The organism is Kitasatospora sp. NPDC051914 (genome assembly GCF_040680995.1).
GTDB lineage: Bacteria > Actinomycetota > Actinomycetes > Streptomycetales > Streptomycetaceae > Kitasatospora.
Genome location: NZ_JBFAXX010000037.1, coordinates 1 through 86,146 on the forward strand (window position 1 = coordinate 1; position 86,146 = coordinate 86,146).

Here is an 86,146-nt window from a genome sequence, read left to right on the forward strand (position 1 = left end):
GGTCAACAAGGACCCCGAGGCCCCGATCTTCGAACTCGTCGACTACGGCGTCGTCGGCGACCTGTTCACCGTCCTCCCCCAGCTCACCGCCGAGGCGAAGGGCCGCTGACCCCACGGCGTCCCGGTCCTCCGGGCCGCGAGGGGCGCACGCAGAAACGCCCGACCGGGCTTCCCGGTCGGGCGTCTTTGCGTTCACGGGTGTCCGGTCCGGAACAGGTCCTACGGCTCCGGGGCCGGGCCCGCTCGTTCGATCCACTGGACGGGTCGCCCGGGTGGACGCCGCGGTGGCGCAGCACGAGCCGAGGGCCGGCTTCGCGGAGAGGCGGCGGCCCCGGGCGGTGGGCGGTGGCGGTCAGTCGTTGTTGAGGCTGGCTTCGACGTCCCTGACGACCCGCCACATCGGGGTGCGCCGCTTGGTGATGACGACGATCACGTCCTCTTCCTCCTCGTCGGCGCCGGGCCGGGCCTGCGGCTTCGACGACCAGGTGTTGCGGACGTACTCGAGGGCGCGGTCGACCTCGGCCTCGGCGTCGCCCTGGCCGTTGGCGCGCAGCCAGGAGCGCAGCCCGTGGTTGTGCGCGGCGACCACGGAGGCGGCAATGGCGTCGGCGCGCAGCGTGCCGTCCTTGCGGGCGGCGAAGCGACCGCGGAGGAACTCGGCGAGGGTGCGCTCGTACCGCCAGACGACCGAGAGTTCGTAGGTGCGCAGGCCGGGGACCTGGCGGGTGAGGCGGTAGCGCTGCACGGAGAAGGTGGGGTTCTCGGCGTACATCCGCAGCACCAGGCGGGCGGCGTCGCAGACCCGCAGGACGGGGTCGTCGGTGTCCGCGCTGTCCTGCAGGAAGGCGGTCATGTCCGCCAGGCACTGCTCGTGGTCGGGGAAGACCACGTCCTCCTTGGAGGGGAAGTAGCGGAAGAACGAGCGGCGGCCGACGCCGGCCAGGCCGACGATGTCGTCGATGGTGGTCTGCTCGTAGCCCCGGTCCAGGAACAGTTGGAAGGCGGCCGCGATCAGGGCGTCGCGCATTGCGGGCTTCCCGGTGGCGGCCGTGGCCTCCGCTTCGGCCTTCTGCGCGTTGGTCATGCGCTGAAACCTAGCACCATCCGCGGATTACGGCACTCAGTGCACCGCGTCCACGGTACTCGGTGTTGCACGTCACCCCACCGTGTCGAGTGCGCGGACCTCGCTCAGGACGTCCAGCACCGGTCCGGGGTCGGAGCCCTCCGGGCCGTGCACCGCGAGCCGGTCGACGAGGCCGGCGTAGCGGCGGTGGATCTCCCGGGCGGCCTCGGCCGGCTCGCCGGCCACCGCGAAGGCGTCGAAGACCTCGTCGTCGACGAGATCGCCCATCTCCTTCCACCGTCCGCGGACGGACAGCGGGTGCAGCTCGTCGTGCAGCCCGCCCCAGCCGTGCGTCTCCAGGACGGGCCGGTAGGCGGGGGTGGAGGCGTAGAAGGCGATCCGCTCGCGGACCCCGCGGCGGTTCCGCTCGAGTTCCTCCTCGGTGCGGCCGGTCGCGGTGAGCACCGAGCCGACCACCTCGAACGGCCGCGCCGTCCAGGGCGAACCCGCACCCTCGGCCTCGGCCCGGGCGGCCCGCACACCGGGCAGGACGTGTTCGGCCAGATGGCGGGTGGAGGTGAAGGGGTGGGCGATCAGACCGTCGGCGACGGCACCCGCAGCCCTGGTCATCAGCGGTCCGACACCGGCGAGCAGGATCGGCGGGGTACCGGACTCGACCGGGCCGGGGGCGAACACCGGGGTCATCAGGGTGTGGGTGTAGAACTCGCCGCGGAAGGCCAGCCGCTCGCCGGTCTGCCAGCTGTGCCAGATGGCGCGGACGGCGGCGACGTACTCGGTCATCCGGGCCGCCGGGCGGTCCCAGGGCATGCCGAAGCGGCGGACGACGTGCGGCTTGATCTGCGAGCCGAGGCCGACGACGGCCCGTCCGCCGGACGCCTCGTGCAGGCCCCAGGCCTCGTAGGCGAGGGTCATCGGAGTGCGGGCGAAGGCGATCGCCACGCCGGTGGCCAGTTCGATCGACTCCGTGCGGTCGGCGGCGCGGGCCAGCTGGAGGAAGGGGTTGTGCGCGGTCTCGGACATGCTGAACCGGCCGATCCCGCGGCGCTCGGCCTCCGCCGCCGCAGCGGGAATCCCGGCGGGGCCGACCGTGGCGATCGCCTCCAGGCGGAGCGGGGCGGGGGACTCGGGCATGGCTTCTCCTCCGTGGGACACCGGCCGGCCGGGCGTGATCGCGGACGGCCGGTGTCCATGATGGGGTGCAGCGTCCTCCGTAGGTGCAGTGGGCGGGTGACGGGGTGTCGGGCTTTCGGGGCGCGAGGGTGCGGGAGGGGGAGGGCGGCTCGGGTGAGCGGCCTTCCGGATTCGCGCAGTTCTCCACGCCCCCTATGGGTCACCCGTCAGCCCCGGATGGCGTTGCTCAGGGGGCCGGGGCGTAGCCGGTGGGGCGGGTGGTGAAGGTGCCGCGGCCCTGGGTGCGGCTGCGCAGGCGGGTTGCGTAGCCGAACAGTTCCGCCAGCGGGACGGTCGCGGTGACGACCGCCGTGCCCGCCCTGGCGGCCTGGCCGGTGACCCGGCCGCGGCGGGCGGCGAGGTCGCCGATCACCGCGCCGACGGCGTCGTCGGGCACGGTGGCGGTGACCTCGACCACCGGTTCGAGCAGGGTCATCCGGCAGGCGCGCAGCGCGTCCCGCAGGGCGAACCGGCCGGCGGTGCGGAACGCCGTCTCGGAGGAGTCCTTGACGTGGGTCGCACCGTCGGTGAGGGTCACCCGCACGCCGGTCACCCGGTGGCCGCCGAGCGGGCCCTCGGCGAGGGCGTCGCGGCAGCCCGCCTCGACCGCCTGGACGTACTCGCGCGGGACGCGCCCGCCGGTGACGGTCGAGCGGAACTCGAAGCGGCCCGCACCGTCGCCGCCGTCCGCCGCCTCCGGGTCGGGGTGCAGCGGTTCGACGTCGATGACGACGTGGGCGAACTGGCCCGCGCCACCGTCCTGCTTGACGTGCCGGTACACCAGGCCGGTGACGCCGCCGGCCACGGTCTCCCGGTAGGAGACCTGGGGGCGGCCGACCGCGACCTCGACGCCGTCGGCGCGGCGGATCTTCTCCACGGCGACCTCCAGGTGCAGTTCTCCCATGCCGGACAGCAGGACCTGTCCGGTCTCGGGGTCGGTACGGACGGCGAGCGACGGGTCCTCCTCGACCAGTCGGGCCAGGGCGGTGGCGAGCCGCTCGGTGTCGGTGTTGCGGCACGCCTCGACGGCGACCGAGACGACCGGTTCGGCCGTGGTCGGCGGTTCGAGGACGAGCGGGGCGGCGGGTGCGCACAGGGTGGCGCCCGCGCGGGCCGCCTTGAGTCCGATCGCCGCGACGATGTCTCCGGCGGTGGCCGTGTCGGTCTCGGCGTGCCGGTCGGCCTGGACGCGTACGAGGCGGGCGATCCGCTCGGTGCGGCCGGTGGCGGTGTCGAGCACGGTGTCCCCCTTTCGGACGGTTCCGGAGTAGATACGGAGGTAGGTCAGCCGGCCGGTGGCGGTCGAGTTGACCTTGAAGGCGAGGGCGGCGAACGGTGCCGCCGGGTCGGCGGGCCGCTCCTGCACCTCGCCGCCGAGGGTGCCGCGGACGGCCTGCACGTCCAGCGGGGACGGCAGGTAGTCCACGACGGCCTGCAGCAGCGGTTCGATGCCGCGGTTGCGGTAGGCCGATCCGCAGAGCACCACGACGGCCTCGCCGGTGCGGGTGAGGTCGCGCAGGGCCGCGGACAGCGTCGTGGCGCCGAGGGTGCCGCGGGTGCAGAACTCCTCCAGTGCGGCGGGGTGGAGTTCGGCGACCGCCTCCTCGAGCGCGCGGCGGCGCCGCTCGGCGTCCTCGCGCAGGGCCTCGGGCACCGGCCCCTCCTGGGCGCCGTCGGTGCCGTCGGCCCAGGTGAGGGCGCGCATGCGGAGCAGGTCCACGACGCCGGTGAAGCCGTCCTCGCGTCCGATCGGCAGCTGGACGGCCAGCGGGGCCGGGTGCAGCCGTTCGCGGATCGAGGCGACCGCCGAGTCGAGGTCGGCGCCGGCCCGGTCGAGCTTGTTGACGAAGGCGATCCGCGGCACGCCGTGCCGGTCTGCCTGGCGCCACACCGCCTCGCTCTGCGGTTCGACGCCCGCCACCGCGTCGAAGACGGCGACGGCGCCGTCGAGGACGCGCAGGGAGCGTTCCACCTCGTCGAAGAAGTCGACGTGGCCCGGGGTGTCGATCAGGTTGATCCGGTGCCCGTCCCAGCTGCAGCTGACGGCCGCGGCGAAGATGGTGATGCCGCGGTCACGCTCCTGGGAGTCGAAGTCGGTGACGGTGGTGCCGTCGTGGACCTCGCCGCGGCGGTGGATGGCGCCGGTCAGGTAGAGGACCCGCTCGGTGACGGTGGTCTTGCCCGCGTCCACGTGGGCCAGGATGCCCAGGTTGCGGACGGCCGCCGGCAGGTCGGCGGGGCGGGTGACGGTGGAACGGTTCAGGTCGGTGCGCACGGCCCGGTGCCTTTCGAACGTTGGGGAAAGGGCGGCGCGATGGACGGACGACGCTGGTGCGGGGCGCTCCCCCGCGGACGGACCTCGGGCACACCGCCGGCCGCGCTGCCGGACGGTCACGGGCCGTACGGCGGGGCGGGCGGAGCGGGTGCGCAGGTCAGGCGTTCGTCACGGACCTCCGGTGCAGGGCGCGCAGCCGGCACCGGGTCGACGAAGACACCAGGATCACCTCGAAACGCGACGGGGGGACGACGGCAGCGGTGCAGGTGTGCACGGCCCGACTCCCCTCGATTCGTCACGGCGCACGCCCGATCCGGTGGCGTGCGGCTCGCGGCGAGTCTAGGGAACACCCCGGCGGCGGGGCACCGGATTTATTGCACCGGCCTGACGGGACGTCGGCAGGGCGGTGCCACCGAGGGCACCGGGGCGACGGACGGCGTGCACCTGGCGGGCGCACCTGAGCGCCGTCGACGCAATGATCTTGCAACGCGGGTAGACACCCTGCTTGCTGGGAGGACTCGGGCAGGGTGTTCTAATGGCCGGGTGATTTACTGCGACAGCTCGGCACCGGTGGAGTACGAGGTTGCGGTCGGCCGCTACCTCGCCGCCGCGCCGCTCGGCGAGGGCTCGCGGCGCGTCTACCGGATCGCACTGGCGAACTGGTCCTGGCTGCTGGCCGACCGGCCCGTACCGGTCGGTGCCGCCCGCCGCGGCGCCCGGCCCCCGGCGCTGCCGCTCGCCGTACTGGACGGACCGGCGGCGCCGGCGCTGCTGCAGTCCGCGCTGGCCCGGCGGGCCGCCGACGCGGACCCGCGCACCCTCAACCGCGAGCTGTCCATCCTGCGCGGCGCCCTGGCCTGGTGGCAGGAGCAGGGCTGGCTCGCCGCCGACCCGGCCGCGGGCCTGCGCCCGCTCCCCCGCCCGGAGGCCGCCGCGCCGCTCGGCCCGGACGAACTGCGGGCGGTACTCGCCCTGCGGGCACCGCTGCGGGAGCGGGTGACGTGGCGGCTGCTGCACGAGAGCGGCGCCCCGGTGGAGTCCGTGCTCGCACTGGACGTCGACCACCTGGACCTGCTCCACCGCTGCACCCTGCCCGGCCCCGGCCGGCCCGCCCTGCGCTGGCGGGCCGCCAGCGCCCGGCTCCTGCCGCTGCTCGTCGCCGGCCGCGCCAACGGGCCGCTGCTGCTCACCGAACGCCGTGCCCCGGCCGGCACACCCGCCGCCGACCGCTGCCCCGGCACCGGCCGCGGCCGCCTCTCCTACCGCCGGGCCGCCGAGCTCTTCACCACCGCCACCCGCCGCATGGACCCCGCCGGACGCGGCTACACCCTCCACCAGCTGCGTCCGGGCCCTGCGGGCGGGGAGGTCTGACGCACCGACAGGGCGTCCCCGGCCTCGTCCTCGTCCTCGGACGCGCACCGGGTGGTCGATCATGGGGCACCGGGGGCACCCCGATCGACCACCCGAGTGCCGGCCGGGCCGTCAGGCGCGGAGGATCGCCTCGACGAGGTAGCCGATCGGGCAGAGGCCGGTGTCGGTGGCGGAGGCCTTGACCCGGGCGACGGAGACCTTGGAGTCGCCGTCCTGGACGGGGACGCCGACCCGCCCGCCGGCGGCGGTGACCGTCAGGCCGGAGACCCGCCACGACCGGGAGTTCTCGTTCCAGACGGCGATGCGCAGCTGGGCGTCGCCGAAGTCGCAGCCGAACGAGAGGTAGACGGGGCCCCATCCGACGGCACCGCCGTTCTGGGGCGGCAGCGGGATGAGGGTGCCGTTCTCGGGGTGGCCGTCCAGGAAGCCGGGCTTGATGTCTCCGATGACGAGTGCCACGGGTGTCACCTCACTTCTTCGTCGAGTCGGCGCCGGTCGGCGGCGCCGGCCGGGGGAAAGCGGAACAGGTCGGGCATCGGCCCGGGGTCGGTGTGGTCGTTCTCCGGGACCTGCGAGTGGCCGTAGTGGCCGCTGCGGGTGTTCCAGGTGGTGGCGGAGCGGTTCGCGGACCAGGTGGGTGCACCCATCGGCCAGACGTCGGGGACGCCCCAGGAGCGCAGCCAGGCGACGATCCGGTCGAGTCCGGTGCAGGGGGCGTCGGCGAGGGTGGCGTAGACCTTGCCGCCGACCCGGCAGTACGGGAAGAACAGGCTCTCGATCTGGATGCAGATGTCGCCCTTGCGGTTGGTCTCGACGCCGCCGGGGGCGTTGACCACCGACTTGCTGCGGGAGGTGGCGGCGAAGAACTGGGCGGTCCGGCCGGTGAACGGGTCCCAGAGGACGTGCGGTGCCGCGCCGGAGCCCGACCCGGTGAAGTAGTTGGCGAGGTTGTCGAAGGGCAGCAGGTCGGCGGGGGCGTCGGCGGTGGCGTTGCGGTCCCAGGTGATGTGCCAGATGGTGCGGGCGCCGCCGTCTCCGGCCATGGGCGCGTCGTCGAGCCGGCGCTGTTCGGCGCCGGGGAGGTTGAGGTCGGCCATCGGTACCCCTTCGTGGTGCGGCGGGCCGGGCGCACGCGGCGGCGGGCCGCCGGTGGGCGGCCGCAACGGCCCTGGGGTGGGGGTGGCGTGGGGGCGCCGCGGGCAGGTCCGCGCGCCCCCGGTCGTCGATCGGCAGGGGTTGTGCTCGACGCCGGGCGTGCCGCGGGCCGTACGACGGCGGGGCGGCTGCTCCTGACGTCCTGTCATCTGGTATGTGCCCGCACGGATGCGCCTGGAACATGCCGATGATCCGAACAGCTCGCTCGACCGGGGTACCCCCGCGCGCCCGGCCGCCCCCCTCAGTGGCGGCGGAACAGGCGGCGGAGGAGACCGGGCTTCGGGGCGGCGGGGGCGGTGGCCGGGGTGTCGTCGGCGGGCCCTTCGGCGAGGGTGCGGGCCAGGCCGAGGGCTCGGGCGTCGGCCCAGGGGCAGGCGAGCATCAGGGTGCAGAGCGACGGAAGGATCGTCACCTCGCGCCGGCGGGCGGCCTCGGCGGTGTGGCGGAGCCGGGCGTGCAGGTGCTCGGCGATGTCGGTGCGTGTCTCGGGCTGCGTCCAGCCGACGGCGGCCAGGGCGAAGCCCGCGGCCTCGACCGTCCAGTCGTCGGCGCCGTACAGGAGGTCCAGCAGCACCTCGCGGCGCTTCGAGCCGGCCCAGGGCTGGTCGGTGCGGTGGTGGGCGATGCCGAGGCAGGCGAAGACCTGGACGGCGCGCACCCACAGTTCGGGCTGGTGGGCGAGCAGCGCGCGGCCGAGCTCGTCCTCGCGCGGGGCCGGCGGGTGGGCGAGGGCGCCGAGCAGGTCCTCGAGCGGCAGACCGGCGAGCCGTACGGCGTGGTCGTAGGCGGCCGGCGGGGCGGGCCAGGCGATCTCGGCGGTGTCCCGCAGCAGTTCGGCGGCCTCCGCCGAGGGGGCCGGGACGGCGGGGGCCGGTTCGGTGCCGTTCCAGGTCCATACCCGGGTGCCGACCGGGCGGACGGGGTGGCGCGGGTCGGGCTCGGGAATGCTGCCGTACACGACGTCGGCGGCCGGGAAGGCGAGCCGCACGGCCAGCCGGGAGCTGGGCGGTTCCAGCTGCGAGGCGGTGATCTCGAGTTCGCTGTCGCGGGTCGCCGTCGGCGACTCCAGGCACTGGTGGAGGACGTTCACGGTCGCCTCGCGGGCGCCGGGGACGATGCCCAGCCAGGACTGCTGCCGGACGAGGTGGGCGAGCAGGTCCGGGGCGTAGTCGTGGTCCGGGTGGGCCCGGTGGTGGTCGGCGAGGGCGACCAGATGCGCCGTGCCGCCGTCGATGCGGTGCCGCAGGCCGTGCCGGGCGGGGCCCGCCTTGGGATGGTCGGGCTCGGCGGCGAGGACGCGGTCCAGCCAGGCCAGGCCCTTCGCGGGGCGGCCGGTCGCCCCGTACAACTCGGCGACGTCGACGGCGAGGTGGGTGTCCGACGGGTCGCGGGCGAGTTCGGCCTCCCAGACGGCCAGGGCTCGCTCGGTGTCGCCGTGGGCGCGCAGGGCGTTGCCGAACATCACCGCCGACAGGTGTCCGGGGGCGGCCCGGTGGGCGCGCTCGGCGAGCCGCACGCCCTCCTCGGTGTCGCCGAAGCGGCGGACCAGGCCGGAGGCGAGGGCGAGCAGCGCGGCATGGTCGGGATGGCGCCGCACCACGACCCGCACCAGGTCGGCGAACGGCCGCACGGCGGCCGCCAGGTCCTCGGGCATCGGATCGGGCAGGCCGCGCATGGCGCGGGGCAGCGCCTGGACCACGGCGTCGGGGGTGACCAGCTCGGCGAGGTCCTCGCGGGCGAACCAGGCGGCGTGCGCCCAGGGCGTGGCGGGCTCGAAGCCGATCGCGGCGGCGATCAGGCCGACCGCCTGGTCCCAGTCGCCCGCCGCCGCCTCGACGTGCGCGCGGCAGACGAGCGTGCCCAGGTAGATCCGGCCCTCGAGCGGGAAGTGGGTGCGGGTCGCGGCCGCACCGCCGGCCCGGGCGCACAGCTCGGCGAGCGCCTCGTACAGGTCGGGCTGCTGCGGGTCGTGGAGCATGGCGTCGGCCAGGTGGTCGGCCGCGTGCGGGAGGTCTCCGGAGTCGAGCGCCAGTCTGGCCACGGCGATCTCGCCCTCGGCCGCGAGCTTCCCGTCGCCGCACTCCTCGTGCCCCATCGCCTGCTCCCCTGCCCTGTCGACCGGCTGCCGGCTCCCGGTCACCGGCTGCCGAGGATATCCGCAGGCCGGACGGCATCCGGCAGCGCCCCGGGGGCGGTTCCGCGGTGCCACCCGGGGTGCCCGGTGCGGCCCGCGGGCGTAGCGTCGCTGGTATGGGCGATGTCCGGATGACGCTGTGGCCTGCGCCGCTTCCCCGGCCGCCGGGCGTTCCGGGCATGCGGGGAGCCCCCCGTGCCGGCCGTCGGTGACCGCGGCCGGGCGGGCTGGGACGGGCGGATCGACGGCGCGCTGACCGGTCTCGTGGAGCTGTGCGGAGCCTCCTCCGCGTGCCTGTTCCTGCTGCCGGAGGACGAGGACGTGCTGCATCTCGCGGTGGTCCGCGGCCTCCCGGCCGAGTTCGTCGCCCCGTGGACCAGGGTCGCGGTGACGGCGCCGTTCCCGGTCGGCGACGCGGTGCGGCGGCGGGCCCTGGTGTGGTCGGGCAGCCAGCAGGAGTTCGCCCGCCAGTACCCCCGGTCCGCGGTGACCATGCCGTACCACTTCGCACTGGCCGCGGCACCGGTCTGCGCGGGCGAACACTGCCTGGGAGCGCTCCTGCTGCTGTGGCCGAGCTCGCACCCCCAGGAGCTGGGCGAGGCCGAGCGGGCCGTGGTCGCGGCCGCGTGCGACCGGTTGGGCGAACTGCTGGCGGGCACGAGGCCCGCCGTCCCGGCGAGGCCGCGGGTGCTGCCGCTGCGGCTGGCCGCGGCGAAGCTGCCGGAGATGGCGGCCCGGGCGTTCGCCGAGCGGCTGCCCGGCGGCAGCTGCGCGATGGATCTGAACGGCCGGATCGTCTTCCTCACCGACGGGGCCTGCGCCCTGCTCGGCGCCGGCCCGGAGAAGCTGCTCGGCGCGCTGCCCTGGCAGGCACTGCCGTGGCTGGACGACCCGGCGTACGAGGACCGCTACCGCTCGGCGATCATCAGCCGCGAGCCGTCCGCGTTCACCGCCATGCGCCCGCCGGACCGGTGGCTGGCGTTCCGGCTGTACCCGGCCGAGGACGGGATCAGCATCCGGATCACCCCGGCCGACGACGGGCCCGAACCGGTGCCGCCGGCCCGGCCGGTGCCGGTCTCCCGGGCGGGCCAGATCTACCAGATCATGCACCTCGCGGCGGCCCTCACCGAGGCGGTGTCGGTGGACGACGTGGTGTCGCTGGTCGCCGAACAGGTGCTGCCCTCCTTCGGGGCGCACGGCCTGGCGCTGCTGACCTCCGAGCACGGCCGGCTCCGGGTGTCGGGCTACCGCGGCTACACGGCGGAGGCCATGGCGCGCTTCGAGGAGATCCCGCTCGCCCTGCGGGACACGCCCACGGTACGGGCGCTGAACACCGGCATCCCCGGCTTCTTCGGCAGCTCCGAGGAGCTGGCGGCCGCCTATCCGGACGTCCCGCAGGTCACCGGCAAGCAGGCCTGGGCGGTCCTGCCGCTGATCACCTCCGGCCGCCCGGTGGGCTGCCTGCTGCTGTCGTACGACCGGCCGCACCCCTTCGCCGCCGACGAGCGGACCGTGCTGACCTCGCTGGCCGGCCTGATCGCGCAGGCCCTCGACCGGGCGCACCTGTACGACACCAAGAACCAGCTCGCCCACGACCTGCAGCAGGCCCTGCTGCCGCACACACTGCCCGCGATCGACGGCCTGCAGGTCGCCGCGCACTACCTGCCGACGACCCGGGGCATGGACGTCGGCGGCGACTTCTACGACCTGATCCGGCTCGGCCCCTCGGCGGCCGCCGCGGTGATCGGCGACGTGCAGGGCCACAGCTTCCCGGCCGCCGCACTGATGGGCCAGGTCCGCACGGCCGTGCACGCCGCCGCCGGCGCCTCCCCGGAGGAGGTGATCGGGCGCACCAACCGGCTGCTGTGCGACCTCGACCCCGGCCTGTTCACCACCTGCCTGTACGCCCACCTCGACCTCGCGGCGGAGCGGGCCCAGCTGGTCAGCGCCGGGCATCCGCCGCCGGTGCTGCGGCCGCCGGGCGGGCCGGCCCGGGTGCTGGACATCCCGCCGGGCCCGCCGATGGGGATCGACCCGCACGCCGTCTACCCGGTCTCCGAAGTGCCGTTCGCCACCGGCTCCCTGCTGCTGCTCTACACCGACGGCCTGGTGGAGGCACCCGGCACGGACCTCGGCCGGGCGATCGCCTCGCTCGCCGGGCAGGTCGACCACTCCCTGGCGGCGGACCTCGGGGTGACGGTCCGTGAACTGGTCGCGCGGGCACGGCGGGCGGGCCGCCGCTGGGACGACATCGCCACCCTGCTCCTGCAGTCCGGGCCGCGCCGGGAGAACGGCCCCCCTCCCCCGCCGGCGGTATGAGGGCCGGTTCGCCTCCCGCTGCACGGGTGCCCCTGAGAACAGCTCCCGGGGCGACCGTCAGGCGGGGATGCGGCGCAGCATGAGGGTGTTGTCCGTCCGGGTGGCGGGGAGGCCGTCGGGGCCGGTCATCGGCTGGACGTGTTCGGCGCTGCGGAGCAGTTCCCAGGCCCCGGCGGGCAGCCGGAGCGCCTCGTGGACCTCGGCGGGTGTGGGCAGCGAGTCGTGCGCGTGGCCTTCGTCGGTGCCGTCGAGCCAGGATGGCGGGCCGCTGTGGCCGACCACCAGCAGGACGCCGCCGGGGGCGACGGCCTCGGCGGCCCTGCGCAGGATGGCCTCCCGCGGGAGCTCGACCGCGGAGTGCAGGAACTGCGCGGACACCAGGTCGTAGGCGCCCTCGGGGAACCCGGTCGCGAGGTCGGTCCGCCGGAAGTCGATCAGGTCGGCGACGCCGGCCTCCTCGGCGTGTTCGGCCGCCCGGTCGAGGGCGACCCGGGAGATGTCGACGGCGGTCACCTGCCAGCCCTGCCGGGCGAGCCAGACCGCGTCGGCGCCCTCGCCGCAGCCGAGGTCGAGGGCGCGGCCGGGCGGCAGGTCGGCGGCCTCGCGGACCAGCGCGGCGTTGGGGTTGCCGCTCCAGATCCGCTCCTTCTCGCCGTACCGGTCGTCCCACCACTCCTCGGTCGACGGCGATCCCGCGCCGTCCGCTCCGCTGTGCCGGTGGCCGTGTCCCTCGTGGCCCTGGTCGCCCTGGTGGCCCTGGTGGCCGTGCCGGTGCCCGCCGGGGGTGGGCCGGCATGCGGCGCGCTCGCCGCCACCGTCTGCCGGGTCCGGGATCTGCCGGGTGTCTGTCGTCATGGTGCGTCCCTCCGTTCACCTGCTCCGATCGTGGACCCGGACCGCCGGATCCGACAAAGCCTGTTGCCGAACCGGCAAACCGCACCCGGTACCGCGGCCACCGGGTCGCCGGGCGCGCGGCGGTACGGACGCGCCCCAAGGACCCGCGTGTGTGCCCGAACGGAGGAGTGACCACCGGCGCGGAAGATCGTTGACCGGCATGGTGCGGCGGTGGGCCGCGGACTGCCGTGGAGGGGATGTCATGACGAGCGCTGGGAACGCACCGGCGGGCCGGGCGGTACTCGCCGCACGCTGCCGGGCCCTGACGGAGGCGCCGCTCTTCGGGCTCACCGTGTTCGCCGCCATCCTCGCCAATGCGGCGCTGCTCGGCGTGGAGACGTACAGCGGCCTGGCCGCCGAGTACCAGCAGGCCCTGCAGGCCGCCGAACGCGCCTGCCTCACCGTCTTCACCGTGGAGATGCTGCTGCGGCTCGGCGCGCACGCCGACCGGCCCGCACGGTTCTTCCGCGACCCGTGGAACCTCTTCGACCTGGCCGTCCTCGCCTCGGCCTTCCTGCCGCTGGTGCGGGAGAACACCACGGTGCTGCGGCTGCTGCGGCTCGCCCGGGTGCTGCGGACGGCCCGCTTCCTGCCGCAGCTGCGCGTCCTGCTCGTCGCCGTCGGCCGCAGCCTGCCCGGCACGGTGAGCTTCCTGTTCGTCGGCGCGCTGGTGCTCTACGTGTACGCGATGGTCGGCTGGGTCTGCTTCGCCGACAGCGACCCCGGGCACTACGGCTCCATCGGCAGGGCCCTGCTCACCCTCTTCCTGCTGATGACCCTGGACGGGCTCGGCGAGGCCGTGCACGCCGGGCTGGAGATCTCGCGGCTGAGCATCCTCTTCTACGCCTCGTACGTCCTGCTGGCCTCGTTCGTGCTGGTCAACGTCCTGATCGGGGTGGTGCTGAACTCGCTGGACGAGGCCCGCGCGATGGAGGCCGGCGAGGACGGCGCCGCGTCCCTCCCCCTGGCAGCGGCACCGGGCGCGCCGGAGCCGGTGGAACACGCGGAGGAGCTGCGCGAGCGGATCGCCGCCGTACGCCTCGCCCTGGCCGAACTCGAGGCGGGTCTCGGCCGTCCGGCCGGTGCCCCGGCCCTCGCCGCTCCGCCGCAGGTGACGGCGTCCGACATGGACACCGTGGCCTGACCGGAACGCCCCTGATCCGCCGTCATCCCCCGACAGCCGTCACCCGAACGGCTCTCCCGGTACGCAGAGCCCTGGATAGCATACGCAGCGTCAGCAGGAGCCGCCCCGGGCGGCGCACCGGGCAGGAGCAGACCGTGGTCACGCAGATCCCTCCGGCAGGTCCCGCCGAGCAGCCGGGCGGCGGGGCTCCGCCGGCCGTGCCCGAACTGCCGGAGGAGGAGGTCGCGCGGTGGCGCTCCGCGGGCCTGGGAATGGCCGACCTGCTGGCCTCCGCCGCGGCCCTCGGCCCGGTCGCGGCCTTCCGGCTCGGCCCTGCGCCGACGGTGGTGGTCACCGGGCCGGAGGCCGTCCAGCACGTCCTCGCCCGGCACCCGGACCGCTACGTCAAGCGGTCGCACCGCGGCCGCATCCTGCTGGGGGACGGCGTGCTCTCCGCGGCCGGCGAGCCGTGGCGCTCGCAGCGGCGGCTGCTGCAGAGCCAGTTCACCGGCCCCGGGATGCGCCGCTACGAGCAGCGGATCGCGGACGCCGCACAGGACTGCGCCGAGCGGTGGGCGGGCCATGCGGACGCGGGGCGCAGCGTCGACCTGCGCGAGGAGATGCGCCGGTTCGCGCTGGACACCATCTGGCGCTCCCTCACCGGCCACCCGCTGGAGGACGGGACGGCCACCGAACTGGCCGCCCTGGACGCCGTGGTCGCCGCGCTGCCGGTGCTGCCGACCGATGCGGAGGACGCGCGGGCCGCCGTCGCCGGTGAGCTCGCCCGCATCGACGGGGTCGTGCTGCGGGCCGTGGAAGCGGCCCGCTCCGAGCCGCCGGGCCCGCACGGCCCCGGGCTGCTGCACGTCCTGCTGGAGGCTGCGGCCGACCGCCCCGAGTACACCGACCGGCTGATCCGGGACGAGTTCGTCACCCTCATGGTGGCCGGCCACGAGACCACCGCCACCACGCTGACCTGGCTGTACCTGCTGCTGGACGCCCACCCCGGGGCCCGGGTGCGGGCGCTGGAGGCGGGCCCGGCGGGTTCGCCGGAGCGCCGGGCGGCCCTGCAGGCGCTGGTCAGCGAGACCCTGCGGCTCTACCCGTCGGCGTGGATGCTGCCCCGGCACGCCACCGAGGACGACGTGCTGGCCGGACGGCGGGTCGCGGCCGGTACGGACGTGCTGGTCTGCCCCTACCTGGTGCACCGCGATCCGGTGCTGTGGCCCGACCCGGAGCGCTTCGGCCCGGAGCGGTTCACCGCCGTCGGCCGGCGGCCCGCCCATCCGGGCGCGTACCTGCCCTTCGGGATCGGCGCCCGGGCCTGCCTGGGCCTGCAGTTCGCGCTCCGCGAGGCGGTCGCGCTGCTGGAGCTGCTGCTGCCCGCCTTCGTCCCGCGCCTGGCGGGGCCCGCCCCGGCGCCGGTCTTCGACCTGGTGGTGCGGCCCGGCGCACCGGTCACGGCGACGATCGCGCGGGCCGGCTGAGCCCGGCGCGGGCTCAGGGGGTGTCGCCGCGCCAGTCCCAGTGGCGGGTGTCGCCCTCCCTGGGCGCGTAGGTCGCGCGGCCGCCGGGGCCGCGGGAGCCGATCTCGGTGGGCAGGGCGGCGCCCTCGGCCAGCTCGGCCTCGCTCCAGCCCGTCACGTCCAGCAGCAGCCCGTCCAGCGGGCCCGCCACCAGTTCGCGGTAGGCCCGCCCCGGCCTGGGCCCGGGGTCGGGATCGTCGTAGTCGGCCCCGTAGACGCGGCCGCGCATCAGGTGCTCGTCCATACCGGCAGCATCGCAGCCTGCACCGACACTGCCGGGCATCCGCCCCGCGAGACGGCCCGGTGGCGTTCGGCCGGGCCGTCGAGCACGGTGCCGGCCGCGGCCCGGCCCTCGGCGGAAAACCGGTGGGGAGTGCGGCCGGGTGCGGGTTAGGGTGCCCGGCATGACCTGGCTACCCGAAGGCTTCGACCACCCGCTGCACGTCCCGCTGACGGTCGGCCACCACCTCCGCCCGATCGCCGAGTCCGACACCGCGCTCGACCACCCGGCCGTGATGGGTTCGCGCGAACGGCTGTGGTCGTTCTACGGCGAAACCTGGGGCTGGCCGCCCGCAACGATGACCTTCGAGCAGGACCGGGTCGACCTGGCACGGCACGCCGACGAGATGGTGCGCCACGAGTCCTTCAACTACGCGCTCTTCGACACCGCGGAGACTGCCCTGCTGGGCTGCGTGTACATCGACCCGGTGGAGGACGAGGCCTGCGTGGCCGAGGTCTCCTGGTGGGTGGTGGACGAGCAGGTCGGCTCCGCGGTCGAGAAGGCCCTGGACGTCTTCGTGCCCTCCTGGCTCGCCGACCGCTGGCCCTTCGAGCGGGTCGTCTACTCCGGCCCGCAGACCGGTCTGACCGGCTGACCGGCTGACCGGCTGACCGGCCGAACACACCGCCCGGTACGACGGCTGCCGCCGTCTCCGCCAGGCGCCGCCGCAGCCGGCCGAACACCACCCGGATGTCCCGGGCCGCCCGTACGGCGGACTCGGGAACGGCTCCGGGGGTCTCCTCCATGTTTCCCACGGTAGAACCAGTCAGGACTGTCCAGTTTTGCTGTACAGCCTGCCTGTGGAAGTGCTGCGCAGGCAGGTCTCCCGGGGTGCGGGACGGGCCGGGCGGTGCCCGAATCGGAAGTGCGGGCCCCGAACGGCCCGCGCCCGGAGGGAGAGCGCGTGGAAGGCTTCGACGCCGTCGCAGACGGGCTGTACGTGCTGCCCCCGGCCGACTTCACCCGGGCCCGCAACCAGGCCGCCGCCGACGCCCGGAAGGCCGGCGACCGGGAACTCGCGGCCCGACTCACCGCCCTGCGCCGGCCCACCCAGAGCGCCTGGGCGGTGAACCTGCTGGTGCACCGCCACCCCGACCGGGCCGACGCCCTGCTGGAACTGGGCCGCCGGCTGCGCCGAGCCCAGGCCGAACTCGCCGGGCCGGCACTGCGGGAGCTGTCGGCGGAGCGCCACCGGACGGTCGCCGAGCTCGCCACCGCGGCCCGGGAGGCCGCCGCCGAGGCCGGTGCCCGCCTCGCCGACGCACAGCTGCGCGAGGTCGAGCAGTCGCTGTGGGCGGCACTCGCGAGCGAGGAGGCCGCCGAGGCCTTCGCGGCAGGGCGGCTGACCGCGGCGCTGGAGGAGGGCAGCGGCCTGCCGTCGGAGGAGCCGCAGGCCGCTGCACCGAAGTCGGCCCGCGGACGGAAGCCGGCGGGGCGGGCCGCCACCGGGAAGGCCCAGCAGGCTTCTGCCGACCGTGCCGCCGCACAGGCCGCCGAGGAGGCACTCTCGGCCGCCGAGCGGACGGAGCGGGACGCCGAGAAGGAGGCGCAGCGCCTGGATCGGGCCGCCGAGCGTCTGGCCGCCGCCGAGCAAAGGGCCGCCGAGCGCGTCGAGCGCGCCCGCGCAGCGCTGCAGGCCACCGAGGAGGACCTGGCCGAGGCCCGCGAGACCGCCGCCGACGCCCGCCGGGACGCATCCGATGCAGCAGACCGCCTGGCGGAGGCCCGCACCGCGGCCGAACGTGCCCGAACGCAGCTCTCCGACCTCTCGGACTCCCCCTCGTCCCGCTGACGACCGATTCGGGGCACGCCTTCAGGGCGGGCCGAACAGGTCTCCCCGCGACCGCAGTTCGGGACATCCATGTGTGGCCAGAGGGTTTACGGCACAAGGTTTTTGACTGTATATCATCAACAATCTCCAGCCACCCCCAAGAGTTGAGGGCACCCCCATGGCTACGCGCGTATACCCCTGGCGCCGCAGAACCGGACCGGCCCGGCGCCGGACCCGGCCCCTCCTGCACCTCGCGGCCCTGCTGGCGCTGCTCGCCGCACTGGGCTCCTTCGCCGGCGCAGGCGAGGCCCAGGCCGCCCCGAACTGCGCGGTCCTCGCCTCCGGCGCGGCACCGCAGGCGGACGCGGCCGTACGCGCGGCCTGCGGCCTGATCGGCACCCCGTACTCCTGGGGCGGCGGCCACAGCGCCAACCCCGGCCCGTCGTACGGGTTGTGCGACCCGGCGAACGGCGCGCCGAACGACTGCCACGTCCGCGGCCTGGACTGCTCCGGCATGGTCCGGTACGCCTACTTCCTGGCCGTCGGCACCGACGTGATCAACGGCAACACCCGCACCCAGTGGGCGTCGTCCCGCGCGGTGGCGCGATTCCTGCACAGCCAGGGCACGGCACCGCTGCTCCCCGGCGACCTGGTGTTCTACGGCGGCGCACCGAGCACCATCCACCACGTGGCGATGTACCTGGGGCAGGGCTACATCGCCGAGGCGCCGTACTCGGGCGGCCGGGTGCAGGTCGCCGCGCTCGCCTCGCACGGCGACTACTACGGATCGCTGCGCCTCTACGGCCCCGGCGGCGGACAGCCCCCCACACCGAACCCGGCGCCCGGCAAGTACTGGGTGGACACCTTCGCCGCCGCGCCCGTTTACGGCTCGCCCACCGGCACCGCCCGCACCGGCACCCTCAACCAGGGCACCAACTACGTCTACTGCAAGGCCCACGGCCGCACCATCACCAACGGCACCGCCCACAACAGCTGGTGGCTGCGCACCGACCCCGACACCGGACCCGCCGGCCAATGGGTCTCCGCCTACTACCTCTCCCGCTGGGGCAACGACGAGGCCAGGGACAACAACGGCACCACCATCCCCGACTGCTGAACCGGCGGCCGGATGGCCGCCGGGCCCGACCGGTGCCCGGCGGCGGCGCGGGGTCGCTGCTGCGGGCCCGGTCAGGCCGCGGGGCGGGGCGTGTTCGGCCAGGGGGCGCCCGGTGCGGGTGCGGGCTGGAGAACGGCGGGGTCGTAGACCACCCACCCCCGGTCGGACGGTCCGCTCCCCCAGCGGACGAGGGCGACCCAGGCGGTACTGTCGCGGTGGCGGCGCCAGGCGGTGAGCTCCGCCGACCGCCAGCCGCCGCCGAGCCGGATCTGCACCCACCGCCAGCGCGGAGCCACGTCCCGGCCCGGACCGGGGCCGTTCATCAGGCCCTTCGGCGCGAAGACCACGTCCCCCGGCACCGTCGGGGGCCGCGCCGCACGCGAGAAGGGGACATCGGCGGTCACACTCCCATTCTCGAACACCCGTTCCCATCGGGCAACACCTTCCTGCCCCCCGGAGACCGTACGAGCCGGGGATCCCCGTAGGATTCCCGGCCTGCGCACGTTTCCCCGAGAGCCGGGTACACGCGCTGCGACCTGAGTAGGCACGGCAGAGGGAGGTGCACGCGATGACAGACGACCGGCCGACCGCACCACCGCGGGACCCGACGGCGCTGGAGATCGTGTGCGAGGCCGTGGGCGAGGACGGGGCCCTGTGCCGCATCACCGGCACGCTGACCGCCGACAGCCTGCACCAGGCCGGGGACGGGCTCGACATCACGCTGCGCACCGGCGCCCGGCTGCTCGTCCTCGATCTGGCCAGGATCCTGGTGTGCGACGCCTCCTGCTTCGACCACCTGCTGCGCCTCCGGGAGGACGCCGTCGCCGCCGGGGTCGAGATCCGGCTGTCCGCCGCCAGCCCCGCGGTGGAACGGGTCCTCGACGAGACGGGCCGCCGCTCCGACTTCGCGGTGTTCGAGTCGGTCGCGGACGCCCTGAACGGCTCACCGCCGGCGCCCGGATGCCCCGTCGTGCCCGGACGGCCCGGCTGACGATCCGCCGGGGCCGGCCGGGTGGCACGGGTCGCCGCAGGGCGGCTCAGCTGAGCAGGCGGACGGGTGCGCCGTCGAGGTGGGCCCGGATGTCCTCCACGGCCTGGCGGTAGTACGTCTCGTAGTTGGCGCGGGTCACGTAGCCCAGGTGCGGGGTGGCGAGCAGGCGCGGGGCCGAGCGCACGGGGTGGTCGGCGGGGAGCGGCTCGACGTCGAAGACGTCCAGGCCGGCTCCGGCGATCCGGCCCTCGTGGAGGGCGGCGAGCAGGGCGTCCTGGTCGACGATGGCGGCGCGCGAGGTGTTCACCAGGTAGGCGGTGGGCTTCATCAGGGCGAGTTCGGGAGCGCCGACCAGTCCGCGGGTGCGGTCGCCGAGGGCGAGGTGGACGGAGACGAAGTCGCTGCCCGCGAGCAGGTCCTCCTTGCTCGGGGCGAGGGCGACGCCGACCTCGGCGGCCCGCTCGGCGGTCAGGTTCCGGCTCCAGGCGGCGACCTCCATGCCGAAGGCCAGGCCGACCCGGGCGACCCGGCTGCCGATCTTGCCGAGCCCGAGCAGTCCGAGGCGGCGGCCGTGCAGGTCCGCGCCGAGGGTGCTCTGCCAGGGGCCCCCGGCGCGCAGGGCGGCGTCCTCGGCGGCGAGGCCGCGGGCAAGTCCGAGGATCAGCGCCCAGGTGAGCTCGACCGGCGGGGTGGAGAGGCTCTGGGTGCCGCAGACCGTGACGCCGCACTCGGCGGCCGCCGCGTAGTCGATGACGGAGTTGCGCATGCCGGAGGCGACGAGCAGTTGCAGCCGGGGCAGCCGCTTCAGCAGCGACGCCGGGAACGGGACGCGCTCGCGCAGCGTCACGACGATGTCGAAGTCGGCGAGCGCGGCGGCCAGCCCGTCCTCGTCGGCGATGTGCTCGCGGAAGCGGACGACCTCCACCCGGCCCTCCAGCGGGGACCAGTCCGCGACGCTCGTCGCCACGCCCTGGTAGTCGTCGAGTACGGCGCAGCGCAGGCGCATCGGGTCCCCTTCGGGTGGCGGTCGGCGGTCGGCGGTGATCATGCGCAGGGTACCCCCGGCGGCAGCGGGTGACGTCAGGAGGCGGTGCGGGCCCGGTGGGAGTCGACGACGGCGGAGAGGATCTCCTCCCAGGGGGTGGGCTTCAGGCCGAAGGCCTCCTGGGCGGCGGTGGAGTCCATGACGAAGGGCTGCCGGAGCTGGTAGACGGTCTCGCGGGTGGCGCGGAGGAGCGGGTTGACCAGGCCGAGCAGGGCGACGGCCGCGCCCGGGATCGGGGCGACCCGGACGGGCGGGATCCCGGCGGTGCGGGCGAGGTCCTCGACGACCTGGCGCTGGGTGCGCGGGGCGTTGCCGGGGACGTGCCAGGGGCGGCCCCAGGCGCGTTCGTCGCCGCCGACGGCGACCAGCAGGCGTGCTGCGTCGACGGTGTACGTCCAGCTGTGGGGGGTGTCCGGGCTGCCGAGCACCTGGATGCTGCGGCCGGCGAGCAGCCGGGGCAGGATCCGGTCGCCGAGGATGCTCCGGGCGCCGGGGCCGAGGTAGTCGGAGCCGCGGATCTCGGTGGCGCGGATGCGGCCCTCCCGGTGGAGGGCGTGCGCGTCCTGCCACATGCGGGCACGGACGCGGCCCTTGACCGAGTTGGGGGCGAGCGGGGTGGCTTCGATCATCGGGCCGTCGACCGCGCCGTAGCCGTAGAGGTTGCCGACGGTGGCGAGGACGGCGCCGGTGCGCTCGGCGGCCTGCAGCAGGGCGGCGGCGAGCGGCGGCCAGTCGGTGGCCCAGCGGTGGTAGGCGGGGTTGGCGCAGTTGTAGAGCACGGCGGCGCCGGTGGCGGCCTCGGTGAGGGCGGCGGCGTCGGTGGCGTCGAGCCGGAGGTGGCGGATGCCGGGCAGGGGCGCGGCTGCGGCACCGGACCGGGTCGCCACGGTGACGTCCTCGCCTCGCTCGGCGAGCAGTCGGGCGGTGGCCGTGCCGACGGGGCCGGCGCCGACGATCAGGTGCTTGCTCACGGTGGTCTCTCCGAACACGTGGAAGACGGGTGACGACAGGCGGTGCGGGACGCGCGGGCGGGCCGGGCCCCACTTCGGGAGAACACCGTTCTCGCCCGATGACGAGCCTGGCGGATGCCGGCAGCGCTGTCAAGAACACCGTTCTCGCTCGGATACACAGTTCTCCATCGGCATGCCCGTGCTCGGTTGTTGCCACTGTTCTCGGCTCCTGCCACCATGGGCGCCATGCCCGCCGCCCCGAAGCCGCTCACCGCCCGCGAGCGCGCCCGCATCGAGTTCACCCGGGACATCAAGGAGGCCGCCCGCCGGCAGCTCGCCGAGCACGGCCCCGACGGCCTCTCCCTGCGCGGGGTCGCCCGGGACATCGGCCTGGTCTCCGCGTCCGCGCTCTACCGGTACTTCCCCGGGCGGGACGCCCTGCTGACCGCGCTCATCACGGACAGCTACCGGTCCCTCGGCGACGCGGCCGACGCCGCCGTCGAGGCTCTGCGCGACCGGTCCACCGCCGACCGCTGGATCGGCCTCTGCCACGCCGTCCGGGACTGGGCCGTGGCGCATCCGCACGAGTACGCCCTGATCTACGGCTCCCCCGTGCCCGGCTACGCCGCCCCGGAGGACACCACCGGGCCCGGCACCCGGCTGCCCCTGCTGATCGGCGCACTGTTCACCGGGGCCGCCACGGCCGGGGCCTACCGTCCGGGCGACGCCCCCGCAGCCCCCGAGGACGCCCGGGCGGCGCTCGAACCGCTGCTGTCCCGCCTGCCGGGCGAGACCCCGGTCGACCTGGTGGTCGCCGGCCTCTCCGCCTGGACCTACCTGTGCGGGGCGGTCTCCTTCGAGGTGTTCGGCCACCGGTCGGCGATCGTCACCGACCCCCGGGCGTACTTCGACCACGAGATCCGCCGCATCGGCACCCTGCTCGGCATCCTCCCGCCGCCCGGCCGATGAGGGCGCCCAACGCCTATGCGCCGGAGCGCACGATCTCGTGCCAGGTGGCGGGCGGGCACATGCCCTGCGGCCTGGTGGTCCGGAACTGCCCGTACGGGACCTCGCGGCGCACCAGTTCCAGCCAGTGGGCCTTGCCGGACGTCCGGTCCCAGCCGTCGTTGGGGATCCGCATGTGGTCGCGCCGGTGGTCCTTCGGCTGACTGGTGATCTGCAGCACGGACGCATGGCTGTCGTGGTTCTGCAGGATCACGCAGTAGTGGCGCAGCGCCCGGCTGCGGTCCTCCCGCAGCGGGACGTGGGCGAGCCAGACCTCGCCCGGGGCCGGGCGGCGGCGGCCCGCGGCAGGCGTCGCGCGGGGCCGGACGGGAGCGGTGAAGTAACCGGTGCGCCGGCCCCACCTGCGGAGCGCGTGGAAGGCGACGGCGGCGGCGATCCCCGCGGCGACCGTGCCGAGGACGCCGATGAGCATCGCCCTGGCCGCGTCCCTGGTGGCCGCGTCGCCGAGCAACGGGTCGGCGGCGAGGCGCTCGGCGGCCATGGACGCGCCGACGACCGCGGCCGCGGCGGCCGCCCCGATCACCGCGGTGTGCGCCAGCAGCACGAGCGGCTTCGGCCTGCCCCGGCCGCCGGCCATCCAGGCGAGCAGCAGTGCGGTGAGCGCGGAGATCGCCCACAGTACGGCGAGCTGGGAGGCGTGCAGCCCCTGGTGCGGCCTCTCCGGGGAGGCGTCCATGACGGCCGGCAGCACGGTCGGCAGTGCCAGGAAGTACCCCGCGACGAACCAGCCGGGAAGGAGCAGCAGCGTCGCGCACCCGCCCCCGCCGCCCGACGGACCGTACCGCTGTGTCATGTGCCGCCCCCGGCGTCGCCGTCCTGTTCGGGGAGACGATAGCGGCGTCACCGGTGTTGCGGGGCGGCGTTGCCGGGAGAGGCCCGACGGGGCGTCAGGCGACGAGCTCGTAGATGCTCCGGCCGGCCAGCCAGAGGCCCGCCAGCAGGCAGATGGTGATGATCAGCTGCTCCTGGTGGGAGTCGAGCCAGGCCCGCAGGGCGTTCAGCCGGGCGTCGGCGGCGGCGGGGGCCCACACCGCGTACATCTCCATCACGATCAGGCCGAGGGTGGCCAGCAGGCAGTACCCGGTGAGGGCGAGCCAGGAGCCGAGGGTGGAGAGGTCGGCGTCGACCGCGATGGCCGCGCCGGCACCGACCAGCCCCCACGGCTGGAGGAGCCAGGCGAGTCCGGCGGCCGCCCAGACGGAGGCCCGGTCCACCATTGCCATCCAGCGCGGCGGGGCGTGCGGCCGCGGCGGCCTGCGGCGGCGCCGCTCGCCGTACAGCACCAGTGCCAGGCCGATGGCGAGCTTGGCGGCGATCACCCCGGTGGACGGCGCGGTGTCGCGGTCGGGGGGCGTGCCGCCGGTCAGCAGGAGGACGCAGGCGATCACCACCACCAGGTTGGCCAGCCAGGACAGCAGGAACGCCAGGCCTTTGCGGACGCCGCTTTCGGCGGAGAGCAGCAGGATGAAGGCGCTGTTGTGGATCGGTCCCAGGGTGATGGCGGTGCCGATCACGAGCAGGTCGACGACCATTGGTGCAGCCGCTCCTCGCCGGGTCGGGGCCGCCGCCGTCTCGGGGGCGGGCCGGTGGGCGGCCTCGGGCGGTGGGACGGGCGCGCCGCATGCCGACTCTGCGCGGCGCGGGGCGGGCGGTCAAGCGGGGCGCGCACGGTTGGTCCGAATGCCCCGGCGAAGCCCGGGACGTGGCGCACCGGGCCCCCGCGGAAGGTGCGCCCGCGGGGACCCGGTGGACGGCGTCTGGTCGGGGCGGGGTCAGCGGAGCCGCTCGGTGCGGCTGGCGACGAGTTCGCCGTCCACGTAGCCCTCGACGCGGGCCGAGTCGGCGGCGGCCGCGTCCGGCACCGTCACGTCGGCCTGCCCGTCGAGCAGGTCGACGGAGGCCTTCGGCCGCTGGTCGATGTAGACGTCCAGGCGGTCGATGTTGGTGGTCTTGACCTTGAGCCGCAGCGCGCCGCCGGCCGTGGCGGCGTCGGTGATGGCCACCGCGTGCGGGATCATCGCCTTGAGGAGCTCTCCGGCGCGTTCCATCAGGTCGGCGTTGCCCTCCAGGAGGTCGCGCCGGGTGATCCGGTGGAGTTCGTCGGGGGTGACGCCGAGGTCCTCCACCGGGGTGCCGGACTGCGCGCCGACGCGCAGGGTGCGGCGGATGGCCACGCGCATGCCCGCCTCCTTGGGCAGCGGCAGGTACGGCGTCTCCGGGTCGCCGGCGAGCAGGTCGGAGAGCAGGTCGTGCGTCCACACGTTGGCGCCGCCGGCGCCGGTGTTGCGGTCGACGCCGAGCACGGTGCCGATCCGGTGGTCCTGGAAGCCCGCGGTGAAGATGTCGGTCGCCGAGTAGCAGCGGGCGTTGGTGACCAGGACGACCGGCCCGAAGTAGCGCTGCCCGATGGCGTTGGCGCCGTCCTCGGGGGTGATCGGGAAGGCGCCGGAGAAGGTGGCGCCGACCTCGACCGCCTGTTCCATGGACGGCACCCAGGCGCCGAGGTCGATGTCCGGGTCGTTCCGGTGGTTGCGGCAGATCCGCAGGTTGAGCGGGGTGTTGACGAACTGGGTGGGCTCCGGGGTGATCCGGCGCGGGGTGAGCGTCTGCAGCGCGAACTCGGCGGCGAAGATGTGGCCGCCGCCGTTGTCCCGGACGTCCAGGATCAGGCCGCGGTCCGGCAGCAGGCCGAGGAGGCGGACGAACTCCTCGACGAAGGCGATCGGGTTCGGCACGCTGAAGGTGAAGATCCGCAGGTGGCCGAAGGTGCCGGAGGCGGTGGTGACCTCGCGCGCCCTGAAGACCTTGGGCATGGTGGTGGGGATCTCGCCGGCCTGCAGATCGGGTGCGGGTTCGCCGGCCTCGGCCGCCTTCTCCTGGGCGACCACCCTGGGGGCGAAGAGCAGTACCTTGGCCCGGCCCACCTCGTCCGTCTCCAGGTCGACGCCCTGGGCGGCCCCGGCGGTGCCCAGCGCGTCGGTGCCGACGAGCGGGGGCAGGTTGTCGACGATCTGCCAGTTCTCGCGCAGTTCGCGCGGGGTGCCGTCGGCGTCGAGGTAGGTGACGGTCACCCACTCCTCGAACGGGGGCAGGTGGATGCGCAGCGGGCGAAGGGTCAGCGACTGGACGCCGCGGGTGCGGCGGGCCTCGGCGTTGCTGCCGGCGAACCGGGCGGCGTGCAGGTCGACGGCGGTGGAGATCGGGATGCCGCTCCAGTGGGTGATCTCGGTGCCGGGCCCGAATCCGGGCGGGGCGAAGCCCTGGGCGACCCGGGTGACGAGGAAGCGCTCGACGGCCTTGCCGCCGCTCTGCTCGGTGAAGCTCTCGACCAGGAACGGCAGGAAGGCGATCTTGCCGTTGAAGGGGGCGGGCAGCAGGTAGTTGGTGTGCAGGTCGCGTACCGAGTGGAAGATCTCGGACATCTCCGCGTGGAAGATCCACTCGGGCGGCATGTCGGCGTCGGTCTGCCGCTCCAGGCGCCGGGCGAGCAGGCGCAGCCGCTGCACGGGGTTCACGGCGTACATGGCGGCCTTCAGCGGCAGGTGCACGTAGTTCTGTTCGAGCAGGACGAGCGCCTGGTCGACGATGCGGCGGCGCTCCTCGAGGGTCAGGGTGCCGGCGGACTCCAGGAACGGCGCCAGCGTGGTGGCGGCGGCCAGGTGGTCGCGGACGGGTGCCGCAGCCTTGGCGATGAAGTCGGGAACGGGCCGGTCCGTATTGGTGGTCATGTGGCCTCCGAAGGGTGGGACGGAGTTGGGGGCTTGCGCATCGGTTATCGGACGCACACGACCGGTGAATGAGACCTCCCGCCGGTCTTCGCCCGATCGGCGGGCGGCACGGGGCGCGAGAGTGATGCATCGTCATGTGCCCGCGCAGGGCGCACGCCGGAGTGAATCTGACGATCCGTCAGAGTTCCACGCCGAGGTGGGCGGCGGCCTCGTCGGCGGCGGTCGAGGCCCGGCCGCGGCGGGCCGCCGCGAGGACGAGCTCGGGCACCAGCGGGTGCGCGCGGACGGCCTGCGGGGCGAACCGGTCGGCGGCCAGGAGTTCGCGCAGCGCGGCGTAGTCGTCGCCGGCCCTCGCGTGCACCCGGGCACGGTCGATGCCGTGCCGGGCGCGCCGTCCGCGTGGCAGCACGGTCAGATCGACGGCGGCGATCCGCTCGAGCGCCTCGAGGTCCTCGCCGAGTTCGAGGGCGGCGTGAACGGAGTGGACGGCGGCCTCCGCCGCCGAGAACTCGGCGATCGGGGCCGGGGCGAGCAGGTCCGCGGCAGGGGGACCGAGCCGGCCGGCGGCCCCGGCGGCCCCGGCCAGGTGGTCGGCGGCCTCGGCCTGACGGCCCCGCTGGGCCTCCAGCACGGCGGCCACCGCGTGCAGCATGCCCCACAGGCTCCACAGGGCCCGGTCGGAGCCGGCCCCGCGGCCGGCCGCTGCGTCGGGGCCGGTACGGCCGAGCAGGCCGTCCAGCCGGTCCAGTCCGCCGGCCACCAGGGCGCGGGCCTCGTCGGCGGCTCCGACGGCCGCGCAGACCTCGGCCCGGAGCCAGTCGGCGGCGGTGATCTGCAGCGGGTCCCCGGTGGCGGTGGCGGCGTGCAGGGCCTCGGCGGCGGCGAGCGCAGCGAGGTCCGTGCGGCCGAGCCTGCGGGTCAGCGTCGAGGCCAGGTGCAGCGTCTCGCCGAGCAGGTACAGGACCACGGCGCGGTCGTCGCCGGAGGTGTCGGCGGCTGCGCCGCGCAGCCCGTCGAGGAGCGGCGGCAGGAGCAGGCCGAGGTCGTCGTACCGGGCGTCGCGCTGCAGCCGGCGGGCCTCGTCGACCCCGCGGCGCAGCGAGTCCGCTTCGGCGGGTCGGTCCTGCGCCGGTTCGGCCGCCGGGGGGAGGTCGACGCGGAGCAGGGCGCGCCGCAGCGCGGGGACGGTTCGGCGGGCCCGGCGCAGCTGCGGGTCGCCGTGGCTGTCGGGTGGGAGCAGCAGGTCGCCCGGGTCGGTGCCGAGGGCGTCGGCGAGCGCGTGGATCATGGTGTAGCGGTCGAGCTGCAGCCCGCCGCCCTCCAGGGATCTCAGCCACTCGCGGCTGCGGCCGACCGCCTCCGCGACCTCCTCGCGGCGCAGTCCGAACGCCTCCCGGTACCGCCCGGCGCGCTGCCCGATCGAGAGCGGAGCTGCCACTGGTTCCTCCGGGGTTCGGTGCCGCCCTCCACGGTAGGCCGTACCGGGCGGGTGCGCCCGCGGCGCGCGTCAGCCCGTGAGGGCCCTGGCGGCGGCGGCCGGGGCCTGCGCGGCGGCGGCCTCCCGGTCGGCGTTGGCCGCGCCGTGTTCGCCGCGGTCCACCACGGCCTCCACCCGGTGGTGGCGCCGGCCGTCCGTGAAGACCACGGCGGGCGAGCGGCGAACCAGTGGATCGTCCCGTTCCGCACCGCGCCAAGGAGGGTGACTGGACGTCAGGGACGGCATCCGTCCGTACTGCCGTGCGAGCGTGTGGCCCGGACGGCGCAGCGGGGGCGGCGTGCGCTCGCCCGGTCGGGGCGATTCTGCGGTGCAGGCCGCTGGCAGGCGGGCGCCGTGGGCACGCATCAGCGGCGAAGGCCGTGCCGCGGCCCGCAAGCGCCGTCTGTCGCCTGTCGTCGGGAAGGAACGGAACCGTGTCCACGAGCAGCGCCCAGGATTTCTCCCCCGGGGTCGGTGATGCCTATCGCATCGCCCGGGACTTCGTCTTCGAGGATGCCGCCCTGGGCCGGCTCCGCTACCACCTGCTGCGGCTGACCACGGCCGGCCTGGGCCACGAGGAGGTCGACGACCTGCGCGAGCTCGGCCGGCTGGCCTTCGACGGTGCCGACACCTCCGAGCTCGCGGTGCGGATCAGGGACCGGGCGGGGGCCAGCCGCCTCGCGGTGGCCTTCGTGGACGTCGTCGAACAGGGCGGCCGGGGGGACGAGCGGGGGCCGGTGCTGGTCGGCGCGGTGCTCGGGGCGTACGCGAGCCTCGGCCGGGTCGGCCGGGAGGACGCGCAGGCCGCGGCGCTGCTGGGCGCGGTCGGCGGCGCCGTCGTGGCGGCGACCAGACCCTTCGTCGACCGGCGCGTCCAGCAGGAGGGCCTGGACGCCTACCTCGGCGAGGACGACTGACGGGCCGGCGGCCCTACGCGTCGTCGGGCTCGCCGAAGGCCTGCGCCAGGGCCGCGCGGACGGCGTACTGGCCGCCGATCTTGAAGCCGTACTCGCTGCTGTCGACGATGTGGGCGCGGGCGTCGGTCAGCACCACGCGCACGGCGGCGGTCACCGTCCCGGCATGGTCGGCCAGCTCCTGGCGGACGCCGGCCTCGGTGGCGGCGAAGAACATCGGCAGGTCGTCGGGCCACTCCCAGTCGGCGAGCACGCCGTCCCGCACCTCGAAGACGACGCCCTCCGCAGCGGGCTCGAAGTCGAGCGTGACGTCGATGTACGGCCCGCACCCTCCGACGGCGCGCTTGCGGTAGCGCACGGAACGGAGCGGCTCGGTCGGGAAGCGTCTGCCGTCGGCCATGCCCGCACCCTACCGGCCGGCCGGGCCGACCGGCACTGTGGTCCAGACCTATGGACGGGCCGGGGGACGGCCGGGACACTGCTCCGATGACACGCCAACCCTTCTCCCCCGAGATCGAGTTGCACCGGCTGGACGTGCCCGACCGCGGCCTGCTGCCCTTTGCGATCGGCACCTTCGACACCATCGGCCCGCTCGCCCGGGCCGCATTTCCGCACCGGCACTCCTTCCACGAGATCGCCTATGTGACCCGCGGCCGGGGCTGCCACGTCGTCGATCTGGTCGAGCATCCGCTGCGGCCGCCGCAACTGTGCGTCGTCGCACCGGGCCAGGTCCACCACTGGGCGCGGGCCGGCGGCGTGACCGGCTGGGTGCTGCTGTTCGAGGAGGACTTCCTGCTGCGCCACCCCGAGGACGCCGGCCTCGTCCGGGAGTTGGCCGCCGCTCCGCCGCTGCGCCCGGACCGCGCCCAGGACCGCGTGCTCACCGGACTGCTCGCCGACCTCGAACGGGAGCACCTGGCAGCCGAGGACGGCCGCCCCGGGGTGCTCCAGGCCCTCCTCCACGTGCTGCTCGTCCGGGCGGCACGGGCGCTGGCCGGACGCCCGGGAACGGCGGCCGCCGCACGGCCCCACCCGCTGGTCGTGCAGTTCCGGCAGCTCATCGCCGACCCCGCCCGGCCGGACCGCACCGTGGCCTCGTACGCCCGCGAACTCGGCGTCTCCACAGGGCGGTTGCACGAACTGGTCCGGGAGGCCACCGGCCGCACGCCCGCCCGCCTGGTCCGGCAGCAGCAGACCCTGGAGGCCAAACGACTGCTCACCTCGACGGATCTGACCGTCCGTCAGGTCTCCGTGGCGGCGGGATTCACCGACCCGGCCTACTTCTGCCGGTTCTTCCGCCGCGAAGTCGGGCTGACACCGGGGGAGTTCCGCGCGAGCACGGGCGGAGGAATGCACCACAGCACGGGTGGCCGGTCCATCGACCGGCGCGCCGCACCGCCGTAGCGTCGGAGCACACCGGGCGCACACCGCAGGGCCTCGGCCGGGCACATCACCTGTCATGCCCAGGACGGACCGGTGCCGCCCCTCCCCCACGTCCCGAAACGGAGCGACCAGCCATGCCCGTACCGCCGAACGACAGGCCCGGCGAGCCGACGCTCACCCGCAAGAACCTCCTCAAGGCCGCCGTACTGGCCGGCGCCGCACCCGTCCTCCTCGGCGGCGGGGCCGCGCTCGCCCGCGACAGCGCGGGCGGGCCGGTGGGGCTCACACCGTCCTGCCACGACGGCGACGAGCCGACCACCGAACAGATCGAGGGCCCGTACTTCAAGCCCGGCTCGCCGCTGCGCACCGTACTGACCACCCCCGGCACCCCGGGCACTCCGCTGACCGTGAGCGGCTACGTCTTCGGCCGGGCCTGCCGGCCGGTGGCGGGCGTCCTGCTGGACTTCTGGCAGGCGGACACGGCAGGTGCCTACGACAACGCCGGCTACACCATGCGCGGGCACCAGTTCACCGACGACCGGGGCCGGTTCTCGCTGACCACCGTGGTGCCGGGGCTGTACCCGGGCCGCACCCGGCACCTGCACGTGAAGCTCCAGGCACCGGGGCGGCCGGTGCTCACCACGCAGTTGTACTTCCCCGGCGAGCCGCGGAACTCCACCGACACCATCTTCGACCCGGCCCTGGTGATGACCGTCCGCCAGTCGGGCCCCGGGCGGGAGGCCTCCTTCGACTTCGTCCTGGACGTCCCGCAGTCGCCCTCCCCCACCCCGACCGGCCCCACCCCGACGGCCCCCGGCGGCACCTGGCGGGCGGGCACCGCCTACCGCGTCGGCGACGTCGTCACCTACGGCGGCCTCGGCTACACCTGCATCCAGGCCCACACCGCCTTCGCCGGCTGGGAACCCCCGAACGTCCCCGCCCTCTGGCGCCGCAACTGACCGTTCGGCCGCATCGGGGCGGGAGGGGTCACGCCCCCGATGCGGCCGCCCTCAGGCGGCGGGCTGGGGGCGTTCGGTGGCGATGCGGAGGGCGAAGGCGGCGAGGAGGGTGCCGGTGGCCCAGCCGTGCAGGCGCTGCAGCAGGGGTCGGCGGGCGAGGAAGCCCGCCAGCGCGCCGGCGGTGAGGACGAAGGCGGCGTTGCCGAGGGTGCCGACCGTGATCTGGGTGAGCCCGAGGACGGCGCTCTGCAGGGCGACGCCGCCGCGTTCCGGCTCCACGAACTGCGGGAGCAGGGTGATGTAGAGGACGGCCAGCTTGGGGTTGAGCAGGCAGGTCAGCACACCCATGCCGAACAGCTTCGCCGGCCGGTCGTGCGCCATCTCGGTGGCACGGAACGGCGAGTGGGCCGGCGACCGGAAGGCCCGCCAGGCCAGCCACAGCAGGTAGCCGGCGCCGGCCAGCTTGAGCACCAGGTAGGCGGTCGGCACCAGGGCGAAGAGTGCGGAGAGCCCGGCAACGGCCGCGGCCAGGTAGGTGAGGAAGCCGAGGACGACCCCGCCGAGCGAGATCAGCCCGGCGCGACGGCCCTGGCTCACCGACCGCGAGACGCAGTAGATCATGTTCGGGCCCGGGGTCATCACCATGCCGAAGGAGACGGCGGCGATCCCGCCGACGGCACTCGCACTGATCATCCCGCGACCCTATCCCGGCCTCCGCGCAGGTGTTCGACCGCCTCCGCCACCGGACAGGCCGAGCACGGAACGGTCGACAGAGTCGATGCCGATCCGATACAGATCGACCATTGTTCGACAATGTCGAATGACCTACCGTCGTATGTGACCGGGCCGCCTCGGCGCACCCACCGGCACATGCGCGCCTCCGGAGACCCGGCCGTGCCGCAGCGCGATGCCGAGGAGCCGCAGATGTTCACCTTCACCAGCAGCGACGGACTCGAGATCCACGTGCACGAATGGCTGCCCGGCGGGCCGCCCCGCGGCGTCGTCCAGCTCGCCCACGGCATGGGCGAGCACGCCTGCCGGTACGCCCGGCTGGCGGCCTCCCTCACCGCACAGGGCTACGCCGTGTACGCCGCCGACCACCGCGGCCACGGCAGGACGATCACCGACACCCCCGGGCACCTGGGCACGGACGGCTGGAACCTGCTCGTCCAGGACATGGTGACGCTGTCCGACCTCGTCGAGGACCGCCACCCCGGCCTGCCGCTGGTGCTCGTCGGCCACAGCCTCGGCTCCTTCGCCTCCCAGCAGTACATCCTCGACCACTCCGAGCGGCTGGCGGGCGTCGCGCTCTCCGGCACCACCGCGCTCGACCGGCTGCTCACCGCCCTCGCGGCGGCCGGCGGCGATGCGGCGGCGGCCTTCAACGCGCCCTTCGAGCCGGCCCGCACGCCCTGCGACTGGCTCAGCCGGGACGCGGCCCAGGTGGACGCCTACCTCGCCGACCCGCTCTGCGGCTTCGCGCTGGACGCCCGCGGCATGGAGGACCTCGCCGCGGCGGCCCACCGCCTCGCCTTCCCCGAGGGCGTCCGGCCCGACCTCCCGGTCTACGTCGCGGTCGGCGACCGCGACCCGCTGAACGCCGAACTCGCCCTCTCCGACGTGGTCGTGGAGCGCTACCGGCACGCCGGCCTGACCGACGTCACCTACCGCACCTACGCGGGGGCCCGGCACGAGATCCTCAACGAGACCAACCGCGAGGAGGTCGCGGCCGAACTGGTCGCCTGGATCCTCTGCGTCACCAGTCACGCCACGGCCGCGGCGGCCTGAGCCCCGCGGGCCGAGCCCGCCCGGCCGGGGGCCGGCCGGTCCCCGGTGTGACGCAGCACTCGCCCGCCCGCCATATGCACCTAGTTGCACAATCGAGCCCCGGAGGTCTACAAAGGGCACACGACGACCCTGCTGGAGGCCTCCGATGACCGCCTACCCCCACCTGCTCAACCCGCTCGACCTGGGCTTCACCACCCTGCCCAACCGGGTGGTCATGGGCTCGATGCACGTCGGGCTGGAGGAGGCCCCCAACGGCTTCGAGCGGATGGCCGCGTTCTACGCCGAGCGCGCCCGCGGCGGCGTCGGCCTGATCGTCACCGGCGGCATCGCGCCCAACGAGGCCGGGCGCCCCTGGGAGGGCGGCGCCATGCTCACCACCGGCACCGAGGCCGCCGAGCACCGGGTGATCACCGACGCCGTGCATGCCGCCGGCGGCCGGATCGCCATGCAGATCCTGCACTTCGGCCGCTACGCCTACCACCAGGACCTGGTGGCCCCCAGCCCGCTCAAGGCCCCGATCAGCCCGTTCACCCCGAACGAGCTGACGGACGAGCAGATCGAGCAGACGATCGAGGACTTCGCCCGCTGCGCCGAGCTCGCCCGCTCGGCCGGCTACGACGGCGTCGAGATCATGGGTTCCGAGGGCTACCTGATCAACGAGTTCATCGCCGCACCGACCAACCACCGCACCGACCGGTGGGGCGGCTCGTACGAGAACCGGATGCGGTTCCCGGTGGAGATCGTCCGCCGCGTCCGCGAGCGGGTCGGCGAGGACTTCATCCTGATCTACCGGCTCTCCATGCTCGACCTGGTGCCCGGCGGCTCCACCCTCGAGGAGGTCGTGCAGCTCGCCAAGGCGATCGAGGCCGCCGGCGCGACCATCATCAACACCGGCATCGGCTGGCACGAGGCCCGCATCCCCACCATCGCGACCTCGGTGCCGCGCGGCGCCTTCACCTGGGTCACCGAGAAGCTCATGGGCTCGGTCGGCATCCCGCTGGTCACCAGCAACCGCATCAACACCCCCGAGCTCGCCGAGAAGATCCTCGCCGACGGCCACGCCGACCTGGTCTCCATGGCCCGCCCGCTGCTCGCCGACCCCGCCTTCGTCGCCAAGGCCGCCGCCGGCACCCCCGAGGCCGTCAACACCTGCATCGGCTGCAACCAGGCCTGCCTGGACCACACCTTCAGCCTCAAGATCACCTCCTGCCTGGTCAACCCGCGGGCCTGCCACGAGACCGAACTCGTCCTCTCCCCCACCAAGCTGCGCAAGCGGATCGGCGTCGTCGGCGCCGGCCCGGCCGGTCTCGCCTTCGCCGTCTCCGCGGCCGAGCGCGGCCACGCCGTCACCCTCTACGACGCCGCGGACACCATCGGCGGCCAGCTCAACGTCGCCCGCAAGGTCCCCGGCAAGCAGGAGTTCGACGAGACCGTCCGCTACTACCGCCACCAGCTCGACGCCCACGGGGTCGAACTGCGCCTGGGCACCACGGCCACCGCCGAGGGACTCGCCGCCGAGCGCTACGACGAGATCGTCCTCGCCACCGGTGTCACCCCGCGCACCCCGGACATCCCCGGCGTCGACCACCCCAGCGTCGTCGGCTACCTGGACGTGCTGCGCGACGGCGCCCCGGTCGGCGACCGGGTGGCGATCCTCGGCGCCGGCGGCATCGGCTTCGACGTCGCCGAGTTCCTCACCGACCCCGGCGAGCAGGCCGCCCTCGACCCCGAGGTCTTCTTCGAGCAGTGGGGTGTCGACACCGACCACACCACGCCCGGCGGCCTCACCCCGCCGGTGCGCCGCACCTCGCCGCGCAGCGTCCACCTGCTGCAGCGCAAGACCGGCAAGGTCGGCGCCGGCCTCGGCAAGACCACCGGGTGGATCCACCGCACCGAGCTCAAGCACCGCGGCGTCACCACCGTCGCCGGCGCCACCTACCAGCTCATCGACGACCAGGGCCTGCACTTCCTGCTCGACGGCGAGCAGCAGCTGCTCCAGGTCGACACCGTGGTGCTGTGCACCGGGCAGGAGCCCCGCCGCGACCTCCAGGAGGAGCTGCGCGAGCACGGCATCGAGGCCCACCTCATCGGCGGCGCGGACGTCGCGGCCGAGCTCGACGCCAAGCGCGCCATCGACCAGGGCACCCGCCTGGCCGCAACGATCTGACCGAACCCGGCGGCCCCGGCCCCGCGCAGCCCCCCGAGGGCGGGCACGGAGCCGGGGCCGACCCGGGTATCAAGGCTTGCGCGGGGTCAGCGAGTGGAGGGCGCCGTGCCCGTTCCCCACTACGCCGTAGGACGATTCGGGGACCTGGTTCCAGGCGCCCGCGAGGTCGCCGAGGGGCTCCGACACCACGATCCGCGTCCCGTCCGCGACCTCCTGCAGCACCGGGATCTCCGGATGGAGGGCGCGCAGCGTGCGGACGTCCGTGCTGAAGAAGAGCGAGCGCGAGTTGTGCTCGCTCGAGTAGCGGAAGGCCCAGAGCCGGCTGCCGTCGGAGACCGCCACGGTCATCTGGAGCGGGTCGGGTACGCCGCGGCGCTCGCCGACGTCCTCGATCAGGCCGATCATGCGTTCCACCGCGAGCGGGGCGTCGTCCTGCAGGCCGAGGCTGAGCGCCACGTAGAACATCAGCTCGGAGTCGGTGGAGCCCTCGACGAAGGGGTAGAGCAGGGGGTCGACGGCGATCGCCAAGTCCCGCTTGAGTGCGGGGAATTCGTGGATCGCCCCGTTGTGCATCCAGAGCCATCGGCCGTACCGGAAGGGGTGGCAGTTGCTCTGTTGGACGGCCGTGCCGGTGGAGGCGCGGATGTGGGCGAGGAAGAGCGGCGAACGGACGCAGCGGGAGAGTTCGAGGAGGTTGCGGTCGCTCCAGGCGGGGCCGGTCGCGTGGAAGATCGCCGGTTCCGGCTCGGCCTCGGCACCGGGGGCGGTGCCGCCGCTGGTGTCCGGGTACCAGCCGACGCCGCACCCGTCGCCGTTGGTGGTCTCCACGCCGAGCCGGGCGTGCCGGCTCTGGTCGATCAGCGAGTGCTCGGGTTTGTAGAGCAGGTCGGCCAGGGCGATCGGCGACCCGGAGTACGCGAGCCATCTGCACATTCTTCCCACCGTTCCTCTCGCCACCGCGCTGCACGGGCAGGACGGGCACCCGGATGCGGCGGCAGGGGCCAGGTGCCGCCACCCGCCTTCCACCGTAGGCAGGGCCGTGCCGCGGGGCCCGCCGGAGAAATGCTCTGCATGCCAATGATTCTTGTCGCGCAAGGATGAGACCGGCTTCAGTCCGGCCCGGGACGGACGGTGAGCACCTCGTCCGTGCCGGTCACGGCAAACAGTCGGCGCACCTGGTCGGGCGGGTTCATCAGCAGCAGGACGGTGCCGCGGTCGCGGGCCTGCCGGTCCGCGTCCAGCAGGACGTTGAGCCCGCTGGAGTCGCAGAAGGTCACCGCGGCGAGGTCGACCCGCACGGCGGTCGGCACGGTGCGCGAGGCCCAGGGCTGCTGCAGGGCGTCGGCCAGCCGGGGCGCGGTCTCGCGGTCCATCTCGCCCGCCACTTTCAGCAGCGGTCCGCCGGCCTGCTCCAGGACCACGATGCCCAGGTTCGACGGTGTGTGGGCCATGACGGAACGCTCCCTCCGGCGCAGCGGTGGACGACGCGCCTCGCCCGGATCCGCCGAACGGGCGCGCCCCTCCCACCGTAGGCCCGCCGGACGGGCCCCGCGGACCGGACGCGGCGGGCCGTGCGGACCGGACGGCCGGCGCCGGCGCGGCCGGTCCGCGCAGGAGGGATCGGTCAGCCGCCGTCGATCAGCCGCTGCAGGGCCGGTGCGCAGAGGTCGGCGAGGTGTCCCGCGGCGGCCTGCCCGGTGCCGCCGCCGTCCCGGTGGATGCTCATCGTGGCGCCGAGGCCGAGCAGCTGGCCGAGGATCAGCTCGGCACGCAACTCCGGTTCGGCGCCCGGGAGTCGGCCGGCCAGGCGGCGGGTGGCCTGCTCGCGGAAGCGGTCGCGCAGGACGCTCCGCTCGTCCTCGATGCCGAGCGAGAAGACCACCCTCAGCAGCGGGTCGCTGCTGCGCTCGCGCCGGGTGCGCACCAGGGAGAGCACCATGTGGCGGCCGAGCGCCTCCAGCGGCGCGTCGAAGAGCTCGTCGGCGTCGGCGGAGAAGTCGGTGGTCAGCGCGAACAGCTCCTCCTTGCTGCCGAACAGCTTCACGATCAGGGAGGCGCTGACCTCGGCGTCGGCGGCGATCCCGCGCAGGGTCACCTGGGCGTACGGCTGCAGGGCGAACGCCCGCCGGGCGGCGCGCAGGATCGCCTGGCGGCCGGTCGGGGCGGCGGAGCCGGTCATGACCGGCCCTCCCCCGCGGACGCGGCCGGAAGGCCGGCGGCGGCCGCCTTCCCGTCCGAGCCGCCTTCCCGCCTTCCGGCCGGGCCGTCGGCGGTGGGCCGCTGCCGTCCGGGCAGGGCGAGGGTGACCAGCAGGGCGAGTACGGCGGCGGCGGCCGCGACGAGGAAGACCACGAGATAAGCATGGAGCGTCGGCGCCGTACGGCCGTCCACCTGGAAGGTCAGGTCGGCGAGGACGGCGGCGACCACGGCGCTGCAGACCGCCTGGCCGAGCGAGCGCATCAGGGTGTTCAGGCCGTTGGCGGCGCCCGTCTCGGCGGCCGGAACCGCCCGGATCACCAGGGCCGGCAGGGCGCTGTAGGCGATGGCGGTGCCGGCCGAGACGACGGTCGCGCCCGCGATGATCATCCACAGCTCGTGGCTGGTGAAGAACCGGACGACGTAGCCCACCGCCATCACTCCCGCGGCGACGGCCAGCGTCACCTTCGGCCCGAAGGCGGCGGAGATCCGCGCCGACACCGGGGAGAGCGCCACCATGGACACACCGCCCGGCAGCAGGCACAGCCCGCTGACCACGATCGAGGCGCCCAGTCCGTACCCCGTGCTCTTCGGCTCCTGCACCATCTGTGCGGTGACCAGCGAATTGGCGTAGAACGAGAAGCCGATCAGCAGCGCCGCCACGTTGGCCAGCAGCACCGCCGGGCGGGCCGAGACCCGCACGTCCACCATCGGGGAGGTGTGGCGCAGCTCGTACGCCAGCCAGAGCGGGGCCAGCAGGACGGCGGCCGCGACCAGGCCGAGCGTGCGGCCCGAGGTCCAGCCCCACTCGGCGCCCTGGGTGACCGCGAGGAGCAGGCTCACCAGGACGGCGGACAGGCCGAGCGCGCCCACCACGTCGAAGCGGCCCGGTGAACGCACCGGCGACTCCGGGACCTTCCACAGCACCAGCGCCATGTCCAGCAGCCCCAGGGCGGCCGACACCCAGAACATGGTGTGCCAGTCCGCGTGCTCGACCACCAGGGCGGCCACCGGCAGGCCGACCGCCGCGCCGATGCCGAGCGTCGAGCTCATCAGCGCCACCGAGGAGAGCACCCGGGCGGGCGGCAGTTCGTCCCGCATGATGCTGATGCCCAGCGGCACCACCGCCAGCGCGGCGCCCTGCAGGGCCCGGCCCGCGATCAGCACGCCGATGTGGGAGCTGACCGCGCAGAGCACCGAGCCGGCGACCAGCACCCCGAGGGAGGCGAGCAGGACGCGCCGTTTGCCGTACATGTCGCCGATCCGGCCGAGCAGCGGGGTGCACACGGCGCCGGTCAGCAGCGTCACGGTGACCAGCCAGCTGGCGGCGGTCGGGGTGCTGCCGGTGAGTTGCGGGACGTGCGGCAGCAGCGGCACGACGAGGGTCTGCATCAGCGCCACGACGACGCCGCAGAAGGCCAGGATGCCGACCAGGAACGGGGGCGCCGGCGCGGCCTCGGCGCGCGGTGCCTCGACGGGGCTCACGACGTTCCGTCCGAGCAGTTGGGGAAGGGTGTACGAGCGTTCACCCGTCCAGGGTAAACACCTGTGCACCCCTGGCGGTGAGCGGGGGTGGCCCGGGGCCCGAGTACGTTCCGCCCCCCGGTCGGTGCTGTGCGCCGAGCGGGGGCTGTGCCGGGGCCGGGCGGGTGAGGTCCGCGTCGTGTCGGCCGCGTGTCGGCGGCGGGACGTGCATCGGTGGGAGGGCGGCGCCCACGGGCGGCCGCTGCCCCGTCCCCGAGGTCCGGAGTGTCCTGTGCCGTCCACCGCGTCGAACCCGCACCGCGCCCTGCGTGTGCTCCTGGCCGTCCTCAGCGCCGCATGCGTCTGGGCCGGCACCGAGGCCGGACGGGCCGCGGAGGCCGCGGCACCCGAGGGCGGGAACGTGGACTGGGACCGGATCGCCGCCTGCGAGAGCGGCGGCCGCTGGCACCTCAACACCGGGAACGGCTACTACGGCGGCCTGCAGTTCAACGCGACCACCTGGCGCGCCAACGGCGGCACCGCGTACGCCCCGCGCGCCGACCTCGCCTCCCGCGAGCAGCAGATCGCCGTCGCCCGGCGGCTGGCCGGGCGCAGCGGCCTGCGGCCGTGGCCCTCCTGCGGCACCCGCGGAGCCGGGCGGAAGCCCGCGCACGGCACGCCGTCCGAGCGGCCCGCCACGGCGGGGGCGGACGGGCGCACCGCGGAGAGCACGACAGGGAGCACGGCGGCAGAACCGGTCGAGAGCGCCGCCGACACCCCCGAGGAGCAGAGCGCCGCGCAGTGGACGGTGCAGGAGGGCGACAGCCTGGCCGGCATTGCGGAGGCCCAGGGCGTCACCGGGGGCTGGCAGGCCCTCCACGACCTGAACCGTGACCTCATCGGCGACGACCCCGACCTCATCGCGCCGGGCCAGGTCCTGCGCCTCCCCGCCCCGGAGGCCGAGAGCACCGAGAGTGCCGGGAGCACCGACGGCACGGAAGATGCCGATCCCCGGTAATCCCGCTTGCCATTCCTAGGATCCCTAGTTTAAAACTAGGGATCCTAGGAAGCGAGGTGGGCACATGGCGCGGGCCGGGCTGACGGCGGATCGCGTGACGGCGGCGGGCGCCGAGCTGGCCGACGAGGTCGGGCTCGATCGGGTGACCATGTCGCAGGTGGCGCGGCGGCTCGGCGTGAAGGACGCGAGCCTCTATGCGCACGTGCGCGGCCTGGAGGACCTGCGCGGACGGATCGCACTGCTGGCGGCCGACGAGAAGACCGTCCGCATCGCGGAGGCGACCGCCGGCCGGGCGGGCAGGGACGCGCTGGTCGCGTACGCGAACGCCTGGCGGGAGTACGCCCACCGGCACCCGGGCCGCTACACGGCGACACAGGTCCCGATCCGGATCGACCCCGAGCTGGCCGCACAGGCGTCCGGGCCGCGGCGCGCCGTCGAGCTGACCTACGGCATGCTGCGCGGCTACGGCCTGGCCGAGCCCGACCTGACCGACGCGGTCAGGCTGCTGCGCAGCACGTTCCACGGGTTCGTCTCGCTGGAAGCCGCGGGAGGATTCGGGCACGAGCGCCCGACGGAGCAGTCCTGGGTCCGCGCCCTCGACGCCCTGCACTCGCTCCTGGAGCACTGGCCCCCGCCCCGAGAAGGAGATCCCCGATGACCGCCCCGACCACCGGCCGCCTGCGCGTGAACGGCGCGACCCTGCACTACGAAGTACGCGGCCGGGGCCCGCTCCTGCTGCTGGTCCCCGGCGGGACGGGCGGCGCCGCCTCCTTCGACGCCATCGCCGACGACCTGGCCGCCGAGTACACCGTCGCGACCTACGACCCGCGCGGCCTGTCCCGGAGCAAGCTGGACGACCCGGAGGCCGGGCAGCACGTGGCCGAGCACGCCGACGACGCGTTCCGGCTGCTGGAACTGCTGTCACCCGGCGAGCCCGGCCGGGTGTTCGGCACGAGCTCGGGCGCGATCGCGGCCGTGCACCTGCTCACCGCCCACCCCGAACGCATCGCCCGCGTCGTCGCACACGAGCCGCCGCTGGTGGAGGCCCTGCCGGACGCCCCCGAGCACCGTGCCCTCCTCGCACGCGTCCAGGAGACCTTCCGCGCGCAGGGGCTCATGCCGGCGATGGCGGTGTTCGCCGCCGGCCTGCAGAAGGACGGCGGCGCCTCCGAGCCGCCGCAGGCCTCGGCCGGGCTTCCGCCGCAGGCAGCCGCCCGGGCCGAACGGACCACGGCCGGCCTGCCGTTCTTCGTCGGCCGCATCGTGCCCGCCTTCATGTCCTACACCCCGGACATCACCCGCCTGGAGGCGGTGTCGGACCGGCTGGTCCTCGCCTGCGGCCAGGAGTCGCGCGGCGAACTGCCGTACCGTCCGGCCGCGTTCCTGGCCGAACGCCTCGGCACCGAACTCCGGCACTTCCCCGGTGGACACATCGGTCTCACCACCCACCCCGCCGAATTCGGCGAACACCTCCGCAAGGTCCTCCGGGGTTGAGAGGTGCGCAGGGCCGTTCGGGGGAACCCGCGTTCGGCCGCGGGGGTGGTGAATGCGGATTACCATCGGGCCATGGTCGCTCGTACCTCTGCCCAGGCCGGATCGATGCTCTCGCTCTGGTCGAAGGACTCCGTCCTGTCGATCGGGTCGGTCGGCTCCGCGCTGTCCATCGGCTCCGTCGGGTCGGTGCTCTCCGTCGGGTCGGTCGGCAGTGCGCTGTCGGTCGGTTCGATCGGTTCCGCGCTGTCGCTGATCTCGGCCGGGTCCTGGCTGAGCACCGGCTCGCTGCTGTCCGCCCAGTCCTGCTGGTCGGTGCTGTCGTGGCGGTCCTCGCGCGGGCTGATGGCCGCCGGCGCCGTGGCCGCCGTGGCCGGCACGGTACTCGTCGGCAGCCACCGCGCCCGGCGCGCAGGCTGATCCCCGGCCTCGGACACAGCGTCCCCGAGTTCCCCACCCGTCCGTCCTCCCGGCGGCTGTCGGTGCGTCAGCAGGGTGTCGAGGCGCAGCCGCGACCTCTGGCAGGGTGATCGATCGCCCGGGCACGGGGAAGGCCCGAGACTCCAGGGGCGTCGGAGGGCCGAGGGGCCCGCCGACCGTCCCCGGGGGCCACCGGGCCGGGCGGCAGTGCCGACGGCTCGGCGTGCGGCCCCGGCGGTGTCACCGGCCCGACGGGTACGGCTCCCGCACGCCGTCAGTCGGACGGGGTGTCGCAGGCCCCGGCCCGGAACTCCTCGACGGTGACGGTGCGCGGGATCTCCCGGCCGTTCCGGTCGGTCTCCGTGCAGTGGACCTCGCCCGGCTTCAGCGCCGCCAGGTCCGCGACCGGGATGCCCCACTGTCGTCAAGGGGCACTCGGGTGGTCGGTTCAGGGGCGCGGGGAACTGCGCCCCTTGTGGACACCCATGACCGTTCGAACATGCGCCCTACGCCCGGAGGAACTCCAGGACGGCAAGGACCCGGCGGTGGGTCTCCTCGGCCGGGGGCAGGTCGAGCTTCATCAGGATGTTGCCGATGTGCTTGCCCACGGCCGCCTCGGAGACCGTCAGCTCGCGGCAGATCGCCGCGTTGGACCTGCCCTCGGCCATCAGCGCCAGCACCTCGCGCTCGCGCGCGGTCAGCCGTTCCAGGGGGTCGCGTCGGCGCCGCAGCAGGTGGCGCACCACTTCCGGGTCCACGACGGTGCCGCCGGCCGCCACCGTGCCGACCGCCGTGAGGAACTCCTCGACCTGCCCGATCCGGTCCTTCAGCAGGTATCCCACGCCGGATCCGTCCCCGGAGTCCAGCAGCTCGGCGGCGTACGCGCGCTGCACGTACTGGCTGAGCACCAGCACCGGGAGGCCCGGACGCCCGGCGCGCAGGGCGACGGCGGCGCGCAGGCCCTCGTCGGTCTGGCCGGGCGGCATCCGGACGTCGGTGATGACGATGTCCGGCCCGTGCTCGTCGACGGCCGCGCTCAGGGCGTCGGCGTCCCCGACCGCGGCGACCACCCGGTGGCCGAAGCGGTCCAGCAGGCCGATCAGGCCCTCGCGCAGGAGCACGCTGTCCTCGGCGAGCACCACGCGGAGCGGCCTCACGGGCTGATCGGGGTGCACGGGATCTCCACACGCAGCAGGGTCGGGCCTCCGGGCGGGCTGCTCACGGTCAGCGCGCCGTCGACCACGGAGACCCGGTCGGCCAGCCCGGTGAGGCCGGTGCCGCCGGCCGGATCGGCGCCGCCGCATCCGTCGTCGGACACCTCGATGGTCAACAGCCCGTCAGCGTACCGCCCGTCGACGCGGGCGGAGCGGGCACCGCTGTGCTTGGCGATGTTCGCCAGTGCCTCCGACACCGCGAACCAGCCGGCCGACTCGACCGCGGCCGGCAGCCGCCCCGGCAGTTCGAAAGTGACGTCGACCGGCACCGGCGACCGGTCGGCGGCGTCCGTACAGGCGTCCGGCAGCCCGCGGTCGGTGAGCACCTGCGGATGGATGCCGTTGATCAACTCCCGTAGCTCGGACAGTACTTCACCCGCCTCGCGGTGCGCCTGGGCCAGCCGGTCGGCGAGCGGGCTGCCGGGCGGCGCGTCCAGCCTGGCGAGTCCGAGCGTCATCGCCAGGGCGACCAGGCGCTGTTGGGCGCCGTCGTGCAGATCCCGTTCGATCCGGCGCCGTTCCGCCTCGAAGGCGTCCACCAACCGGGCGCGGGAGCTGACCAGTTCGCCGATCCGCAGCTCCTGGCCGCCCGGCGCCAGCACTGCTCGGACGAGTGCGGCCCGCCCGGCCGCCACCGCGGTCAGCGGATAGGCGAGCAGCGCCGCCGCCAGCACTCCGCCGAGACCCAACGCCGCTGCCACGTACGGGGAGTGGACCTGCCAGAGTTTGAGGACGTTCACCTGTTCGCCGTCCAGCAGGAGCAGCGGCAGCGCCGCCAGCAGGTAGCCGGGCACCGCAAGGGCGAAGCCCGCGACGACCAGGTCGATCGGCCACAGGACGAAGGCGGCGAGCGCGGCGAAACCCAGCTCCCGCCAGGTGGCCCGCTCGCGGTAGCGCAGCCGCAGCCAGGCCGAGAGCCCGGGGCGGGCCGGCACCAGGTGCGGGTCGGGCACCGGCGCACCGTCCAGCAGCCCGACCAGCCACCGCTCCCACGCCGCGAACGGCACCCCGACCAGGCCCAGCGCCAGCAGCAGGGGCAGCCCGACCAGCAGCACGGCGAGCACCCCGGCGACCGTCCCCGCCAGCAACAGCCCCGCGCAGAGCAGCAGCCCGGCCGTCCCGGAGGCGAGCAGGTAGCCGGCGGCCCGCCAGGGCAGCGCGCCGCGCAGGAACCCCGGCCGGGCCAGTGCGTTCCAGAGCGTCCCGCCCGTTCCGGTCACCCCTGCCATACCCCACACCCCTCCCCCGTCCTGGTACCCGCCCCACCCTAGGCCGCCCCTGCGTCCTGCGCGGTAGGGCTGGCCCTACCCCGGAAGGTAGGCCCTGGCCTGCTGATCCGGCCCGGCGCCGGCGGTTGGCTGGAGGGCATGAGGATGATGCGGATCGCGTTGAAGTCGCTGAGGGTGCGTTGGGTGTCGTTGCTGGGTGCGTTCACGGCGCTGGCGCTCGGGGTGGCCATGACGGCGGTGATGCTGCTCGGTCTGGCCACCGCGATGTCGTGGCCCGGCGGCGGCGAGGCCATGGTGTCGCTGGTCGCCGCGCTCGGTACGGCCGGCGGGGTGAGCGCCTTCGTCTCGGCGTTCGTCGTCGCCTCGACCTTCTCGTACACCGTCGCCCAGCGCCGTCGCGAGCTCGGCCTGCTCCGGCTGGCCGGCGCCACCCGGGCGCAGGTGCGGTGCGCGGTGCTGGCCGAGGCGCTCGTGCTCGGTGCCGCCGCCTCTGCCGCCGGGTGCGCACTGGGCCGGCTGGGCGCGCCGCGGATGGTGCGGTGGCTGGCGGACGTCGGGATGGCCCCGCCCGGGTTCACCGTCGACCGGGGAACCTGGCCGCTGGTCGCCGCGTTCTGGACCGGCCTGCTGGTCGCCCTCGGCGGCGTCCTCGTCGCCGCCCGCCGCGCCGGGCGTCTCGGCCCGCTGGACGCGCTGCGCAGCGCCGATCTCGACACCGGCGTGATGACCGCCGGCCGCTGGTTCTGGGGCCTCGGGCTGCTGACGGCGGCGGCCGGGCTGATCGGCTCGGCCCTGCTCACGGACCCGGTCGACCTGCTGCACCGCAAGACCTACACCGTCCAGCCGATGGTGCTCATCTCCGCCTGCGGGCTGCTCGCGCCGGTCCTCGCCCGGCCGCTGCTGCGCCTGCTCGGCCGGCTGCCGGCCGGGCTGTCCCGCTGGTCGGGCCGCCTGGTGCGGGAGAACGCCGCCGCCGCGCTGCGCCGCACCGGGGCGGTCGCCGCACCGGTGCTGGTGTCGGTGGCCCTGACCGGCTCGCTGGCGGGCGCGCTGGACACGGTGAGCGCCTCCCGGACGGCCGAGGCCCGGGCGCGGACCGCCGCCGACTTCGTGCTCACGCCCGGTGCGGGCCGCCCGGGGCTGGTCGAAGCCCTGCGGGCCGTTCCCGGGACGGTCGTCTCCCCCACCGGGCCGACCCGGCTCGCGGTGGTCGAGGCGGACGGCACCGAGGTCCGCTCCGAGGCGCGGACGGCCGATCCCGGCGCGCTGGCCGGCGTCGCCCGGCTGCCGGTGGTGACCGGATCGGTGGCCGCGCTGACCGACGACGGCATCGTGCTGCCGCAGGAGTGGGGGCACCGGGACGTCGGCGAGCCGGTGCCGGTCGTGCTCGCGGACGGCTGCCGGGTGACCCTCAGGGTCGCCGCCGTGCTGCGGGACGGGCTCGGCGACAACGGCCTGTACGTGACCGCGCGCAACGCACCGGGTTCCCGGGTGGACCGCATCGACGTCCGGGCCGCCACCGGGGCGGACCACGTCGCGCTGGAGGCACGACTGCGCGCCACCGCAACCCGGTTCGGTGCCCGGATCGACACCCGCGAGCAGTGGCTGACCGCCTCCGCCCCCGCCAACGGCCGGATCGCCCGGCTGCGGACCGTCCTGGTGCTCGGCCTCGCCCTGACGTACACCGGCATCGCGCTCGCCAACATCCTCGCGATGGCGACCGTCGACCGCCGCCGGGAACTCGCCCTGCTGCGGCTCACCGGCGCCACCCGGGCACAGGTGGTCGGGCTGGTGACCGGCGAGTCGCTGCTCGTGGTGACGGTGGGCGCGCTGCTGGGCTGCGCGGTCGCGGCCGTCCAACTCGGGGCGATGAACGGCGCACTGGCCCTGCTCGGCAGCCCCCCGCCGCTGGTCCTGCCGTGGCGGCCGGTCGGTGCGGTGACCGGCGCCTGCCTCCTGCTGACCGCCCCCTGCGCAGCCCTGGCCGCCCTCTGGTCCCTGCGCCACCGCCCGGTCGAGGCGGCCCGGGGCTAGGCCGTTTCCTCCGGATCATCCGACCGGTCGAACCGGTGCCGTCCCTTCAGGCCGGGAGGACGGCCACGGCGCGGGTCCAGCCGGCGCCGGCACCGGTGATCTTGACGGGGAAGCAGCTGACGGTGAAGCCGGTCGGGGCGGGCAGGTCCTCCAGGTGGGCGAGGCGTTCGATCTGGCAGTACTCGCGTTCCCGGCCGGCGAAGTGGGCCGGCCAGAGGCAGCTGCGGTCGCCCGTCTCCCGGTACTTCTCGATCATGGTCCGGAAGGGGGCGTCGAGGCTGAACGCGTCGGTGCCGATGACCCGGACGCCCTGGTCGAGCAGGAAGTGGGTGGCGGAGCCGTCGAGCCCCGTGAAGCGGCTGAAGTACTCGGGGGTGCCGGCGAGCCGGGACGCGCCGGTGCGCAGCAGCACGATGTCGCCGGGCGCCAGGCGGTGCCCGATGCGGTCCAGTTCGCGGCGCAGGTGGGTGGCGTCGACCGCGCCGGGTTCGGCGGTGCCGATGTCGAGGACGACGCCGGGGCCGTGGAACCACTCCAGTGGGAGTTCGTCGACGTGGCGGGGACGGCCGTCGCCGTAGCGGGCGGTGGAGCCGTAGTGGGAGGGGGCGTCGATGTGGGTACCGGTGTGGGTGGTGAGGGTGAGGGTGTCGATGGTGAGCAGTTCGCCGTCCGGCAGGACGGACGGGTCGAACTCCAGGCCGAAGTGCTCGAGCATCTCCGCGCTCATGTGCTTGGCGCCGTCGGCGGCGGACATGATGCGGTGCTCGACCGGTTCCGGCTCCCAGCCCGCCGCGTCGATCGGGGTGGAGAGGTCGATGATGCGCACGGGTCTCCTCGGTGTTCGGGGGCGGCAGCCGTACGGCCTGCCGGGGGGGGAAGGGGAACGGGCGGCAGGGGCCTCAGGCGCGCAGGCTCAGGCCCCCGTCGGCGGTGACGACCTGGCCGTGGATCCAGGCGGCCTCGTCGCTGCAGAGCAGGGCCACCGCCCGGGCGAGGTCCGCCGGGGCGGTGAGGCGGCCGGCGGGGGTGCGCTCCGCCAGGACGCGAACGGCGGCGGCGTCCGCGGTGCCCGGGCCCTTGTCGAGCTTGGCGGCGGCGACCGCGTTGACGGTGATGCCGAGCGGTGCCAGTTCGACGGCCAGGTAGCGGATCTGCGCCTCCAGGGCGGCCTTCGCCACACCGGCCGCGACGTAGCGCGGCACCACGCGGCGGGCTCCGTTGCTGGAGACCGCGACGATCCGGCCCGGTCCGCCGGCCATGGCGTCGGCCAGGGGGCGGATGCCCAGGACCAGGGGGGCGAGGGCGGTGGTGAGGTCGCGCCGGAGCAGGTCGGCGTCCGGCCGGGCGGCGTCCATCGGGTGGAAGGAGGCCGCGCTGTGGACGAAGGCGTCGAGGCGGCCGCGCTCCCCGCGGATGTGCCGCAGCAGGCGCGGCAGGGTGTCGGGCCGGGTGATGTCGGCCTTGAGGACGGTGGCGGGGCCGGGCAGTCCGGCGAGGGCTGCGAGGGCCTCCTCGGCCGCCGTGTCGTCGTGGGCGTGGTTGAGGTAGACGTGGCAGCCCCGGGCGGCGAGTTCGTGGGCGACGGCCAGGCCGGTCCCCCGGGTGCCCCCGGCGATCAGGGCGGTCCTGTTCTCCCAGCGGGTCACGTCAGGCCGCCTCGGCCGCGGCCCGGTTCACCAGGGCGAGGAACTCACCGGGGGTCCGGGCGGTGCTGAGGGCGTCCTCCGGGACGCGGACGTCGTATTCGCGCTCGATCCGGCTGACCGTCTCCAGGAGGGCGAGCGAGTCGTAGCCCAGGTCGCTGAAGAGCACGTCGGCGATGTCGCCGTCGAGGTCGATCCCCTCGGCCTGGCCGGCCCCCTCTCGCATGATCCTCTTCAGGTCGGCTTCGGTGATCATGGTCGTTCGCTCCTCGGGTCGTGATGGAGGCAGTACGCCCTCGAGCCTCGCCGCCCGCGCCGGAGCACCGCTCGAATCGGCGTGGAGCGCCGCTCCATCCCGCTTCGAGCCCGTCTCGATGCGGCCGCGGGACGGTGGGCCCTCCGCACCGGCACCCGGAAGGAACCGCGATGGCCCGCGCAGCAGACACCAGGACGGCGGCCCGGTCCGCCCGCACCCCGTCGGCCGACCACGCCGCCAGGCTGGCCCGTTCGGCGGCGGCCGTCGACGGGGTCGAGGAGGTGTCCGGCTGGCTGGCCGACCGGCGGCGGGCCGGCACCTTCGAGGTCGAGCGGATCCCGTTCGACCGGTTGGAGAAGTGGCACACCGTGCCCGGGACCGGCGACCTGGTGCACGAGACGGGCCGGTTCTTCTCGATCCGGGGCCTGGAGGTCCGGGAGGAGGACGGGCGGACCTGGTCGCAGCCGATCATCTGCCAGCCGGAGACCGGTGTCCTCGGCATCCTGGCCAAGGAGTTCGGCGGCGTCCTGCACTTCCTGATGCAGGCCAAGACGGAGCCGGGGAACATCGGCCCGGTCCAGCTCGGCCCGACCGTCCAGGCGACCCGCAGCAACTACACCCGCGTGCACCGGGGCCGGCCCACCCCGTACGTCGAGTACTTCCTGGCCGCGGAGCGCGGCACCGTGCTGACCGACGTGCTGCAGTCCGAGCAGGGCGACAGTTTCCTGCGCAAGCGCAACCGGAACCTGGTGGTCGAGGTCACCGGCGACGTCGAGGCGGGGCCGGACCACCGCTGGCTGACGCTGGGCCAGATCCACCGGCTGCTCGCGGTCGACAACCTGGTCAACATGGACGCCCGGACCGTGCTGTCCTCACTGCCGCTGCCGCCGGCCGGGGACGCGGACGCGGACGCCGGAGGACCGCACTCCGACACCGCGGTCCTCAGCTGGCTCGCCGGGTTGAAGGCCCGGCACGGCCGCGAGGTCGGGCTGGTGCCGCTGGACCGGGTGGCCGAGTGGCGGCGGACGGACACCGAGATCGCGCACGTCCGGGGGCGCCACCAGCGCGTCGTCGCCGTGTCGGTGGTCGCCGGCAACCGCGAGGTGACCCGGTGGACGCAGCCGCTGCTGGCCGCAGAACGACCGGGGCTGGCGGCCCTGGTCGTGCGCCGCTCGGCGGGCGGGCCGCAGCTGCTGCTCCAGGGTCTGTCGCAGCCGGGCACCTTCGACGCGGTCGAGATGGCGCCGACGGTGCAGTGCGTCTCGGACGGGTTCTCCGACCTGCCGGAGCCCCCGCCGTTCCTGGACCGGGTGCTGGCCGCGCCGCCGGAACGGGTGCTGTACTCGGCGGTCCTCTCCGAGGAGGGCGGCCGCTTCCACCGGCGCGCCAACCGGTACCTGATCGTGGCGGCCGGCGACGACTTCCCGGAGGAGCTCCCGGACCGCTACTGCTGGGTGACGGCCGATCAGGTCCGGCGGTTCATCCAGTTCGGCAACCACTTCACGGTGGAGGCCCGCACCCTGGTCGCCTGTCTCGGGTCGCTGCAGGGCCGGGAGGACCTGGGGGGCCCGTGGAACGCCTGAACGTGGGGGTGCTCGGGTGCGCGTCCATCGCCCGGCGCAAGATGCTGCCCGCGCTGACGGCCTGCCCGTTGACCCGGGTCGCGGCGGTGGCCAGCCGCTCCGGCGAACGGGCCGGGGAGTTCGCCGCCGAGTTCGGCACCGAACCGGTCACCGGCTACCGGGCGCTGCTCGACCGCCCGGACGTGGACGCCGTCTACGTCCCGCTGCCCGCGGGGCTGCGCGCGGAGTGGATCGTCCGGGCGCTGGAGGCCGGGAAGCACGTGCTGGCCGAGAAGCCGCTCACCACCGCTGCGGCCCCGGCCCGGGAGGCCGTCGACCTCAGCCGCCGGCGCGGGCTGCTGCTGATGGAGAGCTTCATGTTCCTCCACCACAGCGCCCACCGCCGGGTACGGGACTTGGTGGAGTCCGGGCGGATCGGCGAACCGCGCTCGTTCTCGGCCGAGTTCACCGTCCCACCGCTCCCCGCGGGCGACATCCGCCACCGCCCCGAGCTGGGTGGCGGCGCGCTGCTCGACCTCGGCGCCTACCCGGTCCGCGCGGCGCAGCTCTTCTGCGGCCCCGGCCTGGAGGTGGCCGGAGCGGTGCTGCAGTACGACCCCGCGACCGGGGTGGACACCGCCGGCTCCGCGCTGCTCGCCTCGCCGCGGCTGACGGCCGTGCTGTCCTTCGGCATGGAGCACCACTACCGCTGCCGCTACGGCCTGACCGGGAGCGAGGGGACGATCACCCTCGACCGGGCGTTCACCCCGCCGCCGGACCACCGGCCGGTGGTCCGGATCGAACGCCGGGAGGGCACCGAGGAGTTGCTGCTCCCGGCCGACGACCACTTCGCCAACATCGTGGACGCCTTCGCCCGAACCGCCCTCTCCGGCCGCGGCTTCGCCGACCACGGCGACCGCATCCTCCGCCAGGCGGACCTGCTGGAACGGATCCGCCGGGCCGCCGTCACGGCCTCCCCCGCCGGATAGGAGCTCTCGATGCAGATCGTCGGCCGCGGCTTCCTCGCCCAGAGCCTCCGGCCCCTGACGGCCCGCCACCCCGACACCGTGGTCTTCGCCGCGGGCGTGTCCAGCGGCACCAGCCAGGCGGACGCCGGCTTCGCCCGCGAGGCCGACCTGCTGTACGACGTCCTCGCGGGGTGCCTGCGCGGCGGACGGCGGCTGGTCTACTTCTCCACCTCCTCCGCCGGCCTGTACGGCGTGCAGCAGCGCCCGTGCCGGGAGGACGGGCCGGTGCGCCCTGCCTCGCCGTACGGGCGGCACAAGTTGGCCATGGAGGAGGTGATCCGCGGCTCGGGGGCGGACCACGTGATCCTGCGCCTGGCGTACCCCGTGGGGCGGGCGCAGCGCCCCCACCAGTTCCTGCCGTCCCTGGTGGGGCAGGTCCGGTGCGGCCGGGTGCGGGTGCACCGCGGGGCACGGCGCGACCTGATCGACGTGGGGCACGCGGTGGCGCTGATCGACGCGCTGCTGGCAGCCCGGGTGCCGTGCGGGGTGGTGAACCTGGCCTCCGGCTGGTCCGTCCCGGTGGAGGACATCGTCGGGCACATCGAGCTCCGGCTGGGGGTCACCGCCGAGCGGCAGGTCGTCGAGGTGCCGCCGGAGGACCCGGTCTGCACCGAGCGGCTGCGGCGGCTGGTGCCGGCCGCGGCCCGGATGGGGTTCGGCCCGCACTACTACCGCCGGGTGATCGACGCCTGTCTCGCCCGGACCCGACTTCCCGAGGAGCCCTCGTGACGACCGCACCTTCCGACGCGCCTTCCGACGCGCCTTCCGAGACGACCGCGGACGTCTGCGTGGTCGGCGGCGGACCCGCCGGTCTGGCGCTCGCCCTGCTGCTGCTCCGGTCCGGCCTGCGGGTGACGGTGGTGGAGCGATCCTCCTCGCTCGACCGCGAGTACCGGGGGGAGATCCTCCAACCGGGCGGGCTGGCGCTGCTCGACCAGTTGGGGGTGCTCGCCGCCGCGGAGGCCCGCGGCGGGCACCGCCTGGACCGGTTCCAGCTGGTGGAGCGGGGCAGGCCGCTGCTCGACATCGACTACACCCGGCTGCCCGGCCCCCACGGCCGGCTGCTGAGCATCCCGCAGCAGCACGTGCTGGCCGAACTCCTCTCATCCTGCCGGGAGTTCGACGGATTCCGACTGCTGGCGGGGTGCCGGGCGACGGAGCTGGTCCGGGAGGGCGGGGCGGTGCGCGGCGCGGTGGCCGACGGGCGGGGCGGGCGGCACACCGTCCGGGCCGCGGCGACGGTGGGCGCGGACGGCCGCTTCTCCAAGGTGCGCCGGCTGGCGGGGATCCCCGCCGACCGGGACGACGTGTTCGACTTCGACGTGCTCTGGTTCAAGCTGCCCGGTTCCGGGGCGCCGGGCAGGGCGGTCCGGGTGTTCCGCGACGGCGGGCGGCCGGTGCTGGCGTACCCGTCCTACCCGGACACGGTGCAGCTCGGCTGGACCCTGCCGCACCGGGGGTATGCCGAACTGGCGCACCGCGGGCTGCAGTTCGTGAAGGACGAGATCTGCCGGGCGGTGCCCGAGTACGCCGGCCCGGCGCGGGAGCGGATCACCGCGCTGACCGATCTGACGCTGCTCGACGTCTTCGCCGGCCGGGCCCGGGAGTGGGTCCGCGACGGCCTGGTGCTGATCGGGGACGCCGCGCACACGCACAGCCCGCTCGGCGCCCAGGGGATCAACCTGGCGCTCCAGGACGCCGCGCTGCTGCACCCGGTGCTGGTCGAGGCGGTGCGAGCCGGGGACGTGTCGGCCGGGCGGCTGCGCGCCTACGCCGAGCCGCGGGCCCGGGACATCGACCAGGTGATGCGGATGCAGACCCTGCAGGCCCGGGCGATGCTCTCGCAGGGCCGGGTCGCGCGGGCCGTCCGGCCCCGGCTGGCCTCGCTGGTGCAGCGCACCCCGGCCGGCTCCAGGATCACCGGCCGGATCGCCTTCGGCAACCCGGCCGCCCGGGTGCGCTCCGAACTGTTCGTCCCAAAGATCCCGGCCGCGCCCGGGTCTTCGAACGCGCTCGGGTGACCACCGACAACCCGCCAGGAAGACGACCCGCCAGGAAGAGAAGAGGAGTCCACGAGATGGTGCACACGACGACGGTGCCGCTGGAGCGGCTGCGTGCCGACATCGAGCAGTTCTACGCCCGGCACATGCAGCTGCTGGACAGCGGCCGGGCCGAGGAGTGGGCCGCCACGTTCACGGAGGACGGCACCTTCCAGTTGCCCGGGCGGCCCGCGCCGAGCCGCGGGCGTGCCGAACTGGCCGAGGGTGCCCGCCGTGCCCGGGCCGCCCAGGAGGCGGCGGGCGAGACCCACCGCCACTGGCACGGCATGCTGGACGTCGAGGCGCGGCCGGACGGCGGTGTCGGGGTGCGCTGCTACGCGTTGGTGTACCTGACGCCGCGCGGCGGCGACCCGCGGCTGCACCGCGCCTGCGTCTGCGAGGACGTGCTGGTGCGGGTCGACGGCGCGTGGCTGGTCCGCACCCGGGTGGTGACCCGGGACGGCCACTGAGCGGGCGCCCGGCGGACGACACGGGCGCGACGATCGGAGGGCGGGCCCCCACCTCATGGATGGGGGCCCGCCCTCCGGCCGTCCGGTCCGTGCCCGGCGGCCCGCCTCAGGCCTCCCGGGCCTCGACGGCCACCGCCGAGTTGAAGCCGCCGTGCCCGCGGGCGAGCACGAGGGCTCGGCGCAGCGGCTGCCGGCGCGGTGCGGTGACCAGGTCGAGCGCGTACTCCGCCGCGGGGCGGACGTTGACGGTCGGTGGGATCACCCGGTCGCGCAGGGCGAACAGGGCGGTCGCCACGTCCAGCGGGCCGCTGCCCGCGGCGAGCCGGCCGGTCATGGTCTTGGGGGCCGTGACCGGTACTCCGTGCGGGCCGAACAGGTCGGCCAGGGCGGTCGCCTCGGCGCGGTCGGCGGCGGGTGTGCCGGCCGCGTCGGCGAAGACCACGTCGACGTCGGCGGGTTTCCAGCCGGCCTGGTCGAGGGCCTGGCGGGCGGCGCGGACGAGGCCCGCGCCGCGGTCGGTGCCGGTGCGGCCGTCGAAGGAGGTGCCGTAGCCGGTGAGGAGGCCGTGGATGCGGGCGCCGCGGGCCCGGGCGGCCCGTTCGTCCTCGAGGACCAGGATGGCGCCGCCCTCGCCGAGGACGTGGCCGCAGGCCCGGTCGTCGAACGGCAGGTAGGCGTCGGCGGGGTCCTCCCGGGTGCTCAGTGCGCCGCCGGTGAGCTGGGCGGTCCAGCTCCAGGGGCAGAGCGATCCGTCGACGGCGCCGCTGACGACGGCCGGGGTGCCCTTGCGGATCAGCCGCCGGGCCTGGGCGAGGGCGTCCAGACCGCCGGCGCCGTCGGCGACGACGACGCCGCTGGGTCCGCGCATGCCGTGCCGGATGGAGATCTGGCCGGTGTTGACGGCGTAGAACCAGGCGAAGGACTGGTAGGCGCTGACGTGGGCGCTGCCCTTGGACCAGAGGTTCTGCAGTTCGCGCTGGCCGAACTCGAAGCCGCCGGCGGTGTTGGCGGTGACGACGCCGATGCCGTACTCGGGCAGTTCGGCGGGGTCGAGGGCGGCGTCGGCGAGGGCCCACTCGGCGGCGACCAGGGAGAGCCGGGTGATCGGGTCGGTCTGCGGGAGCAGCCGGTTGGGCAGGTGGACGGCCGGGTCGAAGCCGGTGATCTCGCCGGCGAGCCGGGACGGGTAGGGCTCCGGGTCGAACCTGGTGAGCGGGGCGATGCCGCTCTCGCCGCGCAGGGTGGCGGACCAGTACGCGTCCGGTCCGACGCCGTTGGGGGCGAGGATGCCGAGGCCGGTGACGGCGGCGGTCATGCGGCGTGCTCCCCGGTCCGTGCGAGCACCATGGCGCTCTGGAAACCGCCGAAGCCGCTGCCGACGGTGAGGACGGTGTGCAGGTCCTTGCGCCGGGCGTGGAGCGGCACGTAGTCGAGGTCGCACTCGGGGTCGGGGGTGTGCAGGTTGGCGGTGGGCGGGACGATACCGTGCTTCAGGGCGAGGGCGCAGGCGGCGATCTCGATGGCGCCGATGGCGCCGAGGGAGTGGCCGACCATCGACTTGATGGAGCTCATGGGCGTCTCGTACGCGTGGGCGCCGAGGGCCAGTTTGACGGCGGCGGTCTCGTGCCGGTCGTTCTGTTTGGTGCCGGAGCCGTGCGCGTTGACGTAGTCCACGTCGCCGGGGTGGATGCCGGCCTCGGTGAGGGCGCGGCGGATCGCCTCGGCCATCTCCTTGCCGTCGGGGCGCAGCCCGGTCATGTGGAAGGCGTTGCAGCGGGAGGCGAAACCGGTGATCTCGGCGTAGACGGTGGCGCCGCGGCGCACCGCGTGCCCGTGCTCCTCGAGGACGAACATCGCCGAGCCCTCGCCGAGCACGAAGCCGTTGCGGGTGACGTCGAAGGGGCGGGAGGCGTGTTCGGGGTCGTCGTTGCGGGGTGTGGTGGCGCGGATGGCGTCGAAGCAGGCGAGGGTGATCGGGGAGATGGGGGCGTCGGTGGCACCGGTCACCATGACGTCGGCGCTGCCCTCGGCGATCAGTTCGCGGGCGTGGGCGACCGCGTCGAGGCCGGAGGTGCAGCCGGTGGACACGACGGCGGCCGGGCCCCGGGCGTCGACCCGGCGGGCGATCTCGGCGGCCATGGAGCTGGGCACCAGGTGGCCGTAGAGGTGCGGGACGGCGTAGCCGTGGTCGACGAGCCAGTCGCGGCCGCCGTTGCTGACGGCGACGTACTCGCGTTCCAGGCTGGTGGTGCAGCCGACGGCGCTGCCGACGGTGACGCCGAGTCTGTCGGGGTCGACCAGGTCGTGGGCGAGTGCGGCGTCGGCGACCGCCTCGTCGGTGGCGACCGCCGCGAACTGGGTGGCCCGGTCCATCCGCCGGATCTCCTGCGGGGTCAGACCGTGCAGTTCGGGGTGGAAGTCGCACTCGGCGGCGATGCGGGAGCGGAAGGCGCCGGCGTCGAAGAGGGAGATGGGCCGGGTCGCCGTCCGGCCGGAGGTGATGAGGTCCCAGAAGGACTTGGTGCCCGTCCCTCCGGGGGCCACCAGCCCGATGCCGGTGATGACGACGCGCCTGTTCATCGGTGTCCTTCCCTGGGGTGCGGGGCCGGCTGCCACCAGTCCCGGTGCTCGCGGTACCAGCGGACGGTGTCGGCCAGCCCCCGGTCGAGCGGGATGCGCGGTTCGAAGCCGAGCCTCGTGCGGATGCGGGTGTCGTCGACGGAGTAGCGCCGGTCGTGCCCCTTGCGGTCGGGCACCGGGCGGACGCTGTCCCAGGAGGCGCCGCAGAGGTCGAGCAGCCGGCGGGTGAGGTCGGCGTTGGAGAGTTCGACGCCGCCGACGTTGTACGCCTCTCCCGGTTCGCCCTTCTCGAGGACGAGTTGCACGGCCCGGCAGTGGTCGTCCACGTGCAGCCACTCGCGGACGTTCAGGCCGTCCCCGTAGAGCGGGATCCGTTCGCCGTCGAGCAGACCGGTGACGAACCGCGGGATGACCTTCTCGGGGTGTTGGCGGGGGCCGTAGTTGTTGGAGCAGCGGGTGATCGAGACGTCGAGGCCGTGGGTGCGGAAGTAGGCGCGGGCCATCAGGTCGGCGCCGGCCTTGGACGCGGCGTAGGGCGAGTTGGGCAGGAGCGGGCGGTCCTCGGTCCACGACCCCTGGGCGATGGATCCGTACACCTCGTCGGTGGAGACGTGGACCATCCGCGGGACGCCGGTGCCCAGGCAGGCGTCCAGGACGGTCTGGGTGCCGACCACGTTGGTGCGGGCGAAGACCGAGGCCTCCGCGATGGAGCGGTCGACGTGCGACTCGGCGGCGAAGTGCACCACCGCGTCGTGTCCGGGCAGGACGTCGAGCAGGGCGGGCCGGTCGCAGACGTCGGCGCGGACGAAGGTGAGGCGGGGGTTGTCGAGGGGGAGGTTGGCGGTGTTGCCCGCGTAGGTGAGTTTGTCGACCACGGTGACGCGGGCCCTCGCGTAGCCGGGGTAGGCCCCGGAGAGCAGGCTGCGCACGTAGTGGGAGCCGATGAACCCGGCGCCGCCGGTGACCAGGATCCTCATGCGAGCACGCGGAGTTCGGTGTGGTCGCCGACGACGAGCCGGTGCCGTCCGTCGCCCGGCGGGGAGATCCCGACCCGGGCGGAACGGCCGATGACCGATCCGTGGATGCCGTTGACGTCGGTGACGGTCGCCCGGTCGAGCAGGATGGTGTGCGAGACGCCGGCGTCGGTGAGGACGCAGTCCTCGCCGATCGAAGTGTGCGGGCCGACGTAGCTGTCCTCGACGAGGGTGCCCGCGCCGACGATCAAGGGGCCGCGCAGGTGCGAACGGACGATCCGCGCGCCGGATTCGACCACGACCGGGCCGAGCACGGTGCTGGCCTCGTCGATGCTGCCGGCGACGTGGGGTTCCACCCGGTCGAGCAGCAGCCGGTTGCAGTCGAGGATGTCGTCGATCCGTCCGGTGTCCCGCCACCAGCCGGTGATCTCGGCGGCCCGCACGTCGCGGCCTTCGGCGACCATCAGCTGGACGGCGTCGGTGATCTCCCATTCACCGCGCAGGCCGGGCCGGATGCGGGCGACGGCGTCGTGGACGAGCGGGGAGAAGAAGTAGGCGCCGGCCACCGCGAGGTTGCCGCGCGGGGCGCGGGGCTTCTCCCGGAGCGCGGTCACCCGGCCGTCCGGGCCGGCGTCGACGATGCCGTACTCCTCGGGGTTCGGCACCCGGACCACGGCGACCTGGGCGGCGGGCCGGGTGCGGCGGAAGGTGTCGGCGAGGGCGGTGATGCCGTCGGAGAAGACGTTGTCGCCGAGGTACATGACGAAGTCGTCGTCGGCGAGGAACTCCCGGGCCAGCAGCACGCAGTGCGCCAGACCGAAGGGGGCCTCCTGCTGGATCCAGGTGATCTCCAGGCCGAAGCGGGAGCCGTCGCCGACCGCCTCCCGGATCTCGCGGTGCCAGTCGCCGACGACGACGGCCGCCTCGGTGACGCCGGCCCGGCGGATCTGTTCGAGGCCGTGGAAGAGGACGGGTTTGTTGACGACGGGGACGAGTTGTTTGGGCATGGCGTGGGTGAGCGGGCGCAGCCGGGTCCCCATGCCGCCGGCCAGGACCAGTGCCTTCAAGGCGTTTCCTCTCTCTGCGGTTCGGGACGCATTTCCCCCTTGGTATCCCGCCGCCCCCACAGGCCCGGTCGAGCCGTGCTCGAAGCGGTCCGGTCGGTCCGCCGCCGGCTTTCGAGCGGAGTTCGAGTGCGCGGCCGTAGGTTTCCTGCCCCGGTCATCGGCGCCCCCGTCGGTCGGGGGCATGTCCGGCTCGAGGAGGAAAACGTGATCCCACAGGGCGGCGAGCTCTACCTGGACCTGGTGAAGCGGGTGCTCGCGAACGTCATCTACGAGGACGCGCCGGTCGGTTGGTACGGCGACGTGGACGGCTACGACGCCGGTCTCCGCTCGTCGGGGCGGGACCTGCCCACGACCGCGCACACGATGGTGGGGCTGCAACGGCTGGACGACGTCCAGTCGTGCGTCTCCCGGACGCTGGAGGACGGGGTGCCCGGTGACCTCATCGAGACGGGGGTGTGGCGCGGCGGTGTCTGCATCCTCATGCGGGCCGTGTTGGAGGCGTACGGCGTGCGGGACCGCCGCGTCTGGGTGGCGGATTCGTTCGAGGGCGTGCCGGTGGTGCACTCCGGGAGCCATCCCCTGGACCGGGAGATGGCCCTGCACCGGATCAACGGGGTGCTGAAGGTCACCCGCGAGGAGGTGGCGGAGAACTTCGCCCGGTACGGGCTGCTCGACGAGCAGGTCCGGTTCCTGGAGGGGTGGTTCGAGCGGACGCTGCCCTCGGCGCCGATCGACTCGCTGGCGGTGATGCGCCTGGACGGCGATCTCTACGAGTCCACCACGGATGCGCTGACCCACCTGTACCCGAAGCTGTCGGTCGGGGGTTTCGTGATCGTCGACGACTACAACATCGAGCCGTGCCGGCAGGCCGTCACGGACTTCCGCGAGCGGCACGGCATCAGGGAGCCGATCGTGCCGGTCGACGGCTGCGGCGTCCACTGGCGCCGGGAGGGGTAGCCCTCAGCTGGCGAGGCGGGGTGCCCAGGGGCCGGGTGCCGCGGGTGCTCCGCCGAGCCGGTCGAGCAGCAGGTTCCCCTCGGCGTGGTCGGGTCCGTGTTCCAGGGCGGGGTCGGCGGCGAGCATCGCCCGGTGCAGGCCCTGGATCCGCAGGGACGGTTCCAGTCCGAGTTCGCCGACCATGTGGTCGCGGAGCCGGCGGAAGACCTCCAGTGCCTCGGGGCAGCGTCCGCACCGGTAGAGGGCGAGCATGTGCTGGGCGTGCAGGTTCTCGTTCATCGGGTACTGGCCGACCAGGGAGGCCAGTTCGCCGGGGAGTTCGTGGTGCCGACCGAGCCGGAGCCTGGCGTCGACGCGCTGCATCAGCGCGGTCAGGCGGTTCTCCTCCAGGCGGCGGATCTCGGCGTCGAGCAGCGGGCCGGGCTTGACGTCGACCAGCGGGGCGCCGCACCAGAGTTCGAGGGCCTCGGTGAGCAGCCGGACGGCCGTCTCGTCGTTGCCGTCGGCGAGTGCCTGCCGGCCTTCGGCGAGCAACCGCTCGAACTCGTGGGCGTCGATGTTGCCGTGGCGGACGATCAGCTGGTAGCCGCCGAACTTGGTCACCAGGACCTTGCGGGCGACCTCGCCCGCGGAGATGCCGAGGGCCCGGCTGAGCATGCGGCGGACCTGCAGGACGTAGGTCTGCAGGGTGGTCTGGACGCTGGCCGGGGGGTTGTCCCCCCAGAGTTCTCGGGCCATCGCCGCGGTGGGGACGACCCGGTTCGCCTGCATGACGAGCAGGGCGATGATCTTGCGCGGTTTGGGTGCGGTGAGTTCGTCCACCATGTTGACCCCGTCGGCGGTGCGCAGCCTCAGGGCACCCAGAACGTGGATCTTGAAGCACTCATGACGATCACTCGCGATCATTTCAGCCCCCGGGACTCTGTCGGCGATCCAGCATCGTGCTATCACGAAACTAGTATCATGAGATTAATTGTTCATGTCAACGTTGTTCCTCGAGGCCACCGCCTCGGGGGCGGGGCGGCGATCCTAAGGCCATTCCCACGAAACCCCTGGTCAACCGCCCTGGCACAGCCGGGCGGGGCACCCCCGCGACATCAGCGACGGTGCGGGCACGGAGAGTGTTCACCCGCCCCAGGCAAACCCCTGGTCACAAATGTGGAGGTCCTGCAAAGCCGCTGGCCCTGATGCAATCCGTACCGACCGGAACATCCATCCCGGTTACCCGCAGTGCAGCACGACCCCTCCCCTGTGATCTGCGTCACATGGAGCGCGCTCTCCCGTGCGCCCCCGGCCTCCACCGCGGCTCAAGCGGATCGCCAGGCCGCGGCCACACGATGCTCTGGCGAACCGTCAGCACCCGCCGCACCCAGGGAGACCGGATGACCGACGACCGAGTACCGACCGTCACCAGGCAGGAACTGCTCACCATGATGTCCGCGGTCCGCAAGACGGGTGTGCTGCGGGCCGGCGTCGACCTGAAGGTCTTCGACGCCCTCGCGGACGGGCCGGCCGACCCCGGGGCGGTCGCCGCCGCGTGCGGGGCCGATCCGCGCGCCGTGCACGTCCTGCTCAACGCCCTCGCCGCGATCGGCCTGCTGGAGACGGACGGTGACCGCTTCCGGCTCGCCCCCGGGGCCGACAGCGTCCTCGTCAGCACCCACCCCGACTACTACGGCCACGCCGTCCGGCTCGCCGCCAGCGACTACGAGTGGGACGCGATCAAGCGGCTCGGCGAGGCCGTCCGCAACGGCGGCACCGTGATGGAGCAGAACGCCGAGACGCCCTCCTACACCTTCTGGGAGGACTTCGCCGCGCTGGGCACGCTGAACACCCGGCCCATCGCCGACCTCGTCGCCGACACGGTGCTCCCCGTGCCCACGGCGCCCGGTCGAAGCGGCCCCGCGGTGCTCGACGTCGCCTGCGGGCACGGCCTCTACGGCTACACCCTGGTCGCCCGCGACCCCGCCGCCCACGTCTGGTCCCTGGACTGGCCCAACGTGCTCGCCGTCACCGAGACCAACGCCGAGAAGCTCGGTGTCCGCGACCGCGCCCACTTCATCCCCGGCGACATGTTCGACGTCCCGCTCGGCGGCCCGTACGACATCGCCGTGGTCGCCAACGTGCTGCACCACTTCTCGACCGCCCGCGCGACCGAACTGCTCGCCCGGACCGGGAGCGCCCTGCGGCCCGGCGGCAAGCTGGTGGCCATCGCCATCAGCACCGACGACACCGCACCGCACCTCGACCCGGTCCCACACCTGTTCTCCGCGTTGATGCTCGCCTGGACCTCCGAGGGACAGGTGCACCCCGTCTCCGCGTACGAGGACATGGTCGTCGAGGCCGGCTTCACCCGGCCCAAGCCGTACACCCTGCCGCACAACCCGCTGCGGGTGCTGATCGCCGAACGCCTCTGAGGAGCACGATGGAGATCGTCGGACGCGGCTTCCTCGCCGGCAGCCTCCGACCGCTGGCGGCCGCCCACCCGGGCACGGTGGTCTTCGCGGCCGGCGTGTCCAGCGGGCACAGCACCTCCGACGCGGAGTTCGCCCGCGAGGCCGAGCTGCTCTACCAGGTCCTCGCCCGCTGCGAGCGCAGCGGCCGGCGGCTGGTCTACTTCTCCACCTGCGCCAGCGGCATGTACGGCGCCGGCAGCCGCCACAGCCGCGAGGACCGGCCGGTCTTCCCGAACTCCCCCTACGGCCGGCACAAACTGGCGATGGAGGGCGTGCTGCGCGCGTCCGGGGTCGACACCCTGGTGCTGCGGCTGGCCTACACGGCGGGCCGGACCCAGCGCAGCCACCAGCTGCTGCCCTCGCTGGTCGCGCAGATCCGCTCCGGCTCGGTGCGGGTGCACCGCGGCGCGCGGCGCGACCTGGTGCACGTGCTCGACGTGGTCGCCGTCATCGACGCCCTGCTCTCCCGGGGCGTCTCCCGCGAGGTGGTGAACGTCGCCTCGGGCCACGCCGTGCCGATCGAGGAGATCATCGCCCACCTGGAGGACCGCCTCGGCACCGTCGCCGCGAAGGAGGTCGTGGACGTCGCGGACGACCACTCCGTCTCCAACGCGAAGCTGCTCCGCCTGCTGCCCGCCGGAGCGCGCCCCGCCTTCGGGCCCGACTACTTCCGGACCGTCATCGACCGCTACCTGGAAACCCCTCCCACCCCCGTCACCGGAAAGGCATGACATGACCCTTCTCGCCCAGACCTCCGGCCCGACCTCGGTGGCGCGCGCGCTGCTGCGGCTGAACACCTCCTACTTCCAGGCGAAGGTGCTGCAGAGCGCCGTGGAGCTCGACCTGTTCGGGCTGCTCGCGCAGGAACCGGCCACGGCCGGGGAGATCTTCGCCCGGCTCGGCCTGCGCCCCCGCCCCGGCGCCGACTTCCTGGACGCCCTGGCCGCCCTCGGCCTGCTGGAACGCGGGGACGACGGCCGGTACGCCAACCACCCGGAGGCCGCCGAGTTCCTGGTGCCCGGCAGCCCGCGCTACCTCGGCGGCTCGATCGCCCAGCACTCCCGGCTGCACTTCCGCTCCTGGGCCTCGCTGACCGACGTGCTGCGCAACGAACCGGCCAAGGTGCAGCGGGACTTCCGCAAGGACTTCGAGGACCTCGACAACGTGCGGGGGCTGATGGCGCACATGGACGCCTTCAACAGCTTCGTCGCCCACGAGCTGGACCACCGCGTGGACTGGTCCCACTACACCTCCTTCGTCGACATCGGCGGGGCCCGCGGCAACGTCGCCGCCCACCTGGTGCGGGTCCATCCGCACCTGCGGGGCGCGGTGTTCGACCTGCCGGCGGTGGAGCCGCTGTTCGACGAGCACATGGCGGCCCTCGGCACCTCGGACCGGGTCCGCTTCGAGGCAGGCGACTTCTTCGCCGACCCGGCGCCCGCCTCCGACGTCGCGATCATCGGCCACGTCCTGCACGACTGGCCGCCGGCCGCCCGCGCCGAGCTGCTGAAGCGGGCCTTCGAGGCCGTGAACCCCGGCGGGATCGTGGTCGTCTACGACGCGATGCTCGACGACGGGCGCACCGACGCCGTCCCGCTGCTGCAGAGCCTGAACTGCGGGATCATGCGCGACGGCGGCTCCGAGTACACGGTCGCGGAGTGCCGCGGCTACGCGGAGGACGCCGGCTTCACGTTCGTGTCGGCCGAACCGGTCGACTCCCTGACCGGCGACCGCGTCCTGATCGCGGCCAAGCCGTCCTGACCCCGCGGAGTCGCTGTGCGCGTCCTGTTCACGACGGCGGCCTGGCCGTCGCACTACATGTTCATGGCCCCGCTCGCCTGGGCCTTCCGCGCCGCCGGCCACGAGGTGCGGGTGGCGGCCCAACCGCACGTCGTGGAGACCGTCCTGGCTTCCGGCATGACCGCCGTACCGGTCGGCCCGGACCTCGACTTCGCCCGGCTGCACCGCAAGTTCGTGGCGGAGACCGATCCCGGGCTGTACCGGACGCGGGACGCGATCATCACGATCTTCCACCGCGTCGCCGAGATGATGGCGCCCGACGTGGTCGCGCTCGCCGGGGCGTGGCGGCCGGACCTGATCGTCCGCGACCCGGTCGCGTTCGCCGCGTCGGTCGCCGGCCAGGTGGTGGGTGCCCCGGTGGTCCGGCACGCCTGGGGGCCGGACCTCTACGGCACCGACCCCGGCAAGTGGCTCGCCCACCACGTCCTGGAACGCCTCGGCCCCACCTACGCGCTGTACGGCGCCGAGGCCCCCGGTGCCTTCGACCGGCTCGCCGTCGACCCGACGCCGCCGAGCCTGCGCATCGCCGCGCCCGGGCCGTCGCTGCCGATGGAGTACGTGCCGTACAACGGACCGGGCGTGGTGCCGCCGTGGGTGCTCGAACCGCCCGTCCGGCCCCGGGTCTGCATCACCTGGGGCACCTTCACCTCCACCGCGACCGACCAGCCCGAGATGTTCCTCGTCCCGAAGATCCTCGACGCGCTCGCCGGTCTCGACGTGGAGCCGGTGCTGGCGGTCACCGCCGCCGAGCGGGAGCTGCTCGGCGACCGCGGGCCGGAGGTCCGGATCGTCCAGGACCTGCCGATCCACACCGTCCTGCCGAGTTGCTCGGCGGTGGTCCACCACGGCGGCGCCACCACGGTGCTCTCCGCGGCCCGCTTCGGCGTGCCGCAGCTGACCATGCCGCACCTGTTCGAACAGCGGCTCAACTCCGACCTGTTGGAGACCGCCGGCGCCTGCATCCAGCTGACCGCCGAGCACGCCGACGCCCCGGCGATCCGCTCCGCGGTGGCCGAACTGGTCCGACCCGGTGCACCGCAGGCCGCCGCCTCGCTCGGGCTGCGCGAGGAGATCCTCGCCATGCCCCCGCTGGCATCGGCGGTGGACCGGATCGAGGCGTGGCTGCGGGCCGGCGCCACCACGGACATCGACGGCTGAGGGGGCACGGTGGAGTACGACGTCGTCGTCGCGGGCAGCGGGCCGGTCGGCCTGATGCTCGCGGCGGAACTGCGCCTGGCGGGCGTCCGCGTCCTGGTGGTCGAACGGCTCACCGAGCCCGCCGGCCACGACCGTGCGGGCGTGCTGCACACCCGCACGGTCGAGTACCTGGACATGCGCGGCCTGCTGGAACGCTTCAAGGACGGCATGGCGACCGTCTCCGGCCTGCCGTTCGGCGGCATCTTCAGCCGGGGCCTGGACCACACCCTGGTGGAGACCGGGCACCCGTACAGCCTCCTGGTGCCGCAGTCCAGGACGGAGGAGCTGCTCGCCGAACACGCCGCCGCCCTGGACACCGAGATCCGGCGCGGCCACGAACTCACCGGCCTCGCCCAGGACGCGGACGGGGTCACCGTCACCCTCGCCACCCCCGACGGCGAACGGCGCGTCCGGGCCCGCTACCTGGTGGGCTGCGACGGCGGCCGCAGCACGGTGCGCCGGCTCGCGGGCATCGGCTTCCCCGGGTTCGCGCCCTCGGTGAGCGCACTGATCGGCTACGTCACCCTCACCGAGCGGGACGTGCCGAAGCGCTGGCTCCGCACCGGGAACGGCGTGGTGGTGCTCGCCTTCCCGCCGGAGGGCGGCACCGGCCGGGTGGTCGTCATCGAGTACGGCCGCCCCCACCCGTCGCCGCAGCAGCCGGTCACCCTGGAGGAACTGCGGGCCGCCGTGCACCGCGTGCACGGCCGTGAACTCGACCTGGTGGAGCCGGTGCTGTGGATGTCCCGGTTCAGCGACGCGACCCGGCTCGCCGAGACCTACCGGTCCGGCCGGGTGCTGCTGGCCGGGGACGCCGCCCACGTCCACTTCCCGATCGGCGGCCAGGGGCTGAACACCGGCGTCCACGACGCCGTCAACCTGGGCTGGAAGCTGGCGGCGGAGATCCACGGCTGGGCCCCGCCCGGCCTGCTCGACACCTACCACCGGGAACGCCACCGGGCCGTCGAACGGGTGCTGCTGTACACCCGGGCCCAGCTCGCCCTGATGAACCCGGACGAGCACCACGTCACCGCCCTGCGGCAGGTGTTCGAGGAACTGCTGTTCCTCGAGGACACCAACCGGCACCTGACCGCGGCCCTCAACGGGCTCGACCTGCGCTACGGCGAGGAGGAGGGCCCGGACGGCGGCACGGCGGGGCGGCACCCGCTGGAGGGCCGGTTCGTCCCCGACCTCGACCTCGAGGCGGACGGCCTGCCCACCCGCACCGCCGAACTGCTGCGCCGCGGCCGGGGGGTGCTGATCGACCTGACCGCCGACGGCGCACCGGCCCGGACGGCCGCCCCCTGGCGGAACCGGATCGACATCACCACGGCCCGGGCACCGCAGGACGCACCCACCGCCCTGCTGCTCCGGCCGGACGGCCACGTCGCCTGGGCCGCCGCACCCGGCCCCGCCGGCACGACCGACGGGCTGGCGGCGGCACTGACCCGGTGGTTCGGACCACAGGACTGGAGGTAGCACGGCATGGAGCACCGGTACCTGGGCCGCAGCGGGCTGCGGATCAGCGAGCTCGTCTTCGGCAACCTGCTCTACCCGCAGGACAGCACGCCCGACGAGAGCGTGCTCGCCTGCCTGCGGGCGGCCCTGGACAGCGGGATCACCACCTTCGACACCGCGGACATCTACGGCATGGGCCGCTCCGAGCAACTGCTCGGCCGCGCCCTGGCCGGGGAACCGCGGGACGGCGTGGTGATCTGCACCAAGGTCTTCTTCCCCACCGGCACCGGGCCCAACGGCTCGGGCCTGTCCCGCAAGCACGTCCGCGAGGCCCTGCACGCCTCGCTGCGCCGGCTCGGCACCGACTACGTCGACCTCTACACCGCACACCGGTACGACCCGAACACCCCGCTGGAGGAGACCGTGTCCGCCTTCGCGGACCTGGTCCGGGCCGGCCAGGTGCTCTACCTCGGCGTCTCCGAGTGGACGGCCCCGCAGATCGCCGAAGCGGCCCGGCTGGCCCGGGAGTTGAACGTCCAGCTGATCTACAGCATGCCGCAGTACTCCGCGCTGTGGCGCGAGCCGGAGGCGGAGGTCGTCCCCGTCTGCGAGTCATTGGGGATCGGCCAGATCCCGTACTTCACGCTGGCCCAGGGGGTGCTCACCGGGAAGTACCGGCCGGACTCCCCCGCCCCGGAGGGCTCCCGCGGGGCCGCCGAACTCGTCGGCGGCCGGGCGAGGTTCATGCGGCGGCTGCTGACCGACGAGGTCCTGGAACGGGTCGCACGGCTGGAACCGGTGGCCGCGGAGGCCGGCCTGACCCTGCCGCAGCTGGCCGTCGCATGGGTGCTGCACCGCCCGAACGTGGCCGGTGCGGTGATCGGCGCGTCCCGGCCGGAGCAGGTCCGGGAGAACGCCGCCGCGTCCGGGACGAAACTCGACCCGGAGACCATGGCGCGGATCGACGACGTCCTCGGCCCGGTGGTGTCCCGGGGGGACCTCGATGGCTGAGCCCCGGAAGTCCCTGCCCACCCGGGAGCGCACCGGACGCGGCGCCCCGTCCCGCTACGCGGCCGAACTCTTCGAGGGGCTGTGCCGGTGGCCGGGCCGGACCGCGCTGCGGGACGGGGACCGGAGGGTGGGCTTCGGCGAGCTGGTGGAGCAGAGCAGCCGCATCGCCCGGGCCCTGGAGGACATGGGGATGACCCACCGCGAGGGTGTGGTCTGCCTGGCCGGCAACTCCCCCGAGCACGTCGCCCTGCGGCTCGCCGCGCACCTGCTGGGCTGCCGGTTCGCCGCCCTGCACGCGGGCGACCCGGCGGACGTGGCCGCCGCCCGGGAGGTGGCCGCCGAACAGCGGCCCGCGGTCTTCGTGGTCGACCGGTGGGGCGCCGGGGCCCTGGGCACGCCGGAGCCCGGCGTGCTCTCCCTCGGCGTGCCGGGCTTCGGCACCGACCTGTCCGCCCTGGCGGCGCGGATGCCGGGCGGACCGATGCGGCCGCGCGCCCGGGAGCAGGACATCGCCCTGGTGGCGTACTCCCGCGGCACCACCGGCCGGCGCCGCGGCGCGGTCCACCGGTTCTCCGCGATGAACGTCACCTGGCGGCGGCCGCACGAGGGCGAACTCGGCGACTTCCCGGCCGGGGTGACGACGCTCGCGGTGAGCCCGCTGGCCGGCAACGGCGGCGAGGTCGCGCTGATGCTGATGCGGGCGGGCTGCACGGTCATGCTGATGAACGGCTTCGACGCCGGACGGGTCCTGGCCACCGTGGAGTCGGAACGGATCACCAGCACCTACCTGCCGGCGCAGCACTTCGCCGAGCTGGTCGCCCACCCGGACCTGGAGCGCACCGACCTGTCGAGCCTGCGCTACCTGCCGTACGGCAACGGGCCGGTGCGGGCGTCCGTGGTGCGGCGGGCGGTGGAGGCGTTCGGGCCGATCCTGTCGCAGAACTACGTGAGCAGCGAGATCCGCGCGATCAGCCTGCTGCGGCAGGAGGACCACCGGGCGGCGGCGGGCGCCCGGCCCGAACTGCTCGCCTCGGTCGGGCAGCCGCTGCCCGCGGTCGACGTGCGGGTGTGCGGTCCGGACGGCGAACGGCGGCCGGCGGGCCGCTCCGGCGAGATCCGGCTGCGCGCCCCGCACATGATGAGCGGGTACTGGCGCGACCCCGCCGCCACCCGGCTGGCCCTGGCCGGGGGTTGGCTGCGGACCGGTGACCTGGGCCGGGTCGACCCCGAGGGGTACCTCTACCTGGAAGGCCGTCTGCCGGGGTGACACACCCCGGGGCACGCGCGGGGAGTCCACCCGATGCGGGGAGCCCGGGGAGCCGTCAGGCTCCCCGGGCTCCGGTGCGTTGTGCGTCAGGCGTTCTCGCGGGCGAAGGTGCGGGTGCCGACCGCGACGCAGACGGCGGCCAGGGCGACCGAGACGAGCGTGCCCTCCAGCACGGCCGCGGTGGCGTAGTGGCCGGCGAACAGGTCGCGGATGGCCTCCACCACGTACCGCAGCGGGTTCAGCCGGGAGAGCACGTCCAGCCAGGTCGGTGCGAGGCTCATCGGCAGCAGGATGCCGGCGAGCAGCATGATCGGCAGGGCGGCCGAGGTGAGCAGCGGGGCGAACTGGTCCTCGGACTTGAGGGCCACGCCCAGGGCGAGCGAGAGCGAGGCCAGCGCGGTGCCCAGCAGGACGACGAGGACGACGGCGGCGAGGATGCCGAGGACGCCGGCCCGCAGGCCGAGCAGGACGCCCACCGCGACGATGATCACCGACTGGGTGAGCAGGATGGCGATCTCCCGCCCGACCCGCCCCATGAGGAGGGCGAAGCGGCTGACCGGGGTGACCCGCAGCCGTTCGATCACACCGGAGCGGACGTCCGAGATGATGCCGAAGCCGCAGAATCCGGCGCCGAAGAGTGCGAGGTAGACCAGGACGCCGGGGACGAAGGTCTGCCAGGTGTCGCCGTCGCCGCCCATGCCGCCGACCTTGGTCAGCAGCGGGCCGAACAGCACGAGGTAGAGGACGGGTTGGACCAGACCGAGGACGATCGTGATCCTGTTGCGGAAGGTGAAGCGGACCTGGTTGTCGAAGACGAGCAGGGTGTCGCGAAGTGTCTGCATGTCAGCCCCCTGTTCAGACGGCGCCGGCGGTGGCGGGTTCCTCGGAGCGGCCGGTGAGGGTGAGGAAGACGTCGTCCAGGGTCGGACGGTCGACCTGCACGGACACCGGTTCGACCCGGCGCGCCTCCAGGGCGCGGAGCAGGTCGATCATGGTCCGGCTGCTGTGCCCGGCGCGGAAGCGGAGGGTGTCGCCGGCGGTGGTCAACCCGTACGTGCCGGGCAGCCCCTCGACCACGACGGCGGCCTCCTGCACGGTGCCGGGTGCGACCTCGATGGTGACGGCGTCGCCCTCGACCCGCCGCTTGAGCTCCTCGGGGCTGTCCTCGACGAGGATGGTGCCGCTGTCCATGATGAGGATCCGGTCGCAGAGCGCGTCGGCCTCGTCCAGGTAGTGGGTGCTGAGGAAGACGGTGGCCCCGAGTTCGTCGCGCAGGCGGCGGATGTGCTCCCACAGGTTGCTGCGGCTGGTCGGGTCGAGACCGGTGCTGGGCTCGTCCAGGAAGATCAGCGGCGGGCGGTGGACCAACCCGAGGGCGATGTCGAGCCGGCGCCGCTGGCCGCCGGAGAGGCTGCCGACGAGCCGCGTCCGGAGGTCCTGCAGGCCTAACTGGGCGGCGAGCGAGTCGATCTGGGTCCGGGCGTCGGCCTTGGACATGCCGTACAGCCGGGCCTGCAGCATCAGCTCGTTGGCGACCAGTTCGGCCGGGTTGGCGCCGCCGCCCTGGGCGACGTAGCCGATCCGGCGGCGGACGCCGACCGGGTCGGCGAGCAGGTCGGCGCCGGCCACGGTGGCGGTGCCGGCGGTGGGCCGCAGCAGCGTGGTCAGCATGCGCAGGGTGGTGGTCTTGCCGGCGCCGTTCGGGCCGAGGAAGCCGACGATCTCACCGGCGGCGACCGTGAAGTCGACCCCCCGCACCGCGTTCACCTCCCCGTGCGGCGCCTGGAACGTCCGGGCGAGCCCGTGGACTTCGATCATGTTCATGTGTGGACCTCCGTGGTCGGTTCGTCAGTCTCGTCGGTCTCGTCGGCCGGGTCGGCCGCACCGGGGTCGTCGGCGCCGCCCGTGGGGCGGGGGCCGGAGGCGTCCGCGACGGCCTGCTCGATGACCCGGTCCAGGTCGTCCTGCCAGGCGAGTTCGGCGTCGAGCTGGATCACTCGGCGGCGGAACATCACCGCGTCGAGCGGGCCGATCGCGCCGGCGCTGTGCAGGGCCTCGCCCTCCGCCGCGATGCCGTCGCGCAGCACGCGGAGCGCCTCGCGGCGGCGCTTGAGCAGGCCGAGCAGGGTGGGCAGGTCGTCGGTCCGGGTGAAGAGCAGCGCGACGCCGAACGGGTCGGTGCCGTGGTGGATCTCCGTGACGGCCTCTTCGCGCAGGGTGCGCAGCTCCGTCTCGCCCTGGGCGGTGATGCGGTAGACGGTTCTCGCCGGCCGCCTGCCCACCTGTTCGGTGCGGACGGACTCGACCTGGCCGGTCTCGTCCATCGTCCGGAGCTCACGGTAGAGGGCACCCACGCTGACGCCGCCCCAACTGCTGACGCTCGTCACCTCGGCGATGCGGCGGATTTCGTGGCCGTGGAGCGGACCACTGTTCTGCAGCGTCCCGAGAACCATGAGTCGAGTTAGATTCACGGCTTTAGTATCGTGAGAGTAGTATCGAGAGTCAAGTTCATCGGACGGCATGGGAGGAGCCCCCAGTGAGCCACACGGACCGCGTCCCGGGCGGGGATGTCATCGAGATCGTCGGTGCCAGGACGCACAACCTCAAGGACGTCAGCGTCACGTTCCCGAAGAACAAGATCGTCGCCTTCACCGGCGTGAGCGGCAGCGGGAAGACGTCCCTGGCCATCGACACCGTCCACGCGGAGGCCCAACTGCGCTACCTGAACGGCATCTCGCCGTTCTTCCGGCAGTTCATCTCCCCCAAGGACCGGCCCCAGGTGGACCGGATCAGCGGGCTCGGCGTCACCCTCGCGGTCGACCAGCGACGGCTCAACCGCAGCCCCCGCTCGACCCTCGGCAGCATCAGCGGGCTGAACGACTTCCTCGGGCTGCTCTTCGCCCGGATGCCCGCGCTCGGCCCGCTCGCCGTCGAGCACCCCGAGCTGCGCAACCTCACCAGCGCCTACTTCGACCGGTACAGCATGGAGGGGCGCTGCAAGCGGTGCGCCGGCATGGGCCACACCGACAGCGCAGAACCGGACCGGATCATCACCAGGCCCGACCTCCCGCTGTTCGGCGGCGCGGGCGAGTGGTTCGGGCGCACCAACTCCGGCGAGCACCTGGCGCTCCCCGCCCTCGCCGCGGCGCACGGCGCCGACCTGGACCTGCCCTGGAGCGAGCTTCCCGGGGCCTTCCGGCACGCCGTCCTGCACGGCACGGACGGCGAACCGGTCACCTTCAAGATCACCAACCGGCACAAGAAGTCCGGCACCGAGACGGTGATCGAGCGCAGCGTCCCGCTGATCGGCGCCGTCCGCGAGGTCACCCGGTTGTACGAGGCCTCCGGCACCGACACCGCGCGCGAGGCCTACGCCCGCTTCATGGTCCGGGTGGCGTGCCCCGCCTGCCACGGCACCGGCTTCGGCGAGACCGCCCGGACCCTCGAACTCGGCGGCCTCACCTACCCGGAGGTGATCGAGCTGCCGGTGGAGGAGCTGCGCACCTGGGTGGACGGCATCGACGCCACCCTCACCCCGATGCAGCGGGAGGTCGCCGTCAACGTGCTGCCGGACCTCGCGCGCCGGGTCCGGCTGATGGTCGAACTCGGCCTCGGCCACCTCCAGGTGACCCGCACGGCGCCGTCGCTGTCCGGCGGCGAGCTCCAGCGGGCCCGGGTCACCGCCCAGCTGAACATGGACCTCAGCGGCATCGTCTTCGTCCTGGACGAGCCGAGCGCCGGCCTGCACCCCGCCGACAAGCACCCGCTGCGCGAGATCCTGACCGACCTGCGCGACGCCGGGAACACCGTGCTGCTCGTCGAGCACGACCCCGAACTCATCGCCCTCGCCGACTGGGTGGTGGACCTCGGCCCCGGCGCCGGACGCCGGGGCGGCACGCTGGTCGCCTCGGTGCCGACCGCCGAGCTGAGCGACCACCCGCAGTCGGTCACCGGCGCCTACCTCGCCGGGCGCGGCCCGCGGGTGCACCGCCCCCGGCGGTTCGACGCGCGGGCGGCCGCGCGCCTGAGCCTGCTCGGCGTCGACGTCCACAACGTCCGACTCGACCGCGTGGACATCCCGCTGTCCACCCTGACCTGCATCACCGGGGTGAGCGGCAGCGGCAAGAGCAGCCTGCTGCACCGGGCGCTGGGCGCCGGCCTGGAGGCCGTGCTGCGCGGCGAGCGCCCGACGGCGATGGCCGGCGTCGAGGGCGCCGGGCAGCTCGGCTGGGTGACCGTCGTCGACCAGGACCCGATCGGCCGCACCCCCCGTTCCAACCCCGCCACGTACACCAAGGCCTTCGACACCGTCCGCAAGCTCTTCGCCGCCACCCCGCGGGCCAAGGCGCTCGGCCTGGGCCCCGGCGCGTTCTCCTTCAACTCCCCCGGCGGCCGCTGCGAGACCTGCACCGGCTACGGGCGGCGCCAGGTGGACCTGCACTTCATGCCCGACATGTGGGTGGAGTGCGACGTCTGCGAGGGCCGGCGGTTCACCCCCGAGGTTCTGGGCGTCACCTACCGGGGCAAGGCGGTGGACGAGGTCCTCGCCATGACCGTGGACGAGGCGGCGGAGTTCCTCACCGAGCCCGCGGGCCTGGCCACCACGCTGCGCGCCGTCCAGCGGGCCGGCCTGGGCTACCTCCAGCTCGGCCAGAGCGGCACCGAGCTGTCCGGCGGCGAGGCGCAGCGGCTGAAGCTGGCCAACGCGATCCTGCTCGGCACCACCGGGCGCGGCCGCGGCCTGGTCCTCCTGGACGAGCCGGTCACCGGGCTGCACCCCTCGGACGTGCAGCGGATGGTGGACGCCTTCGACATCCTGCTGGCGAACGGCAACTCGGTCGTCATCGCCGAGCACGACCTGCACGTCGCCGCCTGCGCCGACTGGATCATCGACATGGGTCCGGGTGCCGGCGACCGCGGCGGCCGGGTGGTCAACGAGGGGACGCCGGCCGAGATCGCCGCCGGGCCCGGGGTGACCGGCGAGTACCTGCGCCGGGTCCTCCCCGTCTGACGGCCGGGCGGGCCGGACCGCCCGTCGTCCAGTGCACCTCAACCGTTTGTCGAGTCGCGTCCGGGACGCTCCCGATCACAGGGACCGTCCCGGGCGCGGGACGGTCCGGCCCGGGCCCCCGCCCGCCCGACCGGGCCGGCGGGTCCGCGTCATCGACAGGAGTTGAGGAGCCATCATGTCTGCCACGCCCGAATGCCGCATCTGCGGCGGCGCCCTGCACGAGTTCTTCGACTTCGGCCGACAACCGCTGGCCGACGCGTTCGTCGACCCGGAGGGCGGCACCGAGGAGTTCTTCCACCGTCTGGCGGTCGCGATGTGCGACGCCTGCACGATGGTCCAGCTGCTGGAGGACGTCCCGCGGGAGCGGATGTTCCGGACGGACTACCCGTACCTCTCGTCCGGCTCCACGGTCATGCAGGAGCACTTCCGGGCCACCGCCCGGCACTTCCTCGACACCGAGCTGCGCGGGCCCGACGCGTTCCTGGTCGAGTTCGGCAGCAACGACGGCATCATGCTCGACACCGTCCACCGGGCCGGCCGCCGCCACCTCGGCGTCGAGCCGTGCGCGGGCGTGGCGGAGGCCGCCGCCGCCAAGGGCATCCGGGTGCGCAACGCCTTCTTCGAGGAGTCCACGGCGGCGGAGATCGCCGCCGCGGAGGGGCCCGCCCAGGTCGTCTACGCCGCCAACACCTTCTCGCACATCTCGTACGTCGACTCGGTCTTCCGCGGCGTCGACGCCCTGCTCGCCCCGGAGGGGGTCTTCGTCTTCGAGGACCCGTACCTGGCGGACATCTTCGAGCGGACCTCGTTCGACCAGATCTACGACGAGCACTTCTACTTCTTCACGGTCCGCTCCGTGCAGGCGATGGCCGCCCACTACGGCTTCGAGCTGGTCGACGTGGAGCACCTGGACGTGCACGGCGGCGAGATCCGCTACACCGTGGCGCGCCGCGGTGCCCGCACCCCCACCCCGGCGGTCGGCCTGTTCCTGGAGCGGGAGAAGGCGGCCCGGATCACCGAACGGGACACCCTGGAGCGGTTCGGGGCCGCCGTCGACAAGGTGCGCGACGACCTGCGCGCGGTCCTGGAGCGCTGCCGGGCGGAGGGCGCCACCGTCGCCGCCTACGGCGCCACCGCCAAGAGCGCCACCCTCACCAACTACTGCGGCATCGGCCCCGAGCTGGTCGCGTACATCGCCGACAGCACGCCGGCCAAGCAGGGCAGGCTCAGCCCCGGCTCGCACATCCCGGTGCGCTCGCCGGAGGAGTTCGCCGCCGCCTACCCGGACTACGCCGTGCTGTTCGCCTGGAACCACGCCGAGGAGATCATGGCGAAGGAGGAGGGGTTCCGGCGCGCGGGCGGACGGTGGATCGTCTACGTGCCCGAGGTGCGGATCGTCTGAGACCGACCGGCGATCGGGGGGCGGGTGAAGGACTCGCCCCCCGACGCCGCCCCCGATCGCCGGTCGGCCCGAACACGCCGCCGCAGCAGACGGGCCGGCCCCGCTCGACGATCGAGCGGGGCCGGCCCGTTCACGGCGTGCGGGTCACGGTCCGGGAGTGCGCCCGGCGAGGACGGCCGCCAGTTCGTCCAGCGCCTCCGGCAGGTCCCGCCGGGGGCACCAGCCGGTGACGGCCCGGAACGCCGAGGCGTCGACGACCGTGCCGGCGGCATCCGCGGATGTCGCCGCCGCGGGCGGCGGTACGGAGACGACCGGGACGGTCGGGCGGCCGGTGCGGGCCGCGACGGCCCGGGCGACCGCGGTGAAGAGCTCCCGCACCGGAACGGGCCGCCCGGTGCCCACCGTCCAGTGCCGGCCGGCGAGTTCGGCGCCGTGGTCGAGGCAGGCGGCGAACGCGGCGGCCGCGTCGGTGACGTGCAGCAGGTCCCGCACGACGCTCCCGGTGCCCCAGACGGTGAGCGGCTGCCCCGCCAGGGCGCGCAGCGCCATCGCGGCGACCACCCCGTTGCCGTCCGGCCCGGGACCGCTGCCGTAGACGGTGGGCAGGCGCAGCGACACACCGCGCAGCACGCCTCCGGCGGTGGCCGCCTTCAGCACCGCTTCGGCGGCGGTCTTCTGACGGGCGTACACGGTGGCGGGCCGGTCGGGGCCGGTGCCGTCGACCGGCCCGCCGCGGCCGGCCTGGGAGGCGGAGCCGGCCAGGACCACCAGGGGTGGCGGTGTGCCCGGCGGGCGGCGGGCGGCCCGCAGGGCGTCGGCGATCTCGTGCACCAGGCCGACTCCGAGCCGTTCGCCGAGCCGTTGCCCGTCGCCCTCCGCGGCCCGCCAGCCGACGGTCCGGTCGAGGTGGGCGACCAGGTCGAGGACGGCGTCGGCACCGGCCACGGCCCGGGCCCCCGCGCCGGGCACGGACAGGTCGGCGGGGACGTCCTCGACGACCGCGGCGCGGTCCGCGGGCAGCACCGCGGGCCGCCGGGCCACCAGGCGCAGCCGGACCGGCCGCCGGGCGAGTTCCGCCACGACGGCCGATCCGATGTATCCCGAGGCCCCGAGGACGACGACCAGCGGTGCACGGCTGCCGCCGGGGGCCGGCCTCATGTCCCGGCCGCGGCGAGGTCGCACAGTGCGCGGGCGACCTCGCGCGGGGTGGGCTGGTCGAGGATCTCCCGTTGCAGGCGCCGGGCGGCGCCGGCGTGGGAGTCGTCCCCGAGCACGGCCGCGGCGGCGGCGCGGACGTCGTCCGGCCCGGTGCGTTCGGCGGGCAGGACCCGGGCGGCGCCGGAGGCGGCCAGGGCCTTCGCATCGCTGATCTGGTTGGGCAGTTGCGGCAGCAGCAGCTGCGGCACGCCGTGGTGGGCCGCGGTGAGCGCGGTCATGAAGCCGCCCTGGTGGACCAGCAGGGCGCAGCCGGGCAGCAGCACGTGCAGCGGCAGGTTCTCCAGCACCCGGACGCCGGGCGGCGGTGTGCCGAGGCGTGCCCGTTCGTCGGCGGTGACGGCGACGACGATCTCCGCGTCGAGTCCGGTGAGCCCGGCGAGGACGTCGGCGAGGCGGGTGCCCGTGCCGTCGAGGACCCCGGTGGTGGAGGTGCCCCAGGTGAGGGCGATCCGCGGCCGGCCGGCGGGCCGGTCGGCCCACTCGGGCACCGTGCCGGGGCCGTTGTAGGGCGGCCAGCGCAGGTGCAGCCGGGTCGGTGCGGGTGGTGCCTGCAGGCTGGGCGGGCAGGGTGAGACGGTGCGGTGGGCCGGGTCCTGCCCGTGCAGGTCGAGGCCGTGCCGCCGGTAGGGCTCCCAGTAGCCGGGGAGGATGTCGAGGATCTTCTCGCCGCCCTCGGAGCCGAGGATGTCCGGGCCCCAGAGGTGGCGGATGCCGGGCACACCGAGGACGTGCGCGGCGACCAGGGCCGCCGGAGCCATGGTGTCGCCGATGACGAGGTCGGGCCGCCAGGCCCGGGCGAAGGCCACGGTGTCGTCCAGGGCGGCAGTGGTGGCCTCGGCCCAGGCGCCGAACAGGCCGCCGTCGTCGGCGCCGGCCGCCTCGCGGATCTCCTCGGCGGTGCCGGGGGTGCCGTCCGCCTTCTCCTGGGACAGGGTCCGGCGGCGCACCGCCAGGTAGTCGACGTCGGGCCCGACCGGGACCATCGGCATGCCGGAGCGGACGATCGCCGACTGCATGGACGGCTGGGCGGCGACCCGGATCTCGTGGCCGGCGGCACGCAGGGCCCAGGCGAGCGGCACCATGGCCATGTAGTGGGTGGGCCAGCCGGAGGCGGTGACCAGGACGCGCATCTCGCTCATTTCTCCACCAGGTGCGTCGCCTCGGCCGGGTGCGGCTGCGGCGTGCGGCCCGGGGCTGTGGTGATCGGCAGGGGCGGGACGTCGCGCGGGCGCAGCAGCCGGACCATCGGGCGTTCGACCAGCCGGTGGATCAGCCAGGCGGCGGCCAGCGCGAGGAGGAACTGGGCGGTGAAGGAGAGGAGTCCGACCCACCAGGAGAGCACCGGCAGCGGTACCGGCAGCAGGTCGGCGTCGACGCCCGCGGTCCACAGGCGGCTGAACAGCTGCTCCTGCACCAGCAGGTGGGTGAGGTAGAAGGAGAGGGAGATCTCGCCCAGCCATACCAGCGGGCGCCGGCGCAGCGGGGACCAGCCGCCGGTGATGTCGGCGCGGCTGAGCGCCGCGATCAGCAGGGCGAACGGGATCACCATGCCCGCACCCAGCGGCAGGTAGCTCGGCAGGTGGAGGTTGACGCCCCAGCCGGCGGCCGTGAGCAGCAGGGCGAGGGCGACGCCGGGGCCGCGCCAGGCGCCCCGGCGCACGAGCAGGGCGAGCGCGATGCCGATGACGAACTCCGCCATCCGCATCGGCGGGAAGACGTAGGCGAACCAGTAGCCGATCGGCCCGCCGTAGTCCCCGGTGGGGACCATCTCCATCGGGTCGGGGTGGGTCAGCGCGAAGGTGCGGGAGACCACGTACGGCAGGGTGAGGGCGAGCACGGTGCAGATCGCCGCGGCGGCGTACAGCTGCCGGTTCTTCGCCCGTGCCAGGACGGGGACCAGGACCGGGAAGCAGAGGTAGAAGAACGCCTCGCAGCTGAGCGACCAGTCGAGGCCGGTCATGGTCAGGTAGTACCACTGGCTGGGCACCCAGTTCTGCACCAGGAAGACGTGGGCCAGGGTGACCTTGACCCCGGGGACTCCGTAGTCGACGGCGACCAGGACGAACGCGATCGCGGCGGTGACCAGGTGCACCGGGTAGATCTTGGCGATCCGCCGCCGGTAGAAGGATCGTGCGGTGTCGCCGGGCCGTGCGATGTAGGTCAGCACGAAGCCGCTGAGCAGGAAGAAGCAGGAGACCGCGGGGCCGCCGGAACGGGAGAACAGGACGTGGAAGACGTCCTGCACGAATGCCGAGTCGAAGGTCCCTCCGGCGAAGCTGAAGGAGAGGAAGAAATGCGCGCCGAATACGGTGATGGCGAGGATTCCGCGCAGTCCGGTGAGTGACACCAGATGGCCTGCGGTGGATCCGTCCGGAACGGCGGTGGTGGACGGTGCTTTTCTCATGAATGCCTCTCTCTGCTGAGACGGGGATGCCCCCGGGTGGGGTTCGGATCCGCCGGTTTCCGGCCGGCGCGGGTGGTCCGGGGAATTCAGGCCAGCTTTTCGAGTTCGGCGACGACCTCGGCCGGGGCGGGCTGTTCCGCGATCTCCGCGGCGAGTTTCCGGGCGGCGTCCCGGTAGGAGGCCCCGGCGAGGACGGCGGCGACCCGTTCGCGGATCGCGGTGACCGGGTCGGCCTCCCGGGCGAGTTCGCCGTAGGTGAGGTGGATGCCGGCGCCGGTGGCGGCCTGGCGCTCGGCGTTGAGGGTGGGCTCGGGCCGGCGGGTGACGGTCACCTGGGGGACGCCGGCGCCGGCCGCGGTGAGGGTGGTGCCGGCCCCGCCGTGGTGGACCACCGCGGCGCAGCCGGGCAGCAGCAGGTGCAGCGGCAGCGAGACCGCGGTGCACACCGAGGGCGGCAGTTCCCCGAGCAGGTCGCGCTGGTCGGCGGTGGTGGCCAGGACGACCTCCACCGGCAGGCCGGCGACCGCCTCGACCGCCTGGCGGAGCAGGTCCGTCATGGCGGAGCCGAGCAGTTCGGCCGTGGTGGCGCCCCAGGTGACGCAGACCCGCGGGCGCTGCGGCGGGTCGAGCAGCCAGGACGGCATCGTGCCGGGGCCGTTGTAGGGGACGTACCGTTCCTGCCGGACGTCCGGCAGCGGGCCGAACCCCATGCTCGGCGGGCACGGGTCGATCCAGGCGGCGGGCCGGGTCCGCACGTCGGCGCCGACCCGGTCGAAGAGCGCGGCGTAGCCGTCCTGCGGCTCGTCGCCGAAGCCCTTCATCTCGAGTTTCTGGAGGCCGGGGCTGCCCCAGAGGTGGCTGACGTTCGGCACGCCGAGGGCGGCGGCGACGACCGGGCCGGCGTACGAGACGGCGTCGTGGACGACGAGGTCGGGCCGCCAGTGCCGGGCGAAGGCCAGCAGGTCGTCCAGCATGCTGCCGGCCATGGCGAACTGCCGCTGTCCGAGGGCCTCCAGCAGTCGCTTGCGGGAGTCGTCGAGCAGGGCGGGCTCGACCGGCCAGCGGGCCGGCCAGCGGTCGTGGTCGTGCCAGGCCGTCAGGTCGCGGTTGCGGGCGCTGCCGCCGAGGCTCACCGCGGAGCCGACCTCGACCATGGGGAGCCCGGAGGCGGTCACGGCCGCGGTGAGGGAGGGCGCGCTGGCGACGCGCACCTCGTGGCCGGCCGAGCGCACCGCCCATTCCAGCGGAACCATCGGGAAATGGTGGGACGGCGAGGGGAAGGTCGTGAACAGCACGCGCATTTTCTGGGCCCTCCGAATCCTGGGCCGGTTCGGCCCGCCCGCAGTTTCCCGCGCGCGGACCTGAGAAGCGGTCGAGTCCGGCTCGACCCTGAATCGAGGAGCCGATTCCGCCCTATTCCGGAGAGGCCCGGCTCTGTCATGGTGGGGCGCATGAGGATTTTGCTCACCGCGGCGCCCATGTACGGGCACGTCCTGCCGCTCGTGCCCATTTCCTGGGCACTGCGGTCGGCGGGGCACGAGGTCCTGCTGGTGGCGCCCGGGGAATTCCCCGACGTGGCGGCCGGGGCGGGCCTGCCCGCGGCCGCGAACGCCGGCGGGGTGTCGATGGGCGGGATGATCGGCTTCGAGCGGGACGGGACGCCGGCGGCCCGGCCGGCCGACCCGGAAGGGCGGGTGCGGCGCAGCGGCCGTGGTTTCGGGCGGCTGGCCGCGCACGTCCTGGAGCGGACCGTGCGGATCGCCGAGCTGTGGCGCCCGGACCTGGTGGTCAGCGAACCGACCGAGTACGCGGGCCGGCTGGTCGCCGCGCACCTCGGTCTGCCCTGGGTGGAGCACGGCTGGGGCCTGCGCCTGTCCGGGCTGTACGCCGAGGCGGCCGAGCAGGAGCTGGCCCCGGAGCTGGCGGCGCTGGGTCTGCCCGGGTTGCCGGCGCCGCGGCTGCTGCTGGACCCGTGCCCGCCGCGGCTGCAGCTGCCGGGGGTTCCGGCCGCGCCCGTCCGGCGGGTGCGCTACCTGCCGTACAACGGCCCTGCCCCGGTGCCGTCCTGGGTGCACCGTCCCCGGGAGCGTCCCCGGGTCTGCGTGACGCTGGGCAGTGCCTTTCCCGCCGTCAGGTCCGAGCTGCTGGCGGCGCTTCCGGAGGCCCTGCACGGGGCGGGGGTGGAGACGGTGCTGGCGACCGGCGACGACGCGCCCGCCGGGCCGCTGCCGGAGTCGGTGCGTGCCGTCGGCTGGCTCCCGCTGGACACCGTCCTGCCGGCCTGCGACCTGGTGGTCCACCACGGCGGGCCGGGCACCGCGATGACCTCCCTGGTGCACGGGCTGCCGCAGCTCGTCCTGCCGTACTACCTGTCCGACACCACCGTGTACGCGCAGCGGCTGGCGGAGCTGGGCGCGGGACGCTGGCTGCCGCCCGAGCGGGCCGACGCGGCGGGGGTCGCGGACGGCGTCCGGGCGCTGCTGGCCGACCGGGGGGCCCGGGGAGCCGCGGCCGGGCTGGCGGAGGAGATCGCCGGCCTCCCCTCGCCGGCGGAGGCCGTCCCGGTGCTGGAGGACGTGGTGCGGAAGGAGCGTGCGGCATGCGTCCGTTAGCGGTGGAGGGGGCCTGGGAGGTCGAGCTGCGGCCGCACCACGACGAGCGCGGCACCTTCACGGAGCTGTACTCGGTGGACCGGCCGACCGGGCCCGGCGCGCCGGTGCCGGTGGCCCTGGCCGGTCTCTCGGTCTCCCGTCGGGGCGTGGTCCGCGGCGTCCACTACGTCGCCACCCCGCCCGGGCAGGCCCGGTACGTCACCTGCGTGGCGGGCGAGGTGCTGGACGTGGTGGTCGACGTCCGGGTGGGCTCTCCCACGTTCGGGCAGTGGGACTCCGTCCGGCTCGGTCCCGGCCACCGGCGGGCCGTGCAGCTGTCGCCGGGGCTGGGCCACGGCTTCACCGCCCTCACCGAGGGCGCGACGGTGCTCTACCTCTGCTCCGCGCCGTACCGGCCGGAGCTGGAGCGGACGATCCACCCGCTGGACCCGGAGCTGGCCCTGCCGTGGCCGGACATCCCGGGCCGGCTGCTCTCCGAGCGCGACCGGCGGGCCCCCACGCTCGCCGAGGCGCGCCGGTCCGGGCTGCTCCCGGTGGCCCCGGCCGCGCTCCGGGCCCGCTCCCGCTCCGGCCCCGCCGGGGCCACCGACCCCGCCGGGACCACGGCCGGGGCCACCGACACTGCCAGGAGGCGGACATGACGACGGCGGAGAAGGGCCCGGCGGCGCCGCCGGACGGGCCGCGGGTACTGGTCGCGGGCGCCGGCCCGGTCGGTCTGACGACCGCGTTCGAGCTCGCCCGGCGCGGCGTGCCGGTGCGGCTGGTCGACGCGGCCGACGGTCCCGCCGCCACCAGCCGGGCGATGGCGACGCACGCCCGCTCGCTGGAGGTGTACGACCAGCAGGGCGTCCTGGCGGACATGATGCCGCGCGGCCGGGTGGTCCAGCGGTTCACCATGCACCTGAACGGCCGTCGGCTGGCCGTCCTCGGGCCGGACTACTCGCGGGTCCCGACCCGCTTCCCGATGACCCTGATGGTGGATCAGGCCGCCACCGAGGACGTGCTGCGCCAGGCCGTCGCCAAGCACGGCGTGGAGATCGAGTGGGGGGTGCGGCTGGAGGGCTTCGAGCAGGACGAGGACGGGGTGACCGTCGAACTGGGCGGCCCGGCCGGCACCGAACGGGCCCGGTTCGACTGGCTGGTGGGGTGCGACGGCGGGCACAGCACCGTCCGGCGGCTGCTCGGGCTGCCGCTGATCGGCGACTCCACCGAGACCTGGTTGATCGCGGACGCCGAGGTCGACGTGGACCTGCCGCAGAACAGCATCCACTGGATCAAGGTCGGCAGCGGCACGGTCATGGCCGTCCCCTTCCCGCAGGAGGGCAAGTGGCGGCTGCTGGACACCGCCGACACCTCTTACGGGGGCGATCCGCAGGACGTGGCCGAGCGGTTCGCCGGCAAGCTGCGCCGCGGGCTCGGCCGGCCCGTCACCGTGCACCGGCCGAGCTGGGTGTCGGTCTTCACCATCCAGCAGCGCATGGTCCCCGCCATGCGCGGCGGCCGCTGCCTGCTCGCCGGGGACGCCGCGCACGTGCACAGCCCCGCCTCCGGTCAGGGCCTGAACACCGGCCTCCAGGACGCGTACAACCTCGCCTGGAAGCTCGCCCTGGTCGTACAGGGCCTGGCGGCGTCCGCCCTGCTCGACAGCTACTCGGCCGAGCGGGTGCCGGTCGGCCGGGCCCTGCTCGGCTCCACCCGCCGGGCGACCCGCCTGGTGCAGTTGCGGAACTCGGTGGCCGGCGCCGCCCTGCCGCTGGTGTTCGCCCTCGTCCGCAACCTGGCCCCGCTGCGCGGCCGGATCGAACGGAAGATCATCGGCACGATGTCCGCCCTGTCGCTGGACTACGCGGACAGCCCGCTGACCGTCCCCGACCGCCGCCCGGACGGGGCCGCCGGGCCGCGCTCCGGCAGCCGGATCGGCCAGGTCGCCGCGGAACGGGCCGACGGCCCCGGGTGGAGCGCCCTGCTCGACGAACTGCGCGACCTCCGGCCCAGCCTGGTGGTCGCCGCCGGCCACGGGGGCGCGGCCGGGGCCGCCGCGACGGCCCGCGAGGAGCACGGCGCCTGGCTGTCGGTGCGCATCGTCGGCGGCGACGGCCCGGGCGGACTGCCGGACCCGGACGGCGCGCTCCGTGCCGATCTCGGCCTGCCGCCGGGCGGCTGGCTGCTCGTCCGGCCGGACGGCTACCTGTGCGCCCGCGGCGGGCCCCTCGCCCCGGCGGACCTCGCCGAGGCCCTCGACGTGCTGCGCGGCATCCGCCCCGCCGCCCGGGAGGTGTGACCGTGGACCTCGGGCTCACCGGCCGGACCGTCCTGGTCACCGGCGCCTCGGCCGGCATCGGCCGGCACACCGCCCGGGCGTTCGCCGCCGAGGGCGCCCGGGTGGCGATCACGTACCGCACGGGCGGGGAGCGGGCGCGGGCCCTCGCCGAGGAGCTCGGCGCCGCCGCGGGCCGGGCCCTCGCCGTGCCGTACGACCTGGGCGAGCCGTCCTCCGTCGATGCGGCGCTCGCCGAGGTCGAACGGTGCTGGGGCGGCGTCGACGTCCTGGTCGCCAACGCGCTCCGCCGCGGCCGGCGCCGCCCGCCCGGCAGCCGCACCGAACAGGTGCCGGCCGGGGAGTGGCAGCCGCTGCTTCGGGACAACCTGGAGCAGACCCTGCGCACCGTCCAGCTGGTGCTGCCCGGGATGCGCGCCCGCGGGTGGGGCCGGGTGGCCCTGCTCTCCTCCCACCTCGCCCGGGACGGTGCCCCCGGGCAGGAGTTCTACGCCGCGGGCAAGGCCGCCCTGCACGGCTTCGCCCGCAGCCTCGCCTGGGACGCCGGGCCGGACGGCGTGCTGGTCAACGTGGTCAGCCCCGGCCTGACGCGCACCGACGGCGTCCTCGCCGACCTGCCGGCCGAGGTCCGCGAACGCGAGACCCTCCGCACGCCGACCGGGCGGCTCAGCACACCCGACGACGTGGCGCGCACGATCGCCTTCCTGTGCTCCGCCGCGAACGGCAACATCACCGGCTCCGTCGTCGACGTCTCCGGCGGACGCTGACCGGCGGCCTCGCCCGGCCCCGAACCCGCGGGCCCCGCACGGCCCGTGACCTTTTGGAACCAGATCCGTCGAGAGGAAACACAGCATGTCGACCACGCACACCGTCCGGCACAACGCGATCGTCCGGGCACCGGCCGGGCTCTGCTTCGACCTGACGGCGGACCTCGCCGCCTGGGTGCAGCACTTCGGCCCCGCCGTGCACGGCGAGGTCCTCGAGGAGGACGCCGACGGCACCCAGCTGGTGCGCCGCTGGGCGCTGACCGGCGGCACCGACGTGCACACGTGGGACGCCCGCCGCCGGCTCGACCGCGCGAACCTGCGGATCGCGCTGGAGCAGGTGGCGCCGCCGGCGCCGCTCGAGTCCGCCACCGCCACCTGGACGTTCACCCCGCACGGCGACGGCGCGACCGCGGTGGAACTCGTCCACACCTTCACCGTCGCCGGCGACGACCCCGAGGCGGTCGCCCGGACGACGGCGGAGCACGAGGAGCGCGCCCCCGCCCAGGTGGAGTCGCTGCGCGGGACCGCCGAGCAGTGGGGCGACCTGGAGCCCCGGGTCATCTCCTTCGAGGACCCGCTGTTCATCGGCGGCCGGCTGGAGGACGTCTACGAGTTCCTGTACGCGGCCGACCGGTGGCCCGAGCGGGTCCCGCACGTCACCAAGCTCGACATGACCGAGGACACCCCCGGCATCCAGTTCTTCGACATGCACACCCACACCCCGGACGGGAGCGAGCACACCACCCGGTCCGTCCGGGTCTGCCTGCCCGAGATCAACAAGATCATCTACAAGCAGATCAACCTCCCGGCCCTGCTGGACGGCCACACCGGCCACTGGTTGTTCGAGGAGACCCCGGAGGGCGTCATCGCCAGGGCCCGGCACACCGCCACCGTCAAGCCCTCCGCCCTGCACCTGCTCGGCGAGGGCACCACGGTCGCCGACGCCCGCGCCTACCTGCGCCGGGTGCTCAGCACCAACAGCCTGCAGACCCTGCGCTACGCCCAGCAGTTCGCCGAGGAGCGCCTCCGTGCGGCCCGCGGCTGACACGGTGGTCGGCCCGGCCCCCGCCCCCGGTCCCGACCTCCGGCTCGACGGCCTGGTGCCCGACCTCCCGCTCGACGGCCTGCTGCGCCGGGCCGCGGCCGAGGCCCCCGACCGGGTCGCCGTCCGCACGCCGCTCGGCGACACGACCTACGCGGACCTCGACGCCGAGGTGGACACCGCGGCCGGCGCGCTCACCGCGGCGGTCGGCCGGACCGGCGCGGTGGTGGGCGTGGTGGCGAGCCTGGACGTGCCGTTCGTGGTCGCCTACTACGGCGCCGTCCGGGCCGGCCACACGGTGGCCGTCGTCAACCCGCTGATGGGCGACGACGCGATGGTCCACGCCCTCGGCACGGCGGAGGTGGCCGTGGTGGTCGCCCCGCCGCACGTCGCCGAACGGCTGGAGCGGCTGCGCCCGCGGCTGCCGGGGCTGGGCGGGGTGATCACCGCCGAGCGGCTGCCCATCGGGCTGCTGCCGCCCGGCGAACGCGACCCGGCGCCCGACCTGGACGCGGTGGCGTGCATCCAGTTCACCAGCGGCACCACCGGCGACCCGAAGGCCGTGCAACTGACGCACCGCAACCTGGTGACCAACGCGGCGCAGATCGCCGCCGTGCACGGCCTGGACGGCGACTCCGTCACCGTCAACCACCTGCCGCTGTACCACCCCATGCACCTCAACTCGGCGGTGTACGCGGCGGCGACGCAGGTGCTCTGCCCCGACTCGGCGCCCACCGCCGCCGTCGCGGCGGCCAACCGGCACCGGGCCACCCACCTCTACAGCCTGCCGGTCCGCCTCGCCGCCCTGGCCGCCGACCCGGCCCTGGAGGAGCTCGCGCTGGACACCGTCAAGGCGGTGCTGTCCGGCGGGTCCGCGCTGCTGCCGGCCCCGGCCCGGGCGCTCGGCGAGCAGTTCGGCGTCCCGGTGGTGCAGGGCTACGGGCTCGCCGAGACCTCACCGCTGACCCACTGCGAGCTGCCCGCCGACCCCCGCCCGGGCTCGGTCGGCCGGCCCGTCCCCGGAACGGAGTGCCGGGTGGTGGACGTGGACGGCCGGGCCCCGCTGCCGGCCGGGGAACGCGGCGAGGTCCAGGTCCGCGGTCCGCAGCTGATGGCCGGCTACCTGCACGCCGGCGGCCCGGCGACCGACGCCGACGGCTGGTTCTCCACCGGCGACATCGGCTACCAGGACGAGGACGGCCACCTGTTCCTCGTCGACCGGATCAAGGACGTCTTCAAGCACGAGAACTGGCTGGTCTCCCCGACCGAGATCGAGCAGGTCCTGATCCGCCACCCGGCCGTCCGGGACTGCGCCGTCGTCGACCACCCCGAGGCGGCGACGGGCGCGGTGGCGCACGCCTTCGTGGTCCTCGCACCGGGCGCCGGCGCGGCCGGCGACCCGGGCCCCGACCTCGACGAGCTGACCGCCTTCGTCAACCACCGGCTCCCCTACTACCAGCACGTCAAGTACCTCGACGTGGTCGAACGCATCCCCCGCTCGCCGAACGGCAAGATCCTCCGCCGCAGCCTGCGCGAGGCCGTCGGAGCGTCGGCGTCCCCCTCGGAACGACCCACAGGAGACAGGACATGATCACGGTCATCAACCGACTCACGGTGCACGGCGACGTCGAGACGTTCCGGAAGGTCCTCACCGGCATCACCGAGCACATGAGCAGCCAGCCCGGCTTCCTCAGCCACACCCTGTACCGCTCGACCCGCAGCCCCGAGGTGTTCGTCGAGACGGCGCGCTGGACGGACGCGCAGTCGCACCGGGCGGCGATGAGCGCCGACGCGTTCCGCGAGAAGGTCCGCGACCTCGGCGGCCTCGCCACCCCGGAACCCGACGTGTTCGAGACCGTCGAGGAGGACTGACCGCCCGCGGCCCCGACACGCGATCGCCGCGCCCCCGGATCCCTTCCGGAGGCGCGGCGATC

The 86,146-nt window shown here is 74.6% G+C and carries 80 protein-coding genes and 1 pseudogene; 42 read left to right on the plus strand and 39 right to left on the minus strand.

What is annotated here, in order from left to right; translation table 11 throughout:
• Window positions 1-109: pseudogene (locus tag AB0M03_RS23710) on the plus strand (electron transfer flavoprotein subunit alpha/FixB family protein); the annotation flags it as partial.
• 243 nt (window positions 110-352) lie between these two features.
• On the opposite strand, the gene AB0M03_RS23715 reads toward AB0M03_RS23710, so the two are convergent.
• The 3 genes from AB0M03_RS23715 to fusA all read right to left on the minus strand — a co-directional run bounded on the left by AB0M03_RS23715 (window position 353) and on the right by fusA (window position 4,529).
• On the minus strand, window positions 353-1,027 hold the full coding sequence (locus tag AB0M03_RS23715) for a TetR family transcriptional regulator (RefSeq protein WP_363494138.1): 675 nt from the start codon (window positions 1,025-1,027) through the stop codon (window positions 353-355).
• A 129-nt stretch (window positions 1,028-1,156) separates the two neighbouring features.
• Window positions 1,157-2,215 carry a TIGR03617 family F420-dependent LLM class oxidoreductase gene (locus AB0M03_RS23720; RefSeq protein ID WP_363493983.1) on the minus strand — a complete coding sequence of 353 codons (1,059 nt, stop codon included), beginning with the start codon at window positions 2,213-2,215 and terminating at the stop codon, window positions 1,157-1,159.
• Between the two features lie 226 nt (window positions 2,216-2,441).
• Complete coding sequence (fusA, locus tag AB0M03_RS23725; RefSeq protein WP_363493985.1) at window positions 2,442-4,529, minus strand: elongation factor G; 2,088 nt, start codon at window positions 4,527-4,529, stop codon at window positions 2,442-2,444.
• Between the two features lie 543 nt (window positions 4,530-5,072).
• Here fusA and AB0M03_RS23730 point away from each other — a divergent pair.
• Entirely contained in the window at window positions 5,073-5,900 is an 828-nt protein-coding gene (locus AB0M03_RS23730; protein ID WP_363493987.1) for a hypothetical protein, read from the plus strand.
• 111 nt (window positions 5,901-6,011) lie between these two features.
• Here the strand turns inward: AB0M03_RS23730 and AB0M03_RS23735 are convergent, their stop codons facing one another.
• The 3 genes from AB0M03_RS23735 to AB0M03_RS23745 form a co-directional block, all read right to left on the minus strand.
• Complete coding sequence (locus AB0M03_RS23735; RefSeq protein WP_363493989.1) at window positions 6,012-6,359, minus strand: hypothetical protein; 348 nt, start codon at window positions 6,357-6,359, stop codon at window positions 6,012-6,014.
• A 5-nt stretch (window positions 6,360-6,364) separates the two neighbouring features.
• Window positions 6,365-6,997, minus strand: a complete 633-nt coding sequence (locus AB0M03_RS23740) for a hypothetical protein (protein ID WP_363493991.1) — start codon at window positions 6,995-6,997, stop codon at window positions 6,365-6,367.
• 299 nt (window positions 6,998-7,296) lie between these two features.
• Complete coding sequence (locus tag AB0M03_RS23745; protein WP_363493993.1) at window positions 7,297-9,150, minus strand: tetratricopeptide repeat protein; 1,854 nt, start codon at window positions 9,148-9,150, stop codon at window positions 7,297-7,299.
• Window positions 9,151-9,384: 234 nt separating this feature from the next.
• On the opposite strand from AB0M03_RS23745, the gene AB0M03_RS23750 reads away from it, so the two are divergent.
• Entirely contained in the window at window positions 9,385-11,508 is a 2,124-nt protein-coding gene (locus tag AB0M03_RS23750) for a SpoIIE family protein phosphatase (protein ID WP_363493995.1), read from the plus strand.
• A gap of 57 nt (window positions 11,509-11,565) precedes the next feature.
• Here the strand turns inward: AB0M03_RS23750 and AB0M03_RS23755 are convergent, their stop codons facing one another.
• The gene (locus AB0M03_RS23755) at window positions 11,566-12,363 is read right to left on the minus strand and encodes a class I SAM-dependent methyltransferase (protein ID WP_363493997.1); all 798 of its coding nucleotides are present in this window, start codon (window positions 12,361-12,363) and stop codon (window positions 11,566-11,568) included.
• Between the two features lie 241 nt (window positions 12,364-12,604).
• Between AB0M03_RS23755 and AB0M03_RS23760 the strand changes: the two genes are divergently transcribed.
• Window positions 12,605-13,546 (plus strand): ion transporter, encoded by a 942-nt coding sequence (locus AB0M03_RS23760; RefSeq protein ID WP_363493999.1) that lies wholly within the window; start codon window positions 12,605-12,607, stop codon window positions 13,544-13,546.
• A gap of 134 nt (window positions 13,547-13,680) precedes the next feature.
• Window positions 13,681-15,012: a cytochrome P450 gene (locus AB0M03_RS23765; protein WP_363494002.1), complete on the plus strand. Its 1,332-nt coding sequence runs from the start codon at window positions 13,681-13,683 to the stop codon at window positions 15,010-15,012.
• A 13-nt stretch (window positions 15,013-15,025) separates the two neighbouring features.
• On the opposite strand, the gene AB0M03_RS23770 is transcribed toward AB0M03_RS23765, so the two are convergent.
• Window positions 15,026-15,295 (minus strand): hypothetical protein, encoded by a 270-nt coding sequence (locus tag AB0M03_RS23770; protein WP_363494004.1) that lies wholly within the window; start codon window positions 15,293-15,295, stop codon window positions 15,026-15,028.
• A gap of 160 nt (window positions 15,296-15,455) precedes the next feature.
• Between AB0M03_RS23770 and AB0M03_RS23775 the strand changes: the two genes are divergently transcribed.
• From AB0M03_RS23775 to AB0M03_RS23785, 3 genes are all read left to right on the plus strand, one after another.
• The gene (locus tag AB0M03_RS23775) at window positions 15,456-15,926 is read left to right on the plus strand and encodes an N-acetyltransferase (RefSeq protein ID WP_363494006.1); all 471 of its coding nucleotides are present in this window, start codon (window positions 15,456-15,458) and stop codon (window positions 15,924-15,926) included.
• Window positions 15,927-16,235: 309 nt separating this feature from the next.
• On the plus strand, window positions 16,236-17,123 hold the full coding sequence (locus AB0M03_RS23780) for a hypothetical protein (RefSeq protein WP_363494008.1): 888 nt from the start codon (window positions 16,236-16,238) through the stop codon (window positions 17,121-17,123).
• Window positions 17,124-17,280: 157 nt separating this feature from the next.
• The gene (locus AB0M03_RS23785; protein ID WP_363494010.1) at window positions 17,281-18,219 is read left to right on the plus strand and encodes a C40 family peptidase; all 939 of its coding nucleotides are present in this window, start codon (window positions 17,281-17,283) and stop codon (window positions 18,217-18,219) included.
• A 71-nt stretch (window positions 18,220-18,290) separates the two neighbouring features.
• Here the strand turns inward: AB0M03_RS23785 and AB0M03_RS23790 are convergent, their stop codons facing one another.
• Entirely contained in the window at window positions 18,291-18,623 is a 333-nt protein-coding gene (locus AB0M03_RS23790) for a hypothetical protein (RefSeq protein WP_363494012.1), read from the minus strand.
• A 164-nt stretch (window positions 18,624-18,787) separates the two neighbouring features.
• Here AB0M03_RS23790 and AB0M03_RS23795 point away from each other — a divergent pair, with 164 nt between their 5' ends.
• Window positions 18,788-19,210, plus strand: a complete 423-nt coding sequence (locus tag AB0M03_RS23795) for an STAS domain-containing protein (protein ID WP_363494014.1) — start codon at window positions 18,788-18,790, stop codon at window positions 19,208-19,210.
• A gap of 46 nt (window positions 19,211-19,256) precedes the next feature.
• Here AB0M03_RS23795 and AB0M03_RS23800 read toward each other — a convergent pair whose 3' ends face one another.
• Both AB0M03_RS23800 and AB0M03_RS23805 read right to left on the minus strand, forming a co-directional pair.
• Complete coding sequence (locus AB0M03_RS23800; RefSeq protein ID WP_363494141.1) at window positions 19,257-20,216, minus strand: D-2-hydroxyacid dehydrogenase family protein; 960 nt, start codon at window positions 20,214-20,216, stop codon at window positions 19,257-19,259.
• A gap of 74 nt (window positions 20,217-20,290) precedes the next feature.
• Window positions 20,291-21,226 (minus strand): NAD-dependent epimerase/dehydratase family protein, encoded by a 936-nt coding sequence (locus tag AB0M03_RS23805; RefSeq protein WP_363494016.1) that lies wholly within the window; start codon window positions 21,224-21,226, stop codon window positions 20,291-20,293.
• Window positions 21,227-21,451: 225 nt separating this feature from the next.
• Between AB0M03_RS23805 and AB0M03_RS23810 the strand changes: the two genes are divergently transcribed.
• Window positions 21,452-22,174, plus strand: a complete 723-nt coding sequence (locus AB0M03_RS23810) for a TetR/AcrR family transcriptional regulator (RefSeq protein WP_363494018.1) — start codon at window positions 21,452-21,454, stop codon at window positions 22,172-22,174.
• 13 nt (window positions 22,175-22,187) lie between these two features.
• Here the strand turns inward: AB0M03_RS23810 and AB0M03_RS23815 are convergent, their stop codons facing one another.
• The 5 genes from AB0M03_RS23815 to AB0M03_RS23835 all read right to left on the minus strand — a co-directional run bounded on the left by AB0M03_RS23815 (window position 22,188) and on the right by AB0M03_RS23835 (window position 27,604).
• Window positions 22,188-23,024 (minus strand): hypothetical protein, encoded by an 837-nt coding sequence (locus AB0M03_RS23815; protein ID WP_363494020.1) that lies wholly within the window; start codon window positions 23,022-23,024, stop codon window positions 22,188-22,190.
• A 94-nt stretch (window positions 23,025-23,118) separates the two neighbouring features.
• Window positions 23,119-23,763, minus strand: coding sequence for a GAP family protein (locus AB0M03_RS23820; RefSeq protein WP_363494022.1), 645 nt, complete (start codon window positions 23,761-23,763; stop codon window positions 23,119-23,121).
• A 240-nt stretch (window positions 23,764-24,003) separates the two neighbouring features.
• Window positions 24,004-25,959, minus strand: coding sequence for a S41 family peptidase (locus tag AB0M03_RS23825; RefSeq protein ID WP_363494024.1), 1,956 nt, complete (start codon window positions 25,957-25,959; stop codon window positions 24,004-24,006).
• 178 nt (window positions 25,960-26,137) lie between these two features.
• Entirely contained in the window at window positions 26,138-27,397 is a 1,260-nt protein-coding gene (locus tag AB0M03_RS23830; RefSeq protein ID WP_363494026.1) for a helix-turn-helix domain-containing protein, read from the minus strand.
• 69 nt (window positions 27,398-27,466) lie between these two features.
• Entirely contained in the window at window positions 27,467-27,604 is a 138-nt protein-coding gene (locus AB0M03_RS23835) for a hypothetical protein (RefSeq protein WP_363494028.1), read from the minus strand.
• Between the two features lie 266 nt (window positions 27,605-27,870).
• Here AB0M03_RS23835 and AB0M03_RS23840 point away from each other — a divergent pair, with 266 nt between their 5' ends.
• Window positions 27,871-28,353, plus strand: a complete 483-nt coding sequence (locus tag AB0M03_RS23840) for a hypothetical protein (RefSeq protein WP_363494030.1) — start codon at window positions 27,871-27,873, stop codon at window positions 28,351-28,353.
• 13 nt (window positions 28,354-28,366) lie between these two features.
• On the opposite strand, the gene AB0M03_RS23845 is transcribed toward AB0M03_RS23840, so the two are convergent.
• Entirely contained in the window at window positions 28,367-28,750 is a 384-nt protein-coding gene (locus AB0M03_RS23845) for a hypothetical protein (RefSeq protein WP_363494032.1), read from the minus strand.
• Window positions 28,751-28,836: 86 nt separating this feature from the next.
• Here AB0M03_RS23845 and AB0M03_RS23850 point away from each other — a divergent pair, with 86 nt between their 5' ends.
• Together AB0M03_RS23850 and AB0M03_RS23855 are read left to right on the plus strand one after the other, a co-directional pair.
• Complete coding sequence (locus tag AB0M03_RS23850) at window positions 28,837-29,754, plus strand: helix-turn-helix domain-containing protein (protein ID WP_363494034.1); 918 nt, start codon at window positions 28,837-28,839, stop codon at window positions 29,752-29,754.
• 113 nt (window positions 29,755-29,867) lie between these two features.
• Window positions 29,868-30,692 (plus strand): carbohydrate-binding protein, encoded by an 825-nt coding sequence (locus AB0M03_RS23855; protein WP_363494036.1) that lies wholly within the window; start codon window positions 29,868-29,870, stop codon window positions 30,690-30,692.
• Between the two features lie 51 nt (window positions 30,693-30,743).
• Here AB0M03_RS23855 and AB0M03_RS23860 read toward each other — a convergent pair whose 3' ends face one another.
• Window positions 30,744-31,385 carry a LysE family translocator gene (locus AB0M03_RS23860; protein WP_363494038.1) on the minus strand — a complete coding sequence of 214 codons (642 nt, stop codon included), beginning with the start codon at window positions 31,383-31,385 and terminating at the stop codon, window positions 30,744-30,746.
• A gap of 177 nt (window positions 31,386-31,562) precedes the next feature.
• Between AB0M03_RS23860 and AB0M03_RS23865 the strand changes: the two genes are divergently transcribed.
• The gene (locus AB0M03_RS23865; RefSeq protein WP_363494040.1) at window positions 31,563-32,480 is read left to right on the plus strand and encodes an alpha/beta fold hydrolase; all 918 of its coding nucleotides are present in this window, start codon (window positions 31,563-31,565) and stop codon (window positions 32,478-32,480) included.
• A 145-nt stretch (window positions 32,481-32,625) separates the two neighbouring features.
• Entirely contained in the window at window positions 32,626-34,647 is a 2,022-nt protein-coding gene (locus AB0M03_RS23870; RefSeq protein ID WP_363494042.1) for an NADPH-dependent 2,4-dienoyl-CoA reductase, read from the plus strand.
• Between the two features lie 69 nt (window positions 34,648-34,716).
• Here the strand turns inward: AB0M03_RS23870 and AB0M03_RS23875 are convergent, their stop codons facing one another.
• From AB0M03_RS23875 to AB0M03_RS23890, 4 genes are all read right to left on the minus strand, one after another.
• Window positions 34,717-35,580, minus strand: a complete 864-nt coding sequence (locus tag AB0M03_RS23875) for a class II glutamine amidotransferase (protein WP_363494044.1) — start codon at window positions 35,578-35,580, stop codon at window positions 34,717-34,719.
• Window positions 35,581-35,756: 176 nt separating this feature from the next.
• The gene (locus AB0M03_RS23880) at window positions 35,757-36,098 is read right to left on the minus strand and encodes an STAS domain-containing protein (protein WP_363494046.1); all 342 of its coding nucleotides are present in this window, start codon (window positions 36,096-36,098) and stop codon (window positions 35,757-35,759) included.
• A 173-nt stretch (window positions 36,099-36,271) separates the two neighbouring features.
• Window positions 36,272-36,826: a TetR family transcriptional regulator gene (locus tag AB0M03_RS23885; protein WP_363494047.1), complete on the minus strand. Its 555-nt coding sequence runs from the start codon at window positions 36,824-36,826 to the stop codon at window positions 36,272-36,274.
• On the minus strand, window positions 36,823-38,328 hold the full coding sequence (locus AB0M03_RS23890; protein WP_363494049.1) for an MFS transporter: 1,506 nt from the start codon (window positions 38,326-38,328) through the stop codon (window positions 36,823-36,825). The genes AB0M03_RS23885 and AB0M03_RS23890 overlap by 4 nt, the downstream gene beginning before the upstream one ends.
• Window positions 38,329-38,599: 271 nt before the next feature.
• Between AB0M03_RS23890 and AB0M03_RS23895 the strand changes: the two genes are divergently transcribed.
• The 4 genes from AB0M03_RS23895 (at window position 38,600) to AB0M03_RS23910 (ending at window position 41,236) form a co-directional block, all read left to right on the plus strand.
• Window positions 38,600-39,325: a transglycosylase family protein gene (locus tag AB0M03_RS23895; RefSeq protein WP_363494051.1), complete on the plus strand. Its 726-nt coding sequence runs from the start codon at window positions 38,600-38,602 to the stop codon at window positions 39,323-39,325.
• A gap of 64 nt (window positions 39,326-39,389) precedes the next feature.
• A complete protein-coding gene (locus tag AB0M03_RS23900; protein ID WP_363494053.1) occupies window positions 39,390-39,983 on the plus strand; it encodes a TetR/AcrR family transcriptional regulator in 594 nt (197 codons plus the stop codon).
• Entirely contained in the window at window positions 39,980-40,819 is an 840-nt protein-coding gene (locus AB0M03_RS23905) for an alpha/beta hydrolase (protein WP_363494055.1), read from the plus strand. Before AB0M03_RS23900 ends, AB0M03_RS23905 begins: the two co-directional genes overlap by 4 nt.
• A 72-nt stretch (window positions 40,820-40,891) precedes the next feature.
• Window positions 40,892-41,236, plus strand: a complete 345-nt coding sequence (locus AB0M03_RS23910) for a hypothetical protein (protein ID WP_363494057.1) — start codon at window positions 40,892-40,894, stop codon at window positions 41,234-41,236.
• A gap of 506 nt (window positions 41,237-41,742) precedes the next feature.
• On the opposite strand, the gene AB0M03_RS23915 is transcribed toward AB0M03_RS23910, so the two are convergent.
• Together AB0M03_RS23915 and AB0M03_RS23920 are read right to left on the minus strand one after the other, a co-directional pair.
• Window positions 41,743-42,375, minus strand: a complete 633-nt coding sequence (locus AB0M03_RS23915; RefSeq protein ID WP_363494143.1) for a response regulator transcription factor — start codon at window positions 42,373-42,375, stop codon at window positions 41,743-41,745.
• Window positions 42,376-42,389: 14 nt separating this feature from the next.
• Window positions 42,390-43,679, minus strand: a complete 1,290-nt coding sequence (locus tag AB0M03_RS23920) for a sensor domain-containing protein (RefSeq protein WP_363494059.1) — start codon at window positions 43,677-43,679, stop codon at window positions 42,390-42,392.
• A 138-nt stretch (window positions 43,680-43,817) separates the two neighbouring features.
• Between AB0M03_RS23920 and AB0M03_RS23925 the strand changes: the two genes are divergently transcribed.
• A complete protein-coding gene (locus tag AB0M03_RS23925; protein ID WP_363494061.1) occupies window positions 43,818-45,713 on the plus strand; it encodes an FtsX-like permease family protein in 1,896 nt (631 codons plus the stop codon).
• Window positions 45,714-45,759: 46 nt separating this feature from the next.
• Here AB0M03_RS23925 and AB0M03_RS23930 read toward each other — a convergent pair whose 3' ends face one another.
• From AB0M03_RS23930 to AB0M03_RS23940, 3 genes are all read right to left on the minus strand, one after another.
• Window positions 45,760-46,539, minus strand: coding sequence for a cyclase family protein (locus AB0M03_RS23930; RefSeq protein ID WP_363494063.1), 780 nt, complete (start codon window positions 46,537-46,539; stop codon window positions 45,760-45,762).
• A gap of 73 nt (window positions 46,540-46,612) precedes the next feature.
• Complete coding sequence (locus tag AB0M03_RS23935; protein WP_363494065.1) at window positions 46,613-47,359, minus strand: SDR family oxidoreductase; 747 nt, start codon at window positions 47,357-47,359, stop codon at window positions 46,613-46,615.
• Between the two features lies 1 nt (window position 47,360).
• Window positions 47,361-47,612 carry an acyl carrier protein gene (locus AB0M03_RS23940; protein WP_363494067.1) on the minus strand — a complete coding sequence of 84 codons (252 nt, stop codon included), beginning with the start codon at window positions 47,610-47,612 and terminating at the stop codon, window positions 47,361-47,363.
• Between the two features lie 170 nt (window positions 47,613-47,782).
• Here AB0M03_RS23940 and AB0M03_RS23945 point away from each other — a divergent pair, with 170 nt between their 5' ends.
• From AB0M03_RS23945 to AB0M03_RS23965, 5 genes are read left to right on the plus strand one after another with little or no spacing between them, the layout of a single operon-like run.
• Entirely contained in the window at window positions 47,783-49,195 is a 1,413-nt protein-coding gene (locus AB0M03_RS23945; protein WP_363494069.1) for an NDP-hexose 2,3-dehydratase family protein, read from the plus strand.
• Window positions 49,183-50,163, plus strand: coding sequence for a Gfo/Idh/MocA family oxidoreductase (locus AB0M03_RS23950; RefSeq protein WP_363494071.1), 981 nt, complete (start codon window positions 49,183-49,185; stop codon window positions 50,161-50,163). Before AB0M03_RS23945 ends, AB0M03_RS23950 begins: the two co-directional genes overlap by 13 nt.
• A gap of 9 nt (window positions 50,164-50,172) precedes the next feature.
• Window positions 50,173-50,931, plus strand: a complete 759-nt coding sequence (locus AB0M03_RS23955) for an NAD(P)-dependent oxidoreductase (protein ID WP_363494073.1) — start codon at window positions 50,173-50,175, stop codon at window positions 50,929-50,931.
• A complete protein-coding gene (locus AB0M03_RS23960) occupies window positions 50,928-52,223 on the plus strand; it encodes an FAD-dependent oxidoreductase (RefSeq protein WP_363494075.1) in 1,296 nt (431 codons plus the stop codon). The genes AB0M03_RS23955 and AB0M03_RS23960 overlap by 4 nt, the downstream gene beginning before the upstream one ends.
• Window positions 52,224-52,279: 56 nt before the next feature.
• Complete coding sequence (locus tag AB0M03_RS23965) at window positions 52,280-52,711, plus strand: nuclear transport factor 2 family protein (RefSeq protein ID WP_363494077.1); 432 nt, start codon at window positions 52,280-52,282, stop codon at window positions 52,709-52,711.
• A 106-nt stretch (window positions 52,712-52,817) separates the two neighbouring features.
• Here AB0M03_RS23965 and AB0M03_RS23970 read toward each other — a convergent pair whose 3' ends face one another.
• Genes AB0M03_RS23970 through AB0M03_RS23985 form a run of 4 tightly spaced genes read right to left on the minus strand, consistent with a single transcriptional unit; the run spans window position 52,818 to window position 57,332 of the window.
• A complete protein-coding gene (locus AB0M03_RS23970) occupies window positions 52,818-54,026 on the minus strand; it encodes a ketosynthase chain-length factor (protein WP_363494079.1) in 1,209 nt (402 codons plus the stop codon).
• The gene (locus AB0M03_RS23975; RefSeq protein ID WP_363494081.1) at window positions 54,023-55,291 is read right to left on the minus strand and encodes a beta-ketoacyl-[acyl-carrier-protein] synthase family protein; all 1,269 of its coding nucleotides are present in this window, start codon (window positions 55,289-55,291) and stop codon (window positions 54,023-54,025) included. The genes AB0M03_RS23970 and AB0M03_RS23975 overlap by 4 nt, the downstream gene beginning before the upstream one ends.
• Window positions 55,288-56,268: a dTDP-glucose 4,6-dehydratase gene (gene rfbB / locus AB0M03_RS23980; protein WP_363494083.1), complete on the minus strand. Its 981-nt coding sequence runs from the start codon at window positions 56,266-56,268 to the stop codon at window positions 55,288-55,290. Before rfbB ends, AB0M03_RS23975 begins: the two co-directional genes overlap by 4 nt.
• Window positions 56,265-57,332 (minus strand): glucose-1-phosphate thymidylyltransferase, encoded by a 1,068-nt coding sequence (locus tag AB0M03_RS23985; RefSeq protein ID WP_363494085.1) that lies wholly within the window; start codon window positions 57,330-57,332, stop codon window positions 56,265-56,267. The genes rfbB and AB0M03_RS23985 overlap by 4 nt, the downstream gene beginning before the upstream one ends.
• 204 nt (window positions 57,333-57,536) lie before the next feature.
• Here AB0M03_RS23985 and AB0M03_RS23990 point away from each other — a divergent pair, with 204 nt between their 5' ends.
• Window positions 57,537-58,289 carry a TylF/MycF/NovP-related O-methyltransferase gene (locus tag AB0M03_RS23990; protein ID WP_363494087.1) on the plus strand — a complete coding sequence of 251 codons (753 nt, stop codon included), beginning with the start codon at window positions 57,537-57,539 and terminating at the stop codon, window positions 58,287-58,289.
• Between the two features lie 3 nt (window positions 58,290-58,292).
• On the opposite strand, the gene AB0M03_RS23995 is transcribed toward AB0M03_RS23990, so the two are convergent.
• Complete coding sequence (locus tag AB0M03_RS23995; protein ID WP_363494089.1) at window positions 58,293-59,195, minus strand: AfsR/SARP family transcriptional regulator; 903 nt, start codon at window positions 59,193-59,195, stop codon at window positions 58,293-58,295.
• A gap of 476 nt (window positions 59,196-59,671) precedes the next feature.
• Between AB0M03_RS23995 and AB0M03_RS24000 the strand changes: the two genes are divergently transcribed.
• From AB0M03_RS24000 to AB0M03_RS24030, 7 genes are read left to right on the plus strand one after another with little or no spacing between them, the layout of a single operon-like run.
• Window positions 59,672-60,706: a class I SAM-dependent methyltransferase gene (locus AB0M03_RS24000; RefSeq protein ID WP_363494091.1), complete on the plus strand. Its 1,035-nt coding sequence runs from the start codon at window positions 59,672-59,674 to the stop codon at window positions 60,704-60,706.
• Window positions 60,707-60,714: 8 nt separating this feature from the next.
• The gene (locus AB0M03_RS24005) at window positions 60,715-61,476 is read left to right on the plus strand and encodes an NAD-dependent epimerase/dehydratase family protein (protein WP_363494093.1); all 762 of its coding nucleotides are present in this window, start codon (window positions 60,715-60,717) and stop codon (window positions 61,474-61,476) included.
• A gap of 1 nt (window position 61,477) precedes the next feature.
• Window positions 61,478-62,506: a methyltransferase gene (locus tag AB0M03_RS24010; protein WP_363494095.1), complete on the plus strand. Its 1,029-nt coding sequence runs from the start codon at window positions 61,478-61,480 to the stop codon at window positions 62,504-62,506.
• 15 nt (window positions 62,507-62,521) lie between these two features.
• Window positions 62,522-63,703 (plus strand): nucleotide disphospho-sugar-binding domain-containing protein, encoded by a 1,182-nt coding sequence (locus tag AB0M03_RS24015; protein WP_363494097.1) that lies wholly within the window; start codon window positions 62,522-62,524, stop codon window positions 63,701-63,703.
• A 9-nt stretch (window positions 63,704-63,712) separates the two neighbouring features.
• Complete coding sequence (locus tag AB0M03_RS24020; RefSeq protein WP_363494099.1) at window positions 63,713-65,221, plus strand: FAD-dependent monooxygenase; 1,509 nt, start codon at window positions 63,713-63,715, stop codon at window positions 65,219-65,221.
• Window positions 65,222-65,227: 6 nt separating this feature from the next.
• Window positions 65,228-66,211, plus strand: a complete 984-nt coding sequence (locus AB0M03_RS24025; RefSeq protein WP_363494101.1) for an aldo/keto reductase family protein — start codon at window positions 65,228-65,230, stop codon at window positions 66,209-66,211.
• Window positions 66,204-67,478, plus strand: coding sequence for an AMP-binding protein (locus tag AB0M03_RS24030; RefSeq protein WP_363494102.1), 1,275 nt, complete (start codon window positions 66,204-66,206; stop codon window positions 67,476-67,478). Before AB0M03_RS24025 ends, AB0M03_RS24030 begins: the two co-directional genes overlap by 8 nt.
• An 86-nt stretch (window positions 67,479-67,564) precedes the next feature.
• On the opposite strand, the gene AB0M03_RS24035 is transcribed toward AB0M03_RS24030, so the two are convergent.
• Genes AB0M03_RS24035 through AB0M03_RS24045 form a run of 3 tightly spaced genes read right to left on the minus strand, consistent with a single transcriptional unit; the run spans window position 67,565 to window position 69,931 of the window.
• Entirely contained in the window at window positions 67,565-68,320 is a 756-nt protein-coding gene (locus AB0M03_RS24035) for an ABC transporter permease (protein ID WP_363494105.1), read from the minus strand.
• Between the two features lie 13 nt (window positions 68,321-68,333).
• On the minus strand, window positions 68,334-69,302 hold the full coding sequence (locus tag AB0M03_RS24040) for an ATP-binding cassette domain-containing protein (protein ID WP_363494108.1): 969 nt from the start codon (window positions 69,300-69,302) through the stop codon (window positions 68,334-68,336).
• Window positions 69,299-69,931, minus strand: a complete 633-nt coding sequence (locus tag AB0M03_RS24045) for a PadR family transcriptional regulator (RefSeq protein ID WP_363494110.1) — start codon at window positions 69,929-69,931, stop codon at window positions 69,299-69,301. Before AB0M03_RS24045 ends, AB0M03_RS24040 begins: the two co-directional genes overlap by 4 nt.
• A gap of 83 nt (window positions 69,932-70,014) precedes the next feature.
• Between AB0M03_RS24045 and AB0M03_RS24050 the strand changes: the two genes are divergently transcribed.
• Window positions 70,015-72,489, plus strand: a complete 2,475-nt coding sequence (locus AB0M03_RS24050) for an excinuclease ABC subunit UvrA (protein ID WP_363494112.1) — start codon at window positions 70,015-70,017, stop codon at window positions 72,487-72,489.
• Window positions 72,490-72,664: 175 nt separating this feature from the next.
• Complete coding sequence (locus AB0M03_RS24055; protein WP_363494114.1) at window positions 72,665-73,891, plus strand: class I SAM-dependent methyltransferase; 1,227 nt, start codon at window positions 72,665-72,667, stop codon at window positions 73,889-73,891.
• 144 nt (window positions 73,892-74,035) lie between these two features.
• On the opposite strand, the gene AB0M03_RS24060 is transcribed toward AB0M03_RS24055, so the two are convergent.
• The 4 genes from AB0M03_RS24060 to AB0M03_RS24075 all read right to left on the minus strand — a co-directional run bounded on the left by AB0M03_RS24060 (window position 74,036) and on the right by AB0M03_RS24075 (window position 78,766).
• Window positions 74,036-75,049 (minus strand): NAD-dependent epimerase/dehydratase family protein, encoded by a 1,014-nt coding sequence (locus AB0M03_RS24060; RefSeq protein ID WP_363494116.1) that lies wholly within the window; start codon window positions 75,047-75,049, stop codon window positions 74,036-74,038.
• Window positions 75,046-76,248, minus strand: a complete 1,203-nt coding sequence (locus tag AB0M03_RS24065; protein WP_363494118.1) for a nucleotide disphospho-sugar-binding domain-containing protein — start codon at window positions 76,246-76,248, stop codon at window positions 75,046-75,048. Before AB0M03_RS24065 ends, AB0M03_RS24060 begins: the two co-directional genes overlap by 4 nt.
• The gene (locus tag AB0M03_RS24070) at window positions 76,245-77,513 is read right to left on the minus strand and encodes an acyltransferase (RefSeq protein ID WP_363494120.1); all 1,269 of its coding nucleotides are present in this window, start codon (window positions 77,511-77,513) and stop codon (window positions 76,245-76,247) included. Before AB0M03_RS24070 ends, AB0M03_RS24065 begins: the two co-directional genes overlap by 4 nt.
• Window positions 77,514-77,599: 86 nt before the next feature.
• On the minus strand, window positions 77,600-78,766 hold the full coding sequence (locus tag AB0M03_RS24075) for a nucleotide disphospho-sugar-binding domain-containing protein (protein ID WP_363494122.1): 1,167 nt from the start codon (window positions 78,764-78,766) through the stop codon (window positions 77,600-77,602).
• 198 nt (window positions 78,767-78,964) lie between these two features.
• Between AB0M03_RS24075 and AB0M03_RS24080 the strand changes: the two genes are divergently transcribed.
• From AB0M03_RS24080 to AB0M03_RS24110, 7 genes are all read left to right on the plus strand, one after another.
• The gene (locus tag AB0M03_RS24080) at window positions 78,965-80,125 is read left to right on the plus strand and encodes a nucleotide disphospho-sugar-binding domain-containing protein (protein ID WP_363494124.1); all 1,161 of its coding nucleotides are present in this window, start codon (window positions 78,965-78,967) and stop codon (window positions 80,123-80,125) included.
• Entirely contained in the window at window positions 80,113-80,766 is a 654-nt protein-coding gene (locus AB0M03_RS24085; protein WP_363494126.1) for a dTDP-4-dehydrorhamnose 3,5-epimerase family protein, read from the plus strand. The genes AB0M03_RS24080 and AB0M03_RS24085 overlap by 13 nt, the downstream gene beginning before the upstream one ends.
• The gene (locus AB0M03_RS24090) at window positions 80,763-82,406 is read left to right on the plus strand and encodes an FAD-dependent oxidoreductase (protein ID WP_363494128.1); all 1,644 of its coding nucleotides are present in this window, start codon (window positions 80,763-80,765) and stop codon (window positions 82,404-82,406) included. Before AB0M03_RS24085 ends, AB0M03_RS24090 begins: the two co-directional genes overlap by 4 nt.
• 2 nt (window positions 82,407-82,408) lie before the next feature.
• Entirely contained in the window at window positions 82,409-83,170 is a 762-nt protein-coding gene (locus AB0M03_RS24095; protein ID WP_363494130.1) for an SDR family oxidoreductase, read from the plus strand.
• Between the two features lie 85 nt (window positions 83,171-83,255).
• Window positions 83,256-84,215, plus strand: coding sequence for an aromatase/cyclase (locus tag AB0M03_RS24100; protein ID WP_363494132.1), 960 nt, complete (start codon window positions 83,256-83,258; stop codon window positions 84,213-84,215).
• Window positions 84,199-85,803 (plus strand): AMP-binding protein, encoded by a 1,605-nt coding sequence (locus AB0M03_RS24105; protein ID WP_363494134.1) that lies wholly within the window; start codon window positions 84,199-84,201, stop codon window positions 85,801-85,803. Before AB0M03_RS24100 ends, AB0M03_RS24105 begins: the two co-directional genes overlap by 17 nt.
• Complete coding sequence (locus tag AB0M03_RS24110) at window positions 85,800-86,084, plus strand: antibiotic biosynthesis monooxygenase family protein (RefSeq protein WP_363494136.1); 285 nt, start codon at window positions 85,800-85,802, stop codon at window positions 86,082-86,084. The genes AB0M03_RS24105 and AB0M03_RS24110 overlap by 4 nt, the downstream gene beginning before the upstream one ends.
• Window positions 86,085-86,146: the final 62 nt, after the last annotated feature.

Bases quoted from the DNA above. Each gene is read 5' to 3' on its own strand.
- AB0M03_RS23715 (WP_363494138.1), bottom strand. From the start codon at position 1,027: ATGCGCGACGCCCTGATCGCGGCCGCCTTCCAACTGTTCCTGGACCGG.
- AB0M03_RS23720 (WP_363493983.1), bottom strand. From the start codon at position 2,215: ATGCCCGAGTCCCCCGCCCCGCTCCGCCTGGAGGCGATCGCCACGGTC.
- AB0M03_RS23740 (WP_363493991.1), bottom strand. From the start codon at position 6,997: ATGGCCGACCTCAACCTCCCCGGCGCCGAACAGCGCCGGCTCGACGAC.
- AB0M03_RS23745 (WP_363493993.1), bottom strand. From the start codon at position 9,150: ATGGGGCACGAGGAGTGCGGCGACGGGAAGCTCGCGGCCGAGGGCGAG.
- AB0M03_RS23755 (WP_363493997.1), bottom strand. From the start codon at position 12,363: ATGACGACAGACACCCGGCAGATCCCGGACCCGGCAGACGGTGGCGGC.
- AB0M03_RS23760 (WP_363493999.1), top strand. From the start codon at position 12,605: ATGACGAGCGCTGGGAACGCACCGGCGGGCCGGGCGGTACTCGCCGCA.
- AB0M03_RS23770 (WP_363494004.1), bottom strand. From the start codon at position 15,295: ATGGACGAGCACCTGATGCGCGGCCGCGTCTACGGGGCCGACTACGAC.
- AB0M03_RS23775 (WP_363494006.1), top strand. From the start codon at position 15,456: ATGACCTGGCTACCCGAAGGCTTCGACCACCCGCTGCACGTCCCGCTG.
- AB0M03_RS23785 (WP_363494010.1), top strand. From the start codon at position 17,281: ATGGCTACGCGCGTATACCCCTGGCGCCGCAGAACCGGACCGGCCCGG.
- AB0M03_RS23795 (WP_363494014.1), top strand. From the start codon at position 18,788: ATGACAGACGACCGGCCGACCGCACCACCGCGGGACCCGACGGCGCTG.
- AB0M03_RS23800 (WP_363494141.1), bottom strand. From the start codon at position 20,216: ATGCGCCTGCGCTGCGCCGTACTCGACGACTACCAGGGCGTGGCGACG.
- AB0M03_RS23810 (WP_363494018.1), top strand. From the start codon at position 21,452: ATGCCCGCCGCCCCGAAGCCGCTCACCGCCCGCGAGCGCGCCCGCATC.
- AB0M03_RS23815 (WP_363494020.1), bottom strand. From the start codon at position 23,024: ATGACACAGCGGTACGGTCCGTCGGGCGGCGGGGGCGGGTGCGCGACG.
- AB0M03_RS23820 (WP_363494022.1), bottom strand. From the start codon at position 23,763: ATGGTCGTCGACCTGCTCGTGATCGGCACCGCCATCACCCTGGGACCG.
- AB0M03_RS23825 (WP_363494024.1), bottom strand. From the start codon at position 25,959: ATGACCACCAATACGGACCGGCCCGTTCCCGACTTCATCGCCAAGGCT.
- AB0M03_RS23845 (WP_363494032.1), bottom strand. From the start codon at position 28,750: ATGGCCGACGGCAGACGCTTCCCGACCGAGCCGCTCCGTTCCGTGCGC.
- AB0M03_RS23850 (WP_363494034.1), top strand. From the start codon at position 28,837: ATGACACGCCAACCCTTCTCCCCCGAGATCGAGTTGCACCGGCTGGAC.
- AB0M03_RS23855 (WP_363494036.1), top strand. From the start codon at position 29,868: ATGCCCGTACCGCCGAACGACAGGCCCGGCGAGCCGACGCTCACCCGC.
- AB0M03_RS23860 (WP_363494038.1), bottom strand. From the start codon at position 31,385: ATGATCAGTGCGAGTGCCGTCGGCGGGATCGCCGCCGTCTCCTTCGGC.
- AB0M03_RS23865 (WP_363494040.1), top strand. From the start codon at position 31,563: ATGCGCGCCTCCGGAGACCCGGCCGTGCCGCAGCGCGATGCCGAGGAG.
- AB0M03_RS23870 (WP_363494042.1), top strand. From the start codon at position 32,626: ATGACCGCCTACCCCCACCTGCTCAACCCGCTCGACCTGGGCTTCACC.
- AB0M03_RS23875 (WP_363494044.1), bottom strand. From the start codon at position 35,580: ATGTGCAGATGGCTCGCGTACTCCGGGTCGCCGATCGCCCTGGCCGAC.
- AB0M03_RS23880 (WP_363494046.1), bottom strand. From the start codon at position 36,098: ATGGCCCACACACCGTCGAACCTGGGCATCGTGGTCCTGGAGCAGGCC.
- AB0M03_RS23885 (WP_363494047.1), bottom strand. From the start codon at position 36,826: ATGACCGGCTCCGCCGCCCCGACCGGCCGCCAGGCGATCCTGCGCGCC.
- AB0M03_RS23900 (WP_363494053.1), top strand. From the start codon at position 39,390: ATGGCGCGGGCCGGGCTGACGGCGGATCGCGTGACGGCGGCGGGCGCC.
- AB0M03_RS23905 (WP_363494055.1), top strand. From the start codon at position 39,980: ATGACCGCCCCGACCACCGGCCGCCTGCGCGTGAACGGCGCGACCCTG.
- AB0M03_RS23910 (WP_363494057.1), top strand. From the start codon at position 40,892: ATGGTCGCTCGTACCTCTGCCCAGGCCGGATCGATGCTCTCGCTCTGG.
- AB0M03_RS23920 (WP_363494059.1), bottom strand. From the start codon at position 43,679: ATGGCAGGGGTGACCGGAACGGGCGGGACGCTCTGGAACGCACTGGCC.
- AB0M03_RS23925 (WP_363494061.1), top strand. From the start codon at position 43,818: ATGAGGATGATGCGGATCGCGTTGAAGTCGCTGAGGGTGCGTTGGGTG.
- AB0M03_RS23940 (WP_363494067.1), bottom strand. From the start codon at position 47,612: ATGATCACCGAAGCCGACCTGAAGAGGATCATGCGAGAGGGGGCCGGC.
- AB0M03_RS23945 (WP_363494069.1), top strand. From the start codon at position 47,783: ATGGCCCGCGCAGCAGACACCAGGACGGCGGCCCGGTCCGCCCGCACC.
- AB0M03_RS23955 (WP_363494073.1), top strand. From the start codon at position 50,173: ATGCAGATCGTCGGCCGCGGCTTCCTCGCCCAGAGCCTCCGGCCCCTG.
- AB0M03_RS23965 (WP_363494077.1), top strand. From the start codon at position 52,280: ATGGTGCACACGACGACGGTGCCGCTGGAGCGGCTGCGTGCCGACATC.
- AB0M03_RS23970 (WP_363494079.1), bottom strand. From the start codon at position 54,026: ATGACCGCCGCCGTCACCGGCCTCGGCATCCTCGCCCCCAACGGCGTC.
- AB0M03_RS23975 (WP_363494081.1), bottom strand. From the start codon at position 55,291: ATGAACAGGCGCGTCGTCATCACCGGCATCGGGCTGGTGGCCCCCGGA.
- rfbB (WP_363494083.1), bottom strand. From the start codon at position 56,268: ATGAGGATCCTGGTCACCGGCGGCGCCGGGTTCATCGGCTCCCACTAC.
- AB0M03_RS23995 (WP_363494089.1), bottom strand. From the start codon at position 59,195: ATGATCGCGAGTGATCGTCATGAGTGCTTCAAGATCCACGTTCTGGGT.
- AB0M03_RS24000 (WP_363494091.1), top strand. From the start codon at position 59,672: ATGACCGACGACCGAGTACCGACCGTCACCAGGCAGGAACTGCTCACC.
- AB0M03_RS24005 (WP_363494093.1), top strand. From the start codon at position 60,715: ATGGAGATCGTCGGACGCGGCTTCCTCGCCGGCAGCCTCCGACCGCTG.
- AB0M03_RS24010 (WP_363494095.1), top strand. From the start codon at position 61,478: ATGACCCTTCTCGCCCAGACCTCCGGCCCGACCTCGGTGGCGCGCGCG.
- AB0M03_RS24025 (WP_363494101.1), top strand. From the start codon at position 65,228: ATGGAGCACCGGTACCTGGGCCGCAGCGGGCTGCGGATCAGCGAGCTC.
- AB0M03_RS24030 (WP_363494102.1), top strand. From the start codon at position 66,204: ATGGCTGAGCCCCGGAAGTCCCTGCCCACCCGGGAGCGCACCGGACGC.
- AB0M03_RS24035 (WP_363494105.1), bottom strand. From the start codon at position 68,320: ATGCAGACACTTCGCGACACCCTGCTCGTCTTCGACAACCAGGTCCGC.
- AB0M03_RS24040 (WP_363494108.1), bottom strand. From the start codon at position 69,302: ATGAACATGATCGAAGTCCACGGGCTCGCCCGGACGTTCCAGGCGCCG.
- AB0M03_RS24045 (WP_363494110.1), bottom strand. From the start codon at position 69,931: ATGGTTCTCGGGACGCTGCAGAACAGTGGTCCGCTCCACGGCCACGAA.
- AB0M03_RS24055 (WP_363494114.1), top strand. From the start codon at position 72,665: ATGTCTGCCACGCCCGAATGCCGCATCTGCGGCGGCGCCCTGCACGAG.
- AB0M03_RS24060 (WP_363494116.1), bottom strand. From the start codon at position 75,049: ATGAGGCCGGCCCCCGGCGGCAGCCGTGCACCGCTGGTCGTCGTCCTC.
- AB0M03_RS24065 (WP_363494118.1), bottom strand. From the start codon at position 76,248: ATGAGCGAGATGCGCGTCCTGGTCACCGCCTCCGGCTGGCCCACCCAC.
- AB0M03_RS24070 (WP_363494120.1), bottom strand. From the start codon at position 77,513: ATGAGAAAAGCACCGTCCACCACCGCCGTTCCGGACGGATCCACCGCA.
- AB0M03_RS24075 (WP_363494122.1), bottom strand. From the start codon at position 78,766: ATGGTTCCGCTGGAATGGGCGGTGCGCTCGGCCGGCCACGAGGTGCGC.
- AB0M03_RS24080 (WP_363494124.1), top strand. From the start codon at position 78,965: ATGAGGATTTTGCTCACCGCGGCGCCCATGTACGGGCACGTCCTGCCG.
- AB0M03_RS24085 (WP_363494126.1), top strand. From the start codon at position 80,113: ATGCGTCCGTTAGCGGTGGAGGGGGCCTGGGAGGTCGAGCTGCGGCCG.
- AB0M03_RS24090 (WP_363494128.1), top strand. From the start codon at position 80,763: ATGACGACGGCGGAGAAGGGCCCGGCGGCGCCGCCGGACGGGCCGCGG.
- AB0M03_RS24100 (WP_363494132.1), top strand. From the start codon at position 83,256: ATGTCGACCACGCACACCGTCCGGCACAACGCGATCGTCCGGGCACCG.
- AB0M03_RS24110 (WP_363494136.1), top strand. From the start codon at position 85,800: ATGATCACGGTCATCAACCGACTCACGGTGCACGGCGACGTCGAGACG.